This is a genomic window from Nocardiopsis ganjiahuensis DSM 45031 (assembly GCF_000341085.1).
GTDB lineage: Bacteria > Actinomycetota > Actinomycetes > Streptosporangiales > Streptosporangiaceae > Nocardiopsis > Nocardiopsis ganjiahuensis.
On the sequence record NZ_ANBA01000029.1, the window covers coordinates 1 to 115,343 of the forward strand.

At 71.0% G+C, this 115,343-nt stretch carries 98 protein-coding genes and 1 riboswitch (1 of these 99 running past the window's edge); of the genes, 69 read left to right on the top strand and 29 right to left on the bottom strand.

What is annotated here, in order from left to right:
- Nucleotides 1-84 precede the first annotated feature (84 nt).
- Both D458_RS0129690 and D458_RS0129695 read left to right on the top strand, forming a co-directional pair.
- Nucleotides 85-510, top strand: coding sequence for a cytochrome c oxidase subunit 4 (locus D458_RS0129690; protein WP_017590357.1), 426 nt, complete (start codon nucleotides 85-87; stop codon nucleotides 508-510).
- A 252-nt stretch (nucleotides 511-762) separates the two neighbouring features.
- The gene (locus D458_RS0129695) at nucleotides 763-2,079 is read left to right on the top strand and encodes a L,D-transpeptidase (protein ID WP_026119812.1); all 1,317 of its coding nucleotides are present in this window, start codon (nucleotides 763-765) and stop codon (nucleotides 2,077-2,079) included.
- On the opposite strand, the gene D458_RS0129700 is transcribed toward D458_RS0129695, so the two are convergent.
- The 5 genes from D458_RS0129700 to D458_RS0129720 all read right to left on the bottom strand — a co-directional run bounded on the left by D458_RS0129700 (nucleotide 2,076) and on the right by D458_RS0129720 (nucleotide 7,807).
- Nucleotides 2,076-3,218 carry a glycosyltransferase family 4 protein gene (locus tag D458_RS0129700; RefSeq protein ID WP_017590359.1) on the bottom strand — a complete coding sequence of 381 codons (1,143 nt, stop codon included), beginning with the start codon at nucleotides 3,216-3,218 and terminating at the stop codon, nucleotides 2,076-2,078. The genes D458_RS0129695 and D458_RS0129700 overlap by 4 nt on opposite strands.
- A 128-nt stretch (nucleotides 3,219-3,346) precedes the next feature.
- The gene (locus tag D458_RS0129705; protein ID WP_026119813.1) at nucleotides 3,347-4,381 is read right to left on the bottom strand and encodes a C40 family peptidase; all 1,035 of its coding nucleotides are present in this window, start codon (nucleotides 4,379-4,381) and stop codon (nucleotides 3,347-3,349) included.
- 356 nt (nucleotides 4,382-4,737) lie between these two features.
- A complete protein-coding gene (locus D458_RS0129710; RefSeq protein WP_083936472.1) occupies nucleotides 4,738-5,730 on the bottom strand; it encodes a C40 family peptidase in 993 nt (330 codons plus the stop codon).
- Nucleotides 5,731-6,134: 404 nt separating this feature from the next.
- Nucleotides 6,135-7,529, bottom strand: a complete 1,395-nt coding sequence (locus D458_RS0129715; protein WP_017590362.1) for an NYN domain-containing protein — start codon at nucleotides 7,527-7,529, stop codon at nucleotides 6,135-6,137.
- Complete coding sequence (locus tag D458_RS0129720) at nucleotides 7,526-7,807, bottom strand: hypothetical protein (protein WP_017590363.1); 282 nt, start codon at nucleotides 7,805-7,807, stop codon at nucleotides 7,526-7,528. The genes D458_RS0129715 and D458_RS0129720 overlap by 4 nt, the downstream gene beginning before the upstream one ends.
- A gap of 133 nt (nucleotides 7,808-7,940) precedes the next feature.
- Between D458_RS0129720 and D458_RS0129725 the strand changes: the two genes are divergently transcribed.
- From D458_RS0129725 to D458_RS0129735, 3 genes are read left to right on the top strand one after another with little or no spacing between them, the layout of a single operon-like run.
- A complete protein-coding gene (locus tag D458_RS0129725; RefSeq protein WP_026119814.1) occupies nucleotides 7,941-9,665 on the top strand; it encodes a DEDD exonuclease domain-containing protein in 1,725 nt (574 codons plus the stop codon).
- The gene (locus D458_RS0129730; RefSeq protein ID WP_017590365.1) at nucleotides 9,643-10,407 is read left to right on the top strand and encodes a rhomboid family intramembrane serine protease; all 765 of its coding nucleotides are present in this window, start codon (nucleotides 9,643-9,645) and stop codon (nucleotides 10,405-10,407) included. Before D458_RS0129725 ends, D458_RS0129730 begins: the two co-directional genes overlap by 23 nt.
- Nucleotides 10,408-10,463: 56 nt before the next feature.
- A complete protein-coding gene (locus D458_RS0129735; protein ID WP_017590366.1) occupies nucleotides 10,464-10,739 on the top strand; it encodes an Lrp/AsnC family transcriptional regulator in 276 nt (91 codons plus the stop codon).
- An 89-nt stretch (nucleotides 10,740-10,828) separates the two neighbouring features.
- Here the strand turns inward: D458_RS0129735 and trpD are convergent, their stop codons facing one another.
- The 3 genes from trpD to D458_RS0129745 all read right to left on the bottom strand — a co-directional run bounded on the left by trpD (nucleotide 10,829) and on the right by D458_RS0129745 (nucleotide 12,641).
- Complete coding sequence (gene trpD, locus D458_RS0129740) at nucleotides 10,829-11,950, bottom strand: anthranilate phosphoribosyltransferase (protein ID WP_017590367.1); 1,122 nt, start codon at nucleotides 11,948-11,950, stop codon at nucleotides 10,829-10,831.
- Between the two features lie 68 nt (nucleotides 11,951-12,018).
- Nucleotides 12,019-12,162 (bottom strand): hypothetical protein, encoded by a 144-nt coding sequence (locus D458_RS36850; RefSeq protein WP_160168075.1) that lies wholly within the window; start codon nucleotides 12,160-12,162, stop codon nucleotides 12,019-12,021.
- A 41-nt stretch (nucleotides 12,163-12,203) separates the two neighbouring features.
- Nucleotides 12,204-12,641, bottom strand: a complete 438-nt coding sequence (locus tag D458_RS0129745) for a hypothetical protein (RefSeq protein WP_026119815.1) — start codon at nucleotides 12,639-12,641, stop codon at nucleotides 12,204-12,206.
- 484 nt (nucleotides 12,642-13,125) lie between these two features.
- On the opposite strand from D458_RS0129745, the gene ctaE reads away from it, so the two are divergent.
- From ctaE to qcrB, 4 genes are read left to right on the top strand one after another with little or no spacing between them, the layout of a single operon-like run.
- Complete coding sequence (gene ctaE, locus D458_RS0129750) at nucleotides 13,126-13,752, top strand: aa3-type cytochrome oxidase subunit III (protein WP_169556923.1); 627 nt, start codon at nucleotides 13,126-13,128, stop codon at nucleotides 13,750-13,752.
- A gap of 17 nt (nucleotides 13,753-13,769) precedes the next feature.
- A complete protein-coding gene (qcrC, locus tag D458_RS0129755) occupies nucleotides 13,770-14,690 on the top strand; it encodes a cytochrome bc1 complex diheme cytochrome c subunit (protein WP_449406596.1) in 921 nt (306 codons plus the stop codon).
- Nucleotides 14,683-15,813: a cytochrome bc1 complex Rieske iron-sulfur subunit gene (gene qcrA / locus D458_RS0129760; RefSeq protein ID WP_017590371.1), complete on the top strand. Its 1,131-nt coding sequence runs from the start codon at nucleotides 14,683-14,685 to the stop codon at nucleotides 15,811-15,813. The genes qcrC and qcrA overlap by 8 nt, the downstream gene beginning before the upstream one ends.
- 3 nt (nucleotides 15,814-15,816) lie before the next feature.
- The gene (qcrB, locus tag D458_RS0129765) at nucleotides 15,817-17,463 is read left to right on the top strand and encodes a cytochrome bc1 complex cytochrome b subunit (protein ID WP_017590372.1); all 1,647 of its coding nucleotides are present in this window, start codon (nucleotides 15,817-15,819) and stop codon (nucleotides 17,461-17,463) included.
- A 319-nt stretch (nucleotides 17,464-17,782) separates the two neighbouring features.
- Here the strand turns inward: qcrB and D458_RS0129770 are convergent, their stop codons facing one another.
- Nucleotides 17,783-19,591: an AMP-dependent synthetase/ligase gene (locus D458_RS0129770; protein ID WP_017590373.1), complete on the bottom strand. Its 1,809-nt coding sequence runs from the start codon at nucleotides 19,589-19,591 to the stop codon at nucleotides 17,783-17,785.
- A gap of 601 nt (nucleotides 19,592-20,192) precedes the next feature.
- Between D458_RS0129770 and D458_RS0129775 the strand changes: the two genes are divergently transcribed.
- Both D458_RS0129775 and D458_RS0129780 read left to right on the top strand, forming a co-directional pair.
- Nucleotides 20,193-20,699, top strand: a complete 507-nt coding sequence (locus D458_RS0129775; protein ID WP_017590374.1) for a hypothetical protein — start codon at nucleotides 20,193-20,195, stop codon at nucleotides 20,697-20,699.
- Nucleotides 20,700-20,844: 145 nt separating this feature from the next.
- The gene (locus tag D458_RS0129780) at nucleotides 20,845-21,792 is read left to right on the top strand and encodes an ROK family glucokinase (protein ID WP_017590375.1); all 948 of its coding nucleotides are present in this window, start codon (nucleotides 20,845-20,847) and stop codon (nucleotides 21,790-21,792) included.
- A gap of 118 nt (nucleotides 21,793-21,910) precedes the next feature.
- Here D458_RS0129780 and D458_RS0129785 read toward each other — a convergent pair whose 3' ends face one another.
- Nucleotides 21,911-22,756, bottom strand: a complete 846-nt coding sequence (locus D458_RS0129785; RefSeq protein ID WP_017590376.1) for a lysophospholipid acyltransferase family protein — start codon at nucleotides 22,754-22,756, stop codon at nucleotides 21,911-21,913.
- Between the two features lie 428 nt (nucleotides 22,757-23,184).
- On the opposite strand from D458_RS0129785, the gene D458_RS0129790 reads away from it, so the two are divergent.
- From D458_RS0129790 to macS, 3 genes are read left to right on the top strand one after another with little or no spacing between them, the layout of a single operon-like run.
- A complete protein-coding gene (locus D458_RS0129790) occupies nucleotides 23,185-23,982 on the top strand; it encodes an alpha/beta hydrolase (protein ID WP_017590377.1) in 798 nt (265 codons plus the stop codon).
- Nucleotides 23,979-24,905 carry a hypothetical protein gene (locus D458_RS0129795; protein ID WP_017590378.1) on the top strand — a complete coding sequence of 309 codons (927 nt, stop codon included), beginning with the start codon at nucleotides 23,979-23,981 and terminating at the stop codon, nucleotides 24,903-24,905. The genes D458_RS0129790 and D458_RS0129795 overlap by 4 nt, the downstream gene beginning before the upstream one ends.
- Before the next feature lie 3 nt (nucleotides 24,906-24,908).
- Nucleotides 24,909-26,051, top strand: coding sequence for a MacS family sensor histidine kinase (gene macS, locus D458_RS0129800; RefSeq protein ID WP_169556927.1), 1,143 nt, complete (start codon nucleotides 24,909-24,911; stop codon nucleotides 26,049-26,051).
- 181 nt (nucleotides 26,052-26,232) lie between these two features.
- On the opposite strand, the gene D458_RS0129810 is transcribed toward macS, so the two are convergent.
- Nucleotides 26,233-26,871, bottom strand: coding sequence for a molybdopterin-dependent oxidoreductase (locus D458_RS0129810; protein WP_026119818.1), 639 nt, complete (start codon nucleotides 26,869-26,871; stop codon nucleotides 26,233-26,235).
- A 379-nt stretch (nucleotides 26,872-27,250) separates the two neighbouring features.
- Between D458_RS0129810 and aroF the strand changes: the two genes are divergently transcribed.
- The gene (gene aroF / locus D458_RS0129815; RefSeq protein ID WP_026119819.1) at nucleotides 27,251-28,297 is read left to right on the top strand and encodes a 3-deoxy-7-phosphoheptulonate synthase; all 1,047 of its coding nucleotides are present in this window, start codon (nucleotides 27,251-27,253) and stop codon (nucleotides 28,295-28,297) included.
- Between the two features lie 103 nt (nucleotides 28,298-28,400).
- On the opposite strand, the gene thiI is transcribed toward aroF, so the two are convergent.
- From thiI to thiO, 7 genes are all read right to left on the bottom strand, one after another.
- Nucleotides 28,401-29,699, bottom strand: coding sequence for a tRNA uracil 4-sulfurtransferase ThiI (gene thiI, locus D458_RS0129820; RefSeq protein ID WP_017590382.1), 1,299 nt, complete (start codon nucleotides 29,697-29,699; stop codon nucleotides 28,401-28,403).
- 253 nt (nucleotides 29,700-29,952) lie between these two features.
- A complete protein-coding gene (locus tag D458_RS0129825; RefSeq protein WP_017590383.1) occupies nucleotides 29,953-30,978 on the bottom strand; it encodes a 6-phosphofructokinase in 1,026 nt (341 codons plus the stop codon).
- Between the two features lie 218 nt (nucleotides 30,979-31,196).
- A complete protein-coding gene (locus tag D458_RS0129830) occupies nucleotides 31,197-31,874 on the bottom strand; it encodes a response regulator (RefSeq protein WP_040702979.1) in 678 nt (225 codons plus the stop codon).
- 87 nt (nucleotides 31,875-31,961) lie between these two features.
- Entirely contained in the window at nucleotides 31,962-33,980 is a 2,019-nt protein-coding gene (gene pknB / locus D458_RS0129835; protein ID WP_026119820.1) for a Stk1 family PASTA domain-containing Ser/Thr kinase, read from the bottom strand.
- Between the two features lie 333 nt (nucleotides 33,981-34,313).
- The gene (locus D458_RS0129840; protein WP_017590386.1) at nucleotides 34,314-35,132 is read right to left on the bottom strand and encodes a thiazole synthase; all 819 of its coding nucleotides are present in this window, start codon (nucleotides 35,130-35,132) and stop codon (nucleotides 34,314-34,316) included.
- Between the two features lie 3 nt (nucleotides 35,133-35,135).
- On the bottom strand, nucleotides 35,136-35,348 hold the full coding sequence (thiS, locus tag D458_RS0129845; protein ID WP_017590387.1) for a sulfur carrier protein ThiS: 213 nt from the start codon (nucleotides 35,346-35,348) through the stop codon (nucleotides 35,136-35,138).
- Nucleotides 35,349-35,380: 32 nt separating this feature from the next.
- Nucleotides 35,381-36,604 (bottom strand): glycine oxidase ThiO, encoded by a 1,224-nt coding sequence (gene thiO / locus D458_RS0129850; protein WP_017590388.1) that lies wholly within the window; start codon nucleotides 36,602-36,604, stop codon nucleotides 35,381-35,383.
- A riboswitch (TPP riboswitch) is annotated at nucleotides 36,573-36,683 on the bottom strand. Its footprint overlaps the gene before it by 32 nt.
- A 123-nt stretch (nucleotides 36,684-36,806) precedes the next feature.
- Between thiO and D458_RS0129855 the strand changes: the two genes are divergently transcribed.
- Both D458_RS0129855 and thiE read left to right on the top strand, forming a co-directional pair.
- Nucleotides 36,807-37,166: an Rv2175c family DNA-binding protein gene (locus tag D458_RS0129855; protein WP_017590389.1), complete on the top strand. Its 360-nt coding sequence runs from the start codon at nucleotides 36,807-36,809 to the stop codon at nucleotides 37,164-37,166.
- 51 nt (nucleotides 37,167-37,217) lie between these two features.
- Nucleotides 37,218-37,889 (top strand): thiamine phosphate synthase, encoded by a 672-nt coding sequence (gene thiE, locus D458_RS0129860; protein ID WP_017590390.1) that lies wholly within the window; start codon nucleotides 37,218-37,220, stop codon nucleotides 37,887-37,889.
- A gap of 135 nt (nucleotides 37,890-38,024) precedes the next feature.
- Here thiE and D458_RS0129865 read toward each other — a convergent pair whose 3' ends face one another.
- From D458_RS0129865 to D458_RS0129885, 5 genes are all read right to left on the bottom strand, one after another.
- Nucleotides 38,025-39,194, bottom strand: coding sequence for a thiolase family protein (locus D458_RS0129865; RefSeq protein WP_017590391.1), 1,170 nt, complete (start codon nucleotides 39,192-39,194; stop codon nucleotides 38,025-38,027).
- Nucleotides 39,195-39,377: 183 nt separating this feature from the next.
- Nucleotides 39,378-40,382 carry a zinc-binding dehydrogenase gene (locus tag D458_RS0129870; protein WP_026119823.1) on the bottom strand — a complete coding sequence of 335 codons (1,005 nt, stop codon included), beginning with the start codon at nucleotides 40,380-40,382 and terminating at the stop codon, nucleotides 39,378-39,380.
- A 139-nt stretch (nucleotides 40,383-40,521) separates the two neighbouring features.
- Nucleotides 40,522-41,415, bottom strand: coding sequence for an SDR family oxidoreductase (locus D458_RS0129875; RefSeq protein ID WP_026119824.1), 894 nt, complete (start codon nucleotides 41,413-41,415; stop codon nucleotides 40,522-40,524).
- A 68-nt stretch (nucleotides 41,416-41,483) separates the two neighbouring features.
- Nucleotides 41,484-42,770, bottom strand: a complete 1,287-nt coding sequence (locus tag D458_RS0129880; protein WP_017590394.1) for a DUF418 domain-containing protein — start codon at nucleotides 42,768-42,770, stop codon at nucleotides 41,484-41,486.
- Nucleotides 42,771-42,954: 184 nt separating this feature from the next.
- Complete coding sequence (locus tag D458_RS0129885) at nucleotides 42,955-44,031, bottom strand: polyprenyl synthetase family protein (RefSeq protein WP_017590395.1); 1,077 nt, start codon at nucleotides 44,029-44,031, stop codon at nucleotides 42,955-42,957.
- Nucleotides 44,032-44,353: 322 nt separating this feature from the next.
- On the opposite strand from D458_RS0129885, the gene metF reads away from it, so the two are divergent.
- Complete coding sequence (metF, locus tag D458_RS0129890) at nucleotides 44,354-45,217, top strand: methylenetetrahydrofolate reductase [NAD(P)H] (protein WP_017590396.1); 864 nt, start codon at nucleotides 44,354-44,356, stop codon at nucleotides 45,215-45,217.
- Here metF and D458_RS35920 read toward each other — a convergent pair.
- Nucleotides 45,129-45,743 carry a GNAT family N-acetyltransferase gene (locus D458_RS35920; protein ID WP_193374673.1) on the bottom strand — a complete coding sequence of 205 codons (615 nt, stop codon included), beginning with the start codon at nucleotides 45,741-45,743 and terminating at the stop codon, nucleotides 45,129-45,131. The genes metF and D458_RS35920 overlap by 89 nt on opposite strands.
- A 356-nt stretch (nucleotides 45,744-46,099) precedes the next feature.
- On the bottom strand, nucleotides 46,100-46,594 hold the full coding sequence (bldD, locus tag D458_RS0129900) for a transcriptional regulator BldD (protein ID WP_013154123.1): 495 nt from the start codon (nucleotides 46,592-46,594) through the stop codon (nucleotides 46,100-46,102).
- A 501-nt stretch (nucleotides 46,595-47,095) separates the two neighbouring features.
- On the opposite strand from bldD, the gene pyrR reads away from it, so the two are divergent.
- The 15 genes from pyrR to D458_RS35925 all read left to right on the top strand — a co-directional run bounded on the left by pyrR (nucleotide 47,096) and on the right by D458_RS35925 (nucleotide 64,721).
- Nucleotides 47,096-47,812 (top strand): bifunctional pyr operon transcriptional regulator/uracil phosphoribosyltransferase PyrR, encoded by a 717-nt coding sequence (gene pyrR, locus D458_RS34570; RefSeq protein WP_152521288.1) that lies wholly within the window; start codon nucleotides 47,096-47,098, stop codon nucleotides 47,810-47,812.
- Complete coding sequence (locus D458_RS0129910; RefSeq protein ID WP_017590399.1) at nucleotides 47,812-48,720, top strand: aspartate carbamoyltransferase catalytic subunit; 909 nt, start codon at nucleotides 47,812-47,814, stop codon at nucleotides 48,718-48,720. The genes pyrR and D458_RS0129910 overlap by 1 nt, the downstream gene beginning before the upstream one ends.
- Nucleotides 48,721-48,967: 247 nt before the next feature.
- Nucleotides 48,968-50,269 (top strand): dihydroorotase, encoded by a 1,302-nt coding sequence (locus D458_RS0129920; RefSeq protein WP_017590401.1) that lies wholly within the window; start codon nucleotides 48,968-48,970, stop codon nucleotides 50,267-50,269.
- A 71-nt stretch (nucleotides 50,270-50,340) separates the two neighbouring features.
- Nucleotides 50,341-51,483: a glutamine-hydrolyzing carbamoyl-phosphate synthase small subunit gene (gene carA / locus D458_RS0129925; protein WP_017590402.1), complete on the top strand. Its 1,143-nt coding sequence runs from the start codon at nucleotides 50,341-50,343 to the stop codon at nucleotides 51,481-51,483.
- A 15-nt stretch (nucleotides 51,484-51,498) separates the two neighbouring features.
- A complete protein-coding gene (gene carB / locus D458_RS0129930; RefSeq protein WP_026119825.1) occupies nucleotides 51,499-54,807 on the top strand; it encodes a carbamoyl-phosphate synthase large subunit in 3,309 nt (1,102 codons plus the stop codon).
- A 123-nt stretch (nucleotides 54,808-54,930) separates the two neighbouring features.
- Nucleotides 54,931-55,830 carry a dihydroorotate dehydrogenase electron transfer subunit gene (locus D458_RS0129935; protein WP_017590404.1) on the top strand — a complete coding sequence of 300 codons (900 nt, stop codon included), beginning with the start codon at nucleotides 54,931-54,933 and terminating at the stop codon, nucleotides 55,828-55,830.
- An 82-nt stretch (nucleotides 55,831-55,912) separates the two neighbouring features.
- Nucleotides 55,913-56,854 carry a dihydroorotate dehydrogenase gene (locus tag D458_RS0129940; RefSeq protein ID WP_017590405.1) on the top strand — a complete coding sequence of 314 codons (942 nt, stop codon included), beginning with the start codon at nucleotides 55,913-55,915 and terminating at the stop codon, nucleotides 56,852-56,854.
- Between the two features lie 334 nt (nucleotides 56,855-57,188).
- Nucleotides 57,189-57,896 (top strand): orotidine-5'-phosphate decarboxylase, encoded by a 708-nt coding sequence (pyrF, locus tag D458_RS0129945; RefSeq protein WP_017590406.1) that lies wholly within the window; start codon nucleotides 57,189-57,191, stop codon nucleotides 57,894-57,896.
- A 392-nt stretch (nucleotides 57,897-58,288) separates the two neighbouring features.
- Nucleotides 58,289-58,612, top strand: coding sequence for an integration host factor, actinobacterial type (gene mihF / locus D458_RS0129950; protein WP_017546565.1), 324 nt, complete (start codon nucleotides 58,289-58,291; stop codon nucleotides 58,610-58,612).
- 328 nt (nucleotides 58,613-58,940) lie between these two features.
- Nucleotides 58,941-59,531, top strand: coding sequence for a guanylate kinase (gene gmk / locus D458_RS0129955; protein ID WP_017590407.1), 591 nt, complete (start codon nucleotides 58,941-58,943; stop codon nucleotides 59,529-59,531).
- A gap of 126 nt (nucleotides 59,532-59,657) precedes the next feature.
- Nucleotides 59,658-59,924, top strand: a complete 267-nt coding sequence (gene rpoZ, locus D458_RS0129960; RefSeq protein ID WP_017590408.1) for a DNA-directed RNA polymerase subunit omega — start codon at nucleotides 59,658-59,660, stop codon at nucleotides 59,922-59,924.
- A gap of 135 nt (nucleotides 59,925-60,059) precedes the next feature.
- Nucleotides 60,060-61,256 (top strand): bifunctional phosphopantothenoylcysteine decarboxylase/phosphopantothenate--cysteine ligase CoaBC, encoded by a 1,197-nt coding sequence (gene coaBC / locus D458_RS0129965; RefSeq protein WP_017590409.1) that lies wholly within the window; start codon nucleotides 60,060-60,062, stop codon nucleotides 61,254-61,256.
- A 300-nt stretch (nucleotides 61,257-61,556) separates the two neighbouring features.
- A complete protein-coding gene (gene metK, locus D458_RS0129970; RefSeq protein WP_026119826.1) occupies nucleotides 61,557-62,750 on the top strand; it encodes a methionine adenosyltransferase in 1,194 nt (397 codons plus the stop codon).
- Nucleotides 62,751-62,913: 163 nt separating this feature from the next.
- On the top strand, nucleotides 62,914-63,573 hold the full coding sequence (locus tag D458_RS0129975) for a DUF11 domain-containing protein (RefSeq protein ID WP_026119827.1): 660 nt from the start codon (nucleotides 62,914-62,916) through the stop codon (nucleotides 63,571-63,573).
- A gap of 206 nt (nucleotides 63,574-63,779) precedes the next feature.
- Entirely contained in the window at nucleotides 63,780-64,721 is a 942-nt protein-coding gene (locus tag D458_RS35925) for a collagen-like domain-containing protein (protein WP_086002551.1), read from the top strand.
- A gap of 82 nt (nucleotides 64,722-64,803) precedes the next feature.
- Here D458_RS35925 and D458_RS0129990 read toward each other — a convergent pair whose 3' ends face one another.
- On the bottom strand, nucleotides 64,804-66,036 hold the full coding sequence (locus tag D458_RS0129990; protein ID WP_026119828.1) for a DUF349 domain-containing protein: 1,233 nt from the start codon (nucleotides 66,034-66,036) through the stop codon (nucleotides 64,804-64,806).
- 459 nt (nucleotides 66,037-66,495) lie between these two features.
- Between D458_RS0129990 and D458_RS0129995 the strand changes: the two genes are divergently transcribed.
- From D458_RS0129995 to D458_RS0130015, 5 genes are all read left to right on the top strand, one after another.
- Nucleotides 66,496-67,173 (top strand): MBL fold metallo-hydrolase, encoded by a 678-nt coding sequence (locus tag D458_RS0129995; RefSeq protein ID WP_017590415.1) that lies wholly within the window; start codon nucleotides 66,496-66,498, stop codon nucleotides 67,171-67,173.
- Between the two features lie 164 nt (nucleotides 67,174-67,337).
- Nucleotides 67,338-69,104 carry an aspartate--tRNA ligase gene (gene aspS / locus D458_RS0130000; protein WP_083936476.1) on the top strand — a complete coding sequence of 589 codons (1,767 nt, stop codon included), beginning with the start codon at nucleotides 67,338-67,340 and terminating at the stop codon, nucleotides 69,102-69,104.
- 316 nt (nucleotides 69,105-69,420) lie between these two features.
- The gene (locus tag D458_RS0130005) at nucleotides 69,421-71,103 is read left to right on the top strand and encodes an ABC-F family ATP-binding cassette domain-containing protein (protein ID WP_017590417.1); all 1,683 of its coding nucleotides are present in this window, start codon (nucleotides 69,421-69,423) and stop codon (nucleotides 71,101-71,103) included.
- Between the two features lie 557 nt (nucleotides 71,104-71,660).
- Entirely contained in the window at nucleotides 71,661-73,700 is a 2,040-nt protein-coding gene (locus tag D458_RS0130010) for a SpoIIE family protein phosphatase (RefSeq protein WP_026119829.1), read from the top strand.
- Between the two features lie 40 nt (nucleotides 73,701-73,740).
- The gene (locus D458_RS0130015; protein ID WP_017590419.1) at nucleotides 73,741-75,123 is read left to right on the top strand and encodes a replication-associated recombination protein A; all 1,383 of its coding nucleotides are present in this window, start codon (nucleotides 73,741-73,743) and stop codon (nucleotides 75,121-75,123) included.
- Nucleotides 75,124-75,191: 68 nt separating this feature from the next.
- Here D458_RS0130015 and D458_RS0130020 read toward each other — a convergent pair whose 3' ends face one another.
- Nucleotides 75,192-76,760, bottom strand: coding sequence for a serine/threonine-protein kinase (locus D458_RS0130020; protein WP_017590420.1), 1,569 nt, complete (start codon nucleotides 76,758-76,760; stop codon nucleotides 75,192-75,194).
- Between the two features lie 402 nt (nucleotides 76,761-77,162).
- On the opposite strand from D458_RS0130020, the gene D458_RS0130025 reads away from it, so the two are divergent.
- The 25 genes from D458_RS0130025 to argH all read left to right on the top strand — a co-directional run bounded on the left by D458_RS0130025 (nucleotide 77,163) and on the right by argH (nucleotide 106,370).
- Nucleotides 77,163-77,555: a DUF948 domain-containing protein gene (locus D458_RS0130025; RefSeq protein ID WP_017590421.1), complete on the top strand. Its 393-nt coding sequence runs from the start codon at nucleotides 77,163-77,165 to the stop codon at nucleotides 77,553-77,555.
- Nucleotides 77,552-77,830, top strand: coding sequence for a hypothetical protein (locus tag D458_RS0130030; protein WP_017590422.1), 279 nt, complete (start codon nucleotides 77,552-77,554; stop codon nucleotides 77,828-77,830). Before D458_RS0130025 ends, D458_RS0130030 begins: the two co-directional genes overlap by 4 nt.
- Nucleotides 77,831-77,960: 130 nt before the next feature.
- Nucleotides 77,961-78,521: a hypothetical protein gene (locus tag D458_RS0130035; protein ID WP_017590423.1), complete on the top strand. Its 561-nt coding sequence runs from the start codon at nucleotides 77,961-77,963 to the stop codon at nucleotides 78,519-78,521.
- Nucleotides 78,522-78,638: 117 nt separating this feature from the next.
- Nucleotides 78,639-79,328 (top strand): hypothetical protein, encoded by a 690-nt coding sequence (locus tag D458_RS36610; RefSeq protein WP_152521289.1) that lies wholly within the window; start codon nucleotides 78,639-78,641, stop codon nucleotides 79,326-79,328.
- A gap of 322 nt (nucleotides 79,329-79,650) precedes the next feature.
- Nucleotides 79,651-82,320: an alanine--tRNA ligase gene (gene alaS, locus D458_RS0130045; protein WP_017590425.1), complete on the top strand. Its 2,670-nt coding sequence runs from the start codon at nucleotides 79,651-79,653 to the stop codon at nucleotides 82,318-82,320.
- Nucleotides 82,321-82,919: 599 nt separating this feature from the next.
- Entirely contained in the window at nucleotides 82,920-83,408 is a 489-nt protein-coding gene (ruvX, locus tag D458_RS0130055; protein ID WP_017590427.1) for a Holliday junction resolvase RuvX, read from the top strand.
- Nucleotides 83,405-85,915 carry an endolytic transglycosylase MltG gene (gene mltG, locus D458_RS0130060; RefSeq protein ID WP_017590428.1) on the top strand — a complete coding sequence of 837 codons (2,511 nt, stop codon included), beginning with the start codon at nucleotides 83,405-83,407 and terminating at the stop codon, nucleotides 85,913-85,915. Before ruvX ends, mltG begins: the two co-directional genes overlap by 4 nt.
- Nucleotides 85,915-86,751 carry a shikimate dehydrogenase gene (locus tag D458_RS0130065; protein ID WP_017590429.1) on the top strand — a complete coding sequence of 279 codons (837 nt, stop codon included), beginning with the start codon at nucleotides 85,915-85,917 and terminating at the stop codon, nucleotides 86,749-86,751. The genes mltG and D458_RS0130065 overlap by 1 nt, the downstream gene beginning before the upstream one ends.
- Before the next feature lie 412 nt (nucleotides 86,752-87,163).
- Entirely contained in the window at nucleotides 87,164-87,730 is a 567-nt protein-coding gene (gene infC / locus D458_RS0130070) for a translation initiation factor IF-3 (RefSeq protein ID WP_338037048.1), read from the top strand.
- A gap of 183 nt (nucleotides 87,731-87,913) precedes the next feature.
- Complete coding sequence (gene rpmI / locus D458_RS0130075) at nucleotides 87,914-88,108, top strand: 50S ribosomal protein L35 (RefSeq protein ID WP_017583949.1); 195 nt, start codon at nucleotides 87,914-87,916, stop codon at nucleotides 88,106-88,108.
- A 165-nt stretch (nucleotides 88,109-88,273) separates the two neighbouring features.
- On the top strand, nucleotides 88,274-88,645 hold the full coding sequence (gene rplT, locus D458_RS0130080) for a 50S ribosomal protein L20 (RefSeq protein WP_169556925.1): 372 nt from the start codon (nucleotides 88,274-88,276) through the stop codon (nucleotides 88,643-88,645).
- A 32-nt stretch (nucleotides 88,646-88,677) separates the two neighbouring features.
- Nucleotides 88,678-89,526 carry a TrmH family RNA methyltransferase gene (locus D458_RS0130085; protein WP_017590431.1) on the top strand — a complete coding sequence of 283 codons (849 nt, stop codon included), beginning with the start codon at nucleotides 88,678-88,680 and terminating at the stop codon, nucleotides 89,524-89,526.
- 547 nt (nucleotides 89,527-90,073) lie between these two features.
- On the top strand, nucleotides 90,074-91,309 hold the full coding sequence (locus tag D458_RS0130090) for a sensor histidine kinase (protein WP_017590432.1): 1,236 nt from the start codon (nucleotides 90,074-90,076) through the stop codon (nucleotides 91,307-91,309).
- A 186-nt stretch (nucleotides 91,310-91,495) separates the two neighbouring features.
- Nucleotides 91,496-92,614, top strand: coding sequence for a phenylalanine--tRNA ligase subunit alpha (gene pheS / locus D458_RS0130095; RefSeq protein WP_017590433.1), 1,119 nt, complete (start codon nucleotides 91,496-91,498; stop codon nucleotides 92,612-92,614).
- The gene (gene pheT, locus D458_RS0130100) at nucleotides 92,614-95,103 is read left to right on the top strand and encodes a phenylalanine--tRNA ligase subunit beta (protein WP_017590434.1); all 2,490 of its coding nucleotides are present in this window, start codon (nucleotides 92,614-92,616) and stop codon (nucleotides 95,101-95,103) included. Before pheS ends, pheT begins: the two co-directional genes overlap by 1 nt.
- A gap of 508 nt (nucleotides 95,104-95,611) precedes the next feature.
- A complete protein-coding gene (locus tag D458_RS0130105) occupies nucleotides 95,612-96,838 on the top strand; it encodes an aminotransferase family protein (protein WP_017590435.1) in 1,227 nt (408 codons plus the stop codon).
- Nucleotides 96,839-97,042: 204 nt separating this feature from the next.
- On the top strand, nucleotides 97,043-97,537 hold the full coding sequence (locus tag D458_RS0130110; RefSeq protein WP_026119830.1) for a MarR family winged helix-turn-helix transcriptional regulator: 495 nt from the start codon (nucleotides 97,043-97,045) through the stop codon (nucleotides 97,535-97,537).
- Nucleotides 97,538-97,734: 197 nt separating this feature from the next.
- Nucleotides 97,735-99,156: an NAD(P)/FAD-dependent oxidoreductase gene (locus D458_RS0130115; protein ID WP_017590437.1), complete on the top strand. Its 1,422-nt coding sequence runs from the start codon at nucleotides 97,735-97,737 to the stop codon at nucleotides 99,154-99,156.
- Nucleotides 99,157-99,338: 182 nt separating this feature from the next.
- A complete protein-coding gene (gene argC / locus D458_RS0130120; RefSeq protein WP_017590438.1) occupies nucleotides 99,339-100,367 on the top strand; it encodes an N-acetyl-gamma-glutamyl-phosphate reductase in 1,029 nt (342 codons plus the stop codon).
- A gap of 16 nt (nucleotides 100,368-100,383) precedes the next feature.
- Nucleotides 100,384-101,175, top strand: coding sequence for a bifunctional ornithine acetyltransferase/N-acetylglutamate synthase (locus D458_RS0130125; protein WP_017590439.1), 792 nt, complete (start codon nucleotides 100,384-100,386; stop codon nucleotides 101,173-101,175).
- A 44-nt stretch (nucleotides 101,176-101,219) separates the two neighbouring features.
- Nucleotides 101,220-102,173, top strand: coding sequence for an acetylglutamate kinase (gene argB, locus D458_RS0130130; RefSeq protein ID WP_051049818.1), 954 nt, complete (start codon nucleotides 101,220-101,222; stop codon nucleotides 102,171-102,173).
- A complete protein-coding gene (locus D458_RS0130135) occupies nucleotides 102,170-103,378 on the top strand; it encodes an acetylornithine transaminase (RefSeq protein ID WP_017590441.1) in 1,209 nt (402 codons plus the stop codon). The genes argB and D458_RS0130135 overlap by 4 nt, the downstream gene beginning before the upstream one ends.
- Nucleotides 103,375-104,322 (top strand): ornithine carbamoyltransferase, encoded by a 948-nt coding sequence (gene argF, locus D458_RS0130140; RefSeq protein ID WP_017590442.1) that lies wholly within the window; start codon nucleotides 103,375-103,377, stop codon nucleotides 104,320-104,322. Before D458_RS0130135 ends, argF begins: the two co-directional genes overlap by 4 nt.
- Nucleotides 104,319-104,852 carry an arginine repressor gene (locus tag D458_RS0130145; RefSeq protein ID WP_017590443.1) on the top strand — a complete coding sequence of 178 codons (534 nt, stop codon included), beginning with the start codon at nucleotides 104,319-104,321 and terminating at the stop codon, nucleotides 104,850-104,852. The genes argF and D458_RS0130145 overlap by 4 nt, the downstream gene beginning before the upstream one ends.
- Nucleotides 104,853-104,945: 93 nt before the next feature.
- A complete protein-coding gene (gene argH, locus D458_RS0130150; protein ID WP_017590444.1) occupies nucleotides 104,946-106,370 on the top strand; it encodes an argininosuccinate lyase in 1,425 nt (474 codons plus the stop codon).
- 89 nt (nucleotides 106,371-106,459) lie between these two features.
- Here argH and D458_RS0130155 read toward each other — a convergent pair whose 3' ends face one another.
- Together D458_RS0130155 and D458_RS0130160 are read right to left on the bottom strand one after the other, a co-directional pair.
- Entirely contained in the window at nucleotides 106,460-107,335 is an 876-nt protein-coding gene (locus D458_RS0130155; RefSeq protein WP_017590445.1) for a methyltransferase domain-containing protein, read from the bottom strand.
- A 107-nt stretch (nucleotides 107,336-107,442) separates the two neighbouring features.
- Nucleotides 107,443-108,030, bottom strand: a complete 588-nt coding sequence (locus tag D458_RS0130160; RefSeq protein WP_193374674.1) for a helix-turn-helix domain-containing protein — start codon at nucleotides 108,028-108,030, stop codon at nucleotides 107,443-107,445.
- Nucleotides 108,031-108,281: 251 nt separating this feature from the next.
- On the opposite strand from D458_RS0130160, the gene D458_RS0130165 reads away from it, so the two are divergent.
- The 6 genes from D458_RS0130165 to D458_RS34580 all read left to right on the top strand — a co-directional run.
- Nucleotides 108,282-110,888 (top strand): sensor histidine kinase, encoded by a 2,607-nt coding sequence (locus D458_RS0130165; RefSeq protein WP_026119833.1) that lies wholly within the window; start codon nucleotides 108,282-108,284, stop codon nucleotides 110,886-110,888.
- A gap of 1 nt (nucleotide 110,889) precedes the next feature.
- On the top strand, nucleotides 110,890-111,324 hold the full coding sequence (locus D458_RS0130170; RefSeq protein ID WP_017590448.1) for a roadblock/LC7 domain-containing protein: 435 nt from the start codon (nucleotides 110,890-110,892) through the stop codon (nucleotides 111,322-111,324).
- A gap of 158 nt (nucleotides 111,325-111,482) precedes the next feature.
- The gene (locus D458_RS0130175) at nucleotides 111,483-111,950 is read left to right on the top strand and encodes a DUF742 domain-containing protein (protein ID WP_051049817.1); all 468 of its coding nucleotides are present in this window, start codon (nucleotides 111,483-111,485) and stop codon (nucleotides 111,948-111,950) included.
- Nucleotides 111,931-112,533 carry a GTP-binding protein gene (locus D458_RS0130180; RefSeq protein WP_017590450.1) on the top strand — a complete coding sequence of 201 codons (603 nt, stop codon included), beginning with the start codon at nucleotides 111,931-111,933 and terminating at the stop codon, nucleotides 112,531-112,533. Before D458_RS0130175 ends, D458_RS0130180 begins: the two co-directional genes overlap by 20 nt.
- 146 nt (nucleotides 112,534-112,679) lie before the next feature.
- On the top strand, nucleotides 112,680-113,597 hold the full coding sequence (locus tag D458_RS0130185) for a sirohydrochlorin chelatase (protein ID WP_017590451.1): 918 nt from the start codon (nucleotides 112,680-112,682) through the stop codon (nucleotides 113,595-113,597).
- Between the two features lie 269 nt (nucleotides 113,598-113,866).
- Nucleotides 113,867-115,343, top strand: the 5' portion of a protein-coding gene (locus D458_RS34580; RefSeq protein WP_083936477.1) for a sensor histidine kinase. Its footprint extends 881 nt past the window's final position; only the first 1,477 of its 2,358 coding nucleotides appear in the window; its start codon is at nucleotides 113,867-113,869; its stop codon lies off the right edge, out of view.

Consider the following 115,343-nt stretch of genomic DNA (forward strand, 5'->3'; position numbering starts at 1 on the left):
CGAGCGTCCGGCCTTCGACCTCAACCACCCGCACGCCGCGTCCCCGGCCGCGACCGACCCGGAGAGGAACTAGGTGAGTACGGCATGAAGATGCAGGCCTATCTGTTCATGGGCATCTCGACCTTCTTCGGTCTTGCTGCCGCGCTGTACATCTACTGGTCCCTCCAGGACACCGGTCAGATCGAGTGGGCGGGCACCACCGCCCTGGTCGTCTCCATCGGCTTCGGCTGGATGATCGGTTTCTGGCTCTGGCAGGCGGCCCGCCGCAGCGAACACCACCACGGCCTCCCGGCCGAGGAGCGTCTCGACGGCGAGATCGCCGAGAACGCCGGCGAGTACGGCTTCTTCAGCCCGCACAGCTGGTGGCCGATGTTCGTCGCCCTGGCCGTCGCCTTCACGGCGGTCGGCGTGGCGATCGGCTGGTGGATGGTCATCACCGGTTTCTTCGCCATCATGCTCACCGCGATCGGCTGGGTCTTCGAGTACTACCGCAAGGAGTTCCAGCACTGAGGTGCGCACCCGACGCTGTGATTACTCTTTGAGAGTGGATCACTACGCAGGGTAAGATGTGAGAGTCACCGCCCCGGTGGCCGGAGGTCCGTCCCAGGACGGACCTCCGGGCACCGGGGTACTCTTTTCCGGTGACCCCCACGTGACCCTGCACAGGTCACGCCGCATCCAGGCCCTGACGGCGTCACACCGGTTCGCATCCGCTCCGCGCACGCCCGGGCCCCGCCGAGACGGACGCTGGAGGTCCTTGGTGTGAAGCGACGAACCACCCATCCCCGACTGGCAGTGGCGGTCGCCGCCCTCGTGCTCCTCGCGACGGGGTGCACCTCCGGCGGGGACGACGAGCCCGGGAGCACCTCCGCGCCCGAGGAGCAGGAGCAGGGGCCGGAGGTGGAGATCACCCCCGAACCCGGGGCCACCGAGGTCCCGCCCAACAGCCCGGTCCGGGTCGAGGCCGCCCACGGCACGCTCACCGACGTCCGGATCGAACAGGCCACCCCGGACGAGGTCGCCCCGGACGGTTCCGAGGCCGCGGAGGGAGTCGGCGGGGAGGACGACCCCTTCCCCGTCACCGGCACGCTCAACGAGGCCGAGGACACCTGGGTCAGCGACTGGAACCTGCGCCCCGGGGCCGCCGTCACCGTCATCGCCACCGCCGCGGACGCCGGCGGCGAGGAGACCGAGGTCGTCTCGGAGTTCACCACCCTGGAGGCCGTCCCGGGCCGGCGCCTCGAACTCGCCTCCAACTTCCCCTCCAGTGGTGACGTGGTCGGGGTCGGCATGCCCGTCATCGTCAACTTCGACCTGCCCGTCACCCACAAGCAGCAGGTGGAGAACTCCATCGAGGTCACGGCCGAGGAGGACACGGAGGGCGCCTGGAACTGGGTCACCGACGAGATGGCCGTCTTCCGGCCCAAGGAGTACTGGGACCCCTACCAGGAGATCACCGTCGACCTGCGCCTGGACGGGGTCGAGGCCTCCGACGGCGTCTACGGCGTCGGGAACCACCGCATCGAGTTCGAGGTGGGCCGCGAGCTGATCTCCACGATGCACGTGCCCGACCACCGGATGGAGGTGGCCGTGGACGGAGAGACCGTCCGCAGCATCCCGGTCAGCAACGGGGCCGCCGAGGAACGCTTCAACACCACGACCTCCGGTACCCACCTGACCATGGAGAAGTACCAGTCGCTGATCATGGACTCCGCGACCGTCGGCATCCCCGAGGGCTCGCCCGGCTACTACCGGCTGGACGTGGACTGGGCGGTGCGCACCTCCAACAGCGGGGAGTTCACCCACGCGGCCCCCTGGAACTCCGGCAACCTGGGCAGCGCGAACACCTCCAACGGCTGCACCAACATGTCCGTCGAGGACGCCCGCTGGTTCCACAACCAGTCACTCATGGGCGACGTCCTGGAGACCACCGGGACCGACCGTGAGCTGGAGTGGGACAACGGGTGGGGCTTCTACCAGCGCTCCTGGGAGGAATGGCTGTCCCACAGCGAGACCGGCGAGCCCCAGAGGACCGACGGCTCCGGAACCCCCGGTTCCGTCCACGGCGAGAACCTCTAGACGTTCTCCGCGCCGCTGAGAAGGCCGTCCAGGCGCTCGAGGGTGCGATCCCAGGACCACTCCGCCCGGACCCACTCCCGGCCGCGTGCGCCCATCAGGGCGGCGCGGTCGGGGTCCTTCAGGAGCCGGACGAGCGCGCGGGCCGTTGGACCGGGCAGCGAACCGTCGACCACGTGCCCGGTCTCGCCCTCCAGGACCGCGTCCGGGGCGCCGCCCGAGGCGCCGGCGACCACCGGCAGCCCGGCGGCGGACGCCTCCAGGTAGACCATGCCGAGCCCTTCCACGTCCAGGCCGCCCCGACGCGTGCGGCAGGGCATGGCGAAGACGTCGCCGGCGTCGTAGTACGAGGGCAGGGCGTCGGCGGCGACCGGGCCGGTGAAGCGCACCGAGTCCAGGCCCAGCGCGGCCGAGCGGAGCTTCGGGGCGTAGGGGCCGTCGCCGACGAACAGCAGGACGGCGTCGGGCACGTCCGCCAGCACCCGGGGCCAGGCGCGGATGAGGGTGTCCTGGCCCTTGCGGGGCACCATGCGGGACACGCAGACGACCACGGGCCGCGCTCCCAGGCCCAGCTGTCCGCGCACCTCTTCGCCGCCGGCCCCGGGGCGGAAGCGGTCGGTGTCCACACCGGGGGCCAGACGGCGCATCCGGGCGGTGGCCGCGGGCGAGAGCGAGCGGGCCAGCCGCCGCCGGGTGTACTCGCCCAGGTAGGTGACGGTGTCGACGGTGTCACCGATGCGCCGCAGTGCCGAACTCGCCCCGGGGACCACCGTCCAGCCGGTCTCGTGCCCGTGGGTGAGCGCCACCTGGCGCCGCACCTGTGAGCGCAGTCCGGCGGCGACCAGCCCCAGCGGGGCGGCGGCCCCGTAGAGCACCGAGTCGCACCCCTCCAACTCGGCGATGACCCGGGCACGGCGGGCCACCCTCGGGGTGGGCAGCAGTACCTCGGCGGCGTCCCGCACGACGGGGAACGGCTGCAGCAGGTCGAAGTGCGGGTCGGCGCGGTGGTCCGCGGGGGCGGGGGAGGAGCTGTAGACCAGGACCGACCCCTCGGGTCGGCGCCGGGCCAGCTCGTGCACGAAGGACTCGATGCCGCCCGCGCGCGGAGGGAAGTCGTTGGTGATGATCAGGGTTCGCGACACCCCGCGAGTCTAGGGCGCGGGAGGGCTCGGCGGGCGCGTGAGGGCGGGGGCGGGCGTGTACGGCGAAGGGCCCCCGGGGCGGTTCGGTGCGAACCGCGGTTCCCGGAGGCCCTGCGAGCCGTGCGTCCCTAGGGGCGGACGGCGGTGACGAAGTTGGAGCGGTAGTAGTCGCTCAGCTGGACCGTGCCGATGGGGCGCGAGGAGGTGGAGGCGTGGACCATCACACCGTCGCCCGCGTACAGGCCCACGTGGCTCGGGCTGGCGCCGTAGAAGAACAGCAGGTCACCGGGCTGCTTGTTCTCCCAGGAGACGCGCTGTCCCGCGTTGACCTGGTCGAAGGTGGTGCGCGGCAGGTTCACGCCGGCCTGGGCCCAGGCGGCCTGGGTCAGTCCGGAGCAGTCGTAGCCGTTGGGGCCGGTGCCGCCCCAGATGTAGGGCTTGCCGATCTGTTCGTAGGCGAAGTTCAACACGGTCTGGGCGTTGCCGGAGGCCGGGCCGGTGTAGCTGCTGCCGCCACCGCCACCGCCGCCACTGCCGCCGCCGCTGTCATCCGAGCTGACGTTCTCGGTGGCGGCCGCCTGCTCTTCGGCGGTCAGCTCCGAGAGGAGCTCCTCCTGCTCCTGGATGGCCTCCTCGGCGGCCTCGGTGGCCTCCTCCGACTCCTCCAGGGCGTCGGCGGCGGCCTCCTCGGTGGCCTCGGCCTCGGTGCGCAGGGTCTCCAGGTGGTCGAGCTCCTCCACGTACTGGGAGAGGCTCTCCTGGTGCTGGTCGGAGAGGTAGGCGAGGTCGGCCTGGTGCTCCAGGGCCTCCTCCGGGCCGGTGGCCCCGATCAGCTGGGCGGGGGAGGTCAGGTCCACGCCGGTGTAGACGGTGTTGGCCAGGGTGCGGACGCCGGTGCTGAGGGACTCGACCTTGTCCTCGGCGGTCTCGATGTCGGCGAGGATGCCCTCGAGCTTCTCCTCGGCCGCCTCGTAGGTCTCCTTGGCCTCGTTGTAGGTCGCGTTGAGTTCGATGAACTCCTCTTCGAGGCTCTCGATCTCCTCCTGGACCTCTTCGGCCGTCGGCTCGGCGTGGGCCACGGCGGTGGGAAGGAGGAAGGCTCCGAGAGCGAAGGAGGCGATGACCGCTGTTCGGCGCCGGCGGTCGCCACGGGATGCAGACACTGAAACACCTTTCTCCCCTTGTCCCAGGCCGTTCGGGATCAAGGGACTGCACCGGGTGGGGTCCTGGGAGGCCAGAGCGGGTGGCCGAAAACGGTGTGGGGGTGTGCCCGACCCGGGCGCGGCTGTCACCGCCGGGGGGCGGCGAAAAGGGAGCAACCACGCTCGGCGATGAACACTAGTGCATTTCTTGGGACGCTCTCAACTGTTTCGTGACGTTCCAGTGAAAGACGAGGCCTGTCCGAAAATCCGGCCCCTGTCCCTGAACGCACCCCGGGAATCCCGTGGCCCGGTCCCGCGCAGAAGGCCGCCGCCCCGGACGGGACGGCGGCCTCACGCTGTGGTGCGGTGCGCGGAACCTACAGGCGCACGGCGAACTCGAACTGGCCGCCCCAGTAGGCGGCCAGGCCGACGACCTCGAGGTTGCGGCCGGTGCGCGGGGCGTGCACCATCTGGCCGTTGCCCGCGTAGAGCCCGTTGTGGCCCACCCCGGAGAAGAACATGATGTCGCCCGGCTGGAGCGCGCTCATGTCGTTGATCCGGGTGCCGACCTCGGCCTGCGCGTAGGTGGTGCGCGGCAGGTCGACGCCCGCGTGGCGCCAGGCCGCCTGGACCAGGCCGGAGCAGTCGTAGCCGTTGGGGCCGGTGCCGCCGTAGACGTAGGGCAGGCCCACCTTGGAGTAGGCGAAGTCCAGTGCGGCCGAGGCGCTGCCGCTGCCGGCGTGGCTCTGGCCCGCGCTGTCGTTGGCGTCCTCGGCGGAGGCGTCGGCCTCGGGGAACTGCGCCAGGATCTCCTGCTGCTCCTCGATCGCCTCCTCGACCTCGTCCTTGGTCTCCTCGGCCTTGTCCTTGGCCTCCTCGGCGTCCTCGAGGGCCTTCTCGGCCTCCTCCTTGAGCGCGAACAGGCGCTCGGCGGACTCACCGAAGTCGTCGAGCTGGGTCTGCTGGTTCTCCGACAGGTAGTTCAGGTCGGCGTTCTGCTCCAGCAGCGCCTCGGGGCCGTCGGAGGTCAGCACGTTGGCGGTGGAGTCGAGATCACCGCTCTGGTAGGTGGCGCTGGCGAACTGCTGGACCTTCTCCCGCAGTTCGTCGTAGCGGTCCTGCTCGTCGCCGACCTGGCCGTCGAGCTCGTCGTAGGCGGCCTTGGCCGCCTCGTAGTCCTCTTCGGCCTGGTTGAAGGTCTCGACCGCGGTGGAAGCTTCTGCGTTGAGCTCCTCGATGCGGTCCTCGACCTCGTCCTGGGTCGGCTCCGCGTGTGCGATGCCGGGGGCGATGAAGGTACCGGCGGCAACCACGCCTAGGCCGGTCGTAGCGATTCGGCGAGCCGTACGCCGACCACCGGGATTCTTCATGGCGGTCCACGCTCCTTGAGATTGAGAAGTCCGCATGGGGTGCTTGGGATACGGAAAAGCAGAGGGAACCCGTGTGTGGGCACGGGCCTCACGCGAGTGTGCGGGCCTGCCGCCGGCGGGGGGAGCCACAGGGGTGGCCTACTGTCCGACGGAGCACTCACGTTCCTGGAAGAACCTAGCGGACAGGCCTGCCCCGCTCAACCACGACATGAAACGGGCACCGCCCGACTCCGAATGCCCCACCGTCCCGGAAGGGGACGTTCCACCCGCGTGGAGAGGGTGTGATCAGGCGGTTGAGCGGGACCCGGGACCGAGGGCGGGACGGATCCGGTACGTGCCCGCGCGTGGCGCGGCTCTCACCCGGTCAGGCGTGCCGGAACGGGGTACCGGACCCGGTCCGCGCCTCAGCCGTGGGACTCCAGGCGGCGCAGGAAGATCGTGGAGGGCACCGCCCGGGCACCCACCCGCCGCACCGCCGTCACGATCTCCTTGTCGGAGGTCACCACCGCGATCGGGCGGCCGGGTGGTTCGGCCCGCACCAGCCGCACGATCAGCGTGTCGGCGGTCTCCCCGGGGGCGCTGAACAGCAACCGCACCCGGCGGCTGGGCACCACCGGCGGGGCCTCCACGTCGGCGCCGTCGAACACACAGGTGATCTCCGCCTTGGTCCGGCTGGCGAGCCCTTCCAGGGAATTGAGCAGCCGGTTGCGCTGGTCGGCCAGCGGCAGGGTCCCGTACCCGGTCTTGGTGACGTTGTAGCCGTCCACCAGCAGGTGCACGCGGGGGACCGTCAGCAGGTGCTCCATCAGACCGGGGTCGTCGTCGGGCAGACCGCCCAGCGACACCCGGCGGCGCTCCTCCTGGGCCTCGGCGACCAGGTCGGCGGGGCTGTCCAGCGCGGTGGGCAGCGCCAGTTCACGGCGCAGTCCGTGCGAGGCGTCCACCAGCACGTCCAGGAGCACACGCAGGCGGGCCTCGTCGGCGTTGCGGCCGGTGCGGACCGCCCTCCGGGCGTTCTCCACCTGGGCCTCGGCGTCGGCGAGCCTGGACCGGAGCCGGCGGTTCTCGACCTCCAGGGCGCTGACCTGGCTCTCGTTCTCGTGGCGCCGGTCGGCGGCCTCGGTCAGCACCCGCTCCGCCTCCGCGGCCGCCTTCTTCGCGCGCTGGCGCTCGGAGTGCACCTTGCGGCGCAGCTCGGCGATCTCCGTGCGCTGCTCTCCGATCTGGCCCCGCAGGCGCTCCAGCTCCGCCTGGTGGTCGCGCTGGGCCTCCTCCAGTCGCCGGCGGACGTCGTCGAGCGCCTCGGCGGCCTCGTCCACCTCCTTGGCGCTGGTCTGCCGCTCCAACTCCTCGTGGACGCCCTCGATGATCTCGGGCCAGCCCTCGGGGCGCAGCAGGTAGGCACTGGCCGCGACCGCCACCGGGTCGGCGGCGGGCGGGACCACCCCTGCGCGCATGCCCTCGGCCAGCTCGGGCCACACCTGTTCCACCCGGGCGGCGACCATGCTCCGGAAGCCGTGGTCGTTCTCCAGCTGGGCGGCGATCTGCGGACCGGCCAGCCGGGCCCTGCGGCGGGGTTCGAACTTGGCGACCCTGCGCAGCACGGGGGGCAGGTCGGAGGAGCGCATCCCGCCCAACACGTCGGAGCCGTACTCGATGACACGGGCGCGCACCGGCTCGGGCAGGGGGCGGCGCAGACGCTCCGCGCCCTCGTCAGGGGTCACCGGACCGGCGGTACCGTTCCCGCCGGCCGGATCGGTACCGTCGGCCTCGCCGCCCGCGTCCGGGCGGGCGCTCATGCCCGACCCGTCGGGCTCTCCGCCGAGGAGTCGGAGACCGACTTGTCGGCGTCGGGACGGGGGACGATCTCCACGCTGTCGGTGGCACCGCACCAGCGGCACTTCACCCGCTCGACCGTCTCGGAGAGCACCGTGCGCTCCTCGACCGCGCCCGCACCGGAGAGCTCCTGGTGCACGAAGTCCTGGGAACGGACCGTCCGGGTCACGTCGAACCGCGTGAGATTCCCGCACCCGGTGCATCGCCAACGCTCATTGTCACCCGGCATCGCGATCCCCACGGGGTTCCTCCTTGCTTCGTCTTCGTCACGGGACGGCGGACTCTGCCGACCCGTCACCCACATCTTTCCATGTCGGGCGGGTCGGGCCGTAGACCGGAGGTGTTTGGTCGTGGGCCCCGACTACTCTGACCGCGTGGTTCGACAGTCCGCGGCGCCCCTCGGCGTCCAAACCAGCATCGGAGACCTCGGCACACCGCTGGCCGAGGTGTCCTTCGTCGTCGTCGACCTGGAGACCACCGGCACGAGTGCCTCGAAGTCCCGGATCACCGAGATCGGCGCGGTCCGCGTGCGCGACGGGCGGGCCGTGGACGAGTTCACCACCCTGGTCGACCCCGGCATCCTCATCCCGGCCGAGGTCACCCTGCTGACCGGGATCACCCAGTCGATGGTGGCCACCGCCCCGCCGATCGCCGAGGCGCTGCCGGACCTGCTCGCCTTCCTGTCCGCCGACCCCGACACCGTCCTGGTGGCGCACAACGCCGCCTTCGACACGGGCTTCCTCAAGGCCGCCTGCGAGCGCGAGGCCGTCGAGTGGCCCGCCTACCCGGTCGTGGACACCCTGCGCCTGGCCCGGGCCGTCCTGGTCCGGCCCGAGGTCCACAACCATCGGCTGGGCACCCTGGCCGCCTTCTTCGGCACCCCGACGACCCCCAACCACCGGGCCCTGGACGACGCCCGCGCCACCGTCGACGTCCTCAAGGGGCTCCTGGCCCGGCTCGCGCCCATGGGGGTGACCAGCCTGGAGGAGCTGCGGGCGGTCAGCAAACCCCCCACCCGCGCCCAGCGGGCCAAACGGCACCTGGCCGAGGACCTGCCCGAACGCCCCGGCGTGTACGTGTTCACCGACGCCCGCGGCCAGAGCCTGTACGTCGGCAAGAGCAACAACCTGCGCCGCCGGGTCGCCACCTACTTCACCGCCGCCGAGTCCCGCAGGCGGATCAGGGAGATGGCCGGGCTGGTCGAGGGGGTCACACCCATCGTGTGCACCACCGACCTGGAGGCCTCGGTCCGCGAGCTGCGCATCATCGCCGAACGCAAACCGCCGTTCAACCGCCGCTCGCGCCACCCCGAACGCGCCGCCTGGGTCAAGCTCACCACCGACGCCTACCCGCGACTGTCCGTGGTGCGCGTGATCAAGGACGACGGCGCGCCCTACCTGGGCCCCTACAACTCGCCCAGGGAGGCGGAGGAAGCCAAGGAGGCGATCCTGCACGCCCTCCCGCTCCGCCAGTGCACCCACACGTTCACCCCGGAGAAGCCGGTCAGCCGGTGCGTCCTCGCGCAGCTGGGCCGCTGCGGCGCCCCCTGCGACGGCACCGAGACGCCCACCGCCTACACCGCGCACGCCGACGCCGCCCGCACCGCCATGACCGGCGACCCCGCCGTGGTCGTGGACGCCCTCACCGACCGCATCCGCGAGCTCGCCGCCGAACTGCGCTACGAGGAGGCCGCGAGCCTGCGCGACCGGCTCACCGCCTTCCTGCGCGGCGCCCGCCGCGCCCAGCGGCTCACCGCGATCGCGGCCGTCCCGCACCTGGTCGCCACCGCTCCCGGTGCCACCGGGTGGGAGACCGTCGTGGTCCGCCACGGCCGCCTGGCGGCCAGCGCGGTCCTCGAACCGGGCACCGATCCCGAGGCCTTCCTCGCCTCCCTCACCGCCACCGCCGAACGCGTCCGCGCAGGGTACGGCCCGGTCCCCAACGCCACGGCGGGGGAGACCGAACTGGTCCTGAACTGGCTCACCCGCCCGCAGACCCGCCTGGTCGAGATCGAAGGCGAGTGGACATGCCCGTTGCGGAGCGCCGAAGCGCACACCGGGATGACACACTGGGCCCATGGCCGCGCTTCCACTCAATGACGACTACCCCGTCCGTCGCGCACCCGTCGTCGCCTTCGGGCTGATCGCGGCCAACGTCCTCGTCTACCTGCTCTCGCCCCAGTCGGCCACCGCCGTCTGGTACCCGGCGGACATGATCGGGCGCTTCTGCGCGATCGACGACTACTTCATGCGCTGGGGCGCGATCCCCGAGGAGATGCTGGGACGCGTCGCCCTGGCCGAACCGCTGATGCCCGAATGCGGCGGCATCGAGGGCAAGTCCGTCTGGTTCTCCGTCGTCAGCGCGATGTTCCTGCACGCGGGCCCCATGCACCTGCTGGGCAACATGGTCTACCTGTTCGTGTTCGGGCCGGTCGTCGAGGACCGCATCGGCAAGCTCCGCTTCCTGGGCCTGTACCTGGGCACCGGGATCGTGGCCGCCTTCGGCTTCGCGCTGGTCGACGCGGACGGCACCGTGCCCATGGTCGGCGCCTCCGGGGCGATCTCGGGCGTGCTCGGCGCGTACCTGGTGGTGCAGTTCCGCAGCAGGGTCACCACGCTGGTGTTCGGGGTCGTCCCGATGCGTCTGCCCGGGTGGGCCGTGGTGGGCAGCTACTTCGCGCTTCAGTATCTTCTCTACGTCACATCCTCGACCGCCCCCGGCGCCGGATCCAACGTGGCCTACGCGGCACACGTCTACGGGTTCGTCGCGGGAGTGATCGCGGGACTGGTGGTCTACCGGCTGCGATGGCGCTCCGGGACGCGGCTCTCCGACGTCTACTAGCGCGCCCCGGCCGGGCGGGCCCCAGCTCCGCCGCACCGAACCGCCCAGGAGGCACAGTGATCACCGCGATCGTCATGATCAAGGCCGACGTCCACCGCATCCCCGAGGTCGCCGAGGCCATCGCCGAGATCGACGGGGTCAGCGAGGTCTACTCCGTCACCGGCGGGGTCGACCTCATCGCCATGGTGCGGGTGCGCCGCCACGAGGACCTCGCCGACGTGATCCCGGGCCGGGTCAACAAGGTGCCCGGTGTGATCTCCTCCGACACCCACATCTCCTTCCAGACCTACTCCAAGCACGACCTGGAGTCGGCCTTCGCCCTCGGCTGGTAGCCGGGCGGCAACGGTCGGCAGCCCGGGCACGCACGCGTGAGGGGCACGGTGGACGCCCCACCGTGCCCCTCAGGAGTTCCCAGGGCCCCTCAGAGGGCCTTGGCGAAGCTCTGGCTGGTCTCCACCCAGGAGGCCAGACGGCGCTCGGCTGCGCCGCTGTCCACCGCCGCGGCGGCCCGGTCGTAGCCGGCGCGCACCGCCTCGGTCAGGTCCCCGTCCACCCCGTCCACGGCGGCCAGCGCGGCGCCGGCGTTGAGCAGCACCGCGTCGCGCACCGGGCCCGGCCGTCCCGCGACCAGGTCGCGCACCGCCTGGGCGTTGAACTCCACGTCGCCGCCGCGCAGGGCGTCCGGGGCGGAGCGCTCGATCCCCAGGTCGGCAGGGTCCAGCCGCTCGCGCCGGGCCTGCCCGTCGGCGACCACCCAGACCGTGGACGTGGTGGCCGTGGTCAGCTCGTCCAGGCCGTCGTCGCCCCGGAACACCAGGGCCGAGGAGCCGCGGCGGGCGAACACCCCCGCGATCACCTCGCACATGCGCTCGTCGAACACACCGATCGCCGAAGTGGTCGGCTGGGCGGGGTTGGTCAGCGGACCGAGGAAGTTGAACACCGTCGGCACCGCCAGCTCACGGCGCGGCTTGGCGGCGTGGCGCAGCGAGGGGTGGAACAGCGGGGCGAAGCAGAAGGTGATGCCCGCTTCGTCGGCCACCCGCACGGTCAGCTCCGGCGGCAGGTCCAGGACCACGCCCAACCGCTCCAGCACGTCGGCGGTCCCGCAGGACGAGGACGCCGCGCGGTTGCCGTGCTTGACCACGCGCGCGCCCGCGGCCGAGGCGACGACCGCCGCCATCGTGGACACGTTCACGGTGTGGGCCCGGTCGCCACCGGTCCCGACGATGTCCAGGGTCGGGCCGTCGACGCTGATCCGCACGGCGTTGTCGAGCATGCCCTGGGCCAGACCGCTCACCTCGGACACGCTCTCGCCCTTGGCGCGCAGGGCGATCGCGAAGCCCGCGATCTGGGCGTCGGTCGCCGAGCCCGACATGATCTCGTTCATCGCCCACTCGGTGTCGGCGGCGCTGAGGGTGACCCCGCCCAACAGTGCGGTGATCAGGTTGGACCAGGTCCGCTCCTCGACGGAGGAGGTCTCCCTGGCGTTGGTATCGACCGCGTTGTTCTCGGCCGGGGCGGCCGAGGATGCGGGGACGTTCATGCGGACTCCTGACTGAAGGCTGTGGGAAGGGGCCGCCGGGGCGGGCACGGCAGGGGTGCCCGCCTCTCTCAGCGGCCCTGGGCGGGGAGGAGGTCGAAGTCGGCGCGGCCGCGCCATCGCCCGATGTCGGCGCCATGGTTCAACGCTCCGCCCACCACGAGTCGACGGCGCATGTCCCTCTCGCCGTTGTCCCCTTCAGCTTCAGCCGTCAACCGGCCGTGGTCCTCACGCCACCGGTCGCCACGCACTGGGTTCACCCGCTGAGCGCCGCGACGCGCCGGCGCATGAGCTCGGCCAGCGACTCGGCGAGCGCGACGGGGTCGATCGGGTGGCTCACCACCTGGTCGGCCTGCGACCAGGTCCCCAGCCAGCCGTCGTCACGCCGGCCCACCAGCAGGAGCACCGGCGGGCAGCGGAAGATCTCGTCCTTGACCTGGCGGCACAGGCCCATCCCGCCGGTGGGCGCGGCCTCACCGTCGAAGATGGCCACGTCGATGCGCTCGGCCGGGTCCTTGGACTCCAGCAGGCGCAGGACGCCGGGCGCGGTCGCGCACTCGACGAACTCGACCCTGGGGACATCGGTGGCGGGGCGGCGGCCGATCGCCAGCCGCACCTGCTCACGGGTGTCCGCCTTGTCGCTGTAGACCAGCACGCGCATTTTGGCACCCGTGTCCGTACCGCTGACCACCATCGCGCAACCGTCCCATCGCGTCTGTCCGCGGCCGCCGCCGTGGGGGGTGCGGCCGTGGCGTTCGTTGGCTGTATGCCTATGACTGTATTGCCTCGGGGCCGCCCGGCCCAGAACGGGCGCCGGGGGACCGGTGAAGGTGTTGAGACCTTCGACACCACAGGATGCCAGGGTCGTGAGGGGCTTCGCTAACCGACCCCCGAGGCGGCGTTGCCCAACGGTGATCGTTTCGATACCTCGGCGTAGGCTGGAGGGGGTTCAGGCGGCTTCCCGCCGGGTACAGAACGCCTCAGCCGCCCCGGTTCGAGCTTTTCCGCGCATCTGAGCGCGTCGGATGCCGACGCAGGGCGTGCGAGTGGTTACAGTAACGCCCGAGTCACAACGAGACGGATGCTCCGGGCCCTGACGGCGGTCGATACCGGGACCGATCCGTCTCCTTACGGGGGGTCGGGTACGGACCTTCGCGAGAAGCCGTAATAATGCTCCCGTGGCGACAGCAACCGCGAACCCAAAAACAGCAACCGCATCAGCGCATGGTGCGGCAAAGCGTCCTGACCTGGTGAGTGTTGGCACCATCGTGTGGCTGGCCAACGAACTCATGTTCTTCGCTGCGCTGTTCGCGATGTACTTCACCATCCGATCGGTGACCAACGGGAACCCCGAGCTCGGCGAGTGGGCGGACGTCCACCTCAACGTGCCGTGGGCCTCCACGATCACCGTTGTCCTGGTGGCCTCCAGCTTCACCGCGCAGTTCGGCGTCTGGGCCGCAGAGCGCGGCGACGTCAAGAAGCTGCGCATGTGGTTCTACATCACGTTCCTCATGGGCCTGTTCTTCATCCTTGGACAGGCTTACGAGTACTACGAGCTCATCTTCCACGAGGGCCTGACTCTCCAGTCGAGCGCCTACGGGTCGATGTTCTACCTGACCACGGGCTTCCACGGACTCCACGTCATCGGTGGTTTGATCGCGTTCCTCATCATGCTGGGACGCACGTACGCCGCGAAGCGCTTCACTCACCAACAGGCGACCAGTGCGATCGTCGTGTCCTACTACTGGCACTTCGTCGACGTCGTCTGGGTCGCTTTGTTCTTCACCATCTACTTCATCCAGTAACCCGAAACGGGGAAACCGTGAAATGGATTACCGCGCGGCGACGGCATCCCCTGGCGGGGTATGTCGTCGTCATCCTCGCGCTAGCCCTGTTCGGGGTGGGGTACGCCGCTCTGGCTCCCACCGCCGACCAGGCGCAGGCGCAGACCCTTGCCGCTGAGGCGCCGTCCGCGGACGACGTGGACATCGCCCAGGGCAAGACCATCTTCGACCAGACGTGCGCCTCGTGCCACGGCCTGGACGGTTCAGGGTCCGACCTCAACGGGCCCGACCTGCGCGAGGTCGGCTCGGCCGCGATCGACTTCCAGGTCAGCACCGGCCGTATGCCGTCGATGGACCCGAACAACCAGATGCCGCGCAAGCCGATGGTCATGACCGAGGAGGAACTGGCCAACCTGATCGCGTACTACGACGCGCAGATCAGGACCGACGGTGCCGGCGCCGACGTGCCCTACGAGGTGCCCGACATCGCTCCGCAGCGTGCGGACTTCGATGACGAGGAGTCCTACGAGGAGGCCCTCGCCGAGTACGAGGACGAGTACGACGCCTACATCGAGGGCGCCGACGACGTCGACATGGGCATGAAGCTCTACCTGACCAACTGCGCGCACTGCCACAGCTGGTCCGGTGGCGGCGGTGCCCTCACCGACGGCCGCTGGGCTCCCGAGATCCATGACTCGACTCCGCGGGAGATCTACGAGGCCATGGTCAGCGGACCCGGCGCCATGCCGATGTTCAGCGACGGCGCCATCTCGCCCGAGGAGAAGCAGGAACTCATCTCCTACGTGAAGACGCTGCAGGCAGAACCCAACGCCGGCGGCATCTTCGACCTGCAGCGAGTCGGCCAGGTGGCGGAGGGCTTCATCTCCTGGACCGTCGGTCTCTCCCTGATCATCGCCTGCGCGATCTGGATCACCGCGAAGCAGCGTGCCCATGACTGAGAACAACAACAACGACAACACGGGGGACGGCGCCAACCAGCGCGTCGTCGGCACCCCGACGGACACCGCTGACGTGGTGACCGAGGTTCCCGCCGGGGCGGAGAGTGAGCACAACGGGCCCTACCTCGCCTCGGAGACCCACCCCCGCGGGGAGGAGCAGCAGCGGCGCGGCGAGAAGATCGCCTCGCTGTGGTTCATCCTCGCCTTCCTCGGCGGCATCGGTTTCATCGTCTCGTACTTCCTCTTCCCGCCGACGGCTGAGGGGCCGGCCATCGCCGACCCGCAGATCAGCCAGTACTCGAACATGCTGCTCGGTGGCACGCTCACCGTGGCCCTGTTCGGTATCGGTGCCGGTATGACGGTGTGGGCGCGCAACATCATGCCTCACTACGAGGTGGCCTCGCCCTACGACGAGATGCCGTCGAAGGAGGAGGAGAAGAGCTCGTTCAGCGACTTCTTCATGAAGAGCGCCGACGAGAGCGGCATCACCAAGCGTCCTCTGATGCGGCGTACGCTCATCGCGGCCATGCTGCCGCTGGGCATCGCGCCGATCGTTCTGCTGCGTGACACCGGCCCCGTGCCGGGCGACCTGATGAAGCACACCCGCTGGGCCGACGGCATGCGCATGTATGTCGAGGGGACCCACCGGTACATCAGGGCCGAGGACCTGGAGAACGACCCGTACGGGATGATCTCCGCCCTGCCCGCGCTGAACGACGAGGAGTACCCGCACGGGATCAGCCTCAACGACCAGGCCAAGTCCGTCATCCTGCTCATCAAGATGCCGGAGGACGACTGGAAGGACGGGATGGACAGTCCCGTCCGCGAGGGCAGCGACGAGACCCACCTGAACTGGACGCACCAGGGCATCGTGGCGTACTCGAAGATCTGCACGCACGTCGGTTGCCCGGCCGCGCTCTACGAGCGCACCACGCACCGGATCCTGTGCCCGTGCCACCAGTCCACGTTCGACGCGGCCGACGCCGCCAAGGTCGTCTTCGGCCCCGCGCACCGCGCGCTGCCGCAGCTCCCGATCGGCGTCGACGACGAGGGCTACCTCGTCGCCCGGGGTGACTTCAACGAGCCGACCGGGCCGACGTTCTGGGAATACGCGAAGGACTAGTCGATGAGTAAGACCACGCAAGCACCCAAGGCGCTGCGCGGCGTCGGAAACTTCATCGACGACCGCTTCCACCTGGCGAAGACCGGTGAGAAGAACCTTCGCAAGGTCTTCCCGAACCACTGGTCCTTCATGCTGGGCGAGATCGCGCTGTACTCGTTCATCATCCTGCTCGTCACCGGCGTCTTCCTCACGCTCTGGTTCAAGCCGAGCATGGTGGAGGTCGTCTACGACGGCTCCTACGAGCGCCTCCAGGGCGTTCCCATGAGTGAGGCGTTCGCCTCGACCCTGTACATCGACTTCGATGTCCGCGGCGGGTTCCTCGTTCGACAGATCCACCACTGGGCCGCGCTGATCTTCCTGGCCTCCCTCGTGGTGCACATGCTCCGCAACTTCTTCACCGGTGCGTTCCGCAAGCCGCGCGAACTCAACTGGATCATCGGTGTGCTCATCTTCGCTCTGGCGATCGTCGAGGGCCTCTTCGGCTACTCGCTGCCGGACGACCTGCCCTCGGGCATGGGTGTGCGCATCCTCCAGGGCGTGATGCTGTCGATCCCGCTGGTGGGTTCGTACATCTCGATGTTCCTCTTCGGCGGGGAGTTCCCCGGCGAGGACATCATCACGCGCCTGTACATGCTGCACGTGCTGCTGATCCCGGCGATCCTGCTCGCGCTGATCGTCGCGCACGTCTTCATCGTGTGGATCCAGAAGCACACGCAGTATCCAGGGCAGGGACGATCGGAGAAGGCCGTGGTCGGGACACCCATGTTCCCGGGTTTCGCGGTCAAGGCCGGCGGGTTCTTCTTCTTCACGTTCGCCGTGATCGCGGGCCTGAGCGCCTTCGTGCAGATCAACCCGATCCACCTGTTCGGCCCCTTCACCCCGACGTCCATCACCTCCGGCCTCCAGCCGGACTGGTACATGGGCTTCCTGGAGGGTTCGCTCCGGCTCTTCCCGAACACCCTGGACTTCCAGATCTTCGGGTACCCGATCCTGACGTCGGTCCTGGTTCCGGGACTGGGCGCGATGGGTCTGCTCTTCGGCGCGCTCGGCGCGTGGCCGTTCATCGAGCAGTGGATCACCGGGGACAAGGCCGCCAAGAACATGGCCGACCGCCCCCGCAACGCCCCGGTCCGCACCGCGCTGGGCGTCGCCGGCATCACCGTCTACGGTGTGCTCTGGCTCGCCGGGTCCAACGACGTCCTGTCGGAGACGTTCTCGATCTCGCTCTACCTGACCACGTACATCTTCCGTGTGCTGGTCTTCGTGGGGCCGGTCGTGGCGTTCATCGTGACCAAGCGGATCTGCCTGGGCCTCCAGCGCCGTGACCGGGAGACCCTGGAGCACGGTTACGAGAGCGGCACCGTCCAGCAGCTGCCCAGCGGTGAGTTCATCGAGGTCCACAAGGAGAGCTCCGAGGACACCGTTGCCGTGCTGGAGAGCAAGCCGGTCATCACTTCGACCGCTCTGGAAGAGGACGCGACCGACGAGAAGGGCGTGGAGAACCCCGCGGCGCGCAAGCCGATGGGCAAGTTCCGCCGGGCCCTGGCTCACTGGTACACGAAGGACAACGTGTCCTTCGACGGAGTGCAGGCCCACACGGGTCACCACCTGCACCACTCCGCTGACCACGGAGACGACAAGGCTCACTAGAGTCCACCTGTCGTGACGACGGACCCGGCCGCATCGCGCGGCCGGGTCCGTCGTGTGTCCGGGGGAGGTGCCGCCCAGGGGGGCCTCAGCGCGACGGTGAGCCGTCAGCAGCCGCCGAACGGGTCCCGCTGAGCCGGACGGCCCGCGTGGCGGTCAGCCGCCGGACGAAGAGCACCGCCGCGTTCCCCGCCGGAAGGATCACGGGCGCGTGTTCCCCGGCGGCACCGGCTTCCCCAGCGGTACCGGCCCGGGCACGCGAAAGGGGGCCGACCGCCCGTAGGCGGCCGGCCCCCTCGGATCAGGAGCGCGGGGTCGGAGCTCAGCCCGCGTAGATGTCGTCGATCTCCTTGCTCCACTGCTTGCTGACGACGTGGCGCTTGACCTTCAGGGAGGCGGTCATCTGGCCGCCCTCCTCGGTGAAGTCGCTCGGCAGGATCTTGAACTTCTTGATGCCCTCGGCCTTGGAGACGGCCTTGTTGGCGTCGTCCACGGCGGACTGGACGGCGGCCTGGAGGTCGGCGTCCTCGGTCAGCTCCGCGATCTCGCCGGTCTTGTTGTTCGCGGCCTTCCAGAGCTCGAACGACTCGGGGTCGATCGTGACCAGGGCCGCGATGAACTTGCGGTTGTCACCGACGACCATGCACTGGCTGACCAGGGCGTGGGCGCGGATGCGGTCCTCCAGGACGGCCGGGGCGACGTTCTTGCCGCCCGCGGTCACGATGATCTCCTTCTTGCGGCCGGTGATGCTGAGGAACCCGTCCTCGTCCAGCGCGCCGAGGTCACCGGTGCGGTAGTAGCCGTCCTCGAAGGCCTCCTTGGTGGCCTTCTCGTTCTGCCAGTAGCCGACCATGATGTGGTCGCCCTTGAGCAGGATCTCGCCGTCGTCCGCGATGCGCACGCTGGTGCCCGGCATGGGCTGGCCGACGGTGCCGATCTTGTTGAAGCCGGGGCTGTTGACCGAGGTCGGGGCGGTGGTCTCGGTGAGACCGTAGCCCTCGACGATGGTCAGGCCGGCGCCGCGGAAGAAGTGGCCGAGGCGCTCGCCCAGGGCGGAGCCGCCCGAGACCGCGTACTTGGCCTCGTTGCCGAGGCGGTCCATGAGCTTGGAGTAGACCAGCTTCTTGAACAGGCCGTGCTTGAGCTTGAGGGTGAACGGGATGTTCCCCGTCGCCAGCGCCTTGCTGTAGGCGATGGCGGTCTCGGCGGCGATGTTGAAGATCTTGCCCTTGCCCTCGCCCTCGGCCTTCTGCTGGGCCTTGGTGAAGACCTTCTCGAACACGCGCGGGACCGCGAGGAGGAAGGTGGGCTTGAAGACCGAGAACTGGTCGATCAGGTCCGGGCCGGTGCTGGGGTAGTGGCCCAGGACGGCCTTGCCCTCGATGACCATGACCTGGACGAAACGCGCGAAGACGTGCGCCAGGGGAAGGAAGAGCATCGTGGACGGGGTGCCCTCGTGCTCCAGGATGATCGGTTTGGCGGGGCCCTCCAGTGCCGAGTGGGCGATGAAGAGGAAGTTGCGGTGGGTGAGCTCGCAACCCTTGGGGCGGCCCGTGGTGCCGGAGGTGTAGATGAGGGTGGCGAGGGAGTCGGCGCCGACCGCGGTGCGGCGCTTCTCGAGGTCCTCGTCGGAGACGTCGGTGCCGGTGGCGGTCAGGGCCTCCAGGTCACCGCCGTCGAACTTCCAGATGTCGGCCAGTTCGGGGGTGTTGGCCCGGACGGACTCCACGCGCTCGGCGTGGGCGCCGGTCTCGACGAAGGCGGCCTTGGCGCCGGAGTCGGAGAGGATCCACTCGATCTGTTCGGCGGAGGAGGTCTCGTAGATCGGTACGGTGACGGCGCCGATCGACCAGATCGCGTAGTCGACAGCGGTCCACTCGTAGCGGGTGCGCGACATGACGGCGACGCGGTCGCCCTGCCCGATTCCCGCGTGGATCAGGGCCTTGGCGTATCCGACGATGTCGCCGTGCAGCTGCTCGACGGTCACGTCGCGCCACTGGCCGGATCCGACTTCCTCCTGACGGCGGGCGGCGACGGCGTTCGGCTCGCTGGCCGCGCGCGCAAAGAGCGTGTCGGTCAGCCGCGCGTCATCGGAGATCTCAGCCTTCGCGGGAGAGCTGTATTCGCGCACGTGGTGCTCCTGGACGTGTACGGGTTCTTGGTAGTGGGGACGTGACGACCGTAACAACAGGAACCTACTCATGAGTAGAACAGGTTTGCGTTCGGTACCCAACGGTGATCGGAGCTTGACGCACGAATGAGAGCGAACGCGCTGTTCAGCCAAGAGCGCGTCTCGGTCGAGCGTGCGTCGGCAGTCGCGTGCGGCCGGCCCGGGCCGTCCCCCTGTGGTGTTGTAGGCGTGATCCTGCCCGGCGGGAGATCGGTCGACCTCCGTCGGGCTGGCCGGGAGTGCGCAGGTCAAGCGGGTGATCCCGGTTACTTCTCGCGCGGAGCCGAGACTATCGCCTGCCGGGGTCTTTGTGCACATCCGGTTAAATCTGCGCCCTGTGTGCCCCAAGGGGCGTGGAATCCGCTTTGTCGGCGTGTATCCTCCACGACCCCCTAACGCGGACGGCCCTCCGGGTCATCCCCGGGCGCAGCCTCGTTCCTCCCCTGAGTTCTCCCCCCGCTGCCCTGAGTTCTCCCCTGAACCTGCCCTGAGACACCTGCCGGTGCCCGGTTCGTGCGGTTAACGTGATGCCAGAGGACGCACCAACAGGAGGCTCACGGACATGACCGACAACAACGCTGGACGCTCGGAGCGTCCGAACAACGGCAACGGCCGCTCGGACAGCCCCGATCTCATCGACGACGCCCTGCGTCTGGTCGACAGCCTCCAGCGCAAGCTCCTGGTCGCCGGGGTCAAGCGCGGGGTCAGCGCGGTCACCAACCCCCCGCCCAAGGGCGACGTGTGGGAGGAGGCCATCCGGGTCGAGACCAAGGAGGAGCGCCCCCCGCTGGAGGAGTTCGTCGAGATCGTGCGCAAGAGCGCACCCGAGGTCGCCGGGCACCTCGGTCGGGCCGGACTGTCCCTCGCCGACGCGGTGGGGCGGACCTGGGGCGTGGTGGAGCGCTCGTTCGAGCAGGGCAGGGAGGAGGCGGCCAGGGCGCGGCAGGAGCGGGAGGACCGGGAGCGGGCCGACCGTGAGCGCGATGCACAGGCCCGCCGCGAATCCCCCTCCGGTTCCGGGGAGGGCGGCCGGGGCGGTGCGGACAAGCAGGTCACGACGGGTGAGTAGGGCGAACGCGGAGGTATGCGAGCTCGGGGTGTTCGTCGCAGGCTGAGCCTGGTTTAATCGAATGGTTTACACCATTTGAAAACACTCTGCCATGAACCTTGAGACTTATGTCAGAGTTCGGGCGTAAGTAGAAGGAGCTGCCCCCATGCTGACCATTGGCGTAGACATCGGCGGAACCAAGGTCGCCGCCGGTGTCGTCGACCACGACGGGCAGATCCTGGACAAGGTCAAGTACCCCACCCCGGCCAACGACCCCCGAGGGCTGGCCGAGGTCGTCGGCAGGGCCGTGGAGGAGCTCCGTTCGCGCAATCCCCGCGGAGAGGTCAGCGCCGTGGGCGTGGGGGTGGCCGGGTTCGTCGACGAGGACCGCGCGACCGTCCAGGTCGCGGTCAACCTCGGCCTGCGCGACGAACCGCTCAGGGAACGCGTGCGCCAGCACGTGGACCTGCCCGTGGTCATCGAGAACGACGCGAACGCCGCGGCCTGGGCCGAGGCCCGCTTCGGGGCGGGGCGCGGCAGCGACCACATCGTCTGCGTCACCCTGGGAACCGGGATCGGCGGCGGACTGGTGCTCGGCGGCGCCCTGCACCGGGGCCGCTACGGTGTGGCGGCCGAGGTCGGCCACTACCGGATGGTTCCCTACGGACGCCGCTGCGCCTGCGGCAACCACGGCTGCTGGGAACAGTACGCCAGCGGTCGCGCGCTGGTCGCCGAGGCACAGGACCTGGCCCGCACCGACCCCCAGCGCGCCGAGCGCATGCTCAAGATCGCGGACGGCGCCGTGGAGCAGATCGGGGGCGAGTGCATCACCCAGGCCGCGATGGAGGGCGACGCCGGGGCCCTGGAGTGCTTCAGGACCGTGGGCGACTGGACCGGTATGGGCCTGGCCGACCTCGCCGCGATCCTGGACCCCGAGTGCTTCGTGCTCGGCGGCGGGGTCTCCGACACGGGCGACATCATCCTCGACCCCGTGCGCGACTCCTTCGCCCGGCACGTCTCCGGGCGTCCCGGCCGCCGTCTGGCCGAGGTCCGGATCGCCGAGCTCGGCGGCGAGGCCGGCATCGTCGGCGCGGGCGACCTCGCCCGGCACTGAGCTCCGGAAGCACTGACCCGCGGAAGCACCAGGTGCTGGAGGCGGGGTTCCGGAAACAGCAGGGGCGGCCACCGGGTTCTCCGGTGGCCGCCCCTTGTGTGCCTCTCAGACGCAGCCGCTAGCCGGCGTCCTCCTGGGCGGCGTCCTTCGCGGACTCCTTGGCGGCCTTCTTCTCGGCGCGTTTGGCCTCCTTGCGGGTCCTGCGCTCGGCCTTGCGCTCGGAGCGCTCGGTCCGGCGCTGGTCCTTCGCGCTGGCCTGCTGCTCGCGCCGGGCCTCCTTCTCCTCGGCCTCGATCTCGGCCTTGACCGCCTGCGCGTAGCGGTCCACGTACTCCTGGCCGGAGAGCTCCATCAGGGCGTACATGATCTCGTCGGTGATGGCACGAAGGACCCGCTGGTCCTTCTCCATGCCGTAGTAACGGGAGAAGTCGAGAGGTTTGCCGAACACCACCTTGGGACGCACGCCCAGCTTGGGAACGGTGCGGCCGGGGGGCATGATCTTCTCGAGGTTGATCATCGCCATCGGGACCACCGGGGCCTTGGCCTCCAGCGCCAGACGGGCCACGCCGGTACGCCCCCGGTACAGCTTGCCGTCGGGGGAGCGGGTGCCCTCGGGGTAGATGCCCAGCAGGTCACCGCGCTTGAGCACACGCAGGCCCGTGCGCAGGGCGGCCTCGCTGGCCTTGCCCCCGGAACGGTCGATCGGGATCTGTCCCACGCCGGTGAAGAAGGCCTTGCTGAGGAACCCCTTCACGCCGGTGCCGGTGAAGTACTCGGCCTTGGCCAGGAACGTGATCTTGCGCGGCAGCGGCAGCGGACCGAAGAAGTGGTCGGAGAACGACAGGTGGTTGCTGACCATGATGGCCGGACCGCGCCGGGGCACGTTCTCCACGCCCTCCGCGCGGGGTTGCCACAACACGGCCAGAACCGGCCCCAGGATCGCCTTGACCACCCAGTAGAACATTGCTTCGGATCACCCCTGCACACGCGGGGAGCACACTGGGCAGGGTCTGCCACGTCTCACTGTCCCGCTCGGCCAACATCGTCCGGAACCCCCACCGCGGATGCGGGAAAGGCTGACAAGCGTCATCTTCCCACCACGTGCGGGTAACCGCCAAAGCGCCCGGAACGGACATGGACGTCCGTCATGTCTGAAGAGGGGCCGCACCGCGGGGGGCACAGTCGAGGATACTCACCACAGGTGGAGCACTTCGCGGCTGACCCGCCCCGCGCCGGGAACCGGAGCCGGGAACACGCCGGGCCCCCACGGGGTTCGGGCAGGGGAACGCTAACGTTCTCTCATGACAAAAGCTCACCCGAGCGACTAGCCTCACGGGCGGGGAAGCCCGCCGGCACCGAATCCCTCCGCCGTACGATCCCGGGAGCAGATCTGTGAGACCGACCAACGCCATCCCCTTGATCCCGGGTGCGGACCCCTTCAGTCACGCGGGTTCAGGCGTCGGCGTCCTGCTCTGCCACGGTTTCACCGGCTCCCCGTACTCGATGCGCCCCTGGGCCGAACACCTGGCGGAGGCCGGTCTCACCGTCGAGCTTCCGCGACTGCCCGGGCACGGCACCACCTGGCAGGACATGGCCACCACCACCAGCGACGACTGGTACTCCGAGGTGGAGGCGGCGCTGCTCGACCTCTCGCGCAGATGCGACGAGGTGTTCGTCATGGGACTGTCCATGGGCGGCGCGCTCACCCTGCGCCTGGCCCAGGAACACCCCGGGATCGTCAAGGGCGTCGTCCTGGTCAACCCCTCCCTGGTGGTGGAGGACCGCAGACTCCCGATCATCGCCCCGATCCGCCTCCTGGCCTCCCGCCTCCTGCCCTCCACCTCGGGAATCGGCAGCGACGTGGCCCTGAACGCGGCCTCCGAGGGCGGGTACGACCGGATCCCCACCGCCGCGGCCGCGACACTCCCGAAGCTGTGGCGCGCAGTTCAGGACGGCATGTCCGGTTTGCGGGCGCCTGTTCTGGCCTACCGGAGCGCACAGGACCACGTTGTGGGACCCGACAGTCTGCGTATCCTCGCTAGGAGAGCGGTCAACACCCGGCTGACGATCCACCTGCTTCACGACAGCTACCACGTGGCGACCCTCGACCATGACGCCGCCACCATCTTCGAAGGAAGCCTTGCGTTCGTGCGCGAGCGCAGTAGAAGCGGGGAAGGAGCCGACCGATGACACAACGTCGGGGCAACGGCCTGCTCGCCGACGCCTATGTTCCCCTGATCCTGCTCGCACCCTCACACGCCGACCTCATGCTGGAGGCGCTCCGCCGCAGCGGGATCGCCGCCTACGCGGTCCCCCTGGAGGAGGACGTGCTGGAGCCCACCGGCGGCCAGGTCGAGGACCCGCCCACCGACCACCTCTACGTCGACGCCGAGGAGCGCAGCGCCGCCGAGCAGGTGCTCGGCTCCGAGCTGCCCGACCTGGGCGACCGTGAACGCGAGGCCGGACCCGACCTGCTGGCCCCGCGCAGCGAGGCCCGGGCGGAGGCCGAGGGCGAGGAACAGGGCCAGGAGGCGTCGGCCGCGCACGAGGGCAACGAGCCCCCGGTCGGCGGTGACCTGCTGGACGGTCCGCCGACCGACGCGGACCCCGGGGCGCCTCCGGCGCGCCCCAGCGCCGAGGACGACGTCTGGAACGACCTGGTCGCCCGCTTCTACGACGACAGCGAGGGGACCGGCGAGCAGCGCGGCCGTGTGGCCTGGCCCGACGCGGAGAACCTCAGCGCCCCGGACGAGCGCCGCACGCGGCTCGGTGACATCCTGGCCAACCTGCCCCGCGACTCCGACGAGGACGACGACGAGGAGTCGCGCGAGGAGGACCGGCGCAGGGCCGAGGCGGAGCTGGAGGGACACTACGAACCCCCGCCCCCGCCGCCCCTGCTCCAGGGCGACCGGGTGGGCATCGCCGCCTGGTTCGGGCTCCTCGGCGGCCCCGTGCTGCTGTTCGGCGCCGCCTTCCTGGGGATCTCGCTGCCCAACTGGATCATGTTCCTGGCCGTCGCGGCCTTCCTGACCAGCTTCGTCGTACTCATCCTGCGGATGACCGACGCCCGTCCACCCGGCGACAGCGGGCCGGACAACGGGGCGGTGGTCTGACCCCTGGGCTTCGACGTCCCCCTCTGGCGCGCCTTCGCCCTCTACCGCGCCGCCGCCCTGGTCTACGCCCTGGTGCTGGTCGTCCAGCACCACGAGCACCTGGCCAGGCCCTGGGTGGCCTGGGCGGTGCTCGTCGTCATGTCCGGCTGGACCGTGCTGACGACCTATGCCTACGCCCGCCCGGCCTGGCGCACCTGGCGCCTGCTCACCGCCGACCTCGCCGTGGCCTTCGGCTGCCTGTTCGCCACCGGCCTGGCCGCCACCCCCTACTACCTCACCCAGTCGCCGCCGCTGAGCTCCTACTGGTTCGCCGGCGCCGCGCTGTCGGCGAGTGTCATCTGGGGCCGGCGCGGTGCCGCCACGGTCGCCCTCGCCTACGGGTTCGCCGACATCGCCCTGCGCGTGGTCATGGACGCCGACGTCACCGCCGCCACCGTCCGGGGCGTCGTGCTGCTCCTGCTGGCCTGCCTGGCCGTGGGCTACATGGCCCGGGTCGCCGAGCAGGCCGAGGAGCGCTTCACCCAGGCGGTGACCCTGGAGGCGCGCATCCGCGAACGCGAACAGCTCGCCCGGTCCATCCACGACTCGGTGCTGCAGGTGCTCGCCCTGGTACGCCGGAGGGGGGAGGAGATCGGGGGAGAGGCGGCGGAACTGGGCCGGACGGCCGGTGAGCAGGAGGTGCGGCTGCGCTCACTGCTCACCAACGGTCTGGGGGCGGTGGTCCCCTCCGGGCCCGACGGCGGGGCCGGGCCGGACCTCCCGGTGGACCTGAGGGACCCGCTGCGCCGCCTGGAGTCCGTACGGGTCTCGGTGTCGGCCCCCGCCACCCCGGTGCTCCTGCCCGGGCGCACGGCCGCCGAGCTGGCCGCCGCGGTGGCCGCCGCGCTGGACAACGTGGAACGGCACTGCCCGCCCGGCACCCGGGCCTGGGTTCTGGTGGAGGACGAGGAGCACGCGGTCACGGTGACCGTGCGCGACGACGGTCCCGGCATGCCGCCCGGCCGTGTGGAAGAGGCCTGTGCGCAGGGCCGCCTCGGGGTCGCCCAGTCCATCCTCGGCCGGATCCGCGACCTCGGTGGCACCACCGGTCTGTACTCGGAGCCGGGTGAGGGCACCGAGATCGAGATGGCCGTCCCGCGGAGCTGAGCCCTGTCAGGAAGGGTCGGCGAACCCGAGTCGGGCGTCCGTCAGCGTCTCTTCGAGGACCCGGACCGCCTTGGGCCCCACCCCGTGCATCGCCGCCAGTTCCTCCCGCGACAGCCCCGCGGCCAGGGCGAGGGTGCCGACCTCGGCCAGGACCAGGGCCCGGGTGGCCGGCCCGGCGCGCTCACGGGAGCGGCGGTCCGGTCCCGGGGCCCTCCTGATGGGAGAAGCGCTCCTCGTTCCAGGGGTCGGCCCGGTTGTGGTACCCGCGCTCCTCCCAGAATCCGCGCCGGTCGCCCACCATGTACTCCACCGACCGCAGCCACTTGACGCTCTTCCACCCGTACAGGTGCGGCACCACCAGGCGCAGCGGGAAACCGTGTTCGGGGGCGAGCGGGGCCCCGTCGCGGTGGGTGGCGAGCAGGACCCCGTCGTCGAGGAAGTCGTCCAGGCGCATGTTGGCGCTGTAGCCGTACTCGCCCCAGGCCATCACGTGTGTGACCTCGGGGGAGGGCGGGGCCTGCAGGACGAGGTCGGCGGCGCGGACCCCGCCCCAGGGGACGTCGGGCACGCTGAACCGCATCACGCAGTGGAAGTCGCGCACCACGTCCGCGCGCGGGAGCCCGCCGAACTCCTCCCAGGTCCACCGGTAGGTGCCCAGGGACTCGGTGGCACCGAACACACGGAAGTCCCAGCGTTCGGGCCGGAAGGTGGGGACCCGGCCGTAGTGCAGCGGTTTGTGCTCGTGCCGGACCGCCTGGCCGGGAGGCAACCGCAGTCGCTGCCCCCCGGTCAGGCCGCCGGCCTCCGTGCCCTCGGACAACCCGTCCCCCATCCCTCGAATCGGTCCCCTCGCCCGGCCGCTTCGGGCCTCTGCGTCCCCCGCCCGCAGGGGAGACGACGGCGTCCTGACATCCTGCCAGGCGCCGGAGAGAGCTAGGTCACTCCCCCCGGTTGTGTGGGGGAGTGCTGACTGTGCGCTATAGTCACAGCCATGCAGCGAAACTTTTGGCGCTTTTATGGCTACCGGCCCCACTCCCCGGTCGCCTGTAAAGCGCTGCGCTGACACAGACGACTTCCAAGGAGCCCCGGGCCGGTATCGGTCCGGGGCTCCTTTGTTTTCGCTCCGGGTCGGGACCGCCCGTCCACGGCGCGAACTCCGCGCGGCTCAGCCACACCATCGACGAACAGGGACAACCCACATGGTCATCGTTATGGCGCCGGGCGCCACCGCCGACAACATCGACGCGCTCGTCGAGCTGGTCACCTCCGCCGGAGGCGAGGCCTACGTGACGCGCGGTGTGAGCCGTACGATCATCGGCCTGGTCGGCGACGTCGAACGCTTCCAGGACCTCGGCCTGGCGGCCAAGCCCGGTGTCAGCGACGTTCTGCGCATCTCGGCCCCGTACAAGCTCGTCAGCCGCGAGAACCACGACAGCCGTACCGTGGTCAGCGTGCGCGGCGTCCCGATCGGCGGCGACAACATGACCGTCATCGCCGGGCCCTGCGCGGTCGAGACCCCCGAGCAGACCCTCGAGGCCGCCCGGATGGCCAAGGCAGCCGGTGCCGCGCTCCTGCGCGGCGGCGCCTACAAGCCCCGTACCTCCCCGTACGCCTTCCAGGGGCTGGGCGAGGAGGGCCTGAAGATTCTCGCCGACGTGCGTGAGAAGACCGGCATGCCCGTCGTCACCGAGGTCGTGGACGCCGCCGACGTCGAGCTCGTCGCCTCCTACGCGGACATGCTCCAGGTCGGCACCCGCAACATGCAGAACTTCGCCCTGCTCCAGGCGGTCGGCGACGCCGGCAAGCCGGTCCTGCTCAAGCGCGGCATGAGCGCCACCATCGAGGAGTGGTTGATGGCCGCCGAGTACATCGCCCAGCGCGGCAACCTCGACATCGTCCTGTGCGAGCGGGGCATCCGCACCTTCGAGAAGTCCACCCGCAACACCCTGGACATCAGTGCCGTCCCGGTGGCGCAGAGCCTGACCCACCTGCCGGTGATCGTGGACCCGTCGCACTCCGGCGGCAAGCGCGAGCTGGTCCTGCCGCTCTCACGCGCGGCCATCGCGATCGGCGCCGACGGCGTGATCGTGGACGTCCACCCCAGCCCGGAGACCGCGCTGTGCGACGGCCCCCAGGCGCTGCTGGAGGAGGACCTGGCCGAGCTCCGGGACCTGGCGGGCACCCTGGCCACCCTGAGCGGGCGCGTCCTCACCCCGGCGCCCGGCCGCGAGCTCGCGGCGCTGTGACGCCCTGAACCCGGCCGCCACCGGCCGTAACGCGACGAAGGTGCCCCGGACGCTCGTGAGCGTCCGGGGCACCTTCGTGCGTCCTGCCGTTTCCGGGCCCCTGTTACAGGGCCGGGGCGGGGACGGCGGCCTTGGCGGTGCTCGGGGTGACGCGCTGGGGCGCGGCCTCACCCAGGAAGCTGGGCTTGTGCAGCTGAGCGCTGGCGACCAGCTGCTCGGCCAGCTCCTCGGCGTCCAGACGCTTCTCGATCTGGCGCAGGTCGGGGATCTTGGCGGCCGTCTCCACCTGCCGCGGCGTGAGCATCGTGCAGCAGTCCTCGTCGGGCAGCTCCGAGATGGCCAGCGTCCCGATCCTGCGGGCCTGGTCCATGATCTCGGTCTTGTCCATACCGATGAGCGGTCGCAGGATCGGCAGGTCCACCGCGTCGTCCAGGGCGGTGAGGTTGGTCATCGTCTGGCTGGAGACCTGACCCAGCGCGTCACCCGTGATCAGGCACTCCGCGTTGAGGTCGTCGGCCAGGGCCTCGGCGGTCTTGAGCATCAGGCGCCGCTGGGCGACGATCTGGAGCCGTTCGATGCCGGAGCTCTTCAGCTGCTGCTGGGCCTTGCCGAAGGGCACCACGAACAGGCGCGAACCCACCTGGTAGCGGTCCAGCTGGCGGACCAGGCTGTACGCCTTGTAGATGGACTCGGGTCCGGTGAAGGGCATACCGGAGAAGTGCAGGAAGTCGACCTTCAGCCCGCGCCGGATCATCCGGTGGGCGGCGACGGGGGAGTCGATGCCGCCTGACATCAGCACCAGCCCGCGCCCGCTCATCCCGGCGGGGAGACCGCCCTGGCCGGGGATGCCGTCGGTGAAGACGAACGCCTCGTCCTTGTCGACCTCGACGTAGAGGGTGTTGTCGGGGCGCTTGAGGTTGACCTTGTAGCCGTGCGCCTCGATGATCTTCGACCCGAGGTACCCGGCCAGCTCGCCGGAGTTCATCTCGAAGCGCTTGTCGCGGCGGCGGGCGCGCACCGCGAAGGTGCCCTCGCGGCCGGCCAGCGAACGCACGCCGATGTCGACGATGGCGTCCAGGTCCTTGGCCACGCGGCGCACCAGGTGCACCCAGACCACGCCCATGACGTTGGCCATGCGGTCGGCGATCTCGGCGACCTCCAGATCGGAGGCTCCGGGCTTGCGCACGATGATCACACCGGCGCCGCGCTGGGACAGGCGGACGTCGCCCAGGTCACGCACGGAGTTCCGGATGTTGTTGTGCAGACGGCGCTCGAACAGCTTGCGGTTGGAGCCCTTGAGAACGATCTCGCCGAGCTTCATGAGCACGCAGAGCTCGCCGAGCCCGGCCTCGGCTCCGACCTCGGTTACGGGGAGCGGCGCGGACTCCAGCGACGCGGACATGGTGCTACCTCCGGAGGATGTTGCCTGGGGTTTCCTGATGGAACGATGCCTTCCAGTATCGAACAATCCCCGGACCGCTCCGTCCATTCCCGTTTTCGGGTTCGGCTTGCCCGGTGAGACCCCGGACACGGCCGGGACGGAGGCGGGTCGGCTCGGAGGCGGGTCGGCTTGGAGGCGGCGATCGGGGACGGCGCGGCGAAAGCAGCGCGGCCCCTCCCCGGGGCGGGGAGGGGCCGCGACCGCGGGTCCGGGACTAGCCGAAGAAGACCTCGGCCTCTTCGTAGCGCTCCGCGGGGACGGTCTTGAGGGTGTCGGTGGCCTCGGCCAGGTCCACGCGCACGATGTCGGTGCCCTGGAGGCCGACCATCTTGCCGAAGGACTTGTCGTGGACGGCGTCGATGGCGTTCACGCCCAGGCGGGTGGCGAGCACCCGGTCGAAGGCGGTGGGGGTGCCGCCGCGCTGGACGTGGCCCAGCACCACCGAGCGGGCCTCCTTGCCGGTGCGCTTCTCGATCTCCTCGGCCAGGGTCTGGCCGATACCGCCCAGGCGCACGTGGCCGAAGGAGTCCTTCTCACCGGTGGCCAGCTCCAGCTGCCCCTCCTTGGCGTGGGCGCCCTCGGCGACCACGATGATGGGCGCGTACTGGGTCTCGAAGCGGCTCTCGACGTGGCGGACGACCTCGTCCATGTCGAACGGGCGCTCGGGGATCAGGATGACGTTGGCGCCGGCGGCCATGCCCGAGTGCAGGGCGATCCACCCGGCGTGGCGGCCCATGACCTCCACGACGAGGGCGCGGTGGTGCGACTCCGCCGTCGTGTGCAGGCGGTCGATCGCCTCCATGGCGATGTTGACCGCGGTGTCGAAGCCGAACGTGTAGTCCGTGGCGTTGAGGTCGTTGTCGATGGTCTTGGGCACGCCCACCACGTTGACGCCGCGGTCGTGCAGCTGGCGGGCCACGCCGAGGGTGTCCTCGCCGCCGATGGCGACCAGGGCGTCCACGCCCAGCCCGGCCATGTTGTCCTTGACCCGCTCGACACCGCCCTCGATCTTCATCAGGTTGGTGCGGGAGGAGCCCAGGATCGTGCCGCCGCGCGGGAGGATGCCGCGCACCGCGCTGACGTCCAGCGGCATGGTGTCGCCCTCCAGGGGGCCGCGCCAGCCGTCCCGGAAACCGATGAACTCGTACCCGTAGTCCTTGATGCCCTTGCGGACCACGGCGCGGATGACCGCGTTCAGACCAGGGCAGTCTCCACCGCCGGTCAGCACCCCGACTCGCATACGAATTCTCCTCGACGTTGTGGTTGTTCACGGCGCAAGGCGCCATATGGTCTAGACCATAGTGGGCAGGGGGAGCCCAGGCCAACCCCTGCGGAAAGAACCTTGCCGAAACTCCGGACTTTCTGACAGCCGGCTTTCCGTAATACCCCGGGGCCCGGCACCGGGGCCGTCGTGTCGCGGACGCGGCCGACAGGGCCGGAGGGGACGCTCCGCAGGGATCATTCGTCCAGGCCCTGGTCGATGGCGTAGCGCACCAGTTCCACGCGGTTGTGCAGGTGCAGTTTGGTCAGGGTGTTCTGGACGTGGTTCTGGACCGTGCGGTGGGAGATGGTGAGGCGGCGCGCGATCTGCTTGTACGCGAGCCCTTTGGCGACCAGCCGCAGCACCTCGGTCTCACGGGGGGTCAGCACGGGGGCCGTGTCGGCCTCGGCGGGGGACCGGTCGCCCCCGGCCGACAGCCGCCGGTACTCGCCGAGCACCAGACCGGCCAGCCCGGGGGTGTAGACCGCCTCGCCGGCGTGGACCCGCCGGACGGCGTCCAGGAGCTCCTCCCGCCCGGCCGACTTCACGAGGTAGCCGGTGGCCCCGGCCTTCACCGCGGCCAGCACGTCGTCGCTCTCCCCGCTGGCCGACAGCACCAGGACCCGGGGCGGTTCGGGCAGCGCCACCAGGGCCGCGGTCAGCTCCACCCCGCCGGTGTCGGGCAGGTGCAGGTCCACCACGGCCAGGGTGGGCCGGGCGGCGGGAGCGATCCGCAGCGCCTTGGCGCCGTCGCCCGCGGTCCCCACCACCTGCAGGCCCGCCTCCTCCAGGTCGCGCGCCACCGCGTCCCGCCACATGGGATGGTCGTCCACCACCAGGACCCGGATGCCGTCGCCGTTCGTCTCGCCGCTCATGCCGCTGACCATAGCGCGCGGCTCCCCTCCCGCACAGGGGAAGGGAGCCGCAGCTGCCCGGTCGGCCTCGGGCGACCAGCCGCCGGGTCAGTCGTTGCCCCGGCCGTTCCCGTTGCCCCGGCCGTTCCCGTTGTCGTCGTCATCGTCGTCGATGTCGCCCAGATCGATCCCGGCGGGTGTGGCGGTGAGCTTGATCTTGGTGCCCTCCGGCGCGGTACCGGTGTGTGACTGGTGGGAGATGGTCCGGCCGCCCAGGATCCGGTCCACCTCGACCTCGAACCCGGCGTCCTCCAGGGCCTTGCGGGCGTCCTTGATGTAGTCGCCGACCACGTCCGGGATCTCGATCTCGGGCGGGCCGCTGGAGACGGTCAGGGTGACCTCGGCACCGGGGCCGACGTTGGTGCCGGTGTCGGGGCTCTGGCTGATCACCGTGCCCTCCGCGATGCTCTCGCTCTCCTCCTCGACGACCTTGGCCACGAGCCCCAGGTCGTCGAGGGCCTGCTCGGCGTCCTCCAGCTCCTCGCCGGCCAGGCTGGGCACGGGGATGCCGCTGCTGATGGTGAGCGTCACCGTCCCCTCCCGGTCGGCCTGCTCACCCGCCCCGGGGACGGTGGCCAGGACCTCGCCCGGGTCGTTGTCCGGGGAGTCCTGCTTCTCCTGGACGATGCTGTCCTCGTCGAAGCCGAGGTCCTCCAGGTCCTTGAGGGCGTTGGCCTCGTCCGCGCCGACCAGGTCGGGCATGGACACCTCCTGCGGACCCTTGGACAGCAGCACCGTCACCTGGTCGCCGGGGGAGAGGCGCTCGCCGACGTCGGGGTCGGTGCCGCCGACCTCGCCGACGGCCACGTCGTCGCTGTAGACGGTGTCCTCGGACAGTTCGAAGACGAGCCCGGCGCCGCGGATCTGCTCACTGGCGGCCTCGGGGCCCAGCCCCACCACGTCCGGGACGGGCTCGAACCGGCCGATGAGGAACCACCAGCCCACCACGCCCACGACCAGGGCCATGACGGCCGCGCCGACCACCAGGAGGCGGTTGCGTGAGAACCACGAGCCGCCCCCCGCGGGGTAATCGTCGTCGTAGTCGTCGTAGTCGCCGCGCCCCAGGTCGGCGCCGTTCATGTCGACGACCATGGTGGCGTTCTCGGTGCCGGGGCCGGCGCCCCCGGCGATCAGCTGGGGTGCGGTCATGGTGGCCGCGGAGTTGGCCTGCGGCGCCACGGGGGCCAGCGGGGCGGACGAGCCCGTGACGGTGTCCGGCAGGGTCCGCAGCACATCCAGGACCTTGGCCAGGTACTGGCCGGCGTTGCTCGGCCGGTACCGGGGGTCGCGCTCGGTGGCCTTGGTGACCAGCGCGTCCACCTCGGGCGGCAGGTTGGGCAGGAAGTGCGAGGGCCGCGGGACGTCCTCGTTCACGTGCTGGTAGGCGATCGCGATCGGCGTCTCGCCCGTGTGCGGCTGGCCGCCGGTGAGCAGCTCGTAGAGCATGATGCCCGCGGCGTAGACGTCGCTGCGCGCGTCGGCCACGCCCCTCTCGATCTGCTCGGGGGCCAGGTAGGCGGCGGTGCCCATGAGCGTGCCGGTGCGGGTCAGGCCCTGGTTGGACTGCTCCACGGCGCGGGCCAGACCGAAGTCGGCCACCTTGACCCGGCCGTCCTTGCTGATGAGGACGTTCTCGGGCTTGACGTCGCGGTGGACCATGCCGGCCTGGTGGGCGGCGCCCAGCGCGGCCAGTACCGAGGCCATGAAGTTCAGGGCCTGTTTCGGGGCCAGCCGACCGTGGTCCTTGAGCAGGTCGCGCAGGGTCTGGCCGGGGACGTACTCCATGGCCAGGAAGACGTGTCCCTGGTCCTCGCCCTGGTCGAAGACCTGCACGACGTTGGGGTGGGAGAGCTTGGCGACCGAGTGGGCCTCGTTGATGAAGCGCTGGACGAAGGTGGGGTCCTGGGCCAGGGAGGGGTGCATGACCTTCAGGGCCAGCCGCCGGTCCAGCCTCAGGTCGTGGGCGACGTAGACCGTCGCCATGCCGCCACCGGCGATCCTTGACTCGACGAAGTAGCGACGGTCCAGCGTCGCGCCTACTAGCGGGTCTGAAGTCGTCATGTCCACGGCGGAGTAGTGTCCTTGCTGCGGGGAGCGCGGGCGTTCGCGGCCGGTGGCGCGTACCCGACACCTGGTGTCGAACCGACACGATAGCGGAAACCGGTGTCAGGTCTGCCCCGCGGTTCACGGTCGCGGCGCCCCTGTGTCCAACGGCGTGGAAGCCGACATGCGAGTCGGTGCGGGACGTTCGCGCCTGGGCGGTCTGTCGGTGCGGTGCCGTCCGGCGGCACGCACACCCCACCCACGGTAAGGGACGGGACCAAACCCGGCCGTGGCGCTTTTCCCGCTCGGTGCCCGCCACGGCCCCCCACCTCCGCGAACTCCCGCGCCCGCTCCGGGTCAGACCACGTCGGGGCTGGAGGCCCGGGCGTGTCGGCGGATCGGGATGCGGCCGGCCAACCGGGCTCCGCGCCCGGCCCGGACGGCGTCGCGCATCGCCGCGGCCATGCGCACCGGCTCCTGGGCGCGGGTCACGGCCGTGGCCAACAACACCGCGTCGCACCCCAGTTCCATCGCCAGGGCGGCGTCACTGGCGGTGCCGATCCCCGCGTCCACGATCACCGGGACACCGGCCTGTTCGACGATCAGTTCCAGGTTGTGCGGGTTGCGGATGCCCAGCCCGGAGCCGATCGGCGCGGCCAGCGGCATGACGGCGGCGCAGCCCAGCTGCTCCAGGCGGCGCGCCAGTACGGGGTCGTCGTTGGTGTAGGGCAGGACGGTGAACCCGTCGTCGACCAGGGCCTCGGCGGCGTCCAGCAGCTCCACGGGGTCGGGCAGGAGGGTGTGCTCGTCGGCGACCACCTCCAGCTTCACCCAGTCGGTGCCCAGGGCCTCGCGGCCGAGCCGGGCGGTGCGCACGGCGTCGGTCGCGGTGAAGCAGCCGGCGGTGTTGGGCAGCGGACGGATCCGGTTGCGCTCCAGGACGTCCCACACCGACCCCTGGGTGCCCGGGGTGATCCGGCGCATGGCCACGGTGGTGAGTTCGGTCTCCGAGGCCAGGAGGGCCTCCTCCAGGACCTCCAGGGAGGGCGCTCCGCCGGTCCCGGTGATCAGGCGCGAGCCGAAGGAGACACCGGCGATGACGAGCGGGTCGTCGAGGACGGGGGCCGGGGTCGTCTCGGTCACGGTGTTCCGGGATGTCACGGTGTTCTGGGACATGGTTCAGCCTCCCTGTACTGCGGTGAGTACGTCCACGCGGTCGCCCGCGGCCAGCGCGGTGTGCGCCCACGCGGTGCGGCGCACCACCTCGTCGTTGACCGCGACCGCGATCCCACCGCGGATCTCGCCGTCCCCGGCGGAGGTCAGGTCGCGCACGACCGCCTCCACCGTGGTCGCCGAGGACTCCTGCGCCTGGCCGTTGATGATCAGTTCCACTGCCTCTCCCACTTCTCCGGCTCCTTCCACGTCTACTCCCACGCCCGCCTGTCGGCCGCGAACCGGCGCGCGTACGCGGGCAGCGCTCCGGTGGTGAGGGCCTCGGCCATGACCTCTCCGGTCACCGGTGCCAGCAGCACCCCGTGCCGGAAGTGCCCGGCGGCCAGGTGCAGGCCGGGGACCCGGGTGGGCCCCAGCAGGGGTTCGTTGTCGGGCGAGCCCGGACGCAGTCCCACGCAGGTCTCGGTGACCTCCAGCTCGCTCACCCCCGGTACGAGTTCGCGCGCGTCCCGCAGGACCTGCCAGAGCCCGCCCACGGTGAGGGAGGTGTCGTGGCCCAGTTCCTCCTGGGTCGCGCCCACGATCACCTCGCCGTCGGCCCGGGGCACGAGGTAGACGGGGAACCCGCGGACCAGGCCGCGCACGGTGCGGTTGACCAGCGGCGGTTCACCGTCGGGTACCCGGGCGCGCAGCAGCTGCCCCTTGACCGGGCGCAGCGGGGGCACCACCGGCTCGGGCACCTCGACGGCGTCGCCCCAGCAGCCCGCGGACAGCACCACCTGGTGGGCCGACAGCACGGAACCGTCGGCCAGCCGCACACCCAGGCGGGCGCCGTCCGGGCCGGGGGAGGTGACCTCCTCCGCGTAGCCGCGGACCTCGCGCACCCCGGCCCGCTCCCCGGCGCGTGCCAGCGCCAGGAGCAGGCGGCGCGGGTCCACGGAGTGGTCCTCGGGGGCGAGCACGCCGCCGCGCACGCCGGGCGCGAGTGTGGGTTCGAGGCGTCGGCACCCACGGCTGGTCAGCCGTTCAGTGGCGATGCCCAGGCGTTCCTGGAGGGCGTGCAGGTCGGTGAGGACCGCCAGGTCGTCGCGGTCGAAGGCGACCAGGAGCGTCCCGGTGCGCCGGTGGCCGACGTCGACACCCGAGACCTCCTGCAGTTCGGTGACGAAGTCGTCGTACAGGCGCGCCGAGCGCACGCCGAACTCCATCAGCTCCTCCTCACCGAACACCGCCTCGGTGGCGGGGGTGAGCATGCCCGCGGCGACGGTGGAGGACGCGCGGGCTGCGGAGGGCTCGGTGACGGGGTCGGGTTCGACCAGGGTGACGGCGAGGCCGCGCTGGGCGGCCCGCCAGGCGGTGACCCGCCCGATGACCCCGCCGCCGATCACGACGACGGTATTGGTAGGACGAATCTTCTCGTGAGGGGGAACGTCGAAGGTGCGCACGGCGCCGTGTTCCACTCCCTTCGCCGGCATGATCCGGATCAGGTTCGTGCGGTCGGAGGCGGTGAGCCTCCCTCTCAGCCGGGTCCACCCGGCTCCCGCGGGACGTGTCTGTTCGGTTCCCCATCCTAGGACAGCGTGTCCAGGGGCGGAGTGGCGGGGATCTCCGGGGCGGAGGAGCCCCCACGCCGCCGGATGGTCTCCGGGGCACGGCCGGGTGTGGCAGATTGGTGAGGTGACACAAAGCGATCGTGAACTCGACGAACTCGTCGGCGAATGGCTGACCCTGCGTGAGGCGGCCGTGCCGCTGGGCGTGAGCCCCAACCGGATCAAGACCCTCATCCGCGAGAACCGCCTGATGGGCGTGGTCCGGGGCGGAGAGCTCTGCATCCCCGCCGCCTTCCTGGACGGCCCGGACCTGGTCAAGGGCCTCTCGGGCACCATCGTGCTGCTCGCCGACGCCGGTTTCTCCACCGAGGAGGCCCTGCGTTGGCTGTTCACCCCGGACGACACCCTGCCGGGCACGCCGATCCAGGCCATGCACGAGAACCGGGGCACCGAGGTGCGCCGCCGGGCCCAGAGCATGGCCTTCTAGGGGCCCGCCCGGCCCGGACCGCTCCGCCGAGCACGCACTAGGGTGGGGCGGGTGAGGACCAGCCACGGAACCAGCCTGCGCAAGCGCCTGGACGCATCCCTTCTGTACCTGTGCACCGACGCCCGGACCGGGCGCGGTGATCTCGCGGAGTTCGCGGACGCCGCCCTGGCCGGAGGGGTGGACGTCATCCAGCTCCGGGACAAGGGCCTGGAGGCGCGCCAGGAGCTGGCCGCCCTCGAGGTCCTCCGGGAGGCCTGTGAGCGCCACGGAGCCCTGCTCGCGGTCAACGACCGCGCGGACATCGCCCGTGCGGTGCGCGCCGACGTCCTGCACCTGGGCCAGTGCGACCTGCCGGTGCCCATGGCCCGCGACATCATCGGCGCCGACCCGGTCATCGGCCGGTCCAACAACGATCCCGAGGCGGCCGCGCTCTCCGCGGAGGAGCCCGGGACCGACTACTTCTGCGTGGGCCCGACCTGGGCGACCCCGACCAAGCCGGGCCGTCCGGCGGCCGGGCTCGGGCTGGTGGAGCGGACCGCGGCGCTGGGCACCGACCGGCCGTGGTTCGCGATCGGCGGTATCGACCTCGACAACGTGGACCGGGTGCTGAGCGCCGGAGCCACCAGGGTGGTCGTGGTGCGCGCGATCACCGAGGCGGAGGACCCGCGTGCCGCGTCCGCCGCGTTCAAGGCGAAGCTGACCGCCCGCCCGGCCACCGCCTGAGGCCTCCGGCGGAACGCCGGAACGGCCCCGGAACCCCCTGAGGGTCCCGGGGCCGTTCCGTGTGTGCCGCCGCCCCTGCGGGAGGCCGCCCTCGGGGCGACGGCACGTTCCGGGCCCCGGTCGGTCCGGGGCGGCTCAGAGCCGTTCGACGACCATGGCGTTGGCCAGCCCGCCCGCCTCGCACATCACCTGGAGCCCGAAGCGGCCGCCGTGTTCGTGCAGGCCGTGGGTGAGGGTGGTGGCCAGGCGGGCGCCGCTGGCACCGAGCGGGTGGCCGATCGCGATGGCCCCGCCGTTGGCGTTCACCCGCGACAGGTCCGCGCCCAGCTCGTCGGCCCAAGCCAGCACCACGGGGGAGAAGGCCTCGTTGACCTCGAACAGGTCGATGTCGGACACGGCCAGGCCCGCGCGGGCCAGGAGCTTCTCGGTGGCGGGGATGATCGCGGTGAGCATGTACAGCGGGTCGTCGGCGGCCACCGCGAAGGAGTGGAACCGGGCGAGCGGGGTCAGCCCCAGCTCCTCGGCCCGGGTCCGGCTCATCACCAGCACGGCCGCGCTGCCGTCGCTGAGAGGGCTGGCGTTGGCCGCGGTCACCCGCCAGTCGATCTCGGGGAAGCGGCGCCCCGTCGCCTCGTCGAAGTAGGCGGGGCGAAGCCGGGCCAGGGTCTCCAGGTCACCGCCCTCGCGGACGCCCTCGTCCCGGTCGAGCCCGTTGAGCGGCGCGAGCTGGGTGTCGAAGGCTCCCCGTGCGGTGGCCTCCGCGGCCCTGGCGTGGCTGGTCAGCGCGAACTCGTCCAGACGGGTGCGGGACAGGTCCCACTTGGCGGCGATGAGTTCCGCCGAGATCCCCTGGCCGACCCACCCCTCCGGGTAGCGGGCGCGGAACCCCTCGCCCAGGGGGTCGTCGGAGCCGACCAGGTTGGCCCCCATCGGCACCCGGCCCATGGACTCCACCCCGGCGGCCACGACCACGTCGTAGGCGCCCGACATCACGCCCTGTGCGGCGAAGTGCAGCGACTGCTGGCTGCTTCCGCACTGGCGGTCCACGCTCACCCCCGGCACGGACTCGGGGTACCCGGCGGCGAGCAGGGCCCTTCGGGTGATGTTGAAGGCCTGTTCGCCGACCTGGGTGACCACCCCGCCGATGACGTCGTCGATCACGGCCGGGTCGATCCCGGTGCGGTCCACGAGCGCGCGCAGACTGTGCGCGAGCAGGTCCACGGAGTTGACGTCGTGCAGTGCCCCGTCCGGCTTGCCCCGGCCCACGGGTGTGCGGACCGCGTCCACGATGACGGCTTCGATCATGACTGCCCCTCCCTGGGGTGCTGGCGTGTGCTGACTATATATCTCCATAGTCAGCTTGACCAGAGCGGGGTTCGGTCCGAGAGGGGAGGGGCGGGCCCGGTGCTGCTCAGCGACGTCCGGCCCGGTGGAACAGCCACTGGGGCCGCCCGGGCCTGAGCGCCCGGGCGGCGAGAGCACGCTTCGTCAGGGCACCAGGAGCACCTTGCCGAGCACCCGGCGCCCCTCGAGGGCGGCGTGCGCCTCGGCGGCCCGCTCCAGCGGCAGCGTCAGCCCCACGTGCGGCCGCACCCGCCCGGCCCTGCCCTCCTCCATGGCCAGCCGGGCCAGGTCCCATCGGCTCGTTCCGTCCGCGCCTTCCAGGTCGAACAGCCCCAGGGAAGTGATCCCGCGGCGCTCGGCCTCCGCCTCGTCGGCTTCGGCGAATTCCCCGCTGGAGGTCCCGTAGCTGATGAACCGGCCGCCGTCGGCGGTGGCGGCGAAGGCGGCCGTGCCCAGTGCTCCGCCGGCGCCGTCGATCACCACGTCCGCCCCGCGGCCGGTGATCCCGACGACCCGCTCCACCCAGCCGGGTTCGGAGTAGTCGACCGTCTCCTCCGCGCCCAGCTTCCGGGCCAGGGCCAGCTTCTCCGGGCCCCTGGCCGCGCCGATCACCCGCGCCCCCGCGAGGCGGGCGAGCTGCACGACCAGGCTGCCCGCGCCCCCGGTGGCGGCCAGCACCAGGACCCAGGAGTCCGGGGTGAACCGTGCAGCCCGTTCGAGCATGAGGGCGGTGGACCCGTCGGTCATCAGGGCGAGGGCTTCGTGGGCGTCCACCCCTTCGGGCACCCTGAGGAGCGAGTCCTCGTGGACCACCGCCCGTTCCGCGTAGCCGTCGACCGGCAGGTTGCCCTTGCCGTCGCCGCCCTCGGGCCTGCCCGTCTCCCCGACGACCTCCAGGCCCATCCAGGCCGGGTCCGCTCCCGGGCCCACTCCGACGACCCTGCCCGACACGCCCCCGCCGGGCACGTACGGAGGGGCGACCGGGAAGTGGTCCGTGGCCCAGCCGGAACGGACGAGGGTGTCCAGGTACATGACGTTGGCGCCGGTCACCTCCAACAGAACCTCTCCGGGGCCGGGTTCCGGGTCGGGCAGCTCCCGGGCCACCAGTACCTCGGGTCCGCCGAACTCGTCCACTCGTACCGCGCGCATCTTCACCACACTCCGTTTCGGGGGCCGTTCCCCCAGAACCCAGAGTGCTTCCTCAACTAATGTTCAGGTCAAGGGGCGGGGCCGAAAAAGACAGAACCGCCGCGCGCGGGCACGGCGGTGGCGAAGGCAAGGGACGCGGTCAGACCGCGACGTGGGAGAGCGCGCTCGGATGGCGGCGCAGGAAACCCTCTATGGACTGTGCCGGATGCCCGGTCAGCTTCGGGACGGTGGGCGCGACCGTGTCCATCTCCCCGGCCGCGATCGCCGCGTACGAGGAGGCCCAGCCCTCGATCTCCCACTCTGCGGCCCCGGTGCCACGGCGCGACTCCAGCGCTTCCTCCCAGGTCTCGGGCACGTACCGGATGCTCCGGCCGGTCAGCCGGCCCAGCTTCTCCACGGTGGCGCCCACCGACAGGGCCTCGGGCCCGGTCACGTCGTAGGTCGTCTCCTCGGAGGCGGCGACCACCACGGGGTCGGTCAGCACGGCCGTGGCCACGTCCGCCACGTCGTCCCGTGAGACCCACGCGACCCTGCCGTCCCCGGCCGGCCCGCGCACCACGCCCTCGCCGTCCACCCAGTGGGGCAGCAGGTCCAGGTACAGGCTGGGTCTCAGGAACGTGTGCGAGACCCCCGTCGACCGGATGTGCGCCTCCGTGAAGAAGTGCGTACGGGCGAACGTGAACGTGGAGGCCGGGCCCGCGCCGAGGAACGACAGGTACACGATCCTGGACACCCCTGCCCGGACCGCACCGTCCACCGCGCTCAGGTGGGTCTCCACCCGGTCCTCGGACTCGGTCGCCGAGACCAGGAAGAGCGTGTCCACGCCGCGGCAGGCCCGCTCGAAGGCGTCGGTGTCCTCGTAGACCGCCATCGCCGCGCTGCTCTCCGGGTACTCCGGCGCCCGGTTGATGTCACGCACGATGAGGCGCTGCGCCAACCCGAGTCTCGCGATCCGGGCGGCCACACGCCCGCCCAGCGCACCGGTGGCCCCGGTCACCCCTATGGTGTGGTTTGTCATGTGATCGTCGCCCATGAAAACCCATCCTGGGGTACGAGTGGCCGTGGAGCGCTCATCGGCACGCCCCTTTTTGCGCCTGCCGGTCAGGGGGTGGTGCGCTCTTGGGACTCACCCTCCGGAGCCTTCCCGGGAGGGGGACCGGCCGCCCCGGCCGTGCGCCGGTAGGACAGCCTGCGCAGCAGGACCTCCGCCGGCCCGCGCCGGTCCGCGCGCTCCATCGCGTAGGCGGCGGCCACCGTCACCAGCCACACCCCGACCGCGTACAGGAACATCGTCCACGAGGACATGTGCGCGGCCAGCCCCAGACCCCAGGCGGCCAGGACCGGCGCGCACAGCACCGACTGGGCCAGGTAGGCGCTCAGGGAACGCTTCCCGGTGGCGCTCAGAGCGGTCACCACGACCCCCGGGGTCCGACCCCGCTCCTGGAGGCGGTGGGCGATCAGTGCGATCAGCGCGACGTACCCGATCCCGCAGAACAGGCCGGTCAGCATGTGCGGCATGGTCAGCATCTGCCCCTGGGTCGCGGACAGGTCCCACACCCCGATCTGGGCCAGAGCCATCGGCAGGCCGCCGAGCCAGCCGACCGAGATGCCCGTGACCGCCACCACGCGCAGCAGGTTCAGGTGCCGCCCGGGCTCCTCCAGGAAACGGCGGCGCGCGGCCCAGAAGCCGAGCAGGATCGCGGTGGGCACGGCCAGGCCCAGCAGCCCCTGGCCGACGGTGACGAGCGGCCAGGTCGCCACCCGCAGCAGCGCCGCGGAGACCAGGGACGGGTCGCCGATGTTGGCGGCGGTGGCGCTCATGTCGAAACCGCTCGTACCGGCGTCGGCCTCGCCCACGAACGGCAGGGCCAGCAGGCTGAACACGGCCAGCAGCGCCATGAGGCCGGTCAGCACACCGCCCCACACGAGCAGCGTCACGTCCCTGCGCCGGAAGAACAGCCATCCCAGGAGCAGCCCGGCCAGACCGTAGGCGCCGAGCACGTCACCCATCCACAGCAGCAGGGCGTGGAAGAAGCCGAAGGCGATCAGCCACAGGTTGCGGCGGCGCAGCAGCGCATTGACGCTCCGGGCGTCGACGCCGGCCGCCTCCTGGCGCCTGGCCAGCTGCACCATGCCGTAGCCGAACAGGAAGGCGAACATCGGATAGCTGCGCATGTCCACGGCCGCGACGGTGAAGAACTGCGCGGCGCTGTCCAGGGCGCCCCCGGGGTCGGGGTGCATGGTGGCCCCGCTGCTCGGCGCCGCCCACAGGTACCAGACCGAGTTGGCCAGGGCGATGAACAGCAGCATGAAGCCGCGCGCGAGGTCGGGGGCGAGTGCCCGATCGGCCGGGCCGGTCGGTCCGAGCACGGCGGTGTGTCTGGACATGGGAGGGCTCCGATCGAGATCTATCGTGAATGTCGATTCAACTCGGAGCGGGGTGAAGGGCGCAACCCGGAAAGGGCATGGGAAAACCCCCGAAGCAGCCAGGGAAAGCCCCTAGGGGCCTGGAACTTCGGGGGTCTCGGCTCAGCGACGGGAGCTCAGCGGCGGACCGGCCCGGTGGAAGGGGTCAGTGCGAGCGCCGCGTCGCGGCCACGACCAGATCACCGAGCGGGCCGCGGGCGGACTCGTCCAGCTCCGGGCTGTCCAGGGCGGCGACCGCCTGCTCCGCGTACTCGGAGACCATCGTCTCGCACGCGGCCAGGGCACCGGAGGACTCGATCAGGGCGCACATCCACTCCACCGAGTCCACCTCGAGGTCGGGCGCGCCCAGCAGGGACCGGAAGCGCTCGGCGTCGGCCTCGCCGGAGCGGGCGAGCGTCTCGGCCACGACCAGGGTGCGCTTGCCCTCGCGCAGGTCGTCGCCGGCGGGCTTGCCCGTGGTGGACGGGTCGCCGAACACGCCGAGCACGTCGTCGCGCAGCTGGAAGGCGATCCCCAGAGGGATGCCGTAGTCGGTGTAGACACCGGCCAGTTCCTCGTGGCGCCCGGCGAGGGCGGCGCCCAGGTGCAGTGGGCGCTCCACCGTGTACTTCGCCGCCTTGTAACGCATCACCCGCAGGGCCGCCTCGCGGGTGGCCGTGCCCCGGACCTGCTCCAGGGTGTCCAGGTACTGCCCGGCCATCACCTCGGTGCGCATCGCGTCGAAGGGGGCCCGGCCGTCCCGGAGCGTGTTCGGGGAGAAGCCGCTCGCCTGGTACATCTCGTCGGACCAGGCCAGGCACAGGTCGCCGATGAGGATCGCGGCACCCTCGCCGAACCCCTCGCTGTCACCGCTCCAGCCCTGGTCCGCGTGGAGCTTGGCCATGCGCTTGTGCGTGGCGGGGCGTCCGCGCCGGGTGTCGCTGTTGTCGATCACGTCGTCGTGGACCAGCGCGCACGCCTGGAGGAACTCCAGGGAGGCCGCGGCCCGGATCATCCGCTCGTCGCCGACGGCGCCGCCCGCCCCGCGCCATCCCCAGTACGCGAAGGTGGGGCGCAGGCGTTTGCCCCCGGAGACCATCACCTCCAGGGAGTCCATCGCCGGGGCCAGTTCCTCACCGATATCCAGCAGCAGCTCGCGGTGCGAGGCGCAGAAGGAGGTGAGTTCGCGGTCCACCTCGGAACGGATGACGGACGTGGCGGAGGAAGAAGAGGAAGCGGCCATACCCTGCACATTATCGGCTGCCCGCAGGGCGGCGTCCCCGTTCCGGGAGAGTGGTCCCGAGGGATTGAGGAGGGTCCCGTGAGACCACCCCTGTTCATCGTGAGAGACGGATGTCGCGAATAACGCGTTCTTCGTCTCGCATTCTGGAAAACGGAAGGTCACACTGTCATCGGTCTCACAAGGTGGGATGCGGTGTCCGGGTGGGAGGAGGATCTCGCCTAAGGTTGAAGGCATGCTGGCTGCACCGACCCGCCCTGCGGCGCCCCGAACCCCGGCCTCCAAGCCGCGTCATATCCGTGACCTGCTCGACTCGGGCGAGCCGATGTTCTCCTTCGAGTTCTTCCCGCCCCGGACGCCCGCGGCCAACGAACGCCTGTGGCGTGCGATCCGCGAGATCGAGGCCCTGGGCCCGTCCTTCGTCTCCGTGACCTACGGCGCGGGCGGCAGCACCCGGGGCATGACGGTGGAGACCACCGAGCGCATCGCCGCCGACACCACCCTGCTGCCCGTGGCCCACATGACGCTGGTGGACCACTCCGTCGCCGAGCTCCGCCACCTCATCGGCCGCCTGGCCGACGCGGGGGTGTCCAACATGCTGGCGGTGCGGGGGGACCCGCCCGGCGACCCCGACGGCGAGTGGGTCTCCCATCCCGAAGGGCTCACCTACGCCGAGGAGCTGGTCCGGCTCCTCAAGGAGAGCGGCGACTTCTGTGTGGGGGTGGCGGCCTTTCCCTACAAGCACCCCCGGTCCGCCGACGTGGAGACCGACACCGACTACTTCGTGCGCAAGTGCGAGGCGGGCGCGGACTACGCCATCACCCAGATGTTCTTCGACCCCGAGGACTACCTGCGTCTGCGCGACCGGGTGGCCGCCCGCGGCTGTGACGTCCCCCTCCTGCCCGAGGTCTTCCCCGTGGTGCGCACGTCCTTCATCCCGCGTTCGGAGCAGCTGTCGGGGGCACCGTTCCCGCGCGCCCTGGCGGAGAAGTTCGAGAGCTTCGGCGACGACACCGAGGCGGTGCGGGCCTTCGGCATCGAGTACGCCCAGCGCATGTGCGAGCGGCTGCTCGCCGAGGGCGCCCCGGGCATCCACTTCATCACCTCGAACCAGTCCACGGCCACCAGGCAGATCTATCGCGAGATCGCCGGTCCCCGGGTCCGACGAGCGGAAGCCGAGCGGCCATGATCGAGAAGGGCTGGTCGGGGGTGCCGGGGAACGAGAAGGACTCCAGCACCTCGACGAACCCGCACGAGCGGTAGAGGTGGCGCGCCGCGGAGGGCCCCGTACGCGTGGACAGCACCGCGGTGCGCTCCGGCCGCCCCGAGCACAGGGCGTGCAGGAGGGAGCGGCCGATGCCGCGGTTCTGCGCGTCCGGGTGCACGTGGACCTCGGCGATCTCCAGGGGATCGGTGAGGTAGCGGCGCACGTGCCGTGAACGGCCCCGGTCGCGCAGCCCCTCGGTGACGACGTCGTGCCACCACTGCCCCGCGCGGCCGTGGAAAGCGTAGGCGAAACCGACGGGCTGTTCGTCGTTCAACGCCACCACGGACCTGAACCCGGGGTAGGCGGCGTGGCTGCCCATCACCGCGGCCCGCCCGGGGAGCTGCGCGGGCGGCGGACGCATGGCCGCCGCGTAGACCTCCAGGAGCGCGGGGACGGCGTGTGTGAACGCTGGGGGGGCGAGTTCGCGTAACTCGGTGTCGGCTGCCACGTTCCCAGCCTAGGGCTTGGCGGCCCTCGGCGCCGGTCTTCCTGTGCGCCGGACCGAAGGGGCCGGGGTGCGCGCCGCCCCGGCCCTCGTGTGTCTCCTTGACGTCTCCCGGCCGGGGAGTGTTAACTGGTGCGAGTCGAACATCAGTTCGACGAGATCCGCCGGTTCGGCCGGCGGACAGCGGCGCGGCCGGGTCGGGGAGGGGAAGCCCCTGCCCGGCCGCGCTCTTGACGGCACGTACGAAAGCTCTTCGGTCCGGACGAGGGCTCTTCCGCGCACACGAAAGCCGAGCACCCCGAGGGAGGGGAGCCCGGCTTCTGTGTGCGGGGCCGCGTGTGCGGCAGCGGTCCTGCTTCTTAGAAGGCGTCGACGGCGCGACGGGCCTCCGGGTCGAGGACGCCCCAGTTGATGAGCTCCTCGGTCAGGTCCCCGGGGGACTTGTCGTAGATGACCGCGAGTGAGCGCAGGTCCTCCTGGCGGATGGACAGCACTCGCCCGTTGTAGTCGCCCCGCTGACTCTGGATGGTGGCGACGTAGCGGGAGAGCGGCCCGGCCTTCTCCTGCGGGAGCTGCTGCATGCGCTCCAGGTCGATGACCAGCTTGGGTGTCGGGCCCAGCGGGGTGGGTGCGGCGCCGCCGGGCAGCAGCTCCGACATGGGCACCCCGTAGAAGTCGGCCAGCTCGGCCAGCTTCTGCACGGTGACGGCGCGGTCGCCGCGCTCGTAGGAGCCCACCACGACGGCCTTCCAGCGTCCGTGGGACTTCTCCTCCACCCCGTGCAGGGAAAGGCCCTGCTGGGTGCGGATGGCACGCAGTCGCGCACCGAGGGACTTGGCGTATTCGGATGGCATTTTCTTGTCGCTCCCGGCCGTGACGGTGGCTGGCGGAGTGGGGGAGACGTCCGCTCGTACTCGGCGGGCCGCCTGAGCGGTCCAGCGGATGGTCACGGGGTGCAACCCCACCCGGTAGTGGTTACAGACAGTGACGGTAGAGGGGGGCTGGTGTCCAGGTCAAGCCGTTGGTGTGAAACGCGACTAATCAGTGGCCAAACCGTGCGTAGGTGAGACGCCTCTCATTTGGGGAGCAGTGGGGGCGAGTAGGGCACTCCTGGAGGGCGGAAAGCCCGCTCCTGCAGGGAATTTCGTGTTTCCCCCGAATGGGGTGCGAATCCGTAGTGTCATGAAATCGATACTCTTAGTTGGGCAATCGATGGCATGCAGTGTGATGAGCATCACATTCATGGTCTCACGGCGTGGAACACGCCCGAGGGCTCCTCCGTCCGCGCTGGTAGCGTGGCTTCGATCGACATCCTTTAACGACCTGTTCTGTGAGGCAGGGAAGGGGTCAATACTTTGCGTGCGCAAAAACCGACACAGAGCGATACGGGTCCTGGTGTCCCCGTACCGACACCCGAGGTACCGGAAGCCCCCGAGGTACCCGAAGGCACCAGAGCCGTCCTCGACGGCAACGAGATCAACCGGGCACTGACCCGCATCGCCCACGAGGTGCTCGAACGCACCAAGGGCGGAGAGCACGTCACCCTCCTGGGCATCCCCTCGCGCGGCGTACCGCTCGCGCAGCGCCTGGCCCGGCGCATCGAACGGGTCGAGGACCTCAGCGTCCCCGTCGGCTCCCTCGACATCACGATGTACCGCGACGACCTGCACCTGGCCCCGGCCCGCGCCCTCGGCAGGACCGAGATCCCGACCGGCGGCCTCGACGACCGCGTCGTCGTCCTCGTCGACGACGTCCTCTTCTCCGGCCGGACCGTCCGTGCGGCCCTCGACGCCCTCGGCGACCTCGGCCGCCCCCGCGCGGTCCAGCTCGCCGTCCTCGTCGACCGCGGCCACCGCGAACTCCCCATCCGCGCCGACTACGTGGGCAAGAACCTGCCCACCTCCCTGCGCGAGGGCGTCACCGTCCGCCTGGACGAGACCGACGGCCAGGACGCCGTCCTCCTCGGCCCCTCGAAAGCCCGCCCGTCGCCCTCCACCGCCCTCAACCGCGGCCTGCGGCCCAGTTCCTCGTCACATCCGGGTACCACGGAAACGGAAGGGGACGACGCCTGATGCGCCACCTGCTCTCCACCGGCGACCTCAGCCGCGACGAGGCCACCCTCATCCTGGACACCGCCGCGGAGCTGGCCCAGGTCGGGGACCGCTCCGTCAAGAAGCTCCCCACCCTGCGCGGCCGCACGGTGGTCAACCTCTTCTACGAGGACTCCACCCGCACCCGCACCTCGTTCGAGCTGGCGGCCAAGCGCCTGTCCGCCGACGTCATCAACTTCTCGGCCAAGGGATCCAGCGTCTCCAAGGGCGAGAGCCTCAAGGACACCGCGCTCACCCTCCAGGCCATGGGAGCCGACGCCGTCGTCATCCGGCACAGCGCCTCCGGTGCCGCGCACCGCCTGGCCAACTGGGTGGACGGCTCCGTCCTCAACGCGGGCGACGGCACCCACGAACACCCCACACAGGCCCTGCTCGACGCCTACACCATGCGCGACCGCCTGGGCCGCCTGGAGGGCCTGCGCGTGGCGGTGGTCGGCGACATCCTGCACAGCCGGGTCGCCCGCTCCAACGTGCTGCTGCTGACCACCCTGGGTGCGCACGTGACCCTGGTCGCGCCGCCCACCCTGCTTCCGGTCTCGGTGCACACCTGGTCGTGCGAGGTCTCCTACGACCTCGACGAGGTGCTGCCCAAGTCCGACGTGGTCATGATGCTGCGCGTCCAGGCCGAGCGCATGCGCGACTCCTTCTTCCCCTCCGTGCGTGAGTACAGCCGCAACTACGGGCTCGACGGAGAGCGCCTGGGCAAGATGCCCTCCGAGGCCATCGTCATGCACCCCGGCCCCATGGTCCGCGGCATGGAGATCTCGGCCGAGGTGGCCGACTCCCCCCGCTGCACCGTCACCGAGCAGGTCACCAACGGCGTCAGCCTGCGCATGGCCGTGCTCTACCTGCTGCTCGGCGGCTCCTAGCCGTGCTCGTCCCGGGCCTCCGCTTCGCTTCCGCCCCTGTTCGGGCGCCAGGAAGCAAGGCGGGGACCTTCGGCGCCTCCGGTGCGATGGCTCGTTCCTCGCCATCACACCTCCGGCACCTCCCCGGGTTTCTTGCGCCACCACCCGCCGACGCCCGAACGGGTGCCCGAACGCGCCCCCAGGCGCTCGCCGGCACCGACCGGGCCGCCCACGAATTCTCCACGAACACAAGAAAGCCGACACACCCATGCCCGACACCAACGGACCGCACCTGATCCGCGGCGCCCGCCCGCTCGGCGGCGACCCCGTCGACCTGCTGTTCGTCGACGGCCGGATCGCCGCGATCGGCCCCGACCTGGAGGCCCCCGAGGGCGCCCGGACCGTGGACGCCACCGGCCTGATCGCCCTGCCCGGACTCGTGGACCTCCACACCCACCTGCGCGAGCCCGGACGCGAGGACGCCGAGACCGTCGCCTCGGGCTCCCGCTCCGCAGCCATGGGCGGCTACACCTCCGTGCACGCCATGGCCAACACCGACCCCGTCGCCGACACCGCCGGCGTGGTCGAGCAGGTCTGGCGCCTGGGCCGCGAGGCCGGCTACTGCGACGTGCGCCCCGTCGGCGCCGTCACCGTCGGCCTCGCCGGCGAGCAGCTCTCCGAGATCGGCGCCATGGCCGACTCCGCCGCTCAGGTCCGGGTCTTCTCCGACGACGGCATCTGCGTCTCCGACGCCCTGCTCATGCGCCGGGCCCTGGAGTACGTCAAGGCCTTCGACGGTGTCATCGCCCAGCATGCCCAGGAGCCCCGCCTCACCGAGGGCGCCCAGATGAACGAGGGCTGCGTCTCCGACCGCCTCGGCCTGCCCGGCTGGCCCGCGGTCGCCGAGGAGGCGATCATCGCCCGCGACTGCCTGCTCGCCCAGCACGTCGGCTCGCGCCTGCACGTGTGCCACGTCTCCACCAAGGGTTCGGTGGACATCATCCGCTGGGCCAAGGAGCGCGGCTGCGACGTCACCGCCGAGGTCACCCCCCACCACCTGCTCCTCACCGACGAACTGGTGGAGAGCTACGACCCGATCTACAAGGTCAACCCGCCCCTGCGCACCGCCGAGGACGTCCAGGCGCTGCGCGAGGGCCTGGCCGACGGCACGATCGACATCGTCGCCACCGACCACGCCCCCCACCCCGTGGAGGCCAAGGAGACCGAGTGGTCCACGGCCGCCATGGGAATGGTCGGACTGGAGACCGCGTTGGCGGTCGTGCAGCGGACCATGGTCGACACCGGGCTGCTCACCTGGGCGCAGGTCGCCGACCGCATGTCCACCGCGCCCGCCCGCATCGGCCGGGTCGACGGACACGGCCGTGAACTGGCCGTCGGCGAGCCCGCCAACGTCGTCCTGTACGACCCCGCGGCGCCGGTCGAGATCGACGGCGGGGCCATGGTCACCAAGAGCAGCAACACCCCCTTCCGGGGCATGACCCTGCCCGGCGGGGTCCGCGCCACGTTCCTGCGCGGCGTGCCCACCGTCCTGGAGGGGAAGATCAAGTGAGTCCAGACCGAGCAAGCACAGAGAACGCAGTGAACGCCCAGGCCAGTCCTGGTGCGGCAGAGGGGGGAAACGTGTCCGAGGAGACCGGCGGTCCGGCGATTCTGGTGCTTGAGGACGGGCGTGTGTTCCACGGCCGCTCCTTCGGCGCCACCGGTGAGACCTTCGGAGAGGCCGTCTTCAACACCGGCATGACCGGTTACCAGGAGACCCTCACCGACCCCTCGTACCACCGGCAGATCGTGGTGATGACCGCACCGCACATCGGTAACACCGGGGTCAACGACGACGACCCCGAGTCCGGCCGGATCTGGGTCGCGGGCTACGTCGTCCGCGAGCCCGCGCGCATCCCCTCCAACTGGCGCGCCCAGCGCACCCTCGACGAGGAGCTGCGCCGCCAGAACGTGGTCGGTATCGCCCTGACCGGCACCCGGGCCCTCACCCGCCACCTGCGCGACCGCGGCGCCATGCGCGCGGCGGTCAGCAGTGTCGAGACCGACCCCGAGGCGCTGCTCGCCCGCATCCTGGAGCAGCCCCGCATGGCCGGTTCCGACCTGGCCGCCGAGGTCAGCACCGACACCGCCTACGAGATCCTGCCGCCCCAGGGCGTGGAGACCCGCTTCCACGTCGCCGCGGTCGACCTCGGCATCAAGGCGATGACCCCCCAGCGCCTCGCCGAGCGCGGCTGCAAGGTCACCGTGCTGCCCGCCTCCGCCACCGCCGAGGACATCCTCGCGCTGGACCCGGACGGCGTCTTCTTCAGCAACGGCCCCGGCGACCCCGCCACCGCCGACCACCCGGTGAACGCCATGCGCGGCGTCCTGGACGCGGGCAAGCCGCTCTTCGGCATCTGCTTCGGCAACCAGATCCTGGGCCGCTCCCTGGGCCTGGGCACCTACAAGCTGCCCTTCGGCCACCGGGGCATCAACCAGCCGGTCATCGACACCAGCTCCAAGAAGGTGGCGATCACCAGCCAGAACCACGGCTTCGCCGTCGACGCCCCGCTCGACACCCCCTTCGACACCCCCTACGGCCGGGCCGAGGTCAGCCACATCGGCCTCAACGACCAGGTCGTCGAGGGCCTGCGGTTGCTGGACCGCCCCGCGTTCAGCGTCCAGTTCCACCCGGAGGCCGCTGCAGGCCCCCACGACGCCGCCGAGCTCTTCGACGAGTTCGTCGACCTGATGTCCGCCCAGCCCGCACCGGCTGCCAAGTAGTAAGAGGAACAGAGCATGCCGCGCCGTAGTGACCTTTCATCCGTCCTCGTGATCGGCTCCGGTCCGATCGTGATCGGGCAGGCGGCCGAGTTCGACTACTCGGGCACCCAGGCCTGCCGTGTACTGCGGGCCGAGGGCCTCCGGGTCATCCTGGTCAACTCCAACCCGGCCACGATCATGACCGACCCGGAGATCGCCGACGCCACCTACGTCGAGCCGATCACCCCCGAGATGATCGAGAAGATCATCGCCAAGGAGCGCCCCGACGCGCTCCTGCCCACCCTGGGCGGCCAGACCGCGCTCAACGCCGCCGTCGACCTTGACGAGGCCGGGATCCTGGCCAAGTACGGCGTCGAGCTCATCGGCGCCAACATCGAGGCCATCCAGTCCGGTGAGGACCGCGAGATCTTCAAGCAGATCGTCGAGCGCATCGGCGGCGAGTCCGCCCGCTCGCGCATCTGCCACACCCTCCAGGAGTGCCTGGACGCGGCCGAGGAGCTCAGCTACCCGGTCGTGGTGCGCCCCTCCTTCACCATGGGCGGCGCCGGGTCGGGCTTCGCCCACAACGAGACCGAGCTGCGCCGGATGGCCAGCCAGGGCCTCGCTCTCTCCCCGACCACCGAGGTGCTCCTGGAGGAGTCCATCCTCGGCTGGAAGGAGTACGAGCTGGAGCTGATGCGCGACACCAACGACAACGTCGTGGTCGTGTGCTCCATCGAGAACCTCGACCCCATGGGCGTGCACACCGGTGACTCCATCACCGTGGCCCCCGCCATGACCCTCACCGACCGCGAGTACCAGAAGCTCCGCGACATCGGCATCGCGGTCATCCGCGAGGTCGGCGTGGACACCGGCGGCTGCAACATCCAGTTCGCCGTCCACCCCACCACCGGCCGGGTCATCGTCATCGAGATGAACCCCCGCGTGTCCCGCTCCTCGGCGCTGGCCTCCAAGGCCACCGGCTTCCCGATCGCCAAGATCGCCGCCAAGCTCGCCGTCGGCTACACGCTGGACGAGATCCCCAACGACATCACCAAGGAGACCCCGGCCAGCTTCGAGCCCACGCTCGACTACGTGGTCGTCAAGGTCCCCCGATTCGCCTTCGAGAAGTTCCCCGGCGCCGACCCCACCCTCACCACCACCATGAAGTCGGTGGGCGAGGCCATGGCCATCGGCCGGTCCTTCCCCGAGGCGCTCCAGAAGGCCATGCGCTCCCTGGAGAAGGCGGGCGTCGGCCTCACCTGGGCCGGGGAGCCCGGCGACAAGGACGATCTCCTGCGCCGCTCCGCCCAGCCCACCGAGCACCGCCTGCGCCAGGTCCAGCAGGCCTTCCGCGCGGGCGCCACGGTCGAGGAGCTGCACGACGCCACCAAGATCGACCCGTGGTTCCTGGACCAGATGCTGCGCCTGGAGGAGATGGCCCGCGTCCTGGCCACCGCCCCCAAGCTCGACGCCGTCCTGCTCCGCGACGCCAAGGGACTCGGCTTCTCCGACGTCCAGATCGGCGAGATCACCGGCCGGTCCGAGGAGGTCGTCCGCGAGCTCCGGCACGCCCTGGGCATCCACCCCGTCTACCTGACCGTGGACACCTGCGCCGCCGAGTTCAAGGCCCGGACGCCGTACCTGTACTCCAGCTACGACGAGGAGACCGAGGTCCCCACCGGGGACAAGCCCAAGATCATCATCCTGGGCTCGGGGCCTAACCGCATCGGCCAGGGCGTGGAGTTCGACTACTCCTGCGTCCACGCCTCCTTCGCGCTGTCCGACGTCGGGTTCGAGACCGTCATGGTCAACTGCAACCCCGAGACCGTCTCCACCGACTACGACACCAGCGACCGGCTCTACTTCGAGCCGCTCACCCTGGAGGACGTGCTCGAGGTCGTGCGCGCCGAGCAGGCCGCCGGGCCGGTCGTCGGTGTCATCGTCCAGCTGGGCGGCCAGACCCCGCTCGGCCTGGCCCGCCGCCTCAAGGCCGCCGGAGTGCCGATCATCGGCACCAGCCCCGAGGCCATCGACCTGGCCGAGGACCGCGGCGCCTTCGGTAAGGTCCTGGCCGACGCCGGGCTGCCCGCGCCCAAGTACGGCATGGCCTACTCCTTCGCCGAGGCCAAGGCCGCCGCGGACGAGATCGGCTACCCGGTCATGGTCCGCCCGTCCTACGTGCTGGGCGGCCGCGGCATGGAGATCGTCTACAGCGAGACGATGCTCGCCGACTACATCGAGCGCAACGCCGAGGTCAGCCCCGAGCACCCGGTCCTGATCGACCGCTTCCTCGACGACGCCATCGAGATCGACGTCGACGCCCTCTACGACGGCAAGGACCTGTACCTGGGCGGCGTCATGGAGCACATCGAGGAGGCCGGCATCCACTCCGGCGACTCGGCGTGCACCCTGCCCTCGATCACCCTGGGCAGCGAGGACATCGAGCGCATCCGCTACTCCACCGAGGCCATCGCGCGCGGTACCGGGGTCCGGGGCCTGCTCAACGTCCAGTACGCGCTCGCCTCCGGCGTCCTCAACGTCCTCGAGGCGAACCCGCGCGCCTCCCGCACGGTCCCGTTCGTCTCCAAGGCCACCGCGGTGCCGCTGGCCAAGGCCGCCGCCCGCGTCATGGCCGGGACCAGCATCGCCGAACTGCGTGCCGAGGGCATGCTGCCCGCCAAGGGCGACGGCGGCGACCTGCCCGCCGACGCCCCGGTGTCGGTGAAGGAAGCGGTGCTGCCCTTCAACCGGTTCATCAACAAGGAGGGCGAGGGCGTCGACACCGTCCTCGGCCCCGAGATGCGCTCCACCGGCGAGGTCATGGGCCTGGACACCGACTTCGGCTCGGCGTACGCCAAGTCCCAGCTGGCGGTCAACGGCAACGTGCCCACCGAGGGCAAGGTGTTCGTCTCGGTCGCCAACCGCGACAAGCGCTCGATGATCTTCCCGGTCAAGCGCCTGGCCGACCTCGGCTTCGAGATCCTGGCGACCGAGGGCACCGCCGTGGTGCTGCGCCGCAACGGCGTCCACGCCACCGTGGTGCGCAAGCACAGCACGGGCACCGGTCCCAAGGGCGAGCCCACCATCGTGCAGCTCATCCACGAGGGCGGCGTCGACCTGATCGTCAACACCCCGTTCGGCAGCGCGGGCCAGGCCGGTCCGCGTCTGGACGGGTACGAGATCCGGACCGCGGCCATCGCGCGCGGTGTGCCCAGCGTCACCACCGTGCAGGGTCTGGCCGCCGCGGTCCAGGCGATCGAGGCGTACGTGCGCGGCGACATCGGGGTGCGCTCCCTCCAGGAGCACGCCCACGCGCTCACGGAGAGCCGCCGGAGCTCCTAGGCTGTAGTCAGCCCGGGCCGAAGCGGAGCGGAGGCCCGGGAAGGCATGGTCCGCGTGCCGCGGGGGCACCGTCCCCCGCGGCACCGGCCGTACAGCTGAGTTCCAGAGAGGCCACCACCACACATGAGCGACAACGGACCGGTGCAGACCAGGTGCCCCGTGCTGAACGTGCGCAGGGTGGACGCCTACTACGCCATCACCGTCGTCGCGCCGGGAATCGCCGAACGGTTCCGGTCCGGGCAGTTCGTGTCGGTGGCGGTGGGCGGGGACCACTCCAGCACGCTGTTGCGCCGCCCCTTCGCCATCCACGACGTCAAACCCGACTACGGCGGCACCGTCGAGTTCCTGTTCGCGGTGCGCGGCAGCGGGACCGCCTGGCTGGCCGAGCGAAGATCACGCGACCTGCTCGACGTGGTCGGCCCCCTCGGCCGCCCCTTCCCGCTGCCCCGCGACCCCGTCAACTGCGTGCTCGTGGGCGGGGGCTCCGGAAGCGCGCCCCTGTTCCCGCTCGCGCAGTCGCTGCGCAGGCGCGGCTGCCGGGTGGACTTCGTGCTGGGGGGCGCCTCCGCCGACCGCGTGTTCAGCGCCATCACCGCCCGCCGCATCGCCGAGACCGCCGCCTTCACCACCGACGACGGCTCCTTCGGCACGCGCGGGCGGGTCACCGACGTCCTGGGCCGGGTGATCGAGGAGTCCCGCTCCGACGCGGTGTACGCCTGCGGGCCCATGCCGATGCTGCGCGCGGTCACCGCCGTGGCGGGCAACCACGGGATCCCCGTGCAGGTCGCGGTGGAGGAGACCATGGCGTGCGGCATCGGGATCTGCATGACCTGCGTGATCCCGGTGGTGGGGGAGGACGGCATCACCCGGATGGTGCGCTCCTGCGTGGACGGCCCGGTCTTCCGGGGCGAGCAGGTGCGCTTCGACGACGTCGGCACGATCCCCTTCGACGCCCTGGGCGCGCCCGGCTGGAAGGGGTCCAGCGCCGCCCGTGCCGCGGAGTCGGCCCGGGACATCGCCTGATCCCTCCGACCTCGCCCGACACAGAAAGCGCCATGAGAGACCGCGGCAGTGCCGACGGTAGGCCACGAGTGAGCGAAGGCAAGTGAACGCAGACCTCAGGACCAGGCTGGGCTCCCTCCGTCTCCCGAACCCGGTGGTCACCGCCGCCGGGTGCGCGGGTTCGGGGCGCGAACTGGAGCAGTTCTTCGACATCGCGGAGATCGGCGCCGTCACCACCAAGTCGTTGATGCTGGAACCGCGCGCGGGACGGCCCGCGCCGCGCATGGCCGAGACCCCCAGCGGGATGCTCAGCACCACAGGCATGCAGGGGCCGGGGATCGACGTGTTCCTCCAGCGCGACCTGCCCTGGCTGCTCTCCCGGGGCGGCCGGGCGATCGTCTCCATCGCGGGGGCCGGGGTGGGCGAGTTCGGTGAACTGGCCCGACGGGTCTCCGAGGCGGAGGGGGTCGGCGCCATCGAGGTCAACCTCTCCTGCCCGAATCCGGCCGACCCGGCGGGGCGCCGCTTCGCCGACGACGCGGCCCAGGCCGCGACGGTGGTGCAGACGGTGCGCTCTCACGCGAGGTCGGACCTGCCGGTCCTGGCCAAGCTCTCGGCGGACGTCCCCGACGTGGTGGAACTGGCCGGCGCCTGTGTCACGGCCCGCGCAGACGGGCTGACCATGATCAACACCCTGCGGGGCATGAGCGTGGACACCCGCACCCTGCGCCCGGCGGTGGCCGGGGGCATGGGCGGGCTCTCCGGCCCGGCGATCCGCCCTCTCGCCGTGGGGTGTGTCTACCGTGTCCACGAGGCCTTCCCCGAAGTGCCGATCATCGGTGTGGGCGGTGTGCGTACGGGGACCGACGTCCTGGAGTTCATGGCGGCGGGGGCCAGCGCCGTGGGCGTGGGAACGGTGAACTTCTCCGATCCCTCCGCCTGCACGAGGGTGCTCCGGGAGTTCAACGAGGCGCTGGACGCGCGCGGTGTCTCCCGGGCGTCGGAGGTCGTGGGGGCCGCTCACAGGGCGGGAACGGGCGTGTGACGGACAGTGCACGGGTCCGCGGCGCCCTGACCGGCCTGAACGGCGTTGAGATGGCTCTGTGTGGCCGAGCGGGTGCGCCATGGATGCGGACATGGGTTCGCGGGGGAAGCGCGCCTGTGGCCGTTTGAGTGGCCGTTACGGGGAAGTGACGCGGAATGCGTGCATGAAGCGCTCCATCCTGGGAACCGCACATCTTGATGGTGTGCACATGACAGTGAACGTGCATCGGACGGTGCTTGTGTAAGCACATACGCAAGTACGGACGTAAGGCACGAACCGGAAGTTTTCTGGCGCCGGCTCCGAACGCCGGCGGCACACGATTGGAGATACCGACATGACCGCGCCCTCCGCGCCCATCGCCGTCGCGATCGACGCCAACGAGATCGAGACCGCGGCGACCTGGGCCTCTGCGGTCGCCCCGCACGTGAGCACGGTGAAGGTGGGCCTGGAGCTGTACCTGCGGTACGGCCCCGAGGTGGTCAGCGCCGTGCGCGGCGCCAACCGGGTGGGGGTCTTCCTCGACCTGAAGCTGCACGACATCCCGGCCACCGTCGCCGGGGCGACGCGCAGCGTCGCGGGCCTGAGGCCCTCGATCCTCACGGTCCACGCCACCGGGGGAGCGGACATGGTCCGGGCGGCGGTCGAGGCCGCGCCGGACACCAAGATCGCGGCGGTGACGGTGCTCACCTCCATGAACGAGACGGACCTGGAGCAGGTGGGGCTGCTCGGTCCGGCACGGGACGCGGTGCGACGCCTGGCGGCGCTCTCGGTGGGCGCGGGCGCGCGCGCACTGGTGTGCTCGCCGCAGGAGGTCGCGCTCGTACGAGCCGAGGTGGGCCCGGACATCACCCTGATCACCCCGGGCGTCCGCCCGGCCGGTGCGGACAGGGGCGACCAGTCGCGGGTGGCCACTCCGGAGGAGGCGATCGAGGCAGGGGCGGACCTTCTGGTCATCGGTCGCCCGATCACCCGTGCCGCGGACCCCGGTGCGGCGGCGGCCTCCATCGCGGCGGCCGTCCGACGCGCCGGGGTCCGTGTCTGAAACCCCTTCACGGGGGTTGCGTGTCCGTGCCCTGCGCGAACTCTGCGGGGTTCGGGCAGGGGTGGGCACGTTTGTCGCACCTGTCCCATCACGCACAGTTGTGGATCACGGACGGTCACCTATTAGGCGTGACCAAAACTAGGGAAACATGGCGAAGAGTGACCCGAGTCACCGCTGGGTGACCTGCGCTGGTGACACGCTTTCCCAGCTCGTCAATCGGGACCAAAGTCCTGATTTTCGTCTCCGACCGCAATGGGAAGGTAACTCTGAGTAGTTCCTTCAATGAAATAGCCCTTGAAAGGGCACTTTACGTTGCCTAACAGGGGTCAGACCTACTAACTTGCGCAGGCGTCCGCCCTCTACAAACGAGTAGAAATCCGAGGTGACCCGGCGTGGCCCTTCCTCCCCTCACACCCGAGCAGCGCAGCGCGGCTCTCGAGAAGGCCGCCAAGGCCAGAAAAGAGCGCGCGGAGGTCAAGAACAAGCTCAAGAACGGCGGCATCTCGCTGTCCGAGGTCCTCTCCAACGGACTCAAGGACGACGTCATCGGCAAGATGAAGGTTTCGGCTCTGCTGGAATCCCTCCCCGGTGTCGGCAAGGTGCGCGCCAAGCAGATCATGGAGCGGCTCAACATCGCTGAGTCGCGTCGTGTCCGGGGCCTGGGTACCAACCAGCGTGCCGCCCTGGAGAGCGAGTTCGGCGACCTCACCAAGTAACACCGGTCCGGTGAAGACACCGGCCAGCACCGTCGCCGACGCGTCCCCCACAGACGCCCGGAGCCGTCGCACCTAGTGGCGGCAGGCGGTGAGCAGCAACCCGACGCCGCGGTCGGCGGACGGGTGGGCCCCAGGTCACACCCCGTCCGTCGCACCGCGGCTCGGTGGTATAAAGGGAGCTTCCCGCGACCGTACGCTGCGCACCAGAGCGCCAGCACGAGCCGCCCGCGACGCGTAAGTGCCGGACCGCGAGCCCGGTCCCAGGCAGCGCACACGAGGCCCACGGCCCACCGCGTGGCGGAGAGCCGAATGGAAGCCTGATACTCACATGCCTGCGCAGACCGCAGACCAGTCCCGACCGGCCGAGAAGCGGCTGACCGTCCTGTCCGGCCCCTCCGGCGTGGGAAAGAGCACGGTCGTCGCCCATCTGCGACAGGTCAACCCCGACGTGTGGCTCTCGGTGTCGGTGACCACCCGCAAGCCCCGCCCCGGCGAGCGCGACGGGGTCCAGTACCACTTCGTCACCGACGAGGAGTTCGACCGCCTGGTCGCCGAGAACCAGCTCCTGGAATGGGCCCAGTTCGCGGGCAACCGCTACGGCACCCCGCGCGGGCCCGTCGAGGAGCGCCTCGCGATGGGCACCCCCGTGCTGCTGGAGATCGAGCTCCAGGGCGCGCGCCAGGTGCGCGAGTCCATGGACGACGCCCTGCACGTCTTCCTCGCCCCGCCCTCCTGGGAGGAGCTGGTGCGCAGGCTGACCGGTCGCGGCACCGAGTCCGACGAGGTGATCCAGCGCCGGCTGGAGGTCGCCAAGGTCGAGCTCGCCGCGGAGAAGGAATTCGACACAACCCTCGTCAACACGTCCGTACAGGAAGTGTGCGACGAGCTGCTAGCGTTGATGACCGCACCCAAGGTGTGATAGCAGGCGCGCCGAGCGATCGGTGGCAGCGCCCCGCACCGGGCCCTGAGAACCTGAGTTCCAAGAGCACATCCAACCAACGTCACGGCTTTCGACGAGCCGGAGACCGTCCCTGGGGGTAACAAAGTGGCTGGTACCGAGCCCGTCGCCGAAGGCATCACCAACCCGCCGATCGACGACCTGCTGGAGTGCGTCGACAGCAAGTACAGCCTGGTCACCATGGCCTCCAAGCGGGCCCGCCAGATCAACGCCTACTACGCCCAGCTGGGCGAGGGCCTGCTGGAGTACGTCGGCCCGCTGGTGGAGACCCAGGTCCAGGAGAAGTCCCTGTCCATCGCCCTGCGCGAGGTCAAGGCCGGCCTGCTCACCGCCGAGCCGTACGAGGGCACCTGAGCAACACCCTGAGCACGTACCCGTCGGGCGCACGCCCGGGGCACCGACCGCGCCCGGCGCACCCCCACCCGGGGCGTGTGCCGGGCGCGGCCTGGTAGAACTCCATGTGTGAGTGACACAGATTCCGTTCCCCAGGTGGTCCTCGGCGTCGGCGGGGGCATCGCCGCCTACAAGGTGTGCGAGCTGCTCCGACGACTGACCGAGTCCGGCCACCGGGTCCGGGTCGTGCCCACCGCCGAGGCCCTGCGCTTCGTCGGTGCGCCCACCTGGGCCGCCCTGTCCGGCCAGCCCGTCGACACCGGTGTGTGGGACGAGGTCCACGAGGTCCCGCACGTGCGCATCGGCCAGTCGGCCGACCTCGTCTTCGTCGCCCCGGCCACCGCCAACCTCATGGCCAAGGCCGCCGCCGGTCTGGCCGACGACCTGCTGACCAACACCCTTCTCACCGCGCGCTGCCCGGTCGTGTTCGCCCCGGCGATGCACACCGAGATGTGGGAGCACCCCGCCACCCAGGCCAACGTGGCGACCCTGCGCTCGCGCGGCGCCATCGTCCTGGACCCGGCCGTGGGCCGCCTCACCGGGGCCGACACCGGCCGCGGGCGCCTCCCCGAACCCGCCGAGCTGTACGAGGCCGCGCGCCTGGTGCTGCGCCGCGGCGCCGACGCCGGACCCGACCTCGCGGGCCGCCGAGTGGTCGTCTCCGCCGGAGGCACGCGAGAGGCCATCGACCCGGTCCGTTTCCTGGGCAACCACTCCTCCGGCCGTCAGGGCTACGCCCTGGCGCGCACCGCGGCCGCCCGCGGCGCCGACGTGACCCTGGTCGCCGCCAACGTCAGCCTGCCCGACCCCGCCGGGGTGCGTCTGGTGCGCGTGGGCTCCGCCGTGGAGCTGGCCGAGGCCATGGACGCCGAGCGGGCCGGTGCCGACGCCGTGGTGATGACCGCGGCCGTCGCCGACTTCCGCCCGGTCAACAGCGCCGCCTCCAAGATCAAGAAGTCCGGTGACGCCCCGGCGCCCATCGAGCTCGTGGAGAACCCCGACATCCTCGCCGGGCTGGTCGGGTCGCGGGAGAAGGAGGGGACCGCGCAGACGATCGTGGGCTTCGCCGCCGAGACGGACAACGTGATCGAGAACGGCCGGGCCAAGCTGGCCCGCAAGGGCTGCGACCTGCTCGTGGTCAACCAGGTCGGCGGCGGCAGGGCGTTCGGCACCGACGACAACCAGGCGACCGTGCTCGGTTCCGACGGGATCGTCGTGGACATTCCCACAGGTCCCAAGGAGGACCTCGCGGACCGGGTGTGGGACCTGGTGGTCGAACGGCTTCCGGGATGATCGCCACCCTCGACGCGGGAACCCCCGCCGTACGGCGCCTTCCGGCGCCCCGGTGGGGCCCCGGCGGTAAATCTCCCGCCTGCCGCGCTGGATTCCTACCGCTGAGTACGACACACTTCCTTCGGGTGCCCGCGAACGGCTGACGAGGCCGACCGCCGGGCGACCGCCCCCACCATGCCCGTTACAGTGGACCAATATCCAACCGCGTCGGTCGGTATTGCCGCCCCGGCAGGAGCCGAGGAACGGACGACGCCGCACCGACACATGTCAGCCAGCAGCCGCTGCAAGGAGTCACGCAACGTGTCCCGCCGCCTTTTCACCTCCGAGTCGGTCACCGAAGGCCATCCCGACAAGATGGCCGACCAGATCAGTGACGCGATCCTCGACGCGATGCTCACCACCGACCCCGGCAGCCGGGTCGCGGTCGAGACGCTGATCACCACCGGTCAGGTCCACATCGCGGGTGAGGTCACCACCCAGACCTACGTCGACATCCCCGCCATCGTGCGCGAGAAGATCCTCCAGATCGGATACGACTCCTCCGCCAAGGGGTTCGACGGTGACTCCTGTGGGGTCAACGTCTCCATCGACGCGCAGTCTCCGGACATCGCCCAGGGCGTCGACACCGCCTACGAGGCGCGCGTCGAGCACGAGGACGACGCCCTCAACCGGCAGGGCGCTGGTGACCAGGGCCTGATGTTCGGCTACGCCAACCGCGAGACACCCGAGCTGATGCCGCTGCCGATCAAGCTGGCGCACTCGCTCTCCGAGCGGCTCGCCGAGGTCCGCCGCAACGGCACGGTGCCCTACCTGCGCCCTGACGGCAAGACCCAGGTCACCGTCGAGTACGAGGGCCAGACCCCGGTCCGCCTCGACACCGTCGTGGTCTCCAGCCAGCACTCCGCGGACATTAACCTCGACGAGATGCTGACCCCGGACATCCGGGAGCACGTCATCGAGCCCGTGGTCGCGGCCTACGGCCTGGACGCGGACGACTACCGCCTCCTGGTCAACCCGACCGGCCGCTTCGAGATCGGCGGCCCGATGGGCGACGCCGGCCTGACCGGTCGCAAGATCATCGTCGACACCTACGGCGGTTACGCCCGCCACGGCGGCGGTGCCTTCTCCGGCAAGGACCCGTCGAAGGTCGACCGTTCGGCCGCCTACGCCACCCGCTGGGTCGCGAAGAACATCGTCGCGGCCGAGCTGGCCGAGCGCGCCGAGGTCCAGGTGGCCTACGCGATCGGCAAGGCGCACCCGGTGGGTGTGTTCATCGAGACCTTCGGTACCGAGAGGGTGGCCCCGGAGCTGATCGAGAAGGCCGTCAAGGAGGTCTTCGACCTGCGTCCCGCCGCCATCGTGCGCGACCTGGACCTGCTGCGTCCGATCTACTCCAAGACCGCCGCCTACGGTCACTTCGGCCGTGAGCTGCCGGAGTTCACCTGGGAGCGCACCGACCGCGCCGCGGCGCTGCGTTCGTTCGTGGGCGTCTAGACCTCACACCAGTCGAACCCGTCGAGGACGGGCGGTCCCCGTGGCCGCCCGTCCTCGGTGTGTTCGGGGCCCTCCGCACGCCTTACGCCCCATTTGACTACTCTGTGTTATTAATTGTTCACAGAAAGTCATTAGTTGTGCCGCCATGCGGAGGGGGAGCACCATGGCCGTGCCAGCGGTGGTGTCGGCAGTCGGGTTGGCCGCGATGATCGCGCTGCCCGGGCAACCGGTTCAGACGGACGAGGGGGCGGTCCCCGGGGCCGGGAGCCTGCACGTCACCGTCCAGGACCGGTCGGAGGGCCGCCTGCGCCCGGGCGACCGGGTGGAGTACACCATCAAGGTGCGCAACGCCGGGTACGAGGCCCTGCCGGACGCGCAGATCGTGCAGTTCCTGCCGCCTTCGATGCGTTACGTCTCCGGGGCGCCGGAAGGGGTCGAGGAGGGGCGGGCGGAGTGGGGCCAGCCCTTGGAGCCGGGTGAGCGCGCCGTTGTCACCGTGGTCGGTGAGCTCTCCGAGGTGCCCGAGGGCGCCCAGCAGCCGGTCTCCACGGTGTGCCTGCGTCCGGCGGCCGACGCCGCCCTCACCTCCTGTGCCGCCTCCGTCCACCAGGTCAAGCGCGTCCTGCCCCTCGTCTGGGTGCTGGCGGGCCTGTCCCTCGTGTTGTGCGCTGCGGTCGCCGCGGGCGGCTACCTGCGCTATCGGGGGACGCGCAGACCGAGGCCGGAGCCGGAGGTGCCGAGCAACCACAGTCCGGGTTCGGTGCCCAATATCCGCACCTTTCCGGGCAGGGCGCCCGTCTATCACCTGGACGCCCATCGGTAGTCGGAAGCCGGAGGGCCGCACCCGGAGGGGTGCGGCCCGTTTTCATGTTCCAGAGATGTCATGGATTTGCCGGAGCTTTCCACGCGGAACCAACGCCATTGTGTGACTTACTGTAATTGGAAGAACACACTGTGCGTATGGATGACTCCTGTGCATACGCGCCCAAGGCGCCTGTTTCCACCGTCAGCGCCCGCAGCCTGATCCGGATGGCCGCCGTCTCGGCCAGCGCCGCGATCGTGGCTCCGTTTCTCTGGGGGATGAGCCCTGCTCTGGCCGACGACATCGAACGCGCGGACCAGGCGGTCGAGTCGGCCGGCGAGCCGTCCGGATCCGCCTTCGAGGACCCCGCCGCTCCGGTGGCCGTCGAACTCCCCGACCTCGTCGCCAACACCCTGCCGGACCAGGTTCCCTACGAGGTCAGGGCTCAGGTCGAGGCTCCGGACACCGCCTCCACCGGAGTGGCTGAGAGTTCGCAGAAGGGTCAGGAGTACAAGCCCGGTAAGCCTGGTGAGGACGGTAAGCCGGGTAAGCCTGGTGAGGACGGTAAGCCGGGTAAGCCTGGGGAGGACGGTAAGCCGGGCAAGCCTGGTGAGGACGGGAAGCCCGGTAAGCCTGGTGAGGACGGGAAGCCCGGTAAGCCTGGTGAGGACGGGAAGCCCGGTAAGCCTGGTGAGGACGGGAAGCCCGGTAAGCCTGGTGAGGACGGGAAGCCCGGTAAGCCTGGTGAGGACGGTAAGCCGGGTAAGCCTGGTGAGGACGGTAAGCCGGGTAAGCCTGGTGAGGACGGCAAGCCCGGTAAGCCTGGTGAGGATGGCAAGCCCGGTAAGCCTGGTGAGGATGGCAAGCCCGGTAAGCCTGGTGAGGACGGTAAGCCGGGTAAGCCTGGTGAGGACGGCAAGCCGGGTAAGCCTGGTGAAGATGGCAAGCCCGGTAAGCCTGGTGAGGACGGCAAGAACGACGACCCCGAGCACCCGAAGCCCGAGCAGCCTGAGCACTTGAAGTCCGAGCACTCGAAGTCCGAGCACCCGGAGCAGCCCGTTCTCGCACAGACCGGTGCGCCGGTCGCCATCCCCGCGGTGGGCGGTCTGGTCACGGCTGTGACCGGTGCCCTCGCCATGGTTCTGGGCCGCCGCAGGTCCTCCGAGTGACGGCCGACCGCTAGCCGGACACACGAACGGGCCGCACCCCGGGAAAGGGGTGCGGCCCGTCAGCGCTTCAGGGAGAAGAGCCTCAGCTCATCTCGCCCAGTGCCTTCTCCGCCTCGGCCAGCCAGGAGCGGCGTGCCTCGAGGGCGGCCTCGTGCTCCTTGATCCGGCGGGCGTCGTTGTTGGCCTTCGCCTTCTCCAGCTTGGCCTCCAGCCCCGCGATCGCCGTCGACAGCTGGTCGACGGTGTCCTTGGCGCGGGCCAGCGCCTCGGGGTTGGTCCGCTCCCACTCGGCGTCCTCGGCGCGGCGCACGCTGTCCTCGATCTGACGGAACGCGCCCTCCATCTGGTCGCGCACGTCACGGGGCAGTTCGCCGGCCTCCTCCCAGGCCTCCTGGAAGTCACGCAGGCGGGCGCGGGCACGGCGCGGGTCGGAGATGCCGGGGATCTCCGCCTTGGCCTCGGCCAGGATCTGCTCCTTGGCCTCCGCGTTCACCCGCAGCTCGGCGTCACGCTCGGCGAAGGTCGCGTTGCGGGCGTCGAAGAAGGTGTCCTGGGCGGCCTTGAACCGGGTCCACAGCTTGTCCTCGCTGGCCCGGTCGGCCCGGCCGGTGGACTTCCAGCGCTGCATCAGGTCGCGGTAGGCGCGGGCGGTGGGCCCCCAGTCGGTCGAGCTCGACAGGGCCTCGGCCTCGGCGACGATGCGCTCCTTGTCGGCGCGCACGCCCTCCCGCTGCTGGTCCAGGCTGGCGAAGTAGGCCTTGCGCCGCTTGGAGAAGGAGTTGCGGGCCGCGGACATGCGCTTCCACAGGGCCTGCTCGGTGGGGCGGTCGGCCCGGGGAGCCTTCTTCCACTCCTCGATGAGCTGGAGCATCCGCTCGCCGCCGGACTTCCAGTGCGTGGTCTCCGCCGCGACGCGCTCGGCCTCGGCGACGATCCGCTCCTTGGTCTCGCGGGCCTGTCCGCGAGCCTCCTCCTGGGCCTGCTTCTGCTCGACCTTGCGCTCCTCGGCGCGACCGGCCAGGTCGTCCAGACGCCGCATCAGCGAGTCCAGGTCACCGACCGCGTTCGCGTCCTTGACCGCGGAGCGCAGCTTGTCGATGTTGGCCATCGCGGCGGAGGCGGACAGGTCGGTGCTGCGGAGGCGCTTCTCCAGCAGCTCCACCTCGGTGACCAGAGAGTCGTACTTGCGCCGGAAGAAGGCCAGGGCCTCCTCCGGCGCTCCCGCCTGCCAGGATCCGACGACCCGTTCGCCTTCGCCTGTGCGCACATAGACCGTGCCGTCTTCGTCTACGCGGCCCCAAGGGTCCGTGGTCACCGTGTCCTCCTGCTGTCATGAACCCGGCCGGTCGAGGTCGGGTTCGGGTCGTCGCGGCGGTACCGCGCCTGTTCGTGATGGGAACCACCGTGCACCAGCACGATATCCATACGTTTCGGCGGACAACGACGCGCCGTGTTTCACATCAACGCAGATCGAGAGTTCTGCTCCCGCTGTCGTGCCGTCGTCCGGGCCCGCCATCCGCCTCGGAGGAGGCGCAGGTCGAAGGCCTCGGTGTATACGACGACGGTGACCAATATGGCATTGCCGCGCGCTTTGGCAAAGAGCCCGGGCGCGCGCGGTGATCGAATGGTGATCAAACGCGTTCCCACCGGCGGCTCCCGGTTCGCCCGCCCCGACCCGGATCGGTAGGCTCTCCGGCTGGGGAAGGTGTGTTCCGGCTGTGGTCGGGCGCCCTCCCGAGCCAGTAGCGACCACCAGGACAGGACCACCACCGCCGTGCTCATCGCCGCTCTTCCCACCGGGCCCCTCGCCGCGAACTGCTACGTGGCCGCACCCGCCCCGGGCGGCGAGTGCGTCATCGTCGACCCCGGTCAGGAGGCGGCGCCGCAGGTGGCCCGTGCCCTGACCGAGCACGGACTCGCCCCGGCCGCGGTCCTGCTGACCCACGGGCACTTCGACCACGTCTGGTCGGCCGCCGAACTCGCCGACCGCCACGGGATCCCGGTGTACCTGCACGGTTCCGACCGCGGGCTGCTCACCGAACCCGCCGCGGGGGTCGACGCCGGTTTCGCGGCCCAGCTCCAGATGCTCCTGGGACCGGGCCCCCACCCCGAGCCCGCCCAGCTGGTGGAGCTCTCGGGCGGTGAGACCCTCACCCTGGTCGGCATGGAGTTCACCGTGGAGCACACCCCCGGCCACACACCGGGTTCGGTCGTCTATGTCACGCGCACCGGGGACGGGGTGCCGGTGATGTTCGCCGGGGACCTGGTCTTCGCCGGTTCCGTCGGCCGCACGGACTTCCCCGGCGGGGACGGAGCCGCGATGACGGCCAGCCTCGCCCAGGCCGTCCTGGCGCGCGGCGACGACACCCAGGTCCTCCCCGGGCACGGCCCCGCCACGACGGTGGGGCGCGAGCGCGCCACCAACCCGTACCTGCGCGGCGTCGCGGGCTGACCACGGGCCGGCCGTCGGCCCTCCCACCTCAACCGGGAGACCGGCGGTGCCGTTGGCGGTAGGATTCCAGATGTTCAAGGGGCAATGCCATGCCTTCAGCCGGGCCCGGTCTCGGGCTCCCCGGCATCCTCGCTCAGCCGCGTAGTTAGTGGACTTGGTAACTCATGCATCGTTACAGGACTCATTCGTGTGGTCAGCTCCGTAAGGAGCACGTCGGGCAGCAGGTGCGCCTTTCTGGTTGGGTGCACAATCGCCGGGATCTCGGTGGTCTGCTCTTCGTCGACCTGCGCGACCACTACGGGGTCACGCAGCTCATGGCCCGCCCCGAGTCCCCGGTGTTCGAGGAGCTCAGCAGGATCTCCAAGGAGTCGGTGATCCAGGTCACCGGTCTGGTCGCCGCCCGCAGCACGGAGAACGTCAACCCGAACCTGCCCACCGGCGAGATCGAGATCGAGGCGACGGAGGTGGAGGTCCTCGGCACCACCGAGGAGCTGCCGCTGACCGTCTTCCCCGAGGACAACACCTCGGAGGAGCGCCGGCTCACCTACCGCTTCCTGGACCTGCGCCGCGAGCGGATGCACCGCAACGTCATGCTGCGCTCGCAGGTGGTGGCCTACATCCGCCAGAAGATGACGGACCTGGGCTTCAACGAGTTCCAGACCCCCATCCTCACCAGCTCCAGCCCCGAGGGCGCCCGCGACTTCCTCGTGCCCTCCCGCCTGCACCCGGGTGAGTTCTTCGCCCTCCCGCAGGCGCCGCAGCAGTTCAAGCAGCTGCTGATGATCGCCGGGTTCGACCGCTACTTCCAGATCGCGCCCTGCTTCCGCGACGAGGACAGCCGCGCCGACCGCTCGCCCGGCGAGTTCTACCAGCTCGACGTCGAGATGAGCTTCGTCGAGCAGGAGGACGTCTTCGAGGTCATCGAGAAGGTCATGACCGACGTCTTCCGCGAGTTCTCCACGGACTGGGAGATCACCTCCCCGTTCCCGCGGATCGCCTACCGCGACGCCCTGCAGTGGTACGGCACCGACAAGCCGGACCTTCGCGCGCCGATGAAGATGCTCGACGTCAGCGAGCTCTTCGGCAAGACCGACTTCCGCGCCTTCGCGGGCAAGAAGGTCCGCGCCCTGGCCGTGCCCCAGGTCGGCGACAAGCCCCGCAAGTTCTTCGACGGCATCGGCGACTACGCCGTCGAGCAGGGCGCCAAGGGCCTGGCCTGGCTCAAGGTCGGCGAGAACGGCGAGCTCACCGGCCCCATCGCCAAGTTCGTCACCGAGATCACCGACGAGCTCCTCGAGACCCTGGGCGCAGGCCCCGGCTACGGCCTGTTCTTCTGCGCCAGCGAGGACGAGGACGAGATCAACCGGATCATGGCCCCCGTCCGCGTCGAGGCCGCCAAGCGCGCCGACCTGTTCGAGGACAAGGTTTACCGCTTCTGCTGGATCGTGGACTTCCCGATGTTCGAGCGCTCCGATGAAGGCAGCATCGAGTTCAGCCACAACCCGTTCTCCATGCCGCAGGGCGGGATGGACGCGCTGGAGAACCAGGACCCGCTGGACATCCTCGCCTGGCAGTACGACATCGTCTGCAACGGTACGGAGCTGTCCTCCGGCGCGATCCGGAACCACTCGCCCGAGATCATGTACAAGGCCTTCGACATCGCGGGCTACGACAAGGACGCGGTCGAGGCGGAGTTCGGCGGCATGCTCAAGGCGCTGAAGTTCGGCGCTCCGCCGCACGGCGGCATCGCCCCCGGCATCGACCGGATCGTCATGCTCCTCGCGGACGAGCCCAACATCCGCGAGACCATCGCCTTCCCGCTGAACCAGAACGCGCAGGACCTGATGATGGGCGCGCCCGCGGTCGTCTCCGACCAGCAGCTCCGCGACGTGCACATCCGCACGGTCGTTCCGGAGGAGAAGAAGAAGTAACCGGGTGGTCCCGGGGTCGAACGGGGCGTCGGAAGCCGGATCCGTCCGGTGACCGGCGCCTCGTTCTTATTGCCTGGATGTCCGGCCCGCCCCCTTGTTAACCTGGGCCCGTGTTTCCTCTTCTGTTCCTCTGATCGAGCCCCGGCGCCCGTCCCCGCATCTGCGTGGCCACGGGTGCCTGACGCATGTCCTGACCCCTTCCGGGTCTCTTCGTCAGCTCGATGAGCTCACACACCCCGACGTGACCTCGCGGCGCGATTCCGCACGGTGATCCCGCGCTGTGACCTCACCGGGCGGAGCTCTGTTCGGAGGAACATTGGCCACCCTCGACCCCAGATCCGTATCCGGACTGCCCGCCGGAGAGCGGGCCCAGCTCACCGCGACCGGTATCCGCATCGCCCGGGGCGGCCGTACCGTCCTGTCCGGCGTCGACATGACCGTCTCGTCCCGGTCCCGATGGGGCGTCGTCGGCGAGAACGGCCGTGGGAAGTCCACGCTGCTGCACATCCTCGCCGGGGCGCTCGAACCCGACTCGGGCACCGTCCGGCGGATCGGCACCCTCGGCGTCGCCGAACAGGAGATGGCGTCCGTCGACGGGCGCACCGTCGGGAACCTGATCGACGTCGAACTCACCGACGCCCGTGCCGCCCTGGTCGCTCTCGACGCCGCTGCCGAAGGGCTCGCCACCGGCGATCCCCGGGCCGCGGAGAGGTATACCGAGGCCCTGGTCACCGCCGAGGTGCTGGGCGCATGGGACGCCGACCGCCGGGTCGACCTCGCCCTGGAGAACCTCGGCGCCGTCACCGACCGGTCACGGCCCCTGGCGTCACTGTCGGTCGGACAGCGGTACAGAGTCCGGCTGGCCTGTCTCCTGGGCGCCTCACACGACTTCCTTCTCCTGGACGAGCCCACGAACCACCTGGACGCCGCCGGGCTCGACTTCCTGACCGACCAACTGCGCGGCCACCCGGGCGGTGTGGTGCTCGTCAGCCATGACCGGGCCCTGCTCTCGGACGTGGCCACCACCATGTTCGACCTCGACCCCAGCCGTGACGGGGGACCCCGTGTCTACGGCGGGGGCTTCGCCGGCTACCAGGAGGGGCGGCGCGCGGAGCGGGAGCGCTGGGCCCAGGAGTACGAACAGCAGCGGGCCGAGCACGCACGCCTGACCCAGGACCTGTCCGAGGCGCAGAACCGGCTGGTCAGCGGATGGCGCCCGGACAAGGGCACCGGCAAGCACCAGCGGGCGACCCGGGCGCCCGGGCTGGTCCGCGCAGTACACCGGCGCCGCGACGACCTCGAGGCGCACGCGGTCACCATGCCGCCGCCCCCGCTGAGGTTCCGGATGCCGGAGCTGCCCGCCCGGCCCGGGACGGTCCTGCTGAGGGCGGAGGAGGTCGCCGTCGAGGGCAGGTTGGACTCGCCGGTCACACTCGCCCTGGAGTCGGGTTCGCGGCTCGTGGTCACCGGGCCCAACGGCGCGGGCAAGTCGACACTGCTGGCAGTGCTCGCCGGGCGGATCGAGCCGACCGGGGGAAGCGTGCGCACCGCGCGTACGGCCCGGGTGCGGCTGCTGGCGCAGGAGTCGCCGCGCGCCGGTTCCCGACGCGCCCACGACGTGTTCGCGGACCACGTGGGCCGACTCGTCAGCGAGGGTGTGATCGGGGAGGACGAGACGGTCTCTCCGAGCTCCCTCGGGCTGCTCTCGTCCGCGGAGCTCGGAAAGCCGCTGCGTGAGCTGTCCATGGGCCAGCAACGCAGGCTCGACCTCGCCCTGACCCTGGCGTCGCGGCCGCACGTCCTGCTGCTCGACGAGCCGACCAACCACCTCTCGATCCCGCTCGTCGACGAGCTCACCGAGGGTCTCGGCGCCGTCGACGCGGCGGTGGTGCTGGCCACCCACGACCGCGGGCTCCAGCGCGACGTCGGTTCCTGGGAGCGCCTCGGTCTCGGCGCGGCGGCGCGGGGTGAGCCCTCGGGGGTGAGCCCTCGGGGGTGAGGCGAGTTCTCGGCCGACCGGTTCGGTGCCCGTAAAGAACGTCCTTTGAACGTGCCACATTTGGCTAAAAAGCGAAAAGTGGTTATAAACGGGTCAAAAAGACCGCCCGTAAAGGGGAAGAGAACGACACGCGGATGCGGCCGGGCCCGTCATCCCCTACCGTTGGGGGCGAATCACCCTCCCACGCCGAGAGCCGCACGTGTCCTGGAGTGAACACGGTGCATCAACGGGCCCATTCCCATTGGGGGCGAGGTGGGAGCGGAGTGCATTTCTGCGCTACCGAGTCACACGGGCGTAACGATTCGCGTCTTGGGGTCGGTAGGGTACGGCCCCGGAGTGGAACCGGCCGTTACCCCATCACGTCGATGGACCATCAGGGTCCGTGTTCGACGAGGTGACGCAGTCGACGGGAGACGGGCGCCAGCGCGCCCGGCCCGGTTCCCTACCCGGGCCGGGCCCGTTCCGGACACTACAATGAGCCGAATCGGTACGTTCCAGGGGTGACCGCGCCATGAGCGCGGGTGTGACGTCCGAGCCGACATGAGGATGAGTCATACGTGAACGGAAAACGCGCTTCAGGCGATGGCTCCGAGGGTGCTCTCGCGGAGGCGTTCCGTCATGCACCCGAGCCCATGGCGGTCACCGGGGCCGACGGCGCGATCCAGCACGCCAACCACGCGCTCACCGGACTGTTCGGCCGCGCTCCCGCCGAACTCACCGGTCGGACCTGGTTCGAGCTCCTGGACCCCGCCGACGTCGAACACGGTGCGCAGGCCCACCGGGACGCGTTGTCCGGAAACTGGAGCCGCCGCTCCCGGCTGCGTCTGGTGATCACGGACAAGTCCTCCCGGCTGGCGGAGGTCGAGCTCCGACCCGTTCCTGTCACCGCCGACGGCGGCGCCACCCCCCTGGTCGTGCTCTTCCACGTGCTCTCCACGGAGGAGGCGGACCTGCGCGTCGTCGGTGACCTGCGCACCGACAACTCCGACTCCGTCCTGTGGAGCCTCGACCTGAGCAACGGGCGCCTGCGCGAACTGTTCGGGCCCACCCCGCTGGGTGCGCTCCTGTCCGGGAACGACCGCGAGCTGGAACGCATCCTCGAACGCATACACCCCGACGACACGGCCCGTGTGCGCGACGCCATGGCGGCCTCCTTCGCCGGGCGCGACTACGAGCAGCGCTTCCGGATCTTCGACCGCCTCGGCGACGAGCGCTCCCTTCACGTGCGCGCCCGGTACGTCCCCGGCCAGCCCGACCGCCTCGTCGGGATCATCGACGACGTCACCGAACACGTCCAGCTGGTGCGCAGGCTCGCCGACCGCCGGCGCACCGAGGCCGAACACGGCCGCCTGGTCACCGAACTGTCCTCCAAGCTCGTCTCGGCCACCACCGTCGACAAGGTGATGGACCTGCTCAGCGAGGAGTTCCTGCCGATCTTCGGCGGTGTGGCCGCCGGGGCGCTCTACGTCGAGGACGGTCTGCTGCGCACCTCCCCGAGCGTTCGTGAGCGCGGCAACCTCCAGCACATAGACGGCCGCCGCGCCGACGACACCGACTACCCGATGGGGGCGGTCATCCAGGACCGCCAGCCCCGCTTCTTCGAGAGCCGCGCCGAGATCGTCAGCCGCTTTCCCGCCGCCGCCGAGATGATGCGTTCGGTCCGCGGCCAGGCCTGGGCCACCGTGCCGATCTTCGGGGACGGCAAGATCGCCCTCGGCGTGTGGCAGATGGTCTGGGACCGGCCCCACCACGCCAGCCGCGACGAACGCGCGCTCATGCTCACCTTCGCCGGTCTGGCCGGACAGGCGCTCCAGCGGATCAAGGCCCAGCAGGCCGAGCTGGAGCTGGCCGACGCCGTCCAGCGCCGTATGCTGCCCCGCCAGGTGGCGAGCTTCCCCGACATGGATATCGCCACCAAGTACCTGCCCTCCCGCGCGGAGTGGCGGATCTGCGGCGACTTCTACGACGTGATCGAGCTCCCCGACAACAAGGTGGGGCTCCTCGTCGGCGACGTGCAGGGCCACGGCGTGGAGGCGGCCGCGGCCATGGGCCAGATCCGGGTCGCCTTCCGCGCCTACGCCACCAACCAGTCCGATCCCGGCGTGGTCCTGGGCGAGACCAACCGGCTGCTCACCGAGACCGGCGAGATCGTCTTCGCCACCTGCGGCTACCTCGTGGTGGACCGGGGGAGCGGCGTCATGCAGGCCGCCTGGGCCGGCCAGCCCCCGGCCGTGCTCGCGGCCAAGGGCGCCTACGAGCTGTGGTCGCCCGAGACCGGGCCACCCCTGGGCGTGCTCGCGGACACCGAGTACACCGTCACCACCCGGGTCCTGGCTCCGGGCACCACACTGCTGCTGTGCTCCGACGGACTCGTGGAGAGTTCCGAGGTCACCATGCAGGACGGACTGGCCCAGGTCGGGGAGGCCCTCGCCCAGCACGGGGAGAACCCCAAGGCCGCCGCGCAGGTCCTGGCCGAGATGGCACCGGCGGGCCGGGGCGACGACATCGCGCTCCTGGTCACCCGCATGATCCCGCGCGCCACCCCGCCGCCCGAGCAGGCGGAGAGCCCGGAGAACCTGTCCGTCCGGCCGGTCTGAACCGGCCGGAGACGTCCCCGGGCTCGCCTACCCTGGTGGGGTGCCCGAAACACTGTTCGACGATGCCGGGGCCGAGGCCGCCAAGGGACAGGAACCGCTGGCCGTGCGCATGCGGCCGCGCTCCCTCGACGAGGTCGTGGGCCAACGCCACCTCCTGGGCGAGGGCAGTCCGCTGCGCCGCCTGGTCGAGGACGACGCGCCCATGTCCGTGTTCCTGTGGGGCCCTCCGGGGACCGGCAAGACCACCCTGGCCACCGTGGTCAGCCGGGTCACCCAGCGCAGGTTCGTGGAGTTGTCAGCGGTCAACGCGGGCGTCAAGGACGTGCGCGCCGTCGTCGACGAGGCCAAGCGCCGCATGGGCATGCACGGCACGCGCACCCTGCTCTTCGTCGACGAGGTCCACCGCTTCAACAAGACCCAGCAGGACGCGCTGCTGCCCGCCGTGGAGAACCGCTGGGTCAGCTTCATCGGCGCCACCACCGAGAACCCCTTCTTCTCCGTGGTCAGCCCGCTGCTGTCGCGCTCCCTGCTGTTGTCCCTGGAGTCCCTCGACGACTCCGACATCCGCGCCCTGGTGGACCGCGCCCTGACGGACGAGCGCGGACTGGACGACCGGTACACCCTCACCGAGGAGGGCGCCGACCACCTCGTCCGGCTGGCCGGGGGAGACGGACGCCGCTCCCTGACCTACCTGGAGGCAGGCGCCCTCGTCGCCGGCCCGCCCGTCGCCCGCCGCCAACCCTCGACGGACGCCTCCGGCGCAGGGCTTCCCCCTGCCGAGGAGCGGGTGGAGATCACCGCCGAGCACGTCGAGCGCGCCGTGGACCGCCACGCCGTGCGCTACGACCGCTCCGGTGACCAGCACTACGACGTCATCAGCGCCTTCATCAAGAGCATGCGCGGCTCCGACGCGGACGCCGCGCTGCACTACCTGGCACGCATGATCGAGGCGGGGGAGGACCCCCGGTTCATCGCCCGCCGCCTGGTCGTGCACGCCAGCGAGGACGTCGGCATGGCCGATCCCACCGCCCTGCAGACCGCGGTCGCCGCCGCCCAGGCGGTCGAGCTCATCGGCATGCCCGAGGCCCGGATCAACCTCGCCCAGGCGGTCATCCACATCAGTCTCGCCCCGAAGTCCAACGCGGTGATCACCGCCATCGACGAGGCCATGGGCGACGTACGCGCGGGCAGGGCCGGCGCTGTTCCCGCACACCTGCGCGACGGCCACTACAAGGGCGCGGCCGACCTCGGGCACGGCAAGGGCTACCGCTACGCGCACGACTTCCCCGGCGGCGTCGCCCCCCAGCAGCACGCCCCCGAAGGGCTCACCGGACGCGAGTACTACCGGCCCACCCAGCACGGGGCCGAGCGCCGCTTCAGCGAGGTCCTCCAGAAGATCAAGGGCGTCCTCAAGGGCGGTTAGCGGTCGGCGGACCGGCCGAGCGGAGGGCCCCGGCGCATGCGCCGGGGCCCTCCGCTCCGGGGAAGGGCTCAGTCGGAGAACAGCTCGACGACCTTCACCACCTCGCGGGGCCCGTCACCCTCCTGGTCCTCGGCGAAGGTGATCTCGACGATCATCACCGGCCCCCAGGACAGGTAACCGACGAAGTCGCTCCCGGTCAGGTCCCAGGTGCCGCGAGCGTCCTCGTCGAGGAAGACGTGCTCGGCGGCGGCGCAGAACTTGGCGCACTTCACCTCGGCGTCGGGCCGGATGACGGCCTCGGCGGGGTCGCCGTCCTCCTCCCACTGCTCGGCCCAGGCCTCGTGGCTCGGAATGCCCTGGTTGCGGGGGATGTCGTCCTCCCGCGTGACCGGGGTATAGGTCCAGGCCCGCTCCTCCTCCCCGGCCTCCGACTCCTCCTGCTCCGCGGGGTCGAACCGGACCACCAGGGTGCCCGGATCCTCTTCCTCTTCGGCGGGATCCTCCTCGGGCACATCCGAGATGTCGTCGGCCACCGGTCCGGCCTCGGTGCCCCCGCCGGTCAGCTGGGAGATGCCCCAGACGCCGCCACCGATCAGCACGGCGGCCACCGTGACCGCGCCCGCCAGGAACAGGGTCCGGGTGGGTCGGTGGTTGGACATGCGTCCCTCCAACCGGATCACCTCGGGCACCCGCGGGGGCGGCTCCACCCCGTGCCACTCGCGTTCGAGGATGCGGCCGATCTCCTCGCGGCTGTCGGTCCCGGGGACCTCGCCCGCCTCGGTGTTCTCGGTCTGCCAGACCGCGATGACCGCGCCGATCACCTCGCGCAGGCTGGGCCGCCGGTCCGGGTTCGGATCCAGGGCACGACCCACGACCGGGCGCAGCCCCTTGGGCAGGCCGTCCAGGGAGAAGGAGCCGGAGGCCACGCGCTGGGAGATCTCCTCGGGCTCGCCCGGACCGAAGGGCAGGCGCCCGGTTCCGGCGAACGCCACCACGGCGCCCCAGGCGAAGACGTCCGCGGCCGGGGTGGCCACGCCGCCCCGGTACCGCTCGGGGCCCAGCCAGGTGGCACCCGAACCGCGCAGCCGCTCGGAGTCCGCGGCCACGGCGCACTCCATGATGTGCGGACCGTGCGACTCCAGGAGGACCTCGCTGGGTCGCAGCGAACCGTGGGCCACCCCCCGCGCGTGCAGCGCGGACAGTCCCTCGGCCAGCGCGGTGGCCAGCGCGATCAGCTTCCCGACCCCGAGTCCGCCCCGCTTCGTCACGTAGTGGGAGAGGCGCTGCCCGGCGATGTAGGGCATGGACAGCCACGGGGGGTTGGCGTCCGCGTCGAAGGCCAGGGGGGTGACCACCCGGTGGGAGTCGACCGCGGACAGGTTGCGGAGCCTCTGCGCCAGGGCGGGGTAGACGTCCGGCGACTCCAGTTCGGGGGACCTGAGCAGCTTCACGGCGACCAGGCGGTCGCCGGAGCTGGTGGAGGCGGTGTCCACCGCGGCGTACACGGTGCCGGTGGAACCCTGGCCCAGCCGACCGAGGACGAGGTAGGGGCCGATCCGCGACGGGTCGTCCGGGTAGAGGGGGGCCAGGTCCGGTGGTACCAGTACGGAGATCTCTCGGGGAGAACGAGGGCTCATGGGTGTCCTGTCGGTGCTTCTGGGCCAGCGGGCGACTGTGGTGTCCGGACATCGTAGTGAAGATCCCGCTCTGCAGTGATTCTCGCGGAAGGCCTCCCGTCCGTCGATCCCCGCGGCCTCCACCGGCCAGTACGGAAGCGGGGCGTACCGGATACGTGACCTGTTCCATCGAGAGCCACACCGTGGCGTGCCCGCACACCCTGCCGGTGGACGCGATAGGGTCAGCCGAAACCGGCCGCCCCGTCCCTTCCAGGCGGGGGCGGCGGACACGGCTCGGGAGTCCCGACCCGGCGCAGTCGCTGGCCCCCGTACCCGATCCCGGTGTCCGGCGCGCGCCCGAGTGCGCTCCGGGACCGTTCGCACACCCTCGAAGCAACCCTCTATCTGCCCTACGGAGCCTTCATGCTGACCGGAGGAGAGGTCGCCGCACTCGTCGCCGCGGTGGTCTGGGCGGTGCTGGCCACGTTCATGTGCGTGGCGCTCGTCAAACTGATCAAGCTCATCAACGAGACCACCAAGGTCGTCGCGGAACTGGGGGAACGGACCCCGCCGCTGCTGGACGACATGGCCTCCACGGTGGAGCGCACCAACACCTCGCTCGAGCGGGTCGAGGAGATCACTGCCAACGTGCAGGCCTCCTCGGAGGACGTCTCCACGATGACCGCGCTCACCCGCTCGGTGTTCACCGGGCCGCTGGTGAAGGTCGCCTCGTTCTCCTACGCCGTCCGCCAGGTCCTGGGGCGCCGCAAGGCCCTGGCCGTCATGCGCGGACGCAGGCGGAAGGAGAACCGGTGATCGGCCGTCTGTTCTACCTCGCCGCGGGGGCCGCGCTCGGCGGTTACGTGGTCCACCGGGTGAACCGGGCACGCAACGCCCTGACCCCCGGCGGCATCGCCGACCGGGTCGAGGGGCGGGTCAGCGAGTACCGGGGCGCCCTCCAGGAGCTCAATGAGGACCTCGCCGAGGCGGTCCGGCAGGAGGAGGCGGAGATGATGCGCCGCTACGCGCCCAGGCGCCGGGTCCTGCGCTCCGCGGACGGTACGCCCCGAGGGCTCTCCGACCGCGAGTAACCGCTGGTGGTCACCGGTGCGGGGGAGAAAATCGGGCGATCATGGACTTTTGTGTCGAATCGGCGAACCGTCGCCCTCCGACGTGCGTCTGTAGGTATGGACGAACCAGTCGATGACGTGAGGAAACGCCATGTACCCGCCCCAGCAGCCGCCCTACGGTCCCCAGGGGGGACACGACCCCTACCAGCAGGGACAGCCCGCGTACCCGGGTGTTCCCCAGCAGGAGTCGGGCAAGATGCCCGGTACCGTGATCACCGTCCGGGTGCTCATGTTCATCGGAGGCGTCGTCGGCCTGCTGTTCGGCGGGCTGGTCCTGCTGATGGGAGCTGCGGCCGGCGGTGACAACGCGTTCGCGGAGGGCTTCGCCGAGGGCGTCCAGGAGACGGGCGGCTACATCGACCCCACGGACATCGCCGCCGGGATGGTGCTCTTCGGGGTCGTCGTCCTCGCGTACGGCATCTTCTCCACCGCCCTCGCCTCGTTCATGGGCAAGCGCAGTGCGGCGGTCCTGTGGCTGATCGTCGTCTTCCAGGTCCTGGCCGGCCTGTTGCTGCTGCTCGGTGCCGTCCTCGGCGGCTTCCTGATGTTCATCCCGCTGCTCTTCGCGATCGGGATGATCGTCCTGATGGTGGTCCCGGCCTCCCGCGCCTTCTACACGCCGCAGCCGGCCAACCCCTACACCGGGTACTGAACCTCCGGCCCGGGGGCTGACGGGCGGGCTGGGCCCCCGTACCAGCACGTTTGGTACTGCCCTGATCATTCTCTGTAGAGTTCTCGTGCTGTCACACGTTCCTTAGAGAGGACCACGGTGCACCCCTCACCCCCCAGCGGCCCCGATCAGCCCCACGGCCAGGGCCAGCCCTCGCAGCACCTCCAGCAGGGTGGTCAGGGATATCCCCAGCCGCCGCAGCAGTTCCAGCAGGGCGGTCAGGGCTACCCCCAGCCGCCGCTGCCCCAGGCCCCCGGGCAGAACCCCGGGCCGGGTCGGCCCTACGGCGTCCCGGGGAGCCCGGTCCCGCCTCCGCCGCAGTTCAACGGCAGCCCCGGCAGCACCGATGCGATGCCGGGGCAGGCCCTCGCGGTCCGCATCCTGATGTTCATCGGCGGCCCGTGCGGCATCATCCTCTTCTTCGTCGTGGCCGCGGTCACCCTGTTCGGCGTCGGCCTCACCGCCGCCGCCGGCGCTGCGGCGCAGGTCGACTCGCCGACCGCAGCCCTGGGCACGATGGGCGCGATGGGTGCGGTCGGCGCCCTGATCCCCCTGGCCTACGGCGTGGCCTCGATCTGGATCGCCGCCGTCATGGGCCGTCGCACGCCCAAGGTGCACCGTGCCGTCGTCATCTTCAACATCGCCGCGTTGGCGGTCCTGGCGCTCAACATCGTCCTCATGATCTCCATGGGCGCGGGAGGCGCCTCGGTGCTGATCCCGGTCGTCTTCCACGGGGTCATGACCGGCCTCATGTTCGCGCCGAACGTGCGGGCGTTCTACAACTCCTAGAGACGCGGGTCACGGCAGACCGATCCGGACACGGACACCGACCGGCCGGAACGACCGGTGCGGGCAGGGCCCGGCGGGAGACCGCCGGGCCCTTCGCCGTTGCCACGGGGATGTGTCAGTGGCCAGCGGCGATAGCCTTGGAATGGCCGGACCGCCGCCGTTGTCCTCAACGGTGCGGGTCTTCGGCGGCCACAGCAAACCATGCGCGCAGGCGTGGCGGTTCCCTCTACGATGGGCCCCTATCGACCACGCGTGACCACGGTCCCACCCAGGGACAACCCCGTCGCCACCGGGCGGCGGAGCCAAGCACAGGAGGGCATCAATGGAGACGGCAGAGATCGCGCGCCGCTTCCTCAGTTTCTTCGAGAAGAACGGACACACCGTGGTGCCCTCGGCAAGCCTGATCGCCGAGGATCCCACGCTGCTGCTGGTGCCGGCAGGCATGGTCCCCTTCAAGCCCTACTTCCTGGGTCAGCGCACGCCCTCCTACAGCACCGCCACCAGCGTCCAGAAGTGCATCCGCACCAAGGACATCGAGGAGGTCGGCAAGACCTCCCGGCACGCCACCTTCTTCCAGATGCTGGGCAACTTCTCCTTCGGTGACTACTTCAAGGAGCAGGCGATCCCGCTGGCGTGGGAGCTCGTCACCACCCCGGTGGAGGACGGCGGCTTCGGGATCGACCCGGAGAAGCTGTGGGTGACCGTCTACCTCGACGACGACGAGGCCGAGGCGATCTGGCGTGACAAGGTCGGGGTCCGTCCCGAGCGCATCCAGCGCATGGGCATGGAGGAGAACTACTGGTCCATGGGGGTCCCCGGACCCTGTGGCCCCTGCTCCGAGATCTTCTACGACCGCGGCCCCGAGTTCGGTGTCGAGGGCGGTCCCGAGGCGGACGAGAACCGCTACATCGAGATCTGGAACCTCGTCTTCATGCAGTACGAGCGGGGTGAGGGCGGCGACAAGAGCGGCTTCCCGATCCTCGGTGACCTGCCCAAGAAGAACATCGACACCGGCCTGGGGCTGGAGCGCCTCGCGGCGGTCCTGCAGGGCGTCGACAACATCTACGAGACCGACATCATCGGCCGCGTGCTGCACCGCGCCGCCGAGCTGACCGGCACCTCCTACGGCGACGACCACGAGCAGGACGTCATGCTCCGCGTGGTCGCCGACCACGTGCGCAGCGCCGTCATGCTCGTCGGCGACGGCGTCAAGCCCGGCAACGAGAAGGCCGGATACGTCCTGCGCCGCATCCTGCGCCGCTCGATCCGCAACCTGCGCCTGCTCTCCGGCACCGACACCTTCTTCCTGCACGAGCTGTCCGAGGTCAGCATCGACGCGATGAAGGACATCTACCCGGACCTGCTCGACAAGGCCGACGTCATCCACGGTGTCATCGACAACGAGGAGCGCAACTTCGCGGACACCCTCCGCGCGGGCACCACGCTCTTCGGCCGGGCGGCCGAGCGCACCCGCGCCCAGGGCGGCACCGTCTTCTCCGGCGTGGACGCCTTCCAGCTCCACGACACCTACGGCTTCCCCATCGACCTCACCCTGGAGATGGCCGCCGAGCAGGGCCTGAGCGTGGACGAGGGCGCCTTCCGCGACCTCATGCAGCGCCAGAAGGACACCGCCAAGGCCGACGCCAAGGCGAAGAAGCTCGGCAACGCGGACATCTCGCTGTACGCCCGGATGCACGAGCAGGCCGGGAACACCGAATTCCTCGGCTACACCGACTCCGAGAGCGAGTCGCACGTCAAGGGCCTCGTCGTGGACGGGGTCGGGGTCCCGGCCGCGCGCGCGGGCGACCAGGTCGAGATCGTCCTGGACCGCACCCCGTTCTACGGGGAGAGCGGCGGCCAGCTCGCCGACACCGGCACGCTGACCGTGGACGGACGCGGCGTGGTGGACGTCGAGGACGTCCAGAAGCCGCTTCCGGGCCTGTTCGTGCACCGAGGCACCGTGCGTTCGGGAGAGGTCGTCCTGGACGACACCGTGCACGCGGCGATCGACGCCGGCCGCCGTCACGCGATCGAGCGGTCCCACTCGGCGACCCACCTCATCCACTCGGCCCTGCGCAACGCGATCGGCCCCTCGGCCGGACAGGCCGGCTCGGAGAACCGCCCCGGCCAGCTGCGGTTCGACTTCACCGCCGACAACGCGCTCGGCGGCGAGCGCCTGGCCCAGGTCGAGGAGGAGGTCAACACCGTCCTCGCCGGTGACATCTCGGTCCAGACCGAGGAGAAGAGCCTGGACGAGGCGCTGAAGATGGGCGCCCTTGCCATGTTCGGCGAGAAGTACGGCGACCGCGTGCGGGTCGTGGAGATGAGCGACTACTCGGTCGAGCTCTGCGGCGGTACGCACGTGGGCTCCACCGCCAAGCTCGGCATCGTCAAGCTGCTGGGGGAGTCCTCCATCGGCTCGGGCGTGCGCCGGGTCGAGGCGGCTGTGGGCGTGGACGCGTTCAAGCGCCTGTCCAAGGAGTCGGCCCTGGTCGGCCAGCTCTCCGAACAGCTCAAGACGCCGCGCGAGGAACTGCCCGAGCGGATCGAGTCGATGGTCTCCCGGCTGCGCGCCGCGGAGAAGGAGATCGAGAGGATGCGCGCCGCTCAGGTGCTCCAGGCCGCCGGCACGATCGCCGAGGGCGCGCGCCGTCACGGCTCGGCCCTGGTCGTGGCCACCGAGGCGCCGGAGGGCGCCAGCGGTGACGACCTGCGCAAGCTGGTGCTGGACGTGCGCGGACGCCTCGGTGAGGACGAGCCCGTGGTCGTGGCGATGACCGCCGTGCCCAAGGACCGACCGGTCGTGGTGATCGCCGCGAACAAGGCCGCGCAGAAGGCCGGGATCAAGGCGGGCGAGCTCGTGGGTGTCGCGGCCCGTGCCCTCGGCGGCGGTGGCGGCGGCAAGCCGGACATCGCCCAGGGCGGCGGCAGCGACCCGAGCAGGATCGACGAGGCCCTGCGTGCCGTGGAGGCGCGCGTCGCGGGCGCCTGAGTGACCAGGTGCTCCTGACCCTCCGAGGTCGTTCGAGGGCGCCGGGGCCCGGTCCGCAGAGGCCGGCCCCGGCGTTCTTCGTCCCCCACACCCTCCACCCCGGTGCGGAATCCGCCCGGGCCGCTGTTTTCGGTGTCCCCCCTCACGTCCACCGGAGAGCCCGGGCCGGCGCACGCGCGCCCGGACGGCGCCTCCGTCCTGCGTACCCGTGCCGGGATTCCACCGCGGTGCCGGGGTCGGAGACACTGACAAAACGTTCCGGAACACTCGTACGCACCCCGGTTGCCCCGGGCTGTGACCGCTGTGACTTACACTCGGACGGTACGTGTGCGCCCCGGCTCCCGCCGTGACAGCCCGACCCGAGGTGCGAGGCCCGGTCGGAGAGGGCCAGCGGGCGTTCCATGGGTGAGGCTGCGCACGGTCAACGAATCGGGCATACTGTGGCGCGTCACAGCCGATCACATGGCTGTCTGCGCGGAGACTCCCGCGATCCAGCTGATGAACAGGACCACCGTGTTGAGGATTTCCCGGCAGCGGTGCTGCGCCGTCGACGGCACAGCCCGCCTGAGCAGCGCCCCCACCCAGGGGGAGGCGTCCTCTTGAGGCAAGGTGTACGCCTGGCGATCGATCCGGGCAACGCGCGTATCGGGGTCGCGGCCAGCGACCCGAGCGGCGTGCTCGCCAGTCCGGTCGAGACCGTCCCGCGCGGCAGAGGCGACGTGCAGCGCATCGCTCTTCTCGTGTTGGAGAGGGAGGCCCGCGAAGTCGTCGTGGGCTACCCTGCTTCACTGTCCGGCCAAGAGGGACCCGCAGCCCGGTCCGCTCGCGAGTTCGCGAACACCTTGGCCCGGCTCCTCGCCCCCGTCCCCGTCAGGCTCGTGGACGAACGACTCACCACGGTGACCGCCCAGGGACAGCTGCTCTCCGGCGCCTCCTTCGGAAAGAAGGGCGCCAAGGGGGGCCGCGCCCGCCGCTCGGTCATCGACCAGGCCGCGGCCACCGTGCTCTTGCAGAGTGCCTTGGACCAGGAACGGTCAACAGGCCATCCCCCGGGCGAGATCGTCCGTGCCAGCCAGGGAGATTCATGACCGACAGGGATGACTACCCCGATCCCTACCGTGGACGTGCCGACCGTGAAGGCGGCTACGACTACGACCCGCTGACCGACCCGCTTCCGGCGCAGCCGCCCTCGCGCGGCCGCCGGGCGCGTCCGGAACCGCAGACGAGCCCCTGGGCCGATCAGCCGGGCACGGGTGAGTTCCAGCACACCGAGCCGTCCACCGGGGAGTTCCGCACCCCCCGGTACACAGCTCCGGAGTCGGGTGAGTTCGACACGCAGAACCGGTCCGCTCCGCCCCCCGGCCGCCGCCGCAGGGCCGAGCCGCCCGCGGACGAGGCCCCCTGGAGCGGTGAGCAGCCGACGGCCCCGCCCCGCCGCTTCGGCGCGGCCGACGCGCTGCGCGGCAGCCGGGCGGCCCGCGGCGGAGGCCAGGGCCCGCAGCGTCCCGCTCAGGGATCGCCCTCGGACACCGGCAGCCACCAGCGCCCGACCCAGGGATCGCCCTCGGACACGGGCAGTCACCAGCGTCCCGTTCAGGGATCGCCCTCGGACACCGGCAGCCACCAGCGCCCGGGCAGTGATCCGACCCAGGACGCCCTCGCGGCCCTCGCCAACCTCGGCGGCGCCCAGAGCCCGTCGGCCCCGCAGGGGCCCCGGCCCTCCCAGGGCCCCCCGACCTCCCCCGGCGCTCGCGGTGAGTCCGCGCGCGGTCCGGCCGAGGACCCGGCCCGCGACCAGCCTCCCCGCAGGTCCCGGCGCTCGCGCTCCGAGGACGCGGGGGAACCGCGTTCGGCCTTCTGGGGCGACGACGCCGACGAACCCACCCCCGCCTTCCTCGCCGACGAACCCGACGAGGAGCCCAGGGGGCGCCGCGCCCGCCGCAAACGCGCGAAGGAGCCCGAGGAAGGGCCGCCGCACGACACCGGGGCCTTCGCGGTTCCGGAGGACGAGGAGCCCAAGGGCCGCCGCGCCCGCCGCAAACGCGCCAAGCAGGCCGACGCCGAGCAGCCCGTGCGTGACACCGGGGCCTTCGCGGCCCAGGAAGCCGAGGAGCCCGCCGGGCGCCGCGGTCGCCGTCGCGCCCGCCGCGCCGCCGAGGAGGAGCCGCACGACAGCGGCGCCTTCGCCGCGGCCCCCGCCGCTCCGGTCGCCGACACCGGCGCCTTCGCCGAGCTGTCCGACCCGGACCGGCAGGAGCCGGTGCGAGACACCGGGTCCTTCCCCGCCCAGGAGCCGGAGGACGAGGCGCCGAAGGGGCGGGGAGGCCGCCGTCGTGCCCGCCGCGGCCGCCGCGCCGAGCCGGAACCCGCCCCCGAGCCGTCGGCCGAGGAGGAATCCCGGGAGCTGGAGGACGAGGACCTCTACGAGGAGGACAGCCTCGAGGACATCGCCGCCTCCTACGGCGACAGCCGCGCCAACCGCAAGCGCGCCAAGCGGGCCAAGGCCGCGCAGGCCGCCCGCCGCAAGGCGGGCAAGCCCAAGAAGCGCAGGAGCAAGGGTCTGATGATCCTGCTCGCCCTGGTCCTGATGCTCGTGGTCGCCGGCGGCGGCTACGGCGTCATGCGCACCTACGTGTTCCCGCCCGACTTCTCCGGCGAGGGCGAGGGCGAGGTCGTCTTCACCATCGAGGAGGGGCAGAGCGGCACCGCCGTCGCCCAGAGCCTGGTGGACGAGGGGGTCGTCGCCAGCGTGCGCGCCTTCACCAACGCCCTCGACTCGCAGGAGGGCGAGGGTGTGGTGCCCGGCACCTACTCCCTGGCCGAGGGCATGAGCGGTGAGAGCGCCGTGGCGGCGCTGCTCGACCCCGAGAACCGCATCGGGAGGGGCGTCACCATCCGCGAGGGCCTGCGCTCCGAACAGGTTCTGCAGAAACTGTCCGAGAACACGGGCCTGTCCCTGGAGGAGCTGCAGGCGGCGTACGAGCAGACGGACGAGCTCGGTCTGCCCGACTACGCGACGGAGGGGCCCGCGGGTTACCTGTTCCCGTCCACGTACCGGTTCGACCCGGACACCGAGGCCCTCTCGATGCTGCGCACCATGGTCACCCAGCACACACGGGTCGCCGAGGAGCTGGAGCTGGAGAGCAAGGCCGAGGCACTCGGCTACGACGCCAACGAGATCATGGCGATCGCCTCCATCGTCCAGGCCGAGAGCGGCGGGGCCGAGGACATGCCGAAGATCTCCCGGGTGGTGCACAACCGCCTGGAGGACGGCATGGCGCTCCAGATGGACAGCACCTGCTTCTACGCCATCGGCGAGTACGGCATCGCGCTCGACAACGACCAGTTGGCCGCGTGCGAGGCGGACACCAGCGGGTTCGACACCTACCACAAGCCCGGTCTGCCCCCCGGCCCGTTCGTGGCCCCCGGTCAGGACGCCATCGAGGCGGCCCTGGAGCCGGAGGAGGGCGACTGGCTGTACTTCGTGGCCACCGACCCGGAGAACGGTGTCACCGAGTTCGCCGAGACCTACGAGGAGTTCGAGGTGCTCAAGCAGCGGTTCCAGGAGACCTGGGGCGGCGGGAGCGAGGAGTGATGCGCGCCGCCGTCCTGGGCTCGCCGGTGGCCCACTCCCTCTCCCCGGTCCTGCACTCCGCGGCCCACGCGGCCATGGGCCTCACGGAGTGGTCCTACGGGCTGTTCGAGTGCGACGAGAAGGGGCTGGCGCCCTTCCTCGACGGGCTGGACCGGTCCGAGTGGGCCGGGCTGTCCCTGACCATGCCGCTCAAGCGGCGGGCCATGGAGCTGGCGGCCGAGGTCACGGAGCTGGCCACCGCGGTCGGCGGGGCCAACACCCTGGTCCGCGCGGGTGAGGGCTGGGCGGCGCACAACACGGACGTCGAGGGGATCGCCACCGCGCTCACCGAGGCCGGCGTCCCCGCCCCGGACGGCACGGTCGTTCTGGGGGCGGGGGCCACGGCGGCCTCCGCCCTGGCGGCACTGAGGGAACTGGGCGCGACCGGACCGGTCACCGTCCTGGCCCGCGACACCGCCCGCACCGGCGAGGTCACCGCCGCGGCCGACCGCCTGGGACTGTCGGTGGGGGTGGCGCCGCTGGCGGACATCGACCGGTACCTGGACGCCGACCTCGTGGTCTCCACCCTGCCCTCGGGCGCGGCGGACGCGCACGCCGAACGGCTCGCGGCCTGCCGGGCCGACCTGTTCGACGTGATCTACGCCCCATGGCCGACCGCCGCGGCCGAGGCCGTAACGGCCCGGGGCGGACGGGTGGTCGGGGGTTTCCCGATGCTCCTGCACCAGGCTGTGGCCCAGGTCAGGCTGATGACCGGGGTGGAGGACGTCCCGGTCGGGGCCATGCGGGCCGCGGGCGAGGCCGAACTCCTGCGGCGCTCCACCCGGGTCGGGGGCTGACCACAGGAGCACGGTGCTCCGCCGGTCCCCGAGCCCTGCTATATTGGACGTAATCGACTTGGTCCGGTGTGCTCGGCACTCCGGAACCGCAAGCGGAGATGATCCTCCCACCTACCGGGCCCCGCCCGTGTGGGTCCCGGTCAGACGATGGACGCACCATTCGGTGTCCGTCGGGCGCTCCTTCGGAGAAGGCCCGCGGAACGTGTGGCGTCTCCGTCGTGCACATCCGGTCGGATCGCCCCGCTTGCACACGCTGGCGGGGTTTTCGCTTTTTGGTGAGATCCCAACGCGGGCGGGTGGCCTGAACAAGCACGGGCGACCCGGTCGAACAGGCCGACCACCACACGGTGGGCGGCCGGTCCCAGGTAATCCGAGAAAGCTAGGGAGGGGTCTCATCAGCACAGAGCCCCGCATCAATGACCGTATCCGGGTGCCCGAGGTCCGACTTGTCGGACCCAACGGTGAGCAGGTCGGAATCGTCTCCGTGCAGGACGCGCTGCGTCTGGCCCAGGAGTCCGACCTCGACCTCGTCGAGGTCGCACCGACCGCGCGCCCGCCGGTCGCGAAGCTGATGGACTACGGCAAGTTCAAGTACGAGTCCGCGGTCAAGGCCCGTGAGTCGCGCAAGAACCAGTCGAACACGATCATCAAGGAGATCAAGCTCCGCCCGAAGATCGACCCGCACGACTACGAGACCAAGAAGGGTCACGTCGTTCGGTTCCTCAAGAGCGGGGACAAGGTCAAGGTGACGATCATGTTCCGTGGCCGCGAGCAGTCCCGGCCCGAGCTCGGGCGCAGGCTGCTGGCGCGTCTGGCCGAGGACGTCCAGGATCTTGGCACGGTCGAGTCCCAGCCCAAGCAGGACGGCCGCAACATGGTCATGGTGATCGGTCCGCACAAGCGGCGTTCCGAGCACAAGGCCGAGGCCCGTGCCGCGGCGGGGGACAAGACCCGCCGCGACGAGAGCGACCAGGCGTAAGGCGCCAGGGGAAGTCCCCCACCGCCCGGCCGTCGTGAAGGCGGAACCGGGTGGTGGGGTGGGCTGTGCGCGAACAGCCCGTGATGCACCGGTGTGCGACGGGACCCCGCCGTAGTGGCGGAACAATCGCGACATTCGTTTGAGTACGGGTGCCGCGCCGACGGAGTAGGAGACGACGGCGACATGCCGAAGAACAAGTCCCACAGCGGAGCCAAGGACCGTTTCAAGGTCACCGGCTCCGGCAAGATCATGCGCCGCCGTGCCAACAAGAACCACATCCTTGAGCACAAGACCTCCAAGCGCAAGCGGAAGCTGGGCACGGAGGCCGAGCTCGCTCCGGCTGACACCAAGAACATCAAGAAGCTCCTGGGCATGTAGCCCAGAGTCTCTTCCGTCCTCCTTGGCATGCCCGTGCGCCCGACCCGGTCGGCGCGCTGAGGCGCCCGGAGGACACCCACCTGAAGCGAACACGGTCGCTGGGTGCGTCCTGGCCGGACCGGTCGGCGCGCCGTGCGCGCCGGAAGAACCAATGAGGGAGTCACTGTGGCACGCGTGAAGCGGGCTCTCAACGCCAAGAAGAAGCGCAAGGTCGTTCTCGACCGGGCCAGTGGTTACCGCGGGCAGCGCTCGCGTCTGTACCGCAAGGCCAAGGAGCAGATGCTCCACTCGATGACCTACTCCTACCGGGACCGCAAGGACCGCAAGGGGCAGTTCCGTCGTCTGTGGATCCAGCGCATCAACGCCGCCTCCCGCGCTCACGGCCTGACCTACAACCGTCTCATCCAGGGTCTGAAGCTGGCTGAGATCGAGGTCGACCGTCGCATGCTGGCCGACCTGGCCGTCAACGACGAGGCCGCCTTCGCCGCGCTCGTGGAGAAGGCCAAGCAGGCCCTCCCCACCTCCGCCGCGGCCTAGCAGGCAGAGAAAGAAGCAGCAGACGGGTAGCGATGGCGAGCCACGAGTTCACGAGTGTCCGGTCACCCAGGATCAAGGGGGTTCGGCGGCTCGCCAAGCGCACCTTCCGTCAGCGTGAACGGCGCTTCCTCGCGGAAGGGCCGCAGGCTGTGCGGGAGGCCCTGGCCGCCGTCAACGGCGGCGACGGGCGGTCCCCCTACGGTGGGGCCGCCCACGGCGTTGTCGAGGTCTACGCCACGGCGGAGGCCATGCAACGCCACATCGACCTGATGGACGCCGCCCACACCGCGGGCGTGCCCACCCACCGGGTCAGTCTCGACGTCATGTCCGAACTGGCGCAGACCATCACCCCGCAGGGGGTCATCGCGGTCTGCGAGTTCGTCGACGTGCCACTGGAGAGCATCACCGACGTGCGGCTCGCCGTCGTCCTCTCCCACGTGCGCGACCCCGGCAACGCCGGAACGGTCCTGCGCACCGCCGACGCGGCCGGCGCCGACGTCGTCATCTTCACCGACGCCTCGGTCGACCCCTACAACGGCAAGTGCGTGCGGGCCTCCGCCGGAAGCCTGTTCCACCTTCCCGTGGTGGTGGGAGTCCCGGTGGCCCGGGCGGTGGACTTCCTCCGCGGCACCCAGGCCAAGGTCTGGGCTGCGGACGGCGGCGGCGACCGCGACCTGCACCAGCTGGCCGATGACGGCGACCTGGACGGCCCGGTCGGCTGGGTCTTCGGCAACGAGGCCTGGGGCCTGCCCGAGGAGATCGTCCAGCTGACCGACGGCGCTGTCAGCGTTCCGATCTACGGCGAGGCCGAAAGCCTGAATCTGGCCACGGCCGCGGCGGTCTGTCTCTACACGACCGCGAGACAGCAGCGGAGCTCCTGAACCCCCTCCGCGCCGGTTCTCGCGCGTGCTGCCGTCATCCCTGAGCAGTCACTCCCGGTGATGGTCACGCCCCTGACCCGGGGCGGAGGATGAGACGGTATACACGCTCGGTAACAGGTTGTCTCAACCATCCGAAATGCACGTGCACGGGGCCCGAGTGTCGATAGGGTCGGGCCAGTACCACGGTGGTTCATGCGCATCCCGCTTGGCCGCCTTCACCCGACCCGTGTCACGGGTAGGGCGGTGCGCGTGGCCGCGACGACACGGCAGGCTTGGCGACGCGCTGTGAGCACACAATGCTCCCGACGCCGCAGGACGGGTTCCGGCGCGAACGGGGCCGACCGCCCGGGGCGGACGACGGTGCACCGGATGACCCGTCGTCCCGGATCCGGGTGGGGCCGTATCCCGTGTCATGAGGCGTACCAGGTGGGAGTGCAGGGTAGATCTGCGGTGGTGTCCGGGGGAGAGAGCGACGGACACGACCGGTCAGCGATCCCGACCCAGGAGTCCTGTGGTCGCGGACCTTCGGAGGGGAGCGGGGAGAGGCGTGGGCAGCGGCCGGCACGTAGGCCAACCGGCGGAGGGCTCCGACGGTGCGGCGGCGCGATCCTCGGAAGACCCCGCCGGGGACGAGAACACCACCGACGTTCCCGCCGAACGGGAGGACGCCCCCCAGGGACCGGCCCGTGCCGGACGGCGGCAGGGGAGCGCACCCGCCCTGTGGGACGTCGACACCGCCTCGGCGGGACCGGGCGAACCCGCCCTGCACGCCGACGACCTCCCCGACGGGGTGGTCGTCGCCGACGCCCGGGGCCGGGTCGTCCTCTTCAACTCCCTGGCCGCGCAGCTCACCGGGGTTCCGGCGGAGTCGGCGCTGGGCCGCGACTACCGCGCCGCCCTGCCCCTCAACGGTCTCGACGGCAACAACTGGTGGGAGTCCAGCGACCCCTACGGCGGTGACCGCGAACGCACCCGGCAGCCCGAGCGGGTGCTCTGCCTGCCCGACGAACGCGAGATCCTGGTGGCCGCCCGCTACGTGCGGGCCAGGCCCGGCGGGGCGCTCGTGCGCCTGGTCGTCACCCTCCGGGACGCCTCCGCGCGGGCCGAACGCTCCCGCGCCGACCTGGTGTCCGAGGTCGCGCACGAGCTGCGCTCCCCGCTCACCAGCGTGAAGGGTTTCACCTCCACCCTGCTCAACAAGTGGGAGCGGCTCACCGACAAGCAGAAGCTGTTCATGCTGGAGACGGTCAACGCCGACGCCGACCGCGTCACCCGGCTCATCCACGACCTGTTGGACGTCTCCCGCATCGAGTCCGGGCGCCTGGAGGTGCGCCGCCAGGTCGTCGACCTGCCCGCCGCGGTGCGCCGCCTCGTCGCCAGGCGCGTCACCTCGGGCGAACCGGAGGAGCGCTTCCGGGTCGAGACCCACGGCGAGCTCCCGCAGATGTGGCTGGACGCGGACAAGCTGGAACAGATCCTCTCCAACCTCGTGGAAAACGGGGTGCGGCACGGCGCTGGTACTGTCAGTATCGTGATCGAGCCGTGTGAAGGAGGAGCAGCGGTGTCGGTGCGCGACGAAGGCCAGGGCATAGCACCCGAGACCATTCCGCGCGTCTTCCGCCAGTTCTGGCGCAGCAAGCGCCGTGGCGGGACCGGCCTCGGACTGTTCATCGTCAAGGGCCTCGTCGAGGCCCACGGCGGCACGATCACCGTCGGGCGCGCTCCCAACGGCGGCGCCGAGTTCCGATTTACCATGCCCGCCGGGACGCCCGAGTTCGTCTGAGCCCTCAGACCCTTCGGCCTCCCCGGCGGGCGCACGCGGCATGTCCCGGACCCCGCAACGGACCTTTCCCGGGCTGCCCGAAAACCGCCTGTGCTTTTCCTGTCGGCTTCGTCCGCCCCGTGGCGGACCGTGACTGCCGTCCCGTCCCCTGATCCGTGGGGAACGGTGGCGGCGAGGCAACCAACCATGTCTGCACCGAACAATTCCTTCGACCCGGTCGAGGTGACCCCCCTGCACCCCGACGAGGTCGCCCGCATGCGCGAGGAGGCGTTGGCCGCCATCGAGGCCGCCGCCGACCTCGCCGAACTCAAGGAGGTCCGGCTCGCGCACGCCTCGGACCGCTCCCCGCTGGCCCTGGCCAACCGTGAGATCGGCGCGCTGCCCCCGGCCGCCAAGGCCGACGCCGGCAAGCGCGTCGGCGGCGCCCGACGCGACGTCGGGCAGGCGCTCAAGGCCCGCCAGGCGGTGCTGGAGACCGAGCGCGACGAGCGTGTCCTGGTGGAGGAGCGCGTCGACGTCACCCTGCCCTGGGACCGCACGCCCCGAGGCGCCCGCCACCCCCTGACCACCGTCGCGGAGCGGATGACCGACGTCTTCGTCGGTATGGGCTTCGAGGTCGCCGAGGGGCCCGAGATCGAGGCGGAGTGGTTCAACTTCGACGCCCTCAACTTCCAGCCCGACCACCCGGCCCGCAGCATGCAGGACACCTTCTTCGTCGAGGGGCCCGACGGCGGCGAGTCCGGTCTGGTCATGCGCACCCACACCTCCCCGGTACAGATCCGCGCGCTCCTCTCGCGTGAGCTCCCGGTGTACGTGGTCGCGCCCGGCAAGACCTTCCGCACCGACGAGCTGGACGCCACCCACAGCCCGGTCTTCCACCAGTTGGAGGGCCTGGTCGTCGACAAGGGCATCACCCTCGCGCACCTGCGCGGCGCCATCGACGCCTTCGTCGAGTCCGTGTTCGGTGAGGGGCTGAAGACCCGCTTCCGGGCCTCCTACTTCCCGTTCACCGAGCCCTCCGCCGAGGTGGACATCGAGTGCTTCGTCTGCCGCGGCGCGTCCGTGGGCAACCCGGACGAGCCCTGCCGTACCTGCTCCAGCGAGGGCTGGATCGAGATCGGCGGCTGCGGCGTGGTCAACCCGCGCGTGCTCACCGCCGCCGGAGTGGACCCGGAGGTCTACAGCGGCTGGGCCTTCGGCCTGGGAATCGAACGGACACTGATGTTCGCGCACGGTGTGCGCGACATGCACGACATGGTCGAGGGCGACATCCGCTTCACCTCGGCCTTCGGGAGTGAGAACTGATGCGCGTCCCCCTGACCTGGCTGCGTGAGTACGTCGAGCTTCCGGCCGACGTCTCCGCCCGAGACCTCGCCTCCCGGCTGACCTTGGCCGGGCTGGAGGTCGAGACCGTCGACGAGCTCGGCTCCGACCTGACCGGACCCATCGTCTTCGGCCGGGTGCTGGAGATCGAGGAGCTCACCGGCTTCAAGAAGCCCATCCGCTACTGCAGGGTGGACGTCGGACAGGCCAACGGCAGCGGTGAGCCGCAGGAGATCGTCTGCGGCGCCCGCAACTTCGCCGAGGGCGACCTCGTCGTGGTGTCCCTGCCCGGCGCCGAACTGCCCGGCGGGTTCAAGATCGGAGCCCGCAAGACCTACGGCAAGATGTCGGCCGGCATGATCTGCTCGGCCACCGAGCTCGGCCTGTGGGAGGACCACACCGGCATCGTCGTGCTGCCCGAGGGCTTCGCCGAGACCGGCACCGACGCCATCGCGATCCTCGGCCTGCGTGAGGACGTCCTCGACATCGCCGTCACCCCCGACCGGGGTTACGCGCTGTCGATGCGCGGTGTGGCGCGCGACGTCGCCGCCCTGTACGGAGCCGAGTTCCGCGATCCCGCGGACGTCACCGTCGCGGTACCCGCCGGCGCCGGCCACCCGGGTGTCATCGACGACGCGGAGCGCTGCGACCGCCTCGTGCTGCGCGGTGCCACCGGCTTCGACCCGGAGGCGCCCACGCCGCTGTGGATGAAGCGCCGCCTGCACCAGAGCGGGGTTCGCCCCGTCTCCCTGGCCGTGGACGTCACCAACTACGTGATGCTCGAACTCGGTCAGCCCCTGCACGCCTGGGACCGCGAGAAGGTCGACGGCCCGATCCGCGTCCGGCAGGCCGAGGCGGGGGAGAAGCTGGAGACCCTGGACCACGTCCAGCGCTCCCTGGACGCCGACGACATCGTCATCGCCGACGACTCCGGCGCCCAGGCGATCGCCGGTGTGATGGGTGGCCTCCACACCGAGATCGGGCTGTCCTCCTCCGAGGTCCTGGTCGAGGCCGCCCACTTCGACGCCATGAGCATCGCGCGCGCCTCGCGCCGGCACCAGCTGTCCTCGGAGGCCTCCCGGCGCTTCGAGCGCGGCATCGACTCGGCCGGACAGCTGGCCGCGGCCACCCGTGCCGTGGAACTGCTGGCCGAGCTCGGCGGCGCCTCGGTGGAACCGGCCTACACGATCGTGGACCGCTCGAAGGCGCGCGAGCCGATCGTCGTCAGGGCCTCCCACGCGGGCAGCGTGGCCGGGGTCGACTACCCCGAGGGCACCAGCGAGCGGTGGCTGCGTGCCATCGGCTGCGCCGTCGAGGCCGACGGGGAGCTCCTGAAGGTCACCCCGCCCACGTGGCGGTCCGACATCACCGACCCCAACGACCTCGCCGAGGAGATCATCCGCTTCGAGGGGTACGAGAACATCCCCTCGATCCGGCCCAGCGGCTCCGGGCGGGGGCTGACCTCCGGCCAGCGCCTGCGCCGGGCGGTCGGCCGCGTCCTCGCCGACACCGGTCACAACGAGGTGCTGTCCTACCCGTTCACCAGCGAGCGCGACCTCGACGGCCTCCAGCTGGCCGCCGGCGACCCGCGCCGTACCGCCCTGCGCCTGGCCAACCCGCTCAACGAGGAGGAGCCGCTGCTGCGGACCACCTTGCTGCCGGGACTGTTCAAGGCGCTGGCCCGCAACGTCGGCCGGGGCATGACGGACGTCGCCCTGTTCGAGACCGGCCTGGTGTACCGGCCCAGGCCGGGTGCCACCCGTGCCCCGATCCTGCCGGTGGACCGGGGGCCCGGCGCCGAGGAGCTCGCGCTCCTCGACGCCGCCCTGCCCGAACAGCCGCGCCGCGTGGGCGTGGTCGTCACCGGTGACGCCGAGCGCGCCGGCTGGTGGGGCGAGGGCCGCGCGGCCACCTGGGCCGACGCGGTCCAGGCCGCCCGCGACATCGCCCGGGTCGCCGGGGTCGGCCTGGAGGTCGAGGCCGACACCCACGCTCCGTGGCACCCGGGCCGTTGCGCCGCGCTGTACGTGCGGGTGGAGGGCGAGCGCGTGCTCGTCGGCCACGCCGGCGAGCTGCACCCCCGGGTCGTCAAGGCGTTCGGCCTCCCGGACCGCACCGCCGCGATGGAGATCGACCTGGACCGCGTCGAGAGCGCCCGTGCCGACACGCCCGCCCCGGTGGTGTCCACCTATCCGGTGGCCACCCAGGACGTGGCCCTGGTCGTGGACGCCTCGGTGCCGGTCGGTGAGATCAGCGCCGCCCTGGCCGAGGGCGCGGGCCCGCTGCTGGAGAGCGTGCGGCTGTTCGACGTCTACACCGGTGAGCAGGTCGGTGAGGGACGCAAGTCCGTCGCGTTCGCCCTGCGCTTCCGGGCCGGCGACCGGACGCTGACCGCGGAGGAGGCCGGCGCCGCGCGCGACGCGGCCGTGGCCCTGGCCACCGAGCGCACGGGCGCGGTCCTGCGCGGCTGACCTCGGCCGACACGCAGCGCCAGCTGCAACGAAACACAGTGTTAACACGGCGGGGCGGGGCGGTTACTCCCAGGGGGGAGACCCGCCCCGCCCTCTTGTGTTAAGACGGTGCTGCGGGGTCGGACACCACGCCGGAGAAGTCGCCGACAAACCCTGGTGTGTAGCGAAACGAGCGATCGCAGAGCCCGGATTCCAAGAAAATTGTGGCCGTGTTTTTCCAGCGTAGTAGGGGTTTTGGCGCTGAGGGCCGAGGGTAGCCGGAATGAAGTTTGGGTTTCGGGGCATGAAAGGTCGTTTTGGCTCTTGCTGTGGAGCGGTCCGAGAACTTAGCCTGCGAGTAGCTGCCACAACCTGGGCGCCCGGGTAAGAGGTCAGATCCGTTTTCCGCTGCGCGTTCTCGCGCATGTCACGGCTCGGAGGTCGCCATATGACCGAAACGGTTGTCTCGTCCGCGCTCACTCCCAAGGAACACCGGGAGCCCAGCCGTCTCTGGCATACCTTCTGCGATATGAACACCGTGGCCAAGGGCCCGGAGTTCGTGGTGGCCCGCGCCGAGGGCGTGTGGCTCTGGGACCAGTTCGGTGACCGTTACCTCGACGGCACCGCCAGTCTCTGGTACTGCAACGTCGGACACGGCCGGGCCGAGATCGCGGACGCGGTCCACCGGCAGATGAGCACTCTCGACGCCTACACCGTCTACGGTGACTTCGCCAACGTGCCCGCCATGGAACTCAGTGACCGCCTGGCCGCGCACGCACCGGTCGAGGACCCGCGCGTCATCCTCACCTGCGGGGGAGGGGAGTCGATCGACACCGCCGCCAAGCTGGCGCGCAGCTACTGGGCCACGCAGGGCCAGCCGGAGCGCCAGCACCTGATCAGCCGGACCGGCGGCTACCACGGCCTCAACGGCTTCGGTACCAGCATCATCGGGATGGAGCGCTTCCGTTCCGGCTACGGGAAGCTCATCGAGGACACCTCCGTGGTCCCGCACGACTCCGCCGCCGCCCTGGAGGCCGAGATCCTGCGGGTCGGCGCGGACCGTGTCGCCGCCTTCTTCGCCGAACCCGTGATCGGGGCGGGCGGGGTGTTCATCCCGCCGGAGAACTACTTCACCGACGTGGCGCGGATCTGTCAGAAGTACGGCGTGCTGTTCGTCGTGGACAGCGTGATCTGCGGTTTCGCCCGGATGGGCAACTGGTTCGGGATCGAGCGGTTCGGTGTGAGCCCGGACATGATCGTCTTCGCCAAGGGCGTCTCCAGCGGCTACCTGCCGCTGGGCGGCGTCGTGGTCAACGGCCGGGTGGCCGACCCGTTCTGGAACGAGGCGGGCAACCCGTTCCTGCACGGCACCACCTACGCCGGGCACCCGACGGCCTGCGCGGCGGCCATGGCCAACCTGGACATCCTGGAGCGCGAGGACCTGTTCACGGTCTCGCGCGAGGTGGAGACCCACCTGGACTCGGCTCTGCGCGGGCTGGCCGACCACCCGCTGGTCGCCGAGGTCCGTTCCGGGACGGGGGTGATGGGCGCGGTGGAACTCACCGAGGAGGCGCTCATGGAGCGGGGGATCACCACGGCGGAGGTCTTCGCCGAGGCCCGGGCCCGCGGTGTCATCGTCCGGCCGGTGCCCAAGGCGCTGCTGGTGTCGCCGCCCCTGGTCATCACCTGGGAGCAGATCGACCACCTGGCGTCCACCCTGGCGGGGTCCCTGGACGCGGTGATGGCCCGTCACTGAGCGGAGGGAGTCCGGCGACCGCCCGGGCTCCCACACGAGAGGGCCCTGTTGAACCCACCGGTGTCGTGTCGCACACCGGTGGGTTGTTTATTTTCCTAGGAAACCTCTGTCGAGTGCTGATATCTTGCAGTAATATTTGCTGGGAAGATACTTCTTCGGGGTTGGGTAGCGCGCTCTCCCCGCCGGCACGACAGGGGGCAGGGAATGACGGCACAGCCGACCGATGCGGACGTGGAGGCGACCCGGGAGACCGGTCCCAGTGACGACGATCTGATCACGGCCTGGGGACTGGTCCACGAGGCGATGAACGCGATCCAGCCCAAGCTCCTGCACGGGATAACCCCCGACGGCAAGGACATGGCGGGCCCGTGGTTCGAGGTCCTCATCCGCCTGCAGCGCACCCCGGGGTACCAGCTGCCGATGAGCCGTCTGGCCCGCGAGGTCAGTCTCAGCACGGGAGGGTTCACCAAGCTGGCCGACCGCCTGGAGAAGGAGGGCTACCTGGAACGACACAACTGTGCCAGCGACCGCCGGGTCGTCTACGCCACCCTCACGGAGGCGGGCCTGGACTTCATCGGTGCCGCTCGGATCCGTCACGTCGAACGCCTTCGGGAGCACGTGCTCACCCCGCTCGGGGACGGAGGGGTTCGACAACTGGCCACCATCGCGCGTACGCTCCGTGACAGCTCTCTCGACTGAACTGGGCAACAGGACGGGACTCTGCGTAGTCGAATCCCCGCTGAAGCGGCGCGTCGATCCTCGCGAATGTGCAGAAAACATCCCACGCGCCTTCGTTCCCATGTAGGTTGGCCAGAGTTCGGGGGCCCAACGCGGGGTGGGTCGGGAGCACTGAGGTTCCGGGGGGAATGATGAGGCTGTTCACCACTGCTGCCCAGATGAGGCCTATTCCCCGATCCTCGCGCTTCGCCAACGGCGGGGTCTCCTTCTGGTTCAGGGAGAACGGTCTCCCTGAGCGGAGGGCGCCGCTTCCGGGCGACGGGGACTACGACGTCTGCGTGGTCGGAGCCGGTTACACCGGCCTCTGGACCGCCTACTACCTCAAGAAGGACCAGCCGGACCTGAGAGTCTGCGTCGTCGAGCGGGAGTTCGCCGGCTTCGGCGCCTCCGGCCGTAACGGAGGGTGGCTTTCGGCCGAGTTCTCGGGTTCCCAGGAGGACTACGCGCGGTCACACGGCAAGGCCGCCATGGTCGCCCTGCAACGCGCGCTGATGAACACCGTGGACGAGGTCGTCACGGTCGCCCGCGCCGAGGACATCGACGCCGACGTCGTCAAGGGCGGTGTGCGTCTGATCGCGAGCAACGCGGCACAGCGCGAGCGGCTCGAGACACACATCGACTACCTCCAGGAGTGGGGCTACTGGCCCGACGACATCCACATGGTGGACCTGGACCACGCACCCCCGGTCTCGGTGCACGGCGCCGTGGCGGCCGGGTACTCGCCGCACGCCGCCCGTGTCCACCCCGCCAAGCTGGTCACCGGTCTGGCCCGGGTGGTCGAGGCGCTGGGCGTGGAGATCTTCGAGGACACCGCCGTGACGGAGATCCGGCCCCGTGAGGGGGCCGACCGTCCGACGGTGGTCACCGAACACGGCACCGTCCGCGCCGACCACGTGGTCCGCGCCACCGAGGGCTTCACCTCCACACTGCGCGGCCAGCGCCGCCGCTGGCGCCCCATGTACTCCTCGATGATCGTCACCGAGCCGATCGCCCCCGAACTGTGGGAGCGGATCGGCTGGGAGGGCCGCGAGCTCCTGAGGGACTCCGCGCACTCCTACGTCTACGCCCAGCGCACAGCCGACGACCGCATCGCGATCGGAGGCCGTGGCGTGCCCCACCGGTTCGGGGGCTCGGAGGACAAGGAGGGCGCCACCCAGCCGCAGGCCATCGCCGAACTCTGGCGCTCCCTGACCGGGATGTTCCCCGACGTCGCGGACGTGCCGGTCGAGCACGCCTGGTCCGGGGTGCTCGGGGTGCCCCGGGACTGGTCCCCGACCGTGAACCTGGACACCGGCTCCGGGCTGGGCTGGGCGGGCGGATACTCCAGCAGCGGGGTCTCCACCAGCAACCTGGCCGGCCGCACCCTGCGCGACCTGATCCTGGGCCGCAGCACCGACCTCACCCGCCTTCCGTGGGTCGGTCACGAGGTGCGCGGCTGGGAGCCCGAGCCGCTGCGCTGGGTGGGTACCCAGGTCGTGCGCGGGCTCTACAGAACGGCCGACCGCCGTGAGTCCAGGACCGAGGGCAACGGGCACACCTCCCGTTTCGCCGGCCTGGCCACCCGGATGCCCGGCAACTGAGCGACCCGCCCGACCGGCCCCTCCGCTCGGCCCGGCGAAAGCACCCACGGAACACCTCCCCGCGGAACCATCGCCCCGTACGGTTCGGTCCCGAACCGCGCGGGGTCGCCTCGAACCTGGTTGCATAAACTTGCAAGGTCATGCATGATGGTTCAGTCCAAGCGGGAAGAGAGGGTCTCACCATGGGATACACAGCGGCCATCGCCGGAGCCAGCGGCTACGCCGGGGGCGAGCTGCTGCGTCTGCTCCTGGGCCACCCCCAGATCGAGATCGGCACCGTCACCGCCGGAAGCAACGCCGGCACCCCCCTCATCCAACACCAGCCGCACCTGCTGCCGCTGGCCGACCGGATCCTCGCGCCCACCACCGTCGAGGAGCTCCGCGGCCACGACGTCGTCTTCCTCGCCCTGCCGCACGGACAGTCCGCCGACATCGCCCAGCAGCTCGGCGAGGACGTCCTGGTCGTGGACTGCGGCGCCGACTTCCGCCTCAACGACGCAGCCGCCTGGGAACGCTTCTACGGCACACCCCACGCCGGAACCTGGCCCTACGGGCTCCCGGAACTGCCCGGACAGCGGGAGCGCCTCACCGGCGCCCGGCGGGTCGCCGTTCCCGGCTGCCACGTCACCGTCGCCACCCTCGGGCTCTTCCCCGCCCTGGCCGAGCAGCTCGTCGAGACCGACCTCACCGTGGTCGCCGTCACCGGCACCTCCGGCGCGGGCAAGGCACCCAAGCCCAACCTGGTCGGCAGCGAGATCATGGGCGCGCTCAGCCCCTACGGGGTCGGCGGCACGCACAGGCACAACCCCGAGATCGTCCAGAACCTCACCTCCGTCACCGGAGAGCCGGTCCGCCTCTCCTTCACACCGGTCCTCGCCCCGCTGCCCCGGGGCATCCTCGCCACCTGCACCGCCCCCCTCAAGCCCGGCGTGACCGCGGACCAGGTCCGCGCCGCCTACGAGAGCACCTACGCCGACGAGCCCTTCGTCCACCTGCTCCCCGAGGGCACCTGGCCCAACACCGCCATGACGCTCGCGGCCAACACCACCCTCGTGCAGGTCACCGTGGACCCGGACGCGAACCGCATGGTGGCCGTCGCCGCCCTGGACAACCTCACCAAGGGCACCGCGGGCGGCGCGATCCAGAGCACCAACATCGCCCTGGGCCTGCCCGAGGACACCGGCCTTCCGCTCGCCGCGGTCGCTCCCTAGAGACGAGGGTTCCGACGTGAGTGTCACCGCACCCCAGGGGTTCCGCGCCGCGGGCGTGGCCGCCGGGATCAGCGCCGCCCAGGCCCGAGACGTCGCCGTCGTCGTCAACGACGGCCCCTCCCGCGCCGCCGGGGCGGTCTTCACCGACCACTCCGATCCCGCCGCACCGGTCCTGTGGTCCCGACAGGTCGTCTCGGGCGGACGCGTGCGCGCCGCCGTCCTCAACTCCGGCTGCGCCAACGCGGGCACGGGGCCCCTCGGCTTCCAGGCCGTCCACGCCGCAGCCGAGCACACCGCCGACCTGCTGGCCGACTCCGCGGCCGAGATCGTGCTGTGCTCCGCCGGCCCGGTGGGGACCACCCTGCCGAGCGACACGGTCAACGCCGGGGTGACCAGCGCCCTCGCCGAGGCCGGCCGGGGCGGCGGGTTGCCCGCCGCCGACGCCATCCGGACCGGGGACACCGTCGCCAAGTTCGCTTTCCTGCGCGGTGAGGGCGTCACCGTCGGCGGTATGGCCAAAGGGCCGGACGCCTCCGTCGGCTCGGTCCTGTGCGTCCTGACCACCGACGCCGACCTCAGCGCGGAGCAGTGCCGGCGCCTGGTCGCCGACGCGGCGGCCAAGACCCTCGCCCCGCTGACCGGCACCAACGACACCGTCCTGCTCATGGCCAGCGGGGCCGCCCCCACCACTCCGGACGAGGGGGCTGTCGCCGTCCTGCTCAACCGGGTGTGCGAGGAGCTCGCCGCCCAGGTCGCTGCGGACACACCCGACACAGGAACCCCCGAGGACAGGCAGGCGCACCCGTGAACTCCCGGCTCACCGACAACCCCAGCCAGGACCAGGCCCAGGCCATGGACAAGGCGGCCAACCTCATCGAGGCGCTGCCCTGGCTCTCCCGCTTCCACGGCCGCACGGTCGTCGTCAAGTACGGCGGCAACGCCATGGTCAGCGAGGAGCTGAGGGTCCGCTTCGCCGAGTCCATCGTCTTCCTCCACTACGCGGGCCTGCGCCCCGTCGTCGTCCACGGCGGCGGACCGCAGATCAGCGCCATGCTGGACCGTTCCGGGGTGGAGTCCACCTTCACCGCCGGACTCCGGGTGACCACCGACGAGGCCATGGACATCGTCCGCATGGTCCTGACCGGCCAGGTCAACCGCGACATCGTTGGGCTCATCAACCAGCACGGCCCCTTCGCCGTCGGCATGTCCGGCGAGGACGCCAACCTCCTCTACGCCGAGCGCAAGAGCGTCGAGGTGGACGGCGAGACCGTCGACATCGGCCGGGTCGGCGAGGTCAGCGGGGTCAATCCCGGCGCCGTCTCCGCGCTCATCGCCGACGGCCGCATCCCGGTGGTCTCCAGCGTCGCCCGCGCCGACGACGGCGGCGTCTACAACATCAACGCCGACACCGCGGCGTCCGCGCTCGCGGTCGCCCTGGGCGCCAGCAAACTCATCATGCTCACCGACGTCGAGGGCCTGTTCGCCGACTACCCGGCCAACACGGACCTGATCCGGCGTCTGAACGTGGACGAGCTGCGCGCCGTTCTGCCCTCCCTGTCCTCGGGCATGCTCCCCAAGATGGAGGCCTGCCTGACCGCGGTCGAGGGCGGTGTGCCCCAGGCCCACATCATCGACGGCCGTGTCCCGCACTCCCTGCTCCTCGAGGTCTTCACCGACCAGGGGGTCGGCACGATGGTCGCCGACGAGGAACTGGAAGCCGAGCTCCTCGCAGGGAACGGCCACTACCCGCGCCCCTGGCGCCCCACCGACACCACCACTGACCAGAACCCGGGAGCAGTCAAGTGACCAGCAGCGAACTGAGGGAGCGCTTCGCCGCCTCACTCATGCCCAACTACGGCGTTCCGCCCGTGGCCCTCACCCTCGGACGCGGCTGCGAGGTCTACGACGCCGACGGCCGCCAGTACCTCGACCTCATCGCGGGCATCGCGGTCTCCAGCCTGGGCCACGGGCACCCCGCCCTGGTCAAGGCGGTCGCACACCAGGCAGCCACGCTCGCCCACACCAGCAACCTCTTCGTGCACGAGCGCGAGGTCGAGCTGGCCGAGCGCCTGACCGGGCTGCTCGGCGGAGACGCCAAGGTCTACTTCGCCAACTCCGGCACCGAGGCCAACGAGGCCGCCCTGAAGCTGGTCAAGCGCGCCGCCGGACCGGGCCGCCACTACTTCGTCGCCGCCGACAACGGATTCCACGGCCGCTCCGCCGGCTCCCTCGCCCTGACCGGCAAGGAAGCCATCCGCGAGCCCTTCGGCCCCTTCGGCATGGACGTGCGCTTCGTGCCCCACGGCGACCTCGCGGCCCTGACCGAGGCGGTCGACGAGAACTGCGTCGCGGTGTTCGTCGAGCCCACCCAGGGTGAGGCCGGGGTCGTCCCCGCCCCCGAGGGTTACCTCGCCGGCGTCCGCGCCCTGTGCGACGAGACCGGCGCCGCCTTCGTCCTCGACGAGATCCAGAGCGGTATCGGCCGCACCGGCCGGTGGTTCGCCCACCAGGAGGAGGGTGTGCGCCCCGACGTCCTCACCCTCGCCAAGGGCCTGGGCGGCGGGCTGCCGATCGGCGCCTGCGTCGGTTTCGGCCGCTTCGCCGACGCCTTCGGCAAGGGCGACCACGGCTCCACCTTCGGCGGCAACCCCATCGCCTGCGCCGCCGCGCTCGCCGTCATCGACACCATCGAGAGCGAGGGCCTGCTCGCCCACACCGCCGTGATGGGCGACCTGCTCGCCGAGCAGATCGAGGGCATCGACCACCCCCTTCTCGCAGGGCAGCGCGGCAGCGGCCTCTGGCGCGCCCTCGAACTCACCGGACCGCACTCGGCCCACGTCCAGGAACAGGCCGCCGTCCGCGGCTTCCTCGTCAACGCCGTCACCCCCTCCGCGATCCGCCTGGCCCCGCCGCTGGTCATCACACCCGAGCAGATCGGCGTGTTCATCGAGGCCCTGCCGACCGTCCTGGACGCCGCCGAGGCCGCCGCGACGAAGGAGAACCAGTCATGACCCGGCACTTCCTGCGTGACGACGACCTCACACCCCGGGAACAGGCCTTCGTCCTCGACCTGGCCGACGAGATGAAGAGGGACCGCTTCGGGCACAGCCCCCTGGCCGGGCCGCGGACCGTCGCCCTCATCTTCGACAAGCCCTCCACACGGACCCGCCTGTCCTTCTCCGTGGGCGTCGCCGACCTCGGCGGAAGCCCGCTGGTCCTGGACTCCGAAAGCACCCAGATGGGTCGCGGCGAACCCCTGGAGGACACGGCCAAGGTCCTGGAACGCCAGGTCGCCGCCGTCGTCTGGCGCACCTTCGCCCAGACCGACATCGAGAACCTCGCCCGGCACATCAACGTCCCGGTGGTCAACTCGCTCACCGACGAGTTCCACCCGTGCCAGATCCTCGCCGACCTCCAGACCGTCCGCGAGCACAAGGGCACCCTGGCCGGGCTCACCCTCGCCTACCTCGGCGACGGCGGCAACAACATGTCCCACTCCTACCTGCTGGGCTGCGCCACCGCCGGTATGCACGTGCGGATCGGCGCCCCCGAGGGCTACCACCCCGACCCGGTCGTCCTGACCCGGGCCGTGGAGATCGCCGGGAGCACCGGCGGTTCGGTCCTCGTCACCACCGACGCCCGCGAGGCCGCCGAGGGCGTCGACGTCCTGGCCACCGACACCTGGGTCTCCATGGGCCAGGAGGACGAGAAGGAGGACCGCGAGGCCCCCTTCCGCCCCTACGCCGTCAACGAGGAGCTCCTGGCCGCCGCGGACCCCGAGGCGATCGTCCTGCACTGCCTGCCCGCCTACCGGGGCAAGGAGATCACCGCCGGGGTCATCGACGGCCCGCAGAGCGTGGTCTGGGACGAGGCCGAGAACCGTCGCCACGTCCAGAAGGCCCTGCTCGCCTTCCTCCTCGAAAGCAGCGACAACCCCCGCCCCGAGACACCATGACCAACGACCAGACCGGTTCGGCCCCGATGACCAAGGCCGCCCGGCACGCCCGCATCACGGACGTCCTCACCCGCGAGGACGTCCGCTCCCAGGGGGAACTGGCCCGCCGCCTCTCCGAGGCGGGGGTCCAGGTCACCCAGGCCACGCTCTCCCGCGACCTGGACGAACTGGGCGCGGTCAAACTCCGCACCGCCGACGGCCACCTGGCCTACGTACTGCCGGGGGAGGGCGGGGAACGCCTCCAGCGCACCCGCCCCGACACCCTCGGCCTCGAACAGGTCTCCGGGGCCCGCCTCACCAGGCTGGCCGAGGACCTGCTCGTCTCGGCCCAGGCCTCCGCCAACATGGTCGTCGTCCGCACCCCGCCGGGAGCGGCGCAGTACCTGGCCTCGGCCATCGACCACACCGACTTCCACGCCATCCTGGGCACCATCGCCGGAGACGACACCATCATGGTGATCTCCCGCGACCCCCAGGGCGGCGAGGACCTGGCCGCGGCGCTCCTGCGGCTGGCCGACCGCCGACCCTGACGGCCCCGCGGCCGCGGGGCGACCGGCCCGCCGGCGCGCCGGGGGGACCGCGCGCCGCCAGGCACCACTCGAACGTTCACTAAGGAGACCACGATGGCCGACCAGCCCGAGGCCCTGCGCCTGTGGGGCGGCCGCTTCGAGGGAGGACCGGACCAGGCTCTGGCCCGCCTCTCGCTGAGCACCCACTTCGACTGGCGCCTCGCCCGCCACGACATCGCGGGCTCACGCGCCCACGCCCGTGCCCTGCACCGCGCCGGACTGCTCACGGCCGACGAGCTCGACCGCATGATCGCGGGCCTGGACCGGCTGGAGACCGACGTCGCCTCGGGGGAGTTCACCCCCGTTCTCGAGGACGAGGACGTGCACACCGCGCTGGAGCGCGGGTTCATCGAGCGGGTCGGCACCGAACTGGGCGGGCGGCTGCGCGCCGGACGTTCCCGCAACGACCAGATCGCCACCCTGGTCCGCATGTACCTGCGCGAGGAGGCCCGGTCCATCGCCGACCAGCTCCTCGACCTCGTGCGCGCCCTCGCCGACCAGGCCGGAGCCCACCCCGACGCCGCCATGCCGGGCCGCACCCACCTCCAGCACGCCCAGCCGGTCCTGCTCGCCCACCACCTGATGGCGCACGCCTGGCCGCTGGTCCGCGACGTCGAGCGGCTCCGCGACTGGGACCGCCGCGCCGCGGTGTCGCCCTACGGCTCCGGCGCCCTGGCCGGTTCCTCCCTCGGCCTGGACCCCGAGGCGGTCGCCGCCGAACTCGGCTTCCCGGCGTCCTCGGAGAACTCCATCGACGGCACCGCTGCCCGCGACGTCGTCGCCGAGTTCGCCTTCGTCACCGCCATGATCGGCGTGGACCTGTCCCGGCTGTCGGAGGAGATCATCCTCTGGGCGACGAAGGAGTTCTCCTTCATCACCCTCGACGACGCCTTCTCCACCGGCTCCTCGATCATGCCGCAGAAGAAGAACCCCGACGTCGCCGAGCTCGCCCGCGGCAAGGCGGGCCGGCTGGTCGGCGACCTCACGGGCCTGCTCACCACCCTCAAGGGGCTCCCGCTGGCCTACAACCGGGACCTCCAGGAGGACAAGGAGCCGGTCTTCGACGCCGTGGACAGCCTGCACCTGCTGCTGCCCGCCATGACCGGCATGGTCGCCACCCTGACCTTCCACACCGACCGGATGGCCGAGCTGGCCCCGCAGGGCTTCTCCCTGGCCACCGACATCGCCGAGTGGCTGGTGCGGGAGCGGGTCCCCTTCCGTGAGGCCCACGAGATCGCGGGCACCTGCGTGCGCGTGTGCGAGGAGCGCGGCATCGACCTGCCCGACCTCACCGCGGCCGACTTCGCGGAGATCTCCGAGCACCTGACCCCGGGCGTCCGGGAGGTCCTGAGCGTGCCGGGCTCGCTGGCCTCCCGCTCGGGCAGGGGCGGCACCGCCCCGGTCCGGGTCGCGGAACAGCTCGAGCGGCTCCGCTCGGACGTCGAGGAGCACCGCAAGGCCTTCGCGACCCAGGCGTAGCAGCCGACGCGGTACACGAAGGGGGCCTTCCGGAACCGGAAGGCCCCCTTCGGGGTTTCGAACAGCGTGTGTGCCGGGGAAGGCGGGTCTCAGGCGCCGCGGCGGGCGGCCCAGACGGTGCGTTCGGTCCGCACGGCGAGGTCGTCACGGAGCAGGATGCTGTGCGGGCCCCCGGTGTCGAGCAGGCGGTCGAGCGCGGCGAGGTCCTCGGGCGCGAGAGCGTCGGCGACACCGTGGCGGATGCGCCGCAGAGCGCTGAGGGCGTACACGCCGACCGCCTCGTCCTCCGAACTCCCGGCGTTCACGGTGATCGTGCGCTCGCCCTCGAGGGAGAACCCGGCGGCGGTCAGCTTCGGGCCCCAGTCGGCGCCGCGGTGGGGCAGGTGCCCGGCGTACTTGTGGTCGCCCGCGGCGTGGCAGCGTTCCTCCAACCCGGGCCGGTCCTCGGGGGCGTCCGCGGGCAGGAAACGCGGGAAACCGGACAGTTCCACCACCGCGAGGAGTCCGCCGGGCGCGATCAGGCCGTGTACCTGGCGCAGAGCGCGGTCAGGGTCGGCCATGTGGTGCAGGGCGGCCGAGGACCACACCAGGTCCGGGGTGCCGAGGTCGGGCCATTCGGCCTGGTCGAGGTCGGCGCGCACGGTGCGCACGCGTTCCTCCAGCCCCGCCGCGCGGGCCTTCTCCCGCAGGCGGACGAGGTGCTCGTCCGAGGAGTCGACGGCGGTCACGCGCGCCTGCGGGAAGCGGCTGAGGAGCGCGAAGGTGCCGGCCCCGGTTCCGCAGCCCAGGTCGACGATCTCGCGCGGGTCCTCACCGAGGGGCAGCCAATCGATGACGGAGCCGGTGTGCCGGGCGAGGACCTGTGCGTCCAGGTCGAGGAGCTCGGCCTGCCCGTCGGCGGCCGATGAGTGCGGGTGACCGTGCTGCTCAGCAGCGTGAGTTGGGTGCGAGTGTGTGTGCGTCATAGGACCACGTTAAGCGGGTCATGCGCTTCCGGCAGCATATCTTTCGCCAAACGCAAGACGATGGCGGCGGACGCTGCCGAACACGCAAGTGTGCCGGTCCCCGGACGTCATACGGGGGTGTCCTGGGTCTCGTCCCCGCTCGACCGGTGGCCCCGGCGGGCGTCGCGATCGAAGATCCCCAGGATCTCGCAGGGGCCGCCCTCGGCCCCGATGGCGTGCGGCAGCATGGTCGGGAACTCCGCGGCCTGATCGGCCTCCATCCGGAAACGCCGGTGGCCCAGAAGGAGGACCGCGGTGCCGGAGAGCACCACCAGCCACTCCCGGCCGGGGTGCGCCCGCATGCGCGCGGGGTTGTCCGGCGGCGGTTCGGTCAGTCTCTGCCGCACGACGGTCATCCCGGGATCGGCCTTGACGGGCCAGCGCATCGTCCCGTGGGCGGCGTCGATCATCGGACTGGTGACGACGTCGTCGGAGGCGGTCTCGACGAGCTGGTCCAGGGTGGTGTCCAGGGCGCGTGCGAGGGTGACGAGGCTGTCGAGGGCGAGGCGGCGCTGGCCGTTCTCGATGCGGCTGAGTGTGGACTGACTGAGCCGGGCGCGGGCGGCCAGCTCCTCCAGGGACCAGCCCTGGGCCACCCGCAGGGCACGGATGCGATTGCGCACCAAGCTGTCGAGTTCGCGATCCTCTTGCGTCATGGGCATGATTCTATGCTCCGAATGCAGGCCAGTGCCGGTGCCGACCGCGGAGGTTCCGGAGCTCCCGGGGGCGTTCCGGCGGAGAGCCAATCTGGAATTCCCCCCTCACCGCTGAGGAGAGTGCGGTAGCGTCCTGAGTCTGCGGGCACCACACGTGTTCCCCTCTGCGCGTTCCGTGACGACCCGCGCGGGAACCGGCACGCACCACGCGTGGGCTCCGGTGCCCGCGCCGAGTCCGTGGGAGGAGCGCAGTGGGTCAGCCAGGGGGTGCGGGGCGCGGAGCCAGGACCGGGATCAGGACACAGCTCAACAGGATCGTGCTGATCCCCAGTGTCACCTTCCTCGCGTTGTTCGTCGTCCTGAGCGCGGCCACCCTCGCCCAGGCCGTGTCCCTGCGGTCGTCGGTCACTGACGGCCGGGCCGGGGCCGACCTCGCCGAGGCGCTCACCGCACTCCAGAACGAACGCCTCCGCAGCGTCGAGTTCCTCACCGATCCCACCGGTGACACCCGCCAGGCGCTGGTCGGCGCAGCGGAGAGCACCGACGAGGCACTCACCAGGGTCCGGGAGGTGCGCCGGACCCTCGAGGGAGACGCCGACGTCCCGACCCCCCTCGCCCAGGAGTTCTTCGGATCCGTGGAGGACGTCCTGGCGCTGCGCTCGGACAACCTCACCGACCCGGGGCCGGCCGCGGACGCCCTGGAGACCTACACCGGGGCGATCCACCAGGGCATCGGCCTCTACACGGAGACCGTCCGAGGGCTGGACGACGGACCCGCCTCCGACGCCGCCTCGGCCGCCGACGACCTGCTGTGGGCCCAGGAGAGCTTCGGTCACACCGACGCCGTCGTCACCGCGGTCCTCGCGGAGGGCGTCCTCACCCGGGACGAGCAGGCCGAGATCGCCTTCCTGGCCGGGGACGCGAGCCGCCGCCTGGACGCCAGCGGGCAGCCGGCCGCGGAGGAACGGGCACAGGAGCGGGCACAGGAGCTGTCCGGGGCCGGCCCCGAAGCGGACCCCGGGACGGACGCGGGCCGGCTCTCCACCGTCGGGGAAATCACCCGGGGAGAGGCCTGGTCGGCCGCCATGGAGATGGCCGACACCCTCGTCCGACACGAGGCACAGGTCGACGTCGACCTCTTCACCGGCGAGCAGACCCGCAGCACCGAGCCTCCGGGCGGGCTCGCCGGCTGGCGGGAGGCGGCCGACGAGGTCGGCACCGAGCTGGCGGCGGTCACCGAGGCCCAGGTGGGCACCGTCGTCGCCACCACCGAGGAGGCCAGTTCGTGGATGTTCACGATGGCCCTCGGCGGCGGCATCATCTCCATGTTCGCCGGAACGGTCGCCTACGGGGTGGCCGCCCGCTCGGCCGGCCGCCTGACCTACCGGCTGGCCAGGCTCCGGGCGGAGACCCTGGCCATCGCCCGCAACGACCTCCCCAGGATCGTGCGCCGTCTGGAGGCGGGGGAGAGCGTCGACCTCGACACCGAGATGAAGCAGCTCGACCACGGCACCGACGAGGTCGGCCAGGTCGCCGACGCCTTCAACACCGCCCAGCGCACCGCGGTCAGCGCCGCCGTCAAACAGTCCGAGATCCGGGCCGGGGTCAACCGGGTCTTCCTGGGGATCGCCCACCGCAACCAGTCCCTCGTGCAGCGCCAGCTCCAGCTGTTGGACCGGGTGGAGCGCGAGGAGGAGGACCCCGACCTGCTGGAGAGCCTCTTCCAGCTCGACCACCTGGCGACCCGGGGACGCCGCCACGCGGAGAACCTCATCATCCTCGGCGGGGCCCAGCCCGGCCGCCGCTGGCGCCACCCCGTCCCACTCGTGGACATCCTGCGCGGAGCCATCTCCGAGACCGACGAGTACGCCCGGGTCGAGCTCACCTCCGTCCCGGACCTGTCGCTGGTCGGCGCGGTCGTGGCCGACGTCATCCACCTCCTCGCGGAGCTGGTCGAGAACGCGACCGCCTACTCTCCGCCCCACACCGAAGTCACCATCGCCACCGACAACGTCCCCAAGGGCGTGGTGATCGAGATCGAGGACCGCGGCCTGGGGATGACGGAGGAAGCACTCGCCGAGAACAACGCCACGCTCTTCAAGGCGCCGGAGTTCGACGTCATGACCCCCGGCACGGACGGCCGCCTCGGCCTGTTCGTCGTGGCCAGGCTCGCGCGCAAGCACGACATCGGCGTGCACCTGCGGCCCTCGCCGTACGGGGGCACCCGGGCCGTGGTGCTCGTTCCCGGAGCCCTGGTGGTCGCCTCCGGCGGCGCCTCCTCCGAGAGCCCCCGGGCGGCCGTGCTCGCCCGTTCCAACGCCGTCCTCCGGGAGCACGCGGGCGCCTCCGAACCGGCCGATCCCGCGGACCTGCTCTCCGCCGAAGCGGGAGCCCGGCAGGCCCGCCCCGTGCTGCGCTCGGTCCCCGAACACGGAGACCGGGCCCGCGGAACCGAACTCCACGACCACGCCCCGGGCGCCCCGCTGCTCCGCCAGGTTCCCGACCTGGAACCCGAACCGGAGGAAAGGGTTCGGGAGCGGTTCCCGGCCCCGCTGCCCGAACGGGGCGCCGACGACACACGGGTCGGTGCGGGGCCGGAACGGGCGGGCCTGCCCCGACGCAGAAGGCAGGCCAACCTCGCACCCCAGCTCCGAGACGGACCGGCCCCCTCCGGCGGTACACGCGAACCGGATCCGCTACCCCAGCGCAGTCCCGAACAGGCGCGCCGGATGATGGACGCCTTCAGCGCGGGAACCCGACGCGGCCGGGCCGAGGAGGTCGATCGCGACGGGCCCGGGCACAGCAGTGATGACCAGGTCGGTGCAGGCGCCGACGAGCACACAGGAGAGAGCGACTGAGATGGTGGGCAAGAGCAAGGCCGCGGACAACCTGGACTGGCTCCTGGACGACCTGGTCGACCGCGTCGTGGGGTCCAGCCACGCGATCGTGCTGTCGGCTGACGGACTGTTGCTCGGGCGCTCCCGGGGGCTGGACCCGGAGGACGCCGAACACCTGGCAGCACTGGCCTCGGCGTTCCAGAGCCTGGCCCGGGGAACCGGGCGCCACTTCGGCGGCGGGGACGTCCGCCAGACCGTGGTGGAGATGGAGCATTCGTACCTGTTCGTCACCGCGGCGGGCACCGGTGCCTGTCTGGCCGTCCTGGCGACGGAGGACGCCGACGTGGGCCTGGTCGCCTACGAGATGAACCTGCGGGTCAAGCGGGTGGGCCAGTTCCTCACCGCGCCGCCCCGGCACCCGGGGCACCTCACGGCCATGGGAGGTGGGGGCTCGTGAGCGAATCCGGTGAACAGTACGGGGTCCGACAGCGCAGAGCCGAACAGCGCAGGGCCGATCGTCAGGGGGGCGGTCGGCAGACCGGCAACCCCCCGGGGGGCGAACCGTCGGGCACGGAACAGCAGGGGGCCAGGCACCGGAGCGCACCGCTGTCGAGTGTGGCGCCTGTCGCCGAGGACCGGGAGCACCAGGGGCCGCTTCGCCGACAACCCTCGACCTGGCACCGGGGCCGGGGGCACCCGAGTTCCGAGGGACCCTCCGCCGGGGTGAACCCGGGCGACGCCCCGGCCGGCCCGCTGGTACGGCCCTACACGATGACCAAGGGACGGACCCGGCCCGGCGCGGAGGGGCGCGGACTCGACCTGATCACCATCGTGATGGCCGCCCGCGACCGGGCGGAGCGCACCCGTGGCCCCGAACTCCAGGCGATCCTGGCGCTGTGCCGCAGGCCCATATCGGTCGCGGAGATCTCCGCGCGCCTGGAGGTGCCGCTGACGGTGGTCAAGGTGCTCCTCGGCGACCTCGTGGCCGAGGGCGACGTCCACACCCGGGCAGCGCTGCCCGTGACCCAGCTTCCCGAGAAGAAAGTACTTCAGGCGGTACTCGATGGCATCCGCAGACTCTGAGAACCGGCCGGGCACGCAGGAGGCGATCCCCCAGGCCGTCAAGATCATCGTCGCCGGGGGGTTCGGTGCGGGCAAGACCACGATGGTGGCCTCCGTCAGTGAGATCACCCCGCTCAGCACGGAGGAGGTGATGACCGAGGCCAGCCAGGGGGTCGACGACCTCGGGGGAGTGGAGAACAAGACCACCACGACGGTCGCCCTGGACTTCGGGCGCATCACCATCAACGACGACATCGTGCTGTACCTGTTCGGCACACCGGGGCAGGACCGCTTCTGGTTCATGTGGGACGAACTGGTGGAGGGCGCTCTGGGGGCCGTGGTCCTGGCCGACACCCGGCGTCTGGACACCTGCTTCCACGCGGTGGACTTCTTCGAACGCCGCGGGGTGCCGTTCGTCGTCGCGGTCAACCGGTTCGAGGGGGCCGCCGTGTACGAGACCGAGGAGGTGCGCGAGGCCCTCGACGTCTCGGCCGGTGTCCCCGTCGTGATGGCGGACGCCCGGGAACGCGAGTCCTCCAAGGAGGTCCTCGTGGCGCTGGTCACCCACATCATCGACAGCCGCCGTCCGGCGATGAGCGGCTGACCGGGCGACCCCGCCCCCCGCGACCACGTCGGTCCGGTATACGTTCAGGAGATACGCCCGTGAATGTGGTGTTGAACGCTACAATGTCGCGGCAGTGACCACCCGCTTTGACAGCGCACCCATCCGCCTCTCGTCTGAATCCTGGTATGCGAAACTCTGACCGACTTCCCCCACGCGAACTGCCCAAGCGGCGTTCCGGACGCCACCGCAACCCGCTGTCCTTCGACAACTGGTTCGGTACCCCCGCTCTGATCATGGCGGTCCCGGGCACGGCCGAACAGGCCAGGGACGCCGACGGTGAGTTGATCGGTGCCCGAATGGCCGACCTCGTCCGGGCCTACCGCCCCGAGGTCACCATCAGGTTCGGACACACCGAGGGCCACGAGCACAGCCTCGGCGAGGCCCTCGCCGGCCTGGAGAAGTCCGGGGACCGGCCCCTCGCCGGAGTCGTGGTCCCGCTGGTCACGGCCCCGCACGCGGGGACCAGTGCCGCGATCGCGACCGCTGTGGCCGAGGCCGGGGCCGACGTCCGCGTCACCGAGGGCCTGGGCCCGCACCCGATGCTGGCCGAGGTGCTGCACCTGCGCCTGGCCGAGTCCGGGTTCGTGCGCGCCGACCGTATGCGCCTGATCAGCGTGACCGCCCGCAACACCACCATGGCCGACGGCGTCGTCGTCGGTGCCGTCGGTGGTGAGGGGGCCGTGGGCGCGGCCGGTGTGACCGCCGTCCTGCTCGCGGCCCGGCTCGGTCTGACCGTGCTTCCCGCGGACCTGGAGAACGAAGCCGCTCTCGAGCAGGTCGTCGCCCAGCTCCGCCAGGGCGGCTGCCGGCGCCCGGTCATCGCGCCCAGCGCTCTGGGCCCGGAGATCTCCGCCGCACAGCTCTCCGGCCTCGCCGAGCGCTTCGGCGCCCGGGCCGGTGCGCCCCTGGGCGCGGACAGCCTCCTGGGCAAGATCGCCGCGCTGCGCTATGCCGAGGTGCTGAACTCGCTCGGGGTGGAGCAGCCCCCCACCGCGGAGGAGCTGCCCGCTCCGGTGGGCTCCCGACACCGTCCGGAGTCCTGATTCCGCGACACGCCTCGCCAGGACCTCGTTGTACAGGGCCGCCCGGACCTCCGGGCGGCCCTGTCGCGTCGATCGGGTGTGACCTGCTCTTTCGTTCCGTTTTCGGCGCCCTCTAACATGCCGGGCCCCGGATGCTCCGAGATGTTGGATAACTATTCGTGATTGTTTGACAACGTACGGCAATGGTTTTTCGATAGCCTCGGCAGGACCGTAAGCCGCCGAGGCGCCCCTCCAGGACGCCACGGCACCCGCACGGGCCGGAGGGGGCCATGCGAAGAACTCACGCGTCCACCCGGACGATCCGCGGACAGCTCACCCGTATCGTGCTCATCCCGAGCCTGTGCTTCCTGGCGCTCTGGCTCATCGTGGCCACGCTCGGCACCGCGCAGGCCGCACAGCTGATGGGCGCCGTCGGCCAAGCCCGGGAGGGCACCGAGATCCTCTCCGAGGCCGCGACCGAACTCCGGGTCGAGCGCCGCCTGTCCATGGTCCATCTGGGGATCCAGGACGGCGGCGGGGACTCGACCGTCCTCAGCGACCTCGAGGAACAGAGGGAGAGCACGGACGGAGCCCTCGCAGAGGCGGTGGGCCTCGCCGGCCGGCTGCAGGGCGGCAGGGACGACGAGGTGAACCGCAACGCCGCCGCGGTGACCGAGATCCCGGACGGCGTCACAGCCCTGCGGGCGTCGGTCGACGACCGCAGCGCCAACCGGGAGGAGACCCTCGTCACCTACGGGAACTTCCTCGAGACCCTGACCGACACCGCCATCGCACTCCTGCACACCACCGAAGGCGGCGAGAACCTCACCGACGCCGTGCTCACCAGGGAACTCCTCGCGGCACACGAGGACTACGCGGCAGCGGACGCCCTGCTCGCCGGGGTCATCCCCGCGGGACGGATGACCTACGAGGAGACCGCCCACTTCACCTTTCTCACTGCCTCCTACCGCGCCACCCTGGACACCGTCAGCCACGCCATGCACCCCAGCGTCAGGGCCGATCACGAGGCCCTGGTCCAGCAGAGGATCTGGACGGCCGCCGAAGGACTCAGCCGGAGGGTGGTCACCCGGCCCCCGGTCGCCGAGGCCGACGAGACGGTCCCCGGGCAGGCACCGCTGACCGAGTGGAACTCCGCCATCGATGTCGAGGCCGATGCCTGGGACGAGTCCTCGGCCGTCGCCGCCCTGGCCCTGGACGACATCGCCGACGCCCAGACCGCACGCACCGTGGACCTGGCCTGGAGCGCCGCCCTTCTGAGAGTCACCCTCGGGGTCGCTGCCGCGGCCGTCACCCTGCTCGGCGGGGCGGTCGCCATCTCCCTGGTGAGCCGCTCCTCACGCCGCCTCACCGAGCGCCTCACCTGCCTGCGCGAACAGATCCTGGAACGGGACGCCGACCTGCCCGACATCATCGAACGGGCCCAACGGGGCAGCAAGGTCGACGTCGTGGACGAACTCCCGGCCCTGGACGAGGAGGGCGACGACGAGATCGGTCAGGTCGCCGAGGCCTTCGACAGTGCCCAGATCACCGCGGTGGAGGCCGCCGTCCGGCAGGCCGAGATCCGCCGCGGCGCCAACCGCGCCTTCCTGGGGATCGCCTTCCGCAACCAGACCCTGGTCCAGCGCCAACTGCGCCTGCTCGACGAGATCGAGTACAACGAACAGGACCCCGAGGCGCTGCGGCGCCTCTTCCGTCTGGACCACCTGGCCACCCGGGCCCGCCGGTACGCCGACAACCTCATCATCC

Excerpts from the sequence above, each read along its gene's own strand:
- D458_RS0129690 (WP_017590357.1), top strand. The coding sequence starts at position 85 with ATGAAGATGCAGGCCTATCTGTTCATGGGCATCTCGACCTTCTTCGGT.
- D458_RS0129710 (WP_083936472.1), bottom strand. The coding sequence starts at position 5,730 with ATGAAGAATCCCGGTGGTCGGCGTACGGCTCGCCGAATCGCTACGACC.
- D458_RS0129715 (WP_017590362.1), bottom strand. The coding sequence starts at position 7,529 with ATGAGCGCCCGCCCGGACGCGGGCGGCGAGGCCGACGGTACCGATCCG.
- D458_RS0129730 (WP_017590365.1), top strand. The coding sequence starts at position 9,643 with ATGGCCGCGCTTCCACTCAATGACGACTACCCCGTCCGTCGCGCACCC.
- trpD (WP_017590367.1), bottom strand. The coding sequence starts at position 11,950 with ATGAACGTCCCCGCATCCTCGGCCGCCCCGGCCGAGAACAACGCGGTC.
- D458_RS0129745 (WP_026119815.1), bottom strand. The coding sequence starts at position 12,641 with ATGGTGGTCAGCGGTACGGACACGGGTGCCAAAATGCGCGTGCTGGTC.
- qcrA (WP_017590371.1), top strand. The coding sequence starts at position 14,683 with ATGACTGAGAACAACAACAACGACAACACGGGGGACGGCGCCAACCAG.
- qcrB (WP_017590372.1), top strand. The coding sequence starts at position 15,817 with ATGAGTAAGACCACGCAAGCACCCAAGGCGCTGCGCGGCGTCGGAAAC.
- D458_RS0129775 (WP_017590374.1), top strand. The coding sequence starts at position 20,193 with ATGACCGACAACAACGCTGGACGCTCGGAGCGTCCGAACAACGGCAAC.
- D458_RS0129780 (WP_017590375.1), top strand. The coding sequence starts at position 20,845 with ATGCTGACCATTGGCGTAGACATCGGCGGAACCAAGGTCGCCGCCGGT.
- D458_RS0129785 (WP_017590376.1), bottom strand. The coding sequence starts at position 22,756 with ATGTTCTACTGGGTGGTCAAGGCGATCCTGGGGCCGGTTCTGGCCGTG.
- D458_RS0129795 (WP_017590378.1), top strand. The coding sequence starts at position 23,979 with ATGACACAACGTCGGGGCAACGGCCTGCTCGCCGACGCCTATGTTCCC.
- aroF (WP_026119819.1), top strand. The coding sequence starts at position 27,251 with ATGGTCATCGTTATGGCGCCGGGCGCCACCGCCGACAACATCGACGCG.
- thiI (WP_017590382.1), bottom strand. The coding sequence starts at position 29,699 with ATGTCCGCGTCGCTGGAGTCCGCGCCGCTCCCCGTAACCGAGGTCGGA.
- D458_RS0129825 (WP_017590383.1), bottom strand. The coding sequence starts at position 30,978 with ATGCGAGTCGGGGTGCTGACCGGCGGTGGAGACTGCCCTGGTCTGAAC.
- D458_RS0129830 (WP_040702979.1), bottom strand. The coding sequence starts at position 31,874 with ATGAGCGGCGAGACGAACGGCGACGGCATCCGGGTCCTGGTGGTGGAC.
- D458_RS0129840 (WP_017590386.1), bottom strand. The coding sequence starts at position 35,132 with ATGTCCCAGAACACCGTGACATCCCGGAACACCGTGACCGAGACGACC.
- thiO (WP_017590388.1), bottom strand. The coding sequence starts at position 36,604 with ATGCCGGCGAAGGGAGTGGAACACGGCGCCGTGCGCACCTTCGACGTT.
- D458_RS0129865 (WP_017590391.1), bottom strand. The coding sequence starts at position 39,194 with ATGATCGAAGCCGTCATCGTGGACGCGGTCCGCACACCCGTGGGCCGG.
- D458_RS0129870 (WP_026119823.1), bottom strand. The coding sequence starts at position 40,382 with ATGCGCGCGGTACGAGTGGACGAGTTCGGCGGACCCGAGGTACTGGTG.
- D458_RS0129875 (WP_026119824.1), bottom strand. The coding sequence starts at position 41,415 with ATGGGCGACGATCACATGACAAACCACACCATAGGGGTGACCGGGGCC.
- D458_RS0129880 (WP_017590394.1), bottom strand. The coding sequence starts at position 42,770 with ATGTCCAGACACACCGCCGTGCTCGGACCGACCGGCCCGGCCGATCGG.
- D458_RS0129885 (WP_017590395.1), bottom strand. The coding sequence starts at position 44,031 with ATGGCCGCTTCCTCTTCTTCCTCCGCCACGTCCGTCATCCGTTCCGAG.
- metF (WP_017590396.1), top strand. The coding sequence starts at position 44,354 with ATGTTCTCCTTCGAGTTCTTCCCGCCCCGGACGCCCGCGGCCAACGAA.
- bldD (WP_013154123.1), bottom strand. The coding sequence starts at position 46,594 with ATGCCATCCGAATACGCCAAGTCCCTCGGTGCGCGACTGCGTGCCATC.
- D458_RS0129910 (WP_017590399.1), top strand. The coding sequence starts at position 47,812 with ATGCGCCACCTGCTCTCCACCGGCGACCTCAGCCGCGACGAGGCCACC.
- D458_RS0129920 (WP_017590401.1), top strand. The coding sequence starts at position 48,968 with ATGCCCGACACCAACGGACCGCACCTGATCCGCGGCGCCCGCCCGCTC.
- carB (WP_026119825.1), top strand. The coding sequence starts at position 51,499 with ATGCCGCGCCGTAGTGACCTTTCATCCGTCCTCGTGATCGGCTCCGGT.
- D458_RS0129935 (WP_017590404.1), top strand. The coding sequence starts at position 54,931 with ATGAGCGACAACGGACCGGTGCAGACCAGGTGCCCCGTGCTGAACGTG.
- pyrF (WP_017590406.1), top strand. The coding sequence starts at position 57,189 with ATGACCGCGCCCTCCGCGCCCATCGCCGTCGCGATCGACGCCAACGAG.
- gmk (WP_017590407.1), top strand. The coding sequence starts at position 58,941 with ATGCCTGCGCAGACCGCAGACCAGTCCCGACCGGCCGAGAAGCGGCTG.
- D458_RS0129975 (WP_026119827.1), top strand. The coding sequence starts at position 62,914 with ATGGCCGTGCCAGCGGTGGTGTCGGCAGTCGGGTTGGCCGCGATGATC.
- D458_RS35925 (WP_086002551.1), top strand. The coding sequence starts at position 63,780 with ATGGCCGCCGTCTCGGCCAGCGCCGCGATCGTGGCTCCGTTTCTCTGG.
- aspS (WP_083936476.1), top strand. The coding sequence starts at position 67,338 with ATGCATCGTTACAGGACTCATTCGTGTGGTCAGCTCCGTAAGGAGCAC.
- D458_RS0130020 (WP_017590420.1), bottom strand. The coding sequence starts at position 76,760 with ATGAGCCCTCGTTCTCCCCGAGAGATCTCCGTACTGGTACCACCGGAC.
- D458_RS0130025 (WP_017590421.1), top strand. The coding sequence starts at position 77,163 with ATGCTGACCGGAGGAGAGGTCGCCGCACTCGTCGCCGCGGTGGTCTGG.
- D458_RS0130035 (WP_017590423.1), top strand. The coding sequence starts at position 77,961 with ATGTACCCGCCCCAGCAGCCGCCCTACGGTCCCCAGGGGGGACACGAC.
- alaS (WP_017590425.1), top strand. The coding sequence starts at position 79,651 with ATGGAGACGGCAGAGATCGCGCGCCGCTTCCTCAGTTTCTTCGAGAAG.
- mltG (WP_017590428.1), top strand. The coding sequence starts at position 83,405 with ATGACCGACAGGGATGACTACCCCGATCCCTACCGTGGACGTGCCGAC.
- D458_RS0130065 (WP_017590429.1), top strand. The coding sequence starts at position 85,915 with ATGCGCGCCGCCGTCCTGGGCTCGCCGGTGGCCCACTCCCTCTCCCCG.
- rpmI (WP_017583949.1), top strand. The coding sequence starts at position 87,914 with ATGCCGAAGAACAAGTCCCACAGCGGAGCCAAGGACCGTTTCAAGGTC.
- D458_RS0130085 (WP_017590431.1), top strand. The coding sequence starts at position 88,678 with ATGGCGAGCCACGAGTTCACGAGTGTCCGGTCACCCAGGATCAAGGGG.
- pheS (WP_017590433.1), top strand. The coding sequence starts at position 91,496 with ATGTCTGCACCGAACAATTCCTTCGACCCGGTCGAGGTGACCCCCCTG.
- pheT (WP_017590434.1), top strand. The coding sequence starts at position 92,614 with ATGCGCGTCCCCCTGACCTGGCTGCGTGAGTACGTCGAGCTTCCGGCC.
- D458_RS0130105 (WP_017590435.1), top strand. The coding sequence starts at position 95,612 with ATGAACACCGTGGCCAAGGGCCCGGAGTTCGTGGTGGCCCGCGCCGAG.
- D458_RS0130110 (WP_026119830.1), top strand. The coding sequence starts at position 97,043 with ATGACGGCACAGCCGACCGATGCGGACGTGGAGGCGACCCGGGAGACC.
- D458_RS0130115 (WP_017590437.1), top strand. The coding sequence starts at position 97,735 with ATGAGGCCTATTCCCCGATCCTCGCGCTTCGCCAACGGCGGGGTCTCC.
- argC (WP_017590438.1), top strand. The coding sequence starts at position 99,339 with ATGGGATACACAGCGGCCATCGCCGGAGCCAGCGGCTACGCCGGGGGC.
- argB (WP_051049818.1), top strand. The coding sequence starts at position 101,220 with ATGGACAAGGCGGCCAACCTCATCGAGGCGCTGCCCTGGCTCTCCCGC.
- argF (WP_017590442.1), top strand. The coding sequence starts at position 103,375 with ATGACCCGGCACTTCCTGCGTGACGACGACCTCACACCCCGGGAACAG.
- D458_RS0130145 (WP_017590443.1), top strand. The coding sequence starts at position 104,319 with ATGACCAACGACCAGACCGGTTCGGCCCCGATGACCAAGGCCGCCCGG.
- argH (WP_017590444.1), top strand. The coding sequence starts at position 104,946 with ATGGCCGACCAGCCCGAGGCCCTGCGCCTGTGGGGCGGCCGCTTCGAG.
- D458_RS0130155 (WP_017590445.1), bottom strand. The coding sequence starts at position 107,335 with ATGACGCACACACACTCGCACCCAACTCACGCTGCTGAGCAGCACGGT.
- D458_RS0130160 (WP_193374674.1), bottom strand. The coding sequence starts at position 108,030 with ATGACGCAAGAGGATCGCGAACTCGACAGCTTGGTGCGCAATCGCATC.
- D458_RS0130170 (WP_017590448.1), top strand. The coding sequence starts at position 110,890 with ATGGTGGGCAAGAGCAAGGCCGCGGACAACCTGGACTGGCTCCTGGAC.
- D458_RS0130180 (WP_017590450.1), top strand. The coding sequence starts at position 111,931 with ATGGCATCCGCAGACTCTGAGAACCGGCCGGGCACGCAGGAGGCGATC.
- D458_RS0130185 (WP_017590451.1), top strand. The coding sequence starts at position 112,680 with ATGCGAAACTCTGACCGACTTCCCCCACGCGAACTGCCCAAGCGGCGT.